General features: G+C 65.1%; 107 protein-coding genes (1 of these 107 running past the window's edge). 59 read left to right on the forward strand and 48 right to left on the reverse strand.

All coding sequences use genetic code 11. From position 1 onward, the window contains the following. The first annotated feature begins 432 nt into the window (after positions 1-432). Together CH292_RS08260 and CH292_RS08265 are read left to right on the forward strand one after the other, a co-directional pair. A complete protein-coding gene (locus CH292_RS08260) occupies positions 433-3,939 on the forward strand; it encodes a DNA-directed RNA polymerase subunit beta (protein WP_019665536.1) in 3,507 nt (1,168 codons plus the stop codon). Positions 3,940-4,055: 116 nt separating this feature from the next. Further along, the gene (locus CH292_RS08265; RefSeq protein ID WP_019665535.1) at positions 4,056-8,012 is read left to right on the forward strand and encodes a DNA-directed RNA polymerase subunit beta'; all 3,957 of its coding nucleotides are present in this window, start codon (positions 4,056-4,058) and stop codon (positions 8,010-8,012) included. 64 nt (positions 8,013-8,076) lie between these two features. Here CH292_RS08265 and CH292_RS08270 read toward each other — a convergent pair whose 3' ends face one another. Further along, entirely contained in the window at positions 8,077-8,493 is a 417-nt protein-coding gene (locus CH292_RS08270; RefSeq protein ID WP_037159436.1) for a VOC family protein, read from the reverse strand. A 101-nt stretch (positions 8,494-8,594) separates the two neighbouring features. Between CH292_RS08270 and CH292_RS08275 the strand changes: the two genes are divergently transcribed. Then, complete coding sequence (locus CH292_RS08275) at positions 8,595-10,202, forward strand: alkaline phosphatase (protein WP_094654470.1); 1,608 nt, start codon at positions 8,595-8,597, stop codon at positions 10,200-10,202. A gap of 23 nt (positions 10,203-10,225) precedes the next feature. On the opposite strand, the gene CH292_RS08280 is transcribed toward CH292_RS08275, so the two are convergent. Continuing rightward, the gene (locus CH292_RS08280; RefSeq protein ID WP_037182728.1) at positions 10,226-11,848 is read right to left on the reverse strand and encodes a GMC oxidoreductase; all 1,623 of its coding nucleotides are present in this window, start codon (positions 11,846-11,848) and stop codon (positions 10,226-10,228) included. Between the two features lie 130 nt (positions 11,849-11,978). Continuing rightward, a complete protein-coding gene (locus tag CH292_RS08285) occupies positions 11,979-12,344 on the reverse strand; it encodes a VOC family protein (RefSeq protein ID WP_026347865.1) in 366 nt (121 codons plus the stop codon). A 97-nt stretch (positions 12,345-12,441) separates the two neighbouring features. Here CH292_RS08285 and CH292_RS08290 point away from each other — a divergent pair, with 97 nt between their 5' ends. Further along, positions 12,442-13,410: an MsnO8 family LLM class oxidoreductase gene (locus tag CH292_RS08290; RefSeq protein ID WP_256977990.1), complete on the forward strand. Its 969-nt coding sequence runs from the start codon at positions 12,442-12,444 to the stop codon at positions 13,408-13,410. Positions 13,411-13,510: 100 nt separating this feature from the next. Then, a complete protein-coding gene (locus tag CH292_RS08295) occupies positions 13,511-13,714 on the forward strand; it encodes a hypothetical protein (RefSeq protein WP_037105667.1) in 204 nt (67 codons plus the stop codon). A 6-nt stretch (positions 13,715-13,720) separates the two neighbouring features. On the opposite strand, the gene CH292_RS08300 is transcribed toward CH292_RS08295, so the two are convergent. Then, a complete protein-coding gene (locus CH292_RS08300; protein WP_094654472.1) occupies positions 13,721-14,212 on the reverse strand; it encodes a histidine phosphatase family protein in 492 nt (163 codons plus the stop codon). 152 nt (positions 14,213-14,364) lie between these two features. On the opposite strand from CH292_RS08300, the gene CH292_RS08305 reads away from it, so the two are divergent. Genes CH292_RS08305 through CH292_RS08330 form a run of 6 tightly spaced genes read left to right on the forward strand, consistent with a single transcriptional unit; the run spans position 14,365 to position 19,835 of the window. Next, the gene (locus CH292_RS08305; protein ID WP_019665527.1) at positions 14,365-14,895 is read left to right on the forward strand and encodes a biotin transporter BioY; all 531 of its coding nucleotides are present in this window, start codon (positions 14,365-14,367) and stop codon (positions 14,893-14,895) included. Further along, positions 14,892-16,007 carry an AMP-binding protein gene (locus CH292_RS08310; protein WP_094654473.1) on the forward strand — a complete coding sequence of 372 codons (1,116 nt, stop codon included), beginning with the start codon at positions 14,892-14,894 and terminating at the stop codon, positions 16,005-16,007. Before CH292_RS08305 ends, CH292_RS08310 begins: the two co-directional genes overlap by 4 nt. After that, a complete protein-coding gene (locus CH292_RS08315; protein ID WP_094654474.1) occupies positions 16,004-17,137 on the forward strand; it encodes a thiolase family protein in 1,134 nt (377 codons plus the stop codon). Before CH292_RS08310 ends, CH292_RS08315 begins: the two co-directional genes overlap by 4 nt. Then, positions 17,134-17,814, forward strand: a complete 681-nt coding sequence (locus tag CH292_RS08320) for an energy-coupling factor ABC transporter ATP-binding protein (RefSeq protein WP_019665524.1) — start codon at positions 17,134-17,136, stop codon at positions 17,812-17,814. The genes CH292_RS08315 and CH292_RS08320 overlap by 4 nt, the downstream gene beginning before the upstream one ends. Then, positions 17,811-18,410, forward strand: coding sequence for an energy-coupling factor transporter transmembrane protein EcfT (locus CH292_RS08325; RefSeq protein ID WP_037141077.1), 600 nt, complete (start codon positions 17,811-17,813; stop codon positions 18,408-18,410). The genes CH292_RS08320 and CH292_RS08325 overlap by 4 nt, the downstream gene beginning before the upstream one ends. A gap of 15 nt (positions 18,411-18,425) precedes the next feature. Continuing rightward, on the forward strand, positions 18,426-19,835 hold the full coding sequence (locus CH292_RS08330) for an AMP-binding protein (protein ID WP_094654475.1): 1,410 nt from the start codon (positions 18,426-18,428) through the stop codon (positions 19,833-19,835). Here CH292_RS08330 and CH292_RS08335 read toward each other — a convergent pair. After that, entirely contained in the window at positions 19,748-20,542 is a 795-nt protein-coding gene (locus CH292_RS08335) for an acyl-[acyl-carrier-protein] thioesterase (protein ID WP_019665521.1), read from the reverse strand. The two genes, CH292_RS08330 and CH292_RS08335, sit on opposite strands and share 88 nt — an antisense overlap. A gap of 28 nt (positions 20,543-20,570) precedes the next feature. Further along, on the reverse strand, positions 20,571-22,004 hold the full coding sequence (locus CH292_RS08340; protein ID WP_094654476.1) for a bifunctional lytic transglycosylase/C40 family peptidase: 1,434 nt from the start codon (positions 22,002-22,004) through the stop codon (positions 20,571-20,573). Positions 22,005-22,212: 208 nt separating this feature from the next. Here CH292_RS08340 and CH292_RS08345 point away from each other — a divergent pair, with 208 nt between their 5' ends. Beyond that, the gene (locus tag CH292_RS08345; RefSeq protein WP_019665519.1) at positions 22,213-22,608 is read left to right on the forward strand and encodes a RidA family protein; all 396 of its coding nucleotides are present in this window, start codon (positions 22,213-22,215) and stop codon (positions 22,606-22,608) included. Here CH292_RS08345 and CH292_RS08350 read toward each other — a convergent pair. Genes CH292_RS08350 through aroQ form a run of 3 tightly spaced genes read right to left on the reverse strand, consistent with a single transcriptional unit; the run spans position 22,605 to position 24,408 of the window. Further along, positions 22,605-23,174 (reverse strand): vitamin K epoxide reductase family protein, encoded by a 570-nt coding sequence (locus CH292_RS08350; protein WP_019665518.1) that lies wholly within the window; start codon positions 23,172-23,174, stop codon positions 22,605-22,607. The two genes, CH292_RS08345 and CH292_RS08350, sit on opposite strands and share 4 nt — an antisense overlap. A gap of 4 nt (positions 23,175-23,178) precedes the next feature. Further along, the gene (locus tag CH292_RS08355; RefSeq protein ID WP_094627433.1) at positions 23,179-23,916 is read right to left on the reverse strand and encodes a thioredoxin domain-containing protein; all 738 of its coding nucleotides are present in this window, start codon (positions 23,914-23,916) and stop codon (positions 23,179-23,181) included. 57 nt (positions 23,917-23,973) lie between these two features. Beyond that, a complete protein-coding gene (aroQ, locus tag CH292_RS08360) occupies positions 23,974-24,408 on the reverse strand; it encodes a type II 3-dehydroquinate dehydratase (protein WP_179275245.1) in 435 nt (144 codons plus the stop codon). 67 nt (positions 24,409-24,475) lie between these two features. Between aroQ and CH292_RS08365 the strand changes: the two genes are divergently transcribed. After that, a complete protein-coding gene (locus CH292_RS08365) occupies positions 24,476-25,762 on the forward strand; it encodes a nitrate/nitrite transporter (RefSeq protein WP_019665515.1) in 1,287 nt (428 codons plus the stop codon). Between the two features lie 21 nt (positions 25,763-25,783). On the opposite strand, the gene CH292_RS08370 is transcribed toward CH292_RS08365, so the two are convergent. Continuing rightward, a complete protein-coding gene (locus CH292_RS08370; protein WP_094654477.1) occupies positions 25,784-27,469 on the reverse strand; it encodes an adenylate/guanylate cyclase domain-containing protein in 1,686 nt (561 codons plus the stop codon). Further along, complete coding sequence (locus tag CH292_RS08375; RefSeq protein ID WP_230594049.1) at positions 27,466-27,864, reverse strand: YafY family protein; 399 nt, start codon at positions 27,862-27,864, stop codon at positions 27,466-27,468. Before CH292_RS08375 ends, CH292_RS08370 begins: the two co-directional genes overlap by 4 nt. 64 nt (positions 27,865-27,928) lie before the next feature. Between CH292_RS08375 and CH292_RS08380 the strand changes: the two genes are divergently transcribed. Both CH292_RS08380 and CH292_RS08385 read left to right on the forward strand, forming a co-directional pair. Next, positions 27,929-28,324 (forward strand): hypothetical protein, encoded by a 396-nt coding sequence (locus tag CH292_RS08380; protein WP_094627438.1) that lies wholly within the window; start codon positions 27,929-27,931, stop codon positions 28,322-28,324. A 112-nt stretch (positions 28,325-28,436) separates the two neighbouring features. Then, on the forward strand, positions 28,437-30,497 hold the full coding sequence (locus tag CH292_RS08385) for an ArnT family glycosyltransferase (RefSeq protein WP_373454672.1): 2,061 nt from the start codon (positions 28,437-28,439) through the stop codon (positions 30,495-30,497). A 43-nt stretch (positions 30,498-30,540) separates the two neighbouring features. Here the strand turns inward: CH292_RS08385 and CH292_RS08390 are convergent, their stop codons facing one another. Next, complete coding sequence (locus tag CH292_RS08390; RefSeq protein ID WP_094654479.1) at positions 30,541-32,280, reverse strand: HNH endonuclease signature motif containing protein; 1,740 nt, start codon at positions 32,278-32,280, stop codon at positions 30,541-30,543. 291 nt (positions 32,281-32,571) lie between these two features. Then, positions 32,572-33,225: a MerR family transcriptional regulator gene (locus CH292_RS08395; protein ID WP_094654480.1), complete on the reverse strand. Its 654-nt coding sequence runs from the start codon at positions 33,223-33,225 to the stop codon at positions 32,572-32,574. Between the two features lie 84 nt (positions 33,226-33,309). On the opposite strand from CH292_RS08395, the gene CH292_RS08400 reads away from it, so the two are divergent. Further along, positions 33,310-33,789, forward strand: a complete 480-nt coding sequence (locus CH292_RS08400; protein ID WP_094654481.1) for a DUF4188 domain-containing protein — start codon at positions 33,310-33,312, stop codon at positions 33,787-33,789. Between the two features lie 20 nt (positions 33,790-33,809). On the opposite strand, the gene CH292_RS08405 is transcribed toward CH292_RS08400, so the two are convergent. Further along, positions 33,810-34,487 carry a haloacid dehalogenase type II gene (locus tag CH292_RS08405; RefSeq protein WP_037159400.1) on the reverse strand — a complete coding sequence of 226 codons (678 nt, stop codon included), beginning with the start codon at positions 34,485-34,487 and terminating at the stop codon, positions 33,810-33,812. Between the two features lie 38 nt (positions 34,488-34,525). Beyond that, positions 34,526-34,930 (reverse strand): VOC family protein, encoded by a 405-nt coding sequence (locus CH292_RS08410; protein WP_019665506.1) that lies wholly within the window; start codon positions 34,928-34,930, stop codon positions 34,526-34,528. A gap of 61 nt (positions 34,931-34,991) precedes the next feature. Between CH292_RS08410 and CH292_RS08415 the strand changes: the two genes are divergently transcribed. Then, positions 34,992-35,450 (forward strand): MarR family winged helix-turn-helix transcriptional regulator, encoded by a 459-nt coding sequence (locus CH292_RS08415; RefSeq protein ID WP_094654482.1) that lies wholly within the window; start codon positions 34,992-34,994, stop codon positions 35,448-35,450. Position 35,451: 1 nt separating this feature from the next. Here CH292_RS08415 and CH292_RS08420 read toward each other — a convergent pair whose 3' ends face one another. Beyond that, the gene (locus CH292_RS08420; protein WP_094654483.1) at positions 35,452-36,507 is read right to left on the reverse strand and encodes an endonuclease/exonuclease/phosphatase family protein; all 1,056 of its coding nucleotides are present in this window, start codon (positions 36,505-36,507) and stop codon (positions 35,452-35,454) included. A 92-nt stretch (positions 36,508-36,599) separates the two neighbouring features. Between CH292_RS08420 and CH292_RS08425 the strand changes: the two genes are divergently transcribed. The 15 genes from CH292_RS08425 (at position 36,600) to tuf (ending at position 53,801) form a co-directional block, all read left to right on the forward strand. Next, a complete protein-coding gene (locus tag CH292_RS08425; RefSeq protein ID WP_019665503.1) occupies positions 36,600-37,397 on the forward strand; it encodes a TIGR03084 family metal-binding protein in 798 nt (265 codons plus the stop codon). Continuing rightward, a complete protein-coding gene (locus CH292_RS08430) occupies positions 37,394-39,094 on the forward strand; it encodes an acyclic terpene utilization AtuA family protein (protein WP_094654484.1) in 1,701 nt (566 codons plus the stop codon). The genes CH292_RS08425 and CH292_RS08430 overlap by 4 nt, the downstream gene beginning before the upstream one ends. Then, the gene (locus CH292_RS08435) at positions 39,091-40,239 is read left to right on the forward strand and encodes an acyl-CoA dehydrogenase family protein (RefSeq protein ID WP_094654485.1); all 1,149 of its coding nucleotides are present in this window, start codon (positions 39,091-39,093) and stop codon (positions 40,237-40,239) included. The genes CH292_RS08430 and CH292_RS08435 overlap by 4 nt, the downstream gene beginning before the upstream one ends. Next, complete coding sequence (locus CH292_RS08440) at positions 40,236-41,834, forward strand: acyl-CoA carboxylase subunit beta (protein ID WP_094654486.1); 1,599 nt, start codon at positions 40,236-40,238, stop codon at positions 41,832-41,834. The genes CH292_RS08435 and CH292_RS08440 overlap by 4 nt, the downstream gene beginning before the upstream one ends. A 7-nt stretch (positions 41,835-41,841) precedes the next feature. Next, positions 41,842-43,833 carry a biotin carboxylase N-terminal domain-containing protein gene (locus CH292_RS08445; protein WP_094654487.1) on the forward strand — a complete coding sequence of 664 codons (1,992 nt, stop codon included), beginning with the start codon at positions 41,842-41,844 and terminating at the stop codon, positions 43,831-43,833. Between the two features lie 84 nt (positions 43,834-43,917). Then, positions 43,918-45,108 (forward strand): acyl-CoA dehydrogenase family protein, encoded by a 1,191-nt coding sequence (locus CH292_RS08450; protein WP_094654488.1) that lies wholly within the window; start codon positions 43,918-43,920, stop codon positions 45,106-45,108. Beyond that, entirely contained in the window at positions 45,108-45,875 is a 768-nt protein-coding gene (locus tag CH292_RS08455) for an enoyl-CoA hydratase family protein (RefSeq protein WP_094654489.1), read from the forward strand. Before CH292_RS08450 ends, CH292_RS08455 begins: the two co-directional genes overlap by 1 nt. A 35-nt stretch (positions 45,876-45,910) precedes the next feature. Then, positions 45,911-46,534, forward strand: a complete 624-nt coding sequence (locus CH292_RS08460; RefSeq protein WP_026347861.1) for a TetR/AcrR family transcriptional regulator — start codon at positions 45,911-45,913, stop codon at positions 46,532-46,534. A gap of 153 nt (positions 46,535-46,687) precedes the next feature. Next, positions 46,688-48,031, forward strand: coding sequence for an amidohydrolase family protein (locus tag CH292_RS08465; protein ID WP_256977981.1), 1,344 nt, complete (start codon positions 46,688-46,690; stop codon positions 48,029-48,031). A gap of 35 nt (positions 48,032-48,066) precedes the next feature. Further along, on the forward strand, positions 48,067-48,579 hold the full coding sequence (locus tag CH292_RS08470; protein WP_094654490.1) for a DUF3558 domain-containing protein: 513 nt from the start codon (positions 48,067-48,069) through the stop codon (positions 48,577-48,579). Continuing rightward, positions 48,576-49,094, forward strand: coding sequence for a DUF3558 domain-containing protein (locus CH292_RS08475; protein WP_033190197.1), 519 nt, complete (start codon positions 48,576-48,578; stop codon positions 49,092-49,094). Before CH292_RS08470 ends, CH292_RS08475 begins: the two co-directional genes overlap by 4 nt. 301 nt (positions 49,095-49,395) lie before the next feature. Further along, entirely contained in the window at positions 49,396-49,770 is a 375-nt protein-coding gene (rpsL, locus tag CH292_RS08480) for a 30S ribosomal protein S12 (protein ID WP_008714048.1), read from the forward strand. Further along, positions 49,770-50,240 carry a 30S ribosomal protein S7 gene (gene rpsG, locus CH292_RS08485; RefSeq protein WP_003941856.1) on the forward strand — a complete coding sequence of 157 codons (471 nt, stop codon included), beginning with the start codon at positions 49,770-49,772 and terminating at the stop codon, positions 50,238-50,240. The genes rpsL and rpsG overlap by 1 nt, the downstream gene beginning before the upstream one ends. Before the next feature lie 135 nt (positions 50,241-50,375). Beyond that, on the forward strand, positions 50,376-52,487 hold the full coding sequence (gene fusA, locus CH292_RS08490; protein ID WP_019665492.1) for an elongation factor G: 2,112 nt from the start codon (positions 50,376-50,378) through the stop codon (positions 52,485-52,487). A gap of 123 nt (positions 52,488-52,610) precedes the next feature. Continuing rightward, a complete protein-coding gene (gene tuf, locus CH292_RS08495; RefSeq protein WP_019665491.1) occupies positions 52,611-53,801 on the forward strand; it encodes an elongation factor Tu in 1,191 nt (396 codons plus the stop codon). Positions 53,802-53,972: 171 nt separating this feature from the next. Here the strand turns inward: tuf and CH292_RS08500 are convergent, their stop codons facing one another. The 5 genes from CH292_RS08500 to CH292_RS08520 are packed head-to-tail and all read right to left on the reverse strand — an operon-like array spanning position 53,973 to position 56,415. After that, positions 53,973-54,512 (reverse strand): hypothetical protein, encoded by a 540-nt coding sequence (locus CH292_RS08500; protein WP_019665490.1) that lies wholly within the window; start codon positions 54,510-54,512, stop codon positions 53,973-53,975. Then, positions 54,509-55,483 (reverse strand): DUF6286 domain-containing Asp23/Gls24 family envelope stress response protein, encoded by a 975-nt coding sequence (locus CH292_RS08505; protein WP_094654491.1) that lies wholly within the window; start codon positions 55,481-55,483, stop codon positions 54,509-54,511. Before CH292_RS08505 ends, CH292_RS08500 begins: the two co-directional genes overlap by 4 nt. Continuing rightward, on the reverse strand, positions 55,476-55,655 hold the full coding sequence (locus tag CH292_RS08510) for a DUF2273 domain-containing protein (RefSeq protein ID WP_094654492.1): 180 nt from the start codon (positions 55,653-55,655) through the stop codon (positions 55,476-55,478). Before CH292_RS08510 ends, CH292_RS08505 begins: the two co-directional genes overlap by 8 nt. After that, entirely contained in the window at positions 55,652-55,975 is a 324-nt protein-coding gene (locus tag CH292_RS08515) for a hypothetical protein (protein ID WP_094654493.1), read from the reverse strand. The genes CH292_RS08510 and CH292_RS08515 overlap by 4 nt, the downstream gene beginning before the upstream one ends. Further along, on the reverse strand, positions 55,972-56,415 hold the full coding sequence (locus CH292_RS08520) for an Asp23/Gls24 family envelope stress response protein (protein WP_094628380.1): 444 nt from the start codon (positions 56,413-56,415) through the stop codon (positions 55,972-55,974). The genes CH292_RS08515 and CH292_RS08520 overlap by 4 nt, the downstream gene beginning before the upstream one ends. 75 nt (positions 56,416-56,490) lie before the next feature. Here CH292_RS08520 and CH292_RS08525 point away from each other — a divergent pair, with 75 nt between their 5' ends. The 4 genes from CH292_RS08525 to CH292_RS08540 all read left to right on the forward strand — a co-directional run bounded on the left by CH292_RS08525 (position 56,491) and on the right by CH292_RS08540 (position 60,878). After that, complete coding sequence (locus tag CH292_RS08525) at positions 56,491-57,639, forward strand: NAD(P)/FAD-dependent oxidoreductase (protein ID WP_037182684.1); 1,149 nt, start codon at positions 56,491-56,493, stop codon at positions 57,637-57,639. Between the two features lie 59 nt (positions 57,640-57,698). Beyond that, a complete protein-coding gene (ilvA, locus tag CH292_RS08530) occupies positions 57,699-58,856 on the forward strand; it encodes a threonine ammonia-lyase (protein WP_230594052.1) in 1,158 nt (385 codons plus the stop codon). A 265-nt stretch (positions 58,857-59,121) separates the two neighbouring features. Then, the gene (locus CH292_RS08535) at positions 59,122-60,090 is read left to right on the forward strand and encodes an ATP-binding cassette domain-containing protein (RefSeq protein ID WP_026347857.1); all 969 of its coding nucleotides are present in this window, start codon (positions 59,122-59,124) and stop codon (positions 60,088-60,090) included. Continuing rightward, positions 60,087-60,878 carry an ABC transporter permease gene (locus CH292_RS08540; RefSeq protein ID WP_019665481.1) on the forward strand — a complete coding sequence of 264 codons (792 nt, stop codon included), beginning with the start codon at positions 60,087-60,089 and terminating at the stop codon, positions 60,876-60,878. The genes CH292_RS08535 and CH292_RS08540 overlap by 4 nt, the downstream gene beginning before the upstream one ends. A gap of 61 nt (positions 60,879-60,939) precedes the next feature. On the opposite strand, the gene greA is transcribed toward CH292_RS08540, so the two are convergent. Next, on the reverse strand, positions 60,940-61,434 hold the full coding sequence (greA, locus tag CH292_RS08545; protein ID WP_026347856.1) for a transcription elongation factor GreA: 495 nt from the start codon (positions 61,432-61,434) through the stop codon (positions 60,940-60,942). A gap of 264 nt (positions 61,435-61,698) precedes the next feature. Continuing rightward, entirely contained in the window at positions 61,699-62,124 is a 426-nt protein-coding gene (locus CH292_RS08550) for a DUF4307 domain-containing protein (RefSeq protein ID WP_019665479.1), read from the reverse strand. Positions 62,125-62,248: 124 nt separating this feature from the next. Here CH292_RS08550 and mca point away from each other — a divergent pair, with 124 nt between their 5' ends. Genes mca through CH292_RS08565 form a run of 3 tightly spaced genes read left to right on the forward strand, consistent with a single transcriptional unit; the run spans position 62,249 to position 65,387 of the window. Next, the gene (mca, locus tag CH292_RS08555; protein WP_026347855.1) at positions 62,249-63,127 is read left to right on the forward strand and encodes a mycothiol conjugate amidase Mca; all 879 of its coding nucleotides are present in this window, start codon (positions 62,249-62,251) and stop codon (positions 63,125-63,127) included. Continuing rightward, on the forward strand, positions 63,124-63,375 hold the full coding sequence (locus CH292_RS08560) for a hypothetical protein (RefSeq protein ID WP_019665477.1): 252 nt from the start codon (positions 63,124-63,126) through the stop codon (positions 63,373-63,375). Before mca ends, CH292_RS08560 begins: the two co-directional genes overlap by 4 nt. Before the next feature lie 2 nt (positions 63,376-63,377). Further along, the gene (locus tag CH292_RS08565) at positions 63,378-65,387 is read left to right on the forward strand and encodes a thioredoxin domain-containing protein (protein WP_020112647.1); all 2,010 of its coding nucleotides are present in this window, start codon (positions 63,378-63,380) and stop codon (positions 65,385-65,387) included. Here the strand turns inward: CH292_RS08565 and CH292_RS08570 are convergent. Then, positions 65,384-66,049: a hemolysin III family protein gene (locus CH292_RS08570; RefSeq protein WP_019665475.1), complete on the reverse strand. Its 666-nt coding sequence runs from the start codon at positions 66,047-66,049 to the stop codon at positions 65,384-65,386. The two genes, CH292_RS08565 and CH292_RS08570, sit on opposite strands and share 4 nt — an antisense overlap. A 263-nt stretch (positions 66,050-66,312) precedes the next feature. On the opposite strand from CH292_RS08570, the gene CH292_RS08575 reads away from it, so the two are divergent. After that, on the forward strand, positions 66,313-67,095 hold the full coding sequence (locus CH292_RS08575) for an isoprenyl transferase (RefSeq protein ID WP_019665474.1): 783 nt from the start codon (positions 66,313-66,315) through the stop codon (positions 67,093-67,095). 69 nt (positions 67,096-67,164) lie between these two features. Here CH292_RS08575 and coaA read toward each other — a convergent pair whose 3' ends face one another. Beyond that, complete coding sequence (gene coaA / locus CH292_RS08580) at positions 67,165-68,088, reverse strand: type I pantothenate kinase (RefSeq protein WP_026347854.1); 924 nt, start codon at positions 68,086-68,088, stop codon at positions 67,165-67,167. Between the two features lie 157 nt (positions 68,089-68,245). On the opposite strand from coaA, the gene CH292_RS08585 reads away from it, so the two are divergent. The 3 genes from CH292_RS08585 to CH292_RS08595 all read left to right on the forward strand — a co-directional run bounded on the left by CH292_RS08585 (position 68,246) and on the right by CH292_RS08595 (position 72,561). Then, positions 68,246-69,442 (forward strand): hypothetical protein, encoded by a 1,197-nt coding sequence (locus CH292_RS08585; protein ID WP_026347853.1) that lies wholly within the window; start codon positions 68,246-68,248, stop codon positions 69,440-69,442. Positions 69,443-69,500: 58 nt separating this feature from the next. Continuing rightward, positions 69,501-70,784: a serine hydroxymethyltransferase gene (gene glyA, locus CH292_RS08590; protein WP_019665471.1), complete on the forward strand. Its 1,284-nt coding sequence runs from the start codon at positions 69,501-69,503 to the stop codon at positions 70,782-70,784. Between the two features lie 451 nt (positions 70,785-71,235). Beyond that, a complete protein-coding gene (locus CH292_RS08595) occupies positions 71,236-72,561 on the forward strand; it encodes a PhoH family protein (protein ID WP_176458783.1) in 1,326 nt (441 codons plus the stop codon). Positions 72,562-72,611: 50 nt separating this feature from the next. On the opposite strand, the gene CH292_RS08600 is transcribed toward CH292_RS08595, so the two are convergent. Further along, the gene (locus tag CH292_RS08600; protein WP_218829529.1) at positions 72,612-73,283 is read right to left on the reverse strand and encodes a response regulator transcription factor; all 672 of its coding nucleotides are present in this window, start codon (positions 73,281-73,283) and stop codon (positions 72,612-72,614) included. Then, a complete protein-coding gene (locus CH292_RS08605; protein ID WP_179275358.1) occupies positions 73,277-74,467 on the reverse strand; it encodes a sensor histidine kinase in 1,191 nt (396 codons plus the stop codon). Before CH292_RS08605 ends, CH292_RS08600 begins: the two co-directional genes overlap by 7 nt. A gap of 158 nt (positions 74,468-74,625) precedes the next feature. Here CH292_RS08605 and CH292_RS08610 point away from each other — a divergent pair, with 158 nt between their 5' ends. Together CH292_RS08610 and CH292_RS08615 are read left to right on the forward strand one after the other, a co-directional pair. Next, on the forward strand, positions 74,626-75,834 hold the full coding sequence (locus CH292_RS08610; RefSeq protein ID WP_256977983.1) for a serine hydrolase: 1,209 nt from the start codon (positions 74,626-74,628) through the stop codon (positions 75,832-75,834). Positions 75,835-75,919: 85 nt separating this feature from the next. Next, positions 75,920-76,777: an acyl-ACP desaturase gene (locus tag CH292_RS08615; RefSeq protein WP_094654494.1), complete on the forward strand. Its 858-nt coding sequence runs from the start codon at positions 75,920-75,922 to the stop codon at positions 76,775-76,777. An 85-nt stretch (positions 76,778-76,862) separates the two neighbouring features. On the opposite strand, the gene CH292_RS08620 is transcribed toward CH292_RS08615, so the two are convergent. After that, positions 76,863-78,266, reverse strand: a complete 1,404-nt coding sequence (locus CH292_RS08620) for a class II fumarate hydratase (protein WP_037105798.1) — start codon at positions 78,264-78,266, stop codon at positions 76,863-76,865. A gap of 80 nt (positions 78,267-78,346) precedes the next feature. Continuing rightward, positions 78,347-79,387, reverse strand: coding sequence for a class II fructose-bisphosphatase (glpX, locus tag CH292_RS08625; RefSeq protein WP_037105800.1), 1,041 nt, complete (start codon positions 79,385-79,387; stop codon positions 78,347-78,349). A 156-nt stretch (positions 79,388-79,543) separates the two neighbouring features. Here glpX and CH292_RS08630 point away from each other — a divergent pair, with 156 nt between their 5' ends. Further along, positions 79,544-80,113 (forward strand): DUF4245 domain-containing protein, encoded by a 570-nt coding sequence (locus CH292_RS08630; protein ID WP_037105802.1) that lies wholly within the window; start codon positions 79,544-79,546, stop codon positions 80,111-80,113. Here CH292_RS08630 and CH292_RS08635 read toward each other — a convergent pair. Genes CH292_RS08635 through CH292_RS08645 form a run of 3 tightly spaced genes read right to left on the reverse strand, consistent with a single transcriptional unit; the run spans position 80,110 to position 82,140 of the window. Next, on the reverse strand, positions 80,110-80,331 hold the full coding sequence (locus tag CH292_RS08635; protein WP_019665464.1) for an exodeoxyribonuclease VII small subunit: 222 nt from the start codon (positions 80,329-80,331) through the stop codon (positions 80,110-80,112). The two genes, CH292_RS08630 and CH292_RS08635, sit on opposite strands and share 4 nt — an antisense overlap. A gap of 10 nt (positions 80,332-80,341) precedes the next feature. Next, positions 80,342-81,562 (reverse strand): exodeoxyribonuclease VII large subunit, encoded by a 1,221-nt coding sequence (xseA, locus tag CH292_RS08640; protein WP_019665463.1) that lies wholly within the window; start codon positions 81,560-81,562, stop codon positions 80,342-80,344. Then, positions 81,559-82,140, reverse strand: coding sequence for a lipid droplet-associated protein (locus tag CH292_RS08645; RefSeq protein WP_020112640.1), 582 nt, complete (start codon positions 82,138-82,140; stop codon positions 81,559-81,561). The genes xseA and CH292_RS08645 overlap by 4 nt, the downstream gene beginning before the upstream one ends. 91 nt (positions 82,141-82,231) lie before the next feature. On the opposite strand from CH292_RS08645, the gene CH292_RS08650 reads away from it, so the two are divergent. Continuing rightward, on the forward strand, positions 82,232-83,242 hold the full coding sequence (locus CH292_RS08650; RefSeq protein WP_094654495.1) for a 4-hydroxy-3-methylbut-2-enyl diphosphate reductase: 1,011 nt from the start codon (positions 82,232-82,234) through the stop codon (positions 83,240-83,242). A 31-nt stretch (positions 83,243-83,273) separates the two neighbouring features. On the opposite strand, the gene CH292_RS08655 is transcribed toward CH292_RS08650, so the two are convergent. Both CH292_RS08655 and CH292_RS08660 read right to left on the reverse strand, forming a co-directional pair. Beyond that, entirely contained in the window at positions 83,274-84,260 is a 987-nt protein-coding gene (locus CH292_RS08655; RefSeq protein WP_179277936.1) for a DUF6542 domain-containing protein, read from the reverse strand. 20 nt (positions 84,261-84,280) lie between these two features. Further along, on the reverse strand, positions 84,281-85,447 hold the full coding sequence (locus CH292_RS08660) for a DNA recombination protein RmuC (RefSeq protein ID WP_094628411.1): 1,167 nt from the start codon (positions 85,445-85,447) through the stop codon (positions 84,281-84,283). Positions 85,448-85,661: 214 nt separating this feature from the next. On the opposite strand from CH292_RS08660, the gene CH292_RS08665 reads away from it, so the two are divergent. Together CH292_RS08665 and CH292_RS08670 are read left to right on the forward strand one after the other, a co-directional pair. Next, positions 85,662-86,858, forward strand: coding sequence for an exonuclease SbcCD subunit D (locus CH292_RS08665; protein WP_037158461.1), 1,197 nt, complete (start codon positions 85,662-85,664; stop codon positions 86,856-86,858). Further along, complete coding sequence (locus CH292_RS08670) at positions 86,855-89,857, forward strand: AAA family ATPase (RefSeq protein ID WP_094654497.1); 3,003 nt, start codon at positions 86,855-86,857, stop codon at positions 89,855-89,857. Before CH292_RS08665 ends, CH292_RS08670 begins: the two co-directional genes overlap by 4 nt. Here CH292_RS08670 and CH292_RS08675 read toward each other — a convergent pair. From CH292_RS08675 to CH292_RS08700, 6 genes are all read right to left on the reverse strand, one after another. Further along, positions 89,836-91,056 carry an AI-2E family transporter gene (locus tag CH292_RS08675; protein WP_019665456.1) on the reverse strand — a complete coding sequence of 407 codons (1,221 nt, stop codon included), beginning with the start codon at positions 91,054-91,056 and terminating at the stop codon, positions 89,836-89,838. The two genes, CH292_RS08670 and CH292_RS08675, sit on opposite strands and share 22 nt — an antisense overlap. Positions 91,057-91,247: 191 nt before the next feature. Further along, positions 91,248-91,760, reverse strand: coding sequence for a methylated-DNA--[protein]-cysteine S-methyltransferase (locus tag CH292_RS08680; RefSeq protein ID WP_094628389.1), 513 nt, complete (start codon positions 91,758-91,760; stop codon positions 91,248-91,250). After that, a complete protein-coding gene (locus CH292_RS08685; RefSeq protein ID WP_179277937.1) occupies positions 91,757-93,202 on the reverse strand; it encodes a DNA-3-methyladenine glycosylase 2 family protein in 1,446 nt (481 codons plus the stop codon). The genes CH292_RS08680 and CH292_RS08685 overlap by 4 nt, the downstream gene beginning before the upstream one ends. 74 nt (positions 93,203-93,276) lie before the next feature. Then, complete coding sequence (locus CH292_RS08690) at positions 93,277-93,447, reverse strand: YbdD/YjiX family protein (protein WP_371828032.1); 171 nt, start codon at positions 93,445-93,447, stop codon at positions 93,277-93,279. A gap of 1 nt (position 93,448) precedes the next feature. After that, the gene (locus CH292_RS08695) at positions 93,449-95,734 is read right to left on the reverse strand and encodes a carbon starvation CstA family protein (RefSeq protein WP_094654554.1); all 2,286 of its coding nucleotides are present in this window, start codon (positions 95,732-95,734) and stop codon (positions 93,449-93,451) included. Between the two features lie 137 nt (positions 95,735-95,871). Beyond that, the gene (locus tag CH292_RS08700) at positions 95,872-97,047 is read right to left on the reverse strand and encodes an ROK family protein (protein ID WP_020112630.1); all 1,176 of its coding nucleotides are present in this window, start codon (positions 97,045-97,047) and stop codon (positions 95,872-95,874) included. Positions 97,048-97,195: 148 nt separating this feature from the next. On the opposite strand from CH292_RS08700, the gene edd reads away from it, so the two are divergent. From edd to CH292_RS08720, 4 genes are all read left to right on the forward strand, one after another. After that, positions 97,196-99,019, forward strand: coding sequence for a phosphogluconate dehydratase (gene edd / locus CH292_RS08705; RefSeq protein WP_033188033.1), 1,824 nt, complete (start codon positions 97,196-97,198; stop codon positions 99,017-99,019). 46 nt (positions 99,020-99,065) lie between these two features. Next, the gene (gene eda, locus CH292_RS08710) at positions 99,066-99,683 is read left to right on the forward strand and encodes a bifunctional 4-hydroxy-2-oxoglutarate aldolase/2-dehydro-3-deoxy-phosphogluconate aldolase (RefSeq protein ID WP_020112628.1); all 618 of its coding nucleotides are present in this window, start codon (positions 99,066-99,068) and stop codon (positions 99,681-99,683) included. Positions 99,684-99,774: 91 nt separating this feature from the next. Continuing rightward, positions 99,775-100,854: a redox-regulated ATPase YchF gene (gene ychF / locus CH292_RS08715; protein WP_019665448.1), complete on the forward strand. Its 1,080-nt coding sequence runs from the start codon at positions 99,775-99,777 to the stop codon at positions 100,852-100,854. 77 nt (positions 100,855-100,931) lie between these two features. After that, complete coding sequence (locus CH292_RS08720) at positions 100,932-102,491, forward strand: carboxylesterase/lipase family protein (RefSeq protein WP_094654499.1); 1,560 nt, start codon at positions 100,932-100,934, stop codon at positions 102,489-102,491. 4 nt (positions 102,492-102,495) lie between these two features. On the opposite strand, the gene CH292_RS08725 is transcribed toward CH292_RS08720, so the two are convergent. Genes CH292_RS08725 through CH292_RS08735 form a run of 3 tightly spaced genes read right to left on the reverse strand, consistent with a single transcriptional unit; the run spans position 102,496 to position 105,632 of the window. After that, entirely contained in the window at positions 102,496-103,500 is a 1,005-nt protein-coding gene (locus CH292_RS08725; RefSeq protein ID WP_094654500.1) for a polysaccharide pyruvyl transferase family protein, read from the reverse strand. Between the two features lie 7 nt (positions 103,501-103,507). Then, complete coding sequence (locus CH292_RS08730) at positions 103,508-104,428, reverse strand: glycosyltransferase family 2 protein (protein ID WP_094654501.1); 921 nt, start codon at positions 104,426-104,428, stop codon at positions 103,508-103,510. Positions 104,429-104,468: 40 nt separating this feature from the next. Continuing rightward, the gene (locus CH292_RS08735) at positions 104,469-105,632 is read right to left on the reverse strand and encodes a winged helix DNA-binding domain-containing protein (protein WP_094654502.1); all 1,164 of its coding nucleotides are present in this window, start codon (positions 105,630-105,632) and stop codon (positions 104,469-104,471) included. Positions 105,633-105,732: 100 nt separating this feature from the next. Here CH292_RS08735 and CH292_RS08740 point away from each other — a divergent pair, with 100 nt between their 5' ends. Then, positions 105,733-106,092 (forward strand): helix-turn-helix transcriptional regulator, encoded by a 360-nt coding sequence (locus CH292_RS08740; protein WP_230620848.1) that lies wholly within the window; start codon positions 105,733-105,735, stop codon positions 106,090-106,092. A gap of 31 nt (positions 106,093-106,123) precedes the next feature. On the opposite strand, the gene CH292_RS08745 is transcribed toward CH292_RS08740, so the two are convergent. After that, a complete protein-coding gene (locus CH292_RS08745; protein WP_020112623.1) occupies positions 106,124-107,083 on the reverse strand; it encodes an SDR family NAD(P)-dependent oxidoreductase in 960 nt (319 codons plus the stop codon). Between the two features lie 35 nt (positions 107,084-107,118). Here CH292_RS08745 and CH292_RS08750 point away from each other — a divergent pair, with 35 nt between their 5' ends. The 4 genes from CH292_RS08750 to CH292_RS08765 all read left to right on the forward strand — a co-directional run bounded on the left by CH292_RS08750 (position 107,119) and on the right by CH292_RS08765 (position 110,969). Next, entirely contained in the window at positions 107,119-109,020 is a 1,902-nt protein-coding gene (locus CH292_RS08750; RefSeq protein ID WP_094654503.1) for an alpha-amylase family protein, read from the forward strand. Between the two features lie 83 nt (positions 109,021-109,103). Continuing rightward, positions 109,104-110,090 (forward strand): alpha/beta hydrolase family protein, encoded by a 987-nt coding sequence (locus CH292_RS08755; RefSeq protein ID WP_019665440.1) that lies wholly within the window; start codon positions 109,104-109,106, stop codon positions 110,088-110,090. A gap of 26 nt (positions 110,091-110,116) precedes the next feature. Next, complete coding sequence (locus tag CH292_RS08760; protein WP_094654504.1) at positions 110,117-110,482, forward strand: VOC family protein; 366 nt, start codon at positions 110,117-110,119, stop codon at positions 110,480-110,482. A 13-nt stretch (positions 110,483-110,495) separates the two neighbouring features. Then, positions 110,496-110,969 carry an SRPBCC family protein gene (locus tag CH292_RS08765; RefSeq protein WP_094628401.1) on the forward strand — a complete coding sequence of 158 codons (474 nt, stop codon included), beginning with the start codon at positions 110,496-110,498 and terminating at the stop codon, positions 110,967-110,969. Here CH292_RS08765 and CH292_RS08770 read toward each other — a convergent pair. The 4 genes from CH292_RS08770 to CH292_RS08785 all read right to left on the reverse strand — a co-directional run bounded on the left by CH292_RS08770 (position 110,951) and on the right by CH292_RS08785 (position 114,727). Then, positions 110,951-111,829 carry a PE-PPE domain-containing protein gene (locus CH292_RS08770; RefSeq protein WP_094628402.1) on the reverse strand — a complete coding sequence of 293 codons (879 nt, stop codon included), beginning with the start codon at positions 111,827-111,829 and terminating at the stop codon, positions 110,951-110,953. The two genes, CH292_RS08765 and CH292_RS08770, sit on opposite strands and share 19 nt — an antisense overlap. Before the next feature lie 49 nt (positions 111,830-111,878). Further along, positions 111,879-113,186, reverse strand: a complete 1,308-nt coding sequence (locus tag CH292_RS08775) for a WS/DGAT domain-containing protein (RefSeq protein ID WP_094654505.1) — start codon at positions 113,184-113,186, stop codon at positions 111,879-111,881. Positions 113,187-113,238: 52 nt separating this feature from the next. Further along, entirely contained in the window at positions 113,239-114,018 is a 780-nt protein-coding gene (locus tag CH292_RS08780; protein WP_019665435.1) for a hypothetical protein, read from the reverse strand. A 130-nt stretch (positions 114,019-114,148) separates the two neighbouring features. Continuing rightward, entirely contained in the window at positions 114,149-114,727 is a 579-nt protein-coding gene (locus CH292_RS08785; protein ID WP_019665434.1) for a TerD family protein, read from the reverse strand. Between the two features lie 135 nt (positions 114,728-114,862). On the opposite strand from CH292_RS08785, the gene CH292_RS08790 reads away from it, so the two are divergent. After that, positions 114,863-115,343: the 5' portion of a DUF1906 domain-containing protein gene (locus tag CH292_RS08790; protein WP_019665433.1), read on the forward strand. It continues 287 nt past the right edge of the window; 481 of the gene's 768 nt are visible here — the first part of the coding sequence; its start codon is at positions 114,863-114,865; its stop codon lies beyond the right edge, outside the window.

Below are 115,343 nucleotides of genomic sequence, written 5' to 3' on the forward strand. Positions count from 1 at the left end.
GGGCTGGGCGGGGGGGCGGGCGAGGGTGTGAACGGACCGATCGGGATGGTTGCGAAACGGGCAGTGGGTACGAAAGTCGACGGTTGTTCCTCTTGACGCCGGGGCGCGCAGGGGTCACTCTTGTCCTGACGAAGGCACCCCGAAGCGATCGTGGAAGACGATTGCTCGACCGCGACACGCCGTGTTCCAAGGCGACGCCGGTTCTTGGCTCGGGTGCTACTTTTGATGCCCCTGTTGCGCCCTGCGCACATTTGGGGTACCTTTGGACGTTGCGCTGGCTGCCTCCTGTCCACCTCTCGATTGCCGTGTCTGCGAAGTGTCACTTCGAAGAGATTGCAGTGGGGATTCGGTCTGGTTGTGACCAGCGAATTCGCCCCACATTGAAGCAAGCAGATACAGCGGCGGTCGCACTGCACGAGCGGCCCGCGTGAGGTGCTGGAAGGACGCATCTTGGCAGTCTCTAGCCAGACCAAGGCAGTTGTCGGAACACCGGGAGCCCCGAGGAGGGTTTCGTTCGCGAACATTCGCGAACCGTTGGAGGTACCCGGTCTCCTCGATGTACAGACGGACTCTTTCGAATGGCTGGTAGGCGCGCAGAGTTGGCGTGACCGTGCCGCCGCGCGCGGGGACAGCAATGTCTCCGGTGGTCTCGAAGACATCCTCACCGAACTTTCTCCGATCGAGGATTTCTCGGGTTCGATGTCTCTTTCCTTCTCCGACCCACGGTTCGACGAGGTCAAGGCCTCGCAGGACGAGTGCAAGGACAAGGACATGACGTACGCGGCTCCGCTGTTCGTCACTGCCGAGTTCATCAACAACAACACCGGCGAGATCAAGAGCCAGACGGTGTTCATGGGTGATTTCCCCATGATGACCGACAAGGGCACCTTCATCATCAACGGAACCGAGCGCGTCGTCGTCTCGCAGCTCGTCCGTTCGCCCGGCGTCTACTTCGATCACTCGATCGACAAGACGACGGAGAAGGACCTGCACAGCGTCAAGGTCATTCCTGGCCGCGGTGCATGGCTCGAGTTCGACGTCGACAAGCGCGACACGGTCGGTGTTCGTATCGACCGCAAGCGTCGCCAGCCCGTCACGGTGCTGCTGAAGGCTCTCGGCTGGTCCACCGAGCAGATCACGGAGCGCTTCGGCTTCTCCGAGATCCTCATGGCGACGCTCGAGAAGGACAACACCGCCGGTACCGACGAGGCTCTCCTCGACATCTACCGCAAGTTGCGTCCGGGCGAGCCGCCCACGAAGGAGTCGGCGCAGACTCTGCTGGAGAACTTGTTCTTCAAGGACAAGCGCTACGACCTCGCTCGCGTGGGCCGCTACAAGATCAACAAGAAGCTGGGCCTGAACTCAGGCCAGCCGATCGTTGCGTCGACCCTCACCGAGGAAGACATCGTCGCCACCATCGAGTACCTGGTGCGTCTGCACGCAGGTGACACCTCGATGACGGCGCCGGACGGCGTCGAGGTTCCCGTCGAGGTCGACGACATCGACCACTTCGGCAACCGTCGTCTCCGTACCGTCGGCGAGCTGATCCAGAACCAGATCCGCGTGGGCCTGTCCCGCATGGAGCGCGTCGTTCGTGAACGTATGACCACTCAGGACGTCGAGGCGATCACGCCGCAGACCCTGATCAACATTCGTCCCGTCGTCGCCGCGATCAAGGAGTTCTTCGGAACCTCCCAGCTGTCGCAGTTCATGGACCAGAACAACCCGCTGTCGGGTCTGACGCACAAGCGTCGTCTGTCGGCCCTCGGCCCCGGTGGCCTCTCGCGTGAGCGCGCAGGCCTCGAGGTTCGTGACGTTCACCCGTCGCACTACGGCCGTATGTGCCCCATCGAGACCCCTGAAGGCCCGAACATCGGCCTGATCGGTTCGCTGTCGGTGTACGCACGGGTCAACCCGTTCGGTTTCATCGAGACGCCGTACCGCAAGGTCGTCGACGGACAGGTCACCGACGAGGTCGACTACCTGACCGCGGACGAAGAGGATCGCCACACGCTCGCGCAGGCCAACTCGCCTGTCGATGCAGGCGGCCACTTCACCGAGGACAAGATTCTGGTCCGTCGTAAGGGTGGAGAGGTCGAGTTCGTCTCGTCCTCGGACATCGACTACATGGACGTGTCGCCTCGTCAGATGGTGTCGGTCGCGACCGCGATGATTCCGTTCCTCGAGCACGACGACGCCAACCGTGCCCTGATGGGCGCGAACATGCAGCGTCAGGCTGTTCCGCTGGTGCGGAGCGAGTCGCCGATCGTCGGAACGGGCATGGAACTGCGTGCTGCCGTCGACGCCGGTGACGTCGTCATCACCGAGAAGACCGGTGTCGTCGAAGAGGTCTCCGCGGACTACGTCACGGTCATGGCCGACGACGGAAGCCGCAAGACCTACCGCATGCGTAAGTTCGCGCGCTCCAACCAGGGCACGTGCGCCAACCAGCGTCCGATCGTGGACGAGGGTCAGCGCGTCGAGTCCGGTCAGGTCCTCGCCGACGGCCCGTGCACCGAGAACGGTGAGATGGCGCTCGGCAAGAACCTGCTGCTCGCGATCATGCCGTGGGAAGGCCACAACTACGAGGACGCGATCATCCTGTCGCAGCGCCTCGTGGAAGAGGACGTCCTCACCTCGATCCACATCGAGGAGCACGAGATCGATGCCCGCGACACCAAGCTCGGTGCCGAGGAGATCACTCGCGACATCCCCAACGTCTCCGACGAGGTCCTCGCCGACCTCGACGAGCGCGGCATCATCCGTATCGGTGCCGAGGTTCGTGACGGTGACGTTCTCGTCGGAAAGGTCACGCCGAAGGGCGAGACCGAGCTGACCCCGGAGGAGCGCCTGCTGCGCGCGATCTTCGGTGAGAAGGCGCGCGAGGTTCGCGACACGTCGCTCAAGGTTCCTCACGGCGAGAGCGGAAAGGTCATCGGCATTCGCGTGTTCTCACGCGAGGACGACGACGATCTGCCTCCCGGCGTCAACGAGCTCGTTCGCGTGTACGTCGCGCAGAAGCGCAAGATCCAGGACGGCGACAAGCTCGCCGGCCGCCACGGAAACAAGGGCGTCATCGGCAAGATCCTCCCGCAGGAGGACATGCCGTTCCTGCCCGACGGCACCCCGATCGACATCATCCTGAACACCCACGGTGTTCCGCGTCGTATGAACATCGGTCAGGTTCTCGAGACGCACCTGGGATGGATCGGCAAGACCGGATGGAACGTCCAGGTCGCCACCGACGGCACGAAGCCCGATTGGGCCGAGCGTCTGCCGGAGGAGATGCTGGCTGCTCCTGCCGACAGCAACATCGCCACCCCGGTGTTCGACGGCGCCAAGGAGCATCAGCTCGCTGGTCTGCTCGAGAGCACCATCCCCAACCGTGACGGCGTGCAGATGGTCGGCCCGGACGGAAAGGCCACGTTGTTCGACGGTCGTTCCGGCGAGCCGTTCCCGTACCCGGTGTCGGTGGGCTACATGTACATCATCAAGCTGCACCACTTGGTCGACGACAAGATCCACGCTCGTTCGACCGGGCCGTACTCGATGATCACGCAGCAGCCCCTCGGTGGTAAGGCTCAGTTCGGTGGTCAGCGCTTCGGTGAGATGGAGTGCTGGGCAATGCAGGCGTACGGCGCTGCCTACACGCTGCAGGAGCTCCTCACCATCAAGTCGGACGACGTCGTCGGCCGCGTGAAGGTGTACGAGGCCATCGTCAAGGGCGAGAACATCCCGGAGCCCGGTATTCCCGAGTCCTTCAAGGTGCTCCTCAAGGAGCTCCAGTCGCTGTGCCTCAACGTGGAGGTGCTGTCCTCGGACGGCGCAGCCATCACGATGGCCGACGGTGACGACGAGGACCTCGAGCGTGCCGCAGCCAACCTGGGAATCAACCTCTCCCGCAACGAAGCTGCCACCGTCGACGACCTCGCGCAGTAGATTTCTCGGTCCCGTGGGCCTCACCGCACTGCCGACACGCAGCAGGTGGGCCCACGGGGCGATCGACTTGATCTGATTCGCACAGCACAACACCCATCACGGGGAAAGGAAGTTACGTGCTCGACGTCAACTTCTTCGATGAACTCCGCATCGGTCTCGCGACCGCGGAGGACATCCGCAATTGGTCCTACGGCGAGGTCAAGAAGCCGGAGACCATCAACTACCGCACGCTCAAGCCCGAGAAGGACGGCCTCTTCTGCGAGAAGATCTTCGGCCCCACCCGGGACTGGGAGTGCTACTGCGGCAAGTACAAGCGCGTCCGCTTCAAGGGCATCATCTGTGAGCGCTGCGGCGTCGAGGTCACTCGCGCCAAGGTGCGTCGTGAGCGCATGGGCCACATCGAACTGGCCGCTCCGGTCACCCACATCTGGTACTTCAAGGGTGTTCCGTCACGCCTCGGTTACCTGCTCGACCTGGCACCGAAGGATCTCGAGAAGATCATCTACTTCGCTGCCTACGTCATCACCACGGTCGACGACGAGCTCCGCCACAACGAGCTCTCGACGCTCGAGGCCGAGATGGAGGTCGAGAAGAAGGCTGTCGCCGATCAGCGTGACGCCGACCTCGAGGCACGCGCTCAGAAGCTCGAAGCCGACATCGCCGAGCTCGAGGCGGAGGGCGCCAAGTCCGACGTCCGTCGCAAGGTCAAGGACGGTGGCGAGCGCGAGATGCGTCAGCTCCGTGACCGCGCGCAGCGTGAGCTGGATCGTCTCGAGGAGATCTGGAACACCTTCACCAAGCTGGCTCCGAAGCAGCTGATCGTCGACGAGCTCATCTACCGCGAGCTCATCGACCGGTACGGCGAGTACTTCACCGGTGCCATGGGTGCCGAGTCGATCCAGAAGCTCATGCAGAACTTCGACGTCGACGCCGAGGCCGAGAACCTGCGTGAGACCATCCGCAGCGGCAAGGGCCAGAAGAAGCTGCGCGCTCTGAAGCGTCTGAAGGTCGTCGCCGCGTTCCAGGCCGGCCGCAACTCGCCGATGGGCATGGTTCTCGACGCCGTCCCGGTCATCCCGCCGGAGCTTCGTCCGATGGTGCAGCTCGACGGTGGACGTTTCGCGACGTCCGACCTCAACGACCTGTACCGCCGTGTCATCAACCGCAACAACCGCCTCAAGCGACTGATCGACCTCGGTGCTCCCGAGATCATCGTCAACAACGAGAAGCGGATGCTGCAGGAGTCGGTCGACGCCCTGTTCGACAACGGCCGTCGTGGACGTCCGGTCACCGGACCGGGTAACCGTCCGCTGAAGTCGCTGTCCGATCTGCTCAAGGGCAAGCAGGGTCGTTTCCGCCAGAACCTCCTCGGTAAGCGTGTCGACTACTCGGGCCGTTCGGTCATCGTCGTCGGCCCGCAGCTGAAGCTGCACCAGTGTGGTCTGCCGAAGCTCATGGCTCTCGAGCTGTTCAAGCCGTTCGTGATGAAGCGTCTGGTGGATCTCAACCACGCGCAGAACATCAAGTCGGCCAAGCGCATGGTCGAGCGTCAGCGTCCGCAGGTGTGGGACGTTCTCGAAGAGGTCATCGGCGAGCACCCCGTGCTGCTGAACCGTGCACCTACCCTGCACCGGTTGGGCATCCAGGCGTTCGAGCCGCAGCTCGTCGAGGGCAAGGCCATCCAGCTCCACCCGCTCGTGTGTGAGGCGTTCAACGCCGACTTCGACGGTGACCAGATGGCTGTCCACCTTCCGCTGTCGGCCGAGGCTCAGGCCGAGGCACGCATCCTGATGCTGTCCTCGAACAACATCCTCTCGCCGGCCTCGGGCCGTCCGCTCGCCATGCCGCGTCTGGACATGGTGACGGGTCTGTACCACCTCACGCGTCTCGACGCGGGTGCCGTGGGCGAGCGCGTCGATGCCAAGACCGACGAGCCGGAGTTCGGTGCGTACTCGTCGCCTGCCGAGGCTCAGATGGCAGTGGACCGTGGCGCTCTTCGGGTGCAGTCGCAGATCAAGGTTCGTCTGACGAACCAGCGTCCGCCGCTGGACCTCGAGGCCGAGCTGTTCCCGAACGGCTGGAACCGCGGCGATGCATGGACCGCGGAAACCACTCTGGGACGCGTCATCTTCAACGAGCTGCTCCCGGCGGACTACCCGTTCGTCAACGAGCAGATGCCGAAGAAGCGTCAGTCGACCATCATCAACGATCTCGCCGAGCGTTACCCGATGATCGTCGTCGCACAGACTGTCGACAAGCTGAAGGACGCAGGCTTCTACTGGGCCACGCGTTCGGGTGTCACCATCTCGATCTCCGACGTCCTCGTGCCGCCGGAGAAGCCGCAGATCATGGAGACCTTCGAGGCTCAGGCCGATCAGATCGAGAAGAAGTACCAGCGTGGCGCACTCGACAAGGTCGAGCGCAACTCTGCGTTGGTCAAGATCTGGCAGGACGCGACCGAGCAGGTCGGTAAGGCCATGGAGGCGCACTTCCCCGACGACAACCCCATCCCGATGATCGTGAAGTCCGGCGCAGCCGGAAACATGACTCAGGTGCGGTCGCTCGCCGGCATGAAGGGTCTGGTGACCAACCCGAAGGGTGAGTTCATCCCGCGTCCGATCAAGTCTTCCTTCAAGGAAGGCCTGACGGTCCTCGAGTACTTCATCAACACGCACGGTGCTCGTAAGGGTCTGGCCGACACGGCACTTCGTACCGCCGACTCGGGTTACCTGACGCGTCGTCTCGTCGACGTGTCGCAGGACGTCATCGTTCGCGAGGTCGACTGTGGCACCGAGCGCGGAATCGTCACGACCATCGCCGAGAAGCTCGCCGACGGCACGATGATCCGCGACGCACACGTGGAGACCAGCACACGTGCTCGCACGCTGGCCACGGACGCGGTCGACGAGAACGGCAACATCATCGTCGCTCGTGGACACGACGTCGGCGATCCTGCCATCGATGCTCTGATCGAGGCCGGCATCACCGAGGTCAAGGTCCGTTCGGTGCTCACCTGCACCACCGGCACCGGCGTCTGCGCTACCTGCTACGGCCGTTCGATGGCCACCGGCAAGCTCGTCGACATCGGTGAGGCCGTCGGTATCGTCGCCGCACAGTCGATCGGTGAGCCCGGTACCCAGCTGACCATGCGTACCTTCCACCAGGGTGGTGTCGCCGGAGATGACATCACCGGTGGTCTGCCTCGTGTGACGGAGCTGTTCGAGGCACGTGTGCCGAAGGGCAAGGCTCCTATCGCGGACGTGTCGGGACGCATCCAGCTCGAGGACGGCGATCGTTTCTACAAGATCACCATCATCCCGGACGACGGCGGCGAAGAGGTTGTCTACGACAAGCTCTCCAAGCGTCAGCGTCTGCGCGTCTTCAAGCACGACGACGGCACCGAGCGCCTTCTGGCGGACGGTGACCACGTCGAGGTCGGCCAGCAGCTCATGGAAGGTGCTGCCGATCCGCACGAGGTGCTGCGCGTGATGGGTCCTCGCCAGGTCCAGATTCACTTGGTGAACGAGGTCCAGGAGGTCTACCGCAGTCAGGGTGTGTCGATCCACGACAAGCACGTCGAGACGATCGTGCGCCAGATGCTCCGTCGCGTGACGATCATCGACTCCGGCTCCACCGAATTCCTGCCCGGTTCTCTGACCGAGCGCAGCGAGTTCGAGGCGTCGAACCGTCGTGTCGTCGCCGAGGGTGGCGAGCCCGCAGCCGGACGTCCGGTCCTGATGGGCATCACCAAGGCGTCGCTGGCCACCGACTCGTGGCTGTCGGCAGCGTCCTTCCAGGAGACCACTCGTGTGCTCACCGATGCGGCTATCAACACCCGCAGCGACAAGCTCATCGGTCTCAAGGAGAACGTCATCATCGGTAAGCTCATCCCGGCTGGTACCGGCATCAACCGGTACCGGAACATCCAGGTGCAGCCCACCGAGGAGGCACGCGCTGCGGCATACGCAGTGCCGTCGTACGACGATCAGTACTACAGCCCGGACGGCTTCGGCCAGAACACCGGCGCCGCAGTGCCGCTCGACGACTACGGTTTCTCCAACGAATACCGCTAGGACTCACAGCAAGAGCCCCGCATCCGATTGGGTGCGGGGCTTTTGCGTGTTCCCAGCCGAGTTCTCAGCCGTGGTGGCAGACGGCTTCGAGATCGATGCCGTTGAGATCGCGTACGAACGAACCGTAGTAGGTCGCGTGGTACTCCGGCTGCAACCCGGGAGCCCTGAGTTCGGTGGCACCGGCCGCGAGTGCGGCCACGTGAAACGCGTCGACCGTCGCCCGGTCCGGTGCACTGAAGGCCAAGTGTGTGTGCGGACCGATCCGTGAGCCTGGTGCGTCGACGATCCAGAAGAACGGTTTCACCGCGGCCCAACCGAACGCGATCATCGCGAGCTGATCGGGTCCGACCGGCACTCGCATGATCTCGGTGATGCCCAACGGTTCGAGGGCTGCACTGTAGAACTCCGCGCTGGCCGCGAGATCGTGGACGCCGAAGTTCAAGTGGTCGATCTGGGATCCTGTGCGATCGAGTGATGTCATGAGTCCAGAATGCACGGTATTGCGGACACCGACAGTCCGCGTTCATCGAAATGTCGGACGCCCGACAAGTCCAGTTCGTGCCCACGAGAGAGCCTCGGAGGATGGGGCAACGAGACGTGAACATCGGACGGGACATCTCTCTGCGAGGAGGGGCGACGAGGCGACAGTTTCTGACGTGGAGTGCGCTGGTCGGGGCGTTGGCGTTCGCGCCGGAACTGAACCCCGCCACGGCGAGTGCGCAGTCGGGAACGCCCAGCAGCTATCCGTTCCGCCTCGGGGTCGCGTCCGGTGATCCTCTGCCGGATTCGGTGGTGCTCTGGACGAGACTCGCCACGGATCCGTTCGCGCCTGCCGGTGGTATGACGCCGGGTGTGGTGCCGGTGCAGTGGCAGATCGCGGCCGACGAACGCTTCACCCGGGTGACGGCGCAGGGCGTCGAACTCGCGACGGAATTCGACGGGTGGTCCGTCCACGTGGATGTGCGTGGCCTCGAGCCTGCACGCGAGTACTTCTACCGGTTCCTGGTCGGTCCGCACGCCAGTGCGGTCGGTCGGACGAAGACTGCGCCGGCCGCCGGGAGGCCGCTGGCCAGGCTCGATTTCGGATGGGCGTCGTGCCAGAAGTGGGAGGACGGGTACTTCGGTGCCTACGCGGATCTGGCGGCGTCGAACCTCGACGTCGTGTTCTTCCTCGGGGATTACATCTACGAGTACGCGGTCAAGGACGAGGGTGCCCGGGCCGGTCGACCGAGGCCGGAGTCCGCGAGCCGAGAAACCATGCAGCTCAGCGACTATCGTGACCGGTACGCGATGTACAAGGCCGACGAGAACTTGGCGGCAGCGCATGCGTCGGCGCCGTTCGTGTCGGCGTTCGACGATCACGAAGTGGACAACAACTGGGCTTCGCAGATCAGTCAGGACGACGACGATCCGGTGCTGTTCCTGAACAGGAGGGCCGATGCGTTCAAGGCATGGTGGGAGAACACTCCGGTGCGGGCCAATCTGAAGCCGCAGGGCCCGGACATGAAGGTCTACCGCCGTCTGAGTTTCGGTGACCTCGTGGACTTCTCGGTGCTGGACACGAGGCAGTACCGCAGCGACCAGGCCAACGGAGACAAGGAACACGCGCAGAACGCGGAGACGGCCGATCCGTCGCGCACCATCACCGGCCCCGAGCAGGAGAAGTGGATTCTCGACGGTTTCGCGTCGCCGTCGAAGTGGAATTTCCTTGCGCACCAGACGGTCATCTCGGATCTAGCGCAGGGCTTGGACGGCGATCGCAAGGTCGGAATGGATCCGTGGAGCGGATACGAGGCGTCCCGTCATCGGATTCTCGACGGCGCACGGGAACGCGGGACGACGAATGTCGCGTCGATCGTCGGCGACATCCATCGCACGATCGTGTCGGAACTCCGGCGGGACTACCAGGATCAGGCGTCTCCGGTGGTGGGTGTCGAGATCGCGACGACGTCGATCGCGTCGGGCAAGGACGGCGCCGACGTGGACACGACGGGTGCGGCGATCGCGAACGGCTCGCCCCACGTGAAGTACGGCAATGCGCGTCGCGGTTACCTGCGGTCGACGCTCACTCCGGGTGAATGGCGTTCGGAGGTAAGGGTTCTCGACGCGGTGTCGACGCCGGGGGCGTCCGTCCGGACGGCGACGACGGTCACCGTTCCGGACGGTCGCCCGGAGATCCAACTGGGTTGAGCGGCACGGGCGGCGGAGCCGCTCTACCGCCCGTCGGCGATGATCCGGGCGATGTTGCGCTCGGCCAACGCCGTGATGGTCAGCGAAGGGTTGGCGGCGCCCGTGCTGCCCGGGATGAGGGCGCCGTCGACGACGTACACGCCGTCGTGTCCCTTGACGCGGCCGTAGGAGTCGGTGACGTCGCCGATGACTGCGCCGCCGAGGGGGTGGGCGGTGAAGGTGTCGTCGACATCGCGGGTGAACGGCTCGGCGGAGACGACGGTGCCGCCTGCTTCGGCCATCCGGTTCTGTACTGCGCGTAGTGCTTCCACGGTGTCTCGGCTGCCGCCCTTGGGCCAGGACAGTGACATCGAGTCGGTGGCCGAGTTGTAACTGAAGTTGGCGCGCAGCGGGTCGATCGTCATCCCGAGGGATCCGATGAACCCGAGGTCCCACGGGACTCCGGGCACGTACCAGTTCTCGACGGTCAGGGGTAGGCCGGAATCGTCGACGATGCGTGACGCGCACGGCGCGGCCTGGGGGACTCCGGCCGCGGGGCCGAGAGATCGGGTCATGGAGGCGTCGCCATTGGTCCCCCACCCGCGTCCGACGAATTCGTTGAGGTTACCCAGTGCTCCGGTGGCCTGTGCGCGCAGCAACAGTTCGGTGGTGCCGATGGATCCGGCGCCGAGTACCAGCTTGTCGCATGTCAGGGTGCGCGTTTCGAGTACGTTGCCCTCGGGATCGACTCGGCGTACCTCGACGCGGTATCGGCCACCGGATTCGGTGCCGATGGACGCGACCTCGTGGCTGTGAGCGACGAGTGCATTGCCGGTGGCTTCGGCCTGCGGGATGTAGTTCTGGGTGAGGTCGTGCTTGGCGCCGTTGGAGTTGCCGAACGTGCTGGCGCCGACGGTTGCCGACGGGCGGGATCGGCCGGCGATCTCGTCGCGGACGACGTTCCAGTTCCAGTTGCCGTCGACGGCCTCGGGAGTGAAGCCTGCTCGTCGGGCATGGTCGTCCCATGTGCGCGAGTGCGCGAAGTTGGGACTGCCCAGGATGTCTGCAGGGATCGGCGACGGCAGCAGCATCGACCGGGCTTTCGGGTACCAGGTGCCTGCCATCTCGTCGTAGGACAGGCGTCCGCCGAAGGACATGTCGAAGAATCGGCGATCCGGTGCGATGGTGACGCCGGTGTAGACGACGGAACCTCCGCCGACTGCGGCGGCGCGCCAGACCGACAGGTTCTCGAAGCGAGTGGTGTCGAGGACACCACCGAAGTGATCGACGGGCCCGACGGGTAGTCCGGTGATGTTGGTGAACGAGCTCTGACGCCACAGGCCGCGTCCGTCGGCGGTCATGTCGGAGGTGAAGATGTCCCGCCACGGGTCTCGCGGCCACCGCAGGCCACGTTCGAGGACGGTGACCTCGGTGCCGGACTGGGCGAGGCGCAGCGCCGCAGCACTGGCGCCGAAGCCGGATCCGATCACGATGACGGGGGAGTGGTCCGGTGGGCGAGGGGGGTCGGCGAAGAGTTCGGGAACGAGGCCACGGATGGACCCGACCCCGATGGGAATGGCACCGGCTCGACCTGCCGAGGCGAGCGGCGGTACTGCCAATCCGGCGATTCCAGCTGCCGCCAGTTGCAGCAGTTGACGTCGCTTCACGTGTGTAGCCCCCTGCAGTTCTGAAACCCTGTCCGTCCCGACCACCGGCCATTGTTCCTCATTCGGACACCGAAAAGCGACCGGATGTCCGTGACCTTGGGATATTTCCAGATCGGCCGTGCCGGGGGCCTCAATACTGTGGCAGCTGCTGGACGGCCCACTTGTTTCCGTCGGGGTCCGCGAAGAACACGAACTTGCCCCAGCCCATGTCGACGACGGGGTCGATGTCGAGTCCGGCGTCGATGAGGTGTGCTCGGGCTTCCTCCGCGTCGGCGACGACCACCTGGAGTCCTTCGACGCTGCCGGGGGCGGCGTCGGTGATGCCGCGTCCGACGGCGATGGAGCAGGCGGATCCCGGGGGAGTCAGCTGCACGAACCTGATGTCCTCGGTGGGACTCGAGTCGTGATCGGCGTTGAATCCGATCTTCACGTAGAAGTCCTTCGCGCGGTCGACGTCGGAGACGGGGATGATGACGAGTTCGAGTTTGATGTCCATGCCGATCATTCTGAACCCGATCGCGGACAGAAACGGTCCTCTTCGGTGACTGAAGTCCGTACGAAATATGCCCGACGCGATACTGGTTGGCGTGAGTGTGCGCGTCTCCGTTCTCGATCGTTCTCGAACCCGTCTGGGGTCGCCGGACGCTACTGCGCTGACGGCGACGATCGAACGTGCTGTCCACGCGGAGCAGCTCGGCTTCCACCGATTCTGGGTCGCCGAGCACCACGGTGTCCCCGGTATCGCGAGCGGAGCTCCTCCGGTGCTGCTCGCGGCGATCGGAGCCAGGACGTCGACCATTCGACTCGGGTCGGGCGGGGTGATGTTGCCCAACCATCAGCCGTTCGTCGTGGCCGAGCAGTTCGCCGTGCTCGAAGCGTTGTATCCGGGTCGTGTCGACGCCGGGGTCGGGCGGTCGTTGGGATTCACCGGTCCCGTACGTGAGGCCCTTCGTACGAGCGCTGCGGATACGTTCGAGGACGATCTGGGCGAGCTACGGCGATATCTCGACGGGTCGGGTCCGGTGACGGTGCGGCCGGCGACCGCGTCGCCTCCGGTGTTCGTGCTCGCGACGGGGCAGGGGTTGGCGATCGCGGCTCGCGCGGGGTTACCGGTGGTGGTGGGTGGACCGATACTGAAGGGCGACGCGTCGGCGATCGAGGTGTACCGACGTCGCTTCCAGCCGACCGAGTCCAATCCCGAACCGACAGTGGTTGTTTCGCTGGACATCACCATCGCCGACAGTGCCGAGCGGGCGCGTGAACTGGTGCTGCCCGAGGCATGGGCCATGGCGCAGTCCCGGCGGACCGGAGAATTCCCACCGTTGATGTCGCCGTCGGACATCGATGTGGATTCGGCGCCGCCACGGACGCGAGAGCGCGTCGAGCGGTCCATCGCGTCAGGTGTGCACGGAACTCCGGACGAGGTTGCGTCCCAGCTGGACAAGCTGGTCGACCGGACGGGCGCCGACGAGATCCTCGCGTCGACGTCGACGTACGACAGGGATGCACTGTGGCAGGCCGACGCGGCGCTGATCCACCTGGTGCGTTCACTGTCCCGCTAGGTCTTTCTGTGCTGCGGCGGCGCACAGCCGATGCGCGCTACTGTGGAGAACACGGCATAACGGACTCGCCTCGGACGTCCGCGACACAGGGAGGTTCCCCATGGCTGGCAAGAAGATCGATCGCGTTCATGCGCAGACGGCACTCGAGACGGTTCGGGAGAACCCGGGCATCGCCCTGATCGCCGCAGCTCCGGCGCTCGTGGTGTTCGCCGTGGTGTGGTGGCTGGCAGGCTTCGGCACTGCGCTGCTGTTGCTGATCGCTCTCGGCGTCGTCGGGTTCGTGGCCGCCAAGCTCAAGAGCTGACTCGCGCTAGCGGGGTACGTGGTAGCGGGTCAGTAGCCCGGTGCCACGTCCGATCTCGGCCCACGACGTGTCGAACGTCAGAACGGCGATCGCCGACGTCGGGAACTTCCTGCCGATCTCGATGGCGGCTTCCGAACCATCGGCTTCGGCCAATTCCAGTGCGGTGAACGGTATTCCAGGCGCATGCCCGACGATGAGGAGTGTGTGCACCGCGTCGTCGGTCAGCGCGATCTCGTCGATGATCTCGTCCGGTGATGCGCCGTAGATGCGCTCCTCGAAGGTCACGGGGGCCTCGATTGCCGTCGCGACGAGGGTCTCGCGGGTGCGGGTGGCCGTCGAGCACAGAACTGCGTCGACCGTGCCGACGTCCGAGACGATCCACTGACCACCGAGCGCCGCTTCTCGCTGTCCACGCTCGGCGAGCGGGCGATCGTGGTCGGGAACACCGTCGGGGTAGCCGGACTTGCCGTGTCGCATCAGGACGAGGGTGCGCGTCATGGATACCACCGTATCGGGACACGCGCAGTGAAGCGGACCTGCTACCTTGAACGCCGTTCAAGTTTGCATCACGAGGAGTGGTCATGTCAGGTTCCGAAGGCGTACAGGAGTCACCGGTGGCGAGTTCGAGGTTTCACGTCTCCGCGAGAGACATGGCGCAGGTCGCCGTGTTCGCCGCGCTCATCGCAGCTCTCGGACTCGCCGGGGCCATCACGGTCGGCTTCAGTGGTGTTCCGATCACGCTGCAGACCCTCGGTGTCATCCTGGCGGGCGCCGTTCTCGGACCACGCAAAGGCGTCATCGCGGTCGCGGTGTTCATCGCGTTGACCCTGATCGGGCTGCCGCTGCTCTCGGGCGGCCGTACCGGGCTCACCGCGCTGGCGGGGCCGAGCGCCGGCTATCTCGTCGGCTGGATCCCTGCCGTCTTCGTGATCGGGTTGCTGACCGTACGGATCCTGCCGAAGTACCCCGTCGTGCTCGGACTGCTCGCCAACGCGATCGGCGGCATCGTCGTGGTCTACATCTTCGGAACCATCGGCTTGCTGCTGCGCACGGACCTGAGTGTGTGGGCCGCCGTCTCCACCAACTTCGCCTTCGTTCCCGGTGACCTCGTCAAGGTCGTCATCGCCACCGTCGTCGCGAAGAGTGTTCACCGGGCGTACCCGGGCATCGTCCACACGTGAAGTTGCCGCATTCCGCGGACGCTCTTGCGATCGACTGGGCAGGCACCCGGCTGACCTACGCGCAGTTCGATGCCGCGGTCGAAGCCTGGCCCGCACCTCCGCTTCACGAACACTCGGCACACGACGCGTCGGAACTCGCTGTTCCCGATGCGTTGATCTGCGTGTTCGCGGCAGCCAGGCAGGGCCGAGCGGTGCACGTCGAGGACCCTGCAGCCAGGCCCGATCGACAGTCCGTGCCTGCGGACGCCTGGTTGCTGATCGGCACGTCCGGGTCGACGGGTAGGCCTCGGCCGCTTGCTCGCACCGTGCAGTCCTGGACGGACAGCTTCGACGAGTTCACATCCGTCACCGGAATCGTCGAGTCCGACCGGGTGCTCGTCACCGGTCCGTTGCACGCGACCATGCACTTGTTCGCCGCCGTCCACGCCCTGTGGGTCGGTGCGTGCGTCACCGACGATCCGCGTGGCGCGACGGTCGCTCACGCAGTGCCCGCTGTCCTCCGAACTCTCGTCGAGACCGCCCCGGCACTGCGCCTCGCAGTCGTAGCAGGCACGACCCTCGATTTCGGGGCAGCCGAGGCCACACGACATCTCCGTGTGGTCGAGTACTACGGGGCGGCCGAACTGTCGCTCGTCGCTACCCGCGTGGTCCCGGAGCCGCTGCGGTTGCTTCCCGGCGTGGACGCAGAGATCCGCGACGGCCTGCTGTACGTCAGGTCGCCGTACCGCGTTCTCGGTGCCGACGAATGGGTCGGCGTCGGGGACCTGGCCGATCTCGGGTCGGACGGCGAACTCGTCGTCCACGGCCGAGGGGACGCCGCCGTCGACGTCGGTGGCACGACGGTCATCGCCGAGGACGTCGAAAGACTGCTCGACGCGATCGACGGAGTGCGCACGTCGGCGGTCGTCGGGACACCACATACGGTCCTCGGGGCGACGGTGACTGCCGTCCTCGAACTGGACGACCCGGTCGTCCTCGATTCCGTCAAGGCCCGTGCTCGCGCCGCACTCCAGAAGGAAGCAGTCCCGAGGCGATGGGTCGTCGTCGACCGTCTACCTCGCACCGGCAGCGGAAAGATCGCCCGCGCCCGAGTGAGAGACTCGTTGCCATGAGTCGGTCTGCGTACAAGGCTGCTGCGCCGGTCCTCGTGGCCCCACGTCGAACACCGATCGGCAACGCCGGCCACGGATTCTCCCGTCTGACCACGACGGATCTCGCGGCACCGGTCCTCACCGCCGTGCTCGAGACGCTGCGCGACGCCGGGGCACGGGACCAGGTGGACGACGTCGTCCTCGGCAACTGCCTCGGCCCCGGCGGCGACCCCGCACGAATCGCATCCCTGGCCGCCGGGCTCGGCGTCGACGTGCCCGGCGTGACCGTGGACCGGCAGTGCGGTTCCGGCCTCGACGCGGTCGCACTCGCCGCCGCCCGAATCCGCAGCGGCGAGGACGACCTGATCCTGGCCGGCGGCGTCGAATCCGCCAGCACCGCACCGTGGAGACTCTGGCCGGAGACGCGCGAGCGCTACACCCGTGCCCCGTTTGCTCCTCCCGGTTTCCCCGACCCCGACATGGGAGTCGCGGCGGACGATCTCGCTAGGATTCGAGGGATCAGCCGAGAACGTCAGGACGCCTATGCGGCACGTTCGCATGCGCTGGCCGCGCAGACGGAGTTCTCGTCGGAGATCGTTCCGATAGCAGGCGTCGACCGCGATCAACGAATTCGATCGAACATGACCGAGGCCAGGTTGAGCCGACTTCGTCCGGCATTCACGCCGGACGGCACCGCGACCGCGGGCAACTCGTGCGGAATCTCCGACGGCGCAGCCGTTCTCGCCGTGACGACGCAGGCGGGTGCACACGGCTTACCGGCGCTGCGTGTGCTCGGATCCGCGGTGGCGGGGTCGGATCCGTCGCTGCCCGGTCTCGGCCCGGTTCCCGCCATCGAGAAAGTGTTGCGCCGTAGCGGAGTTGCGCTGTCCGATGTCGGGGTCGTCGAGATCACCGAGGCGTTCGCATCCGTCGTACTCGCAGTCGCCGACGAACTGGACATCGACGAGGATCTGCTGTGCCCGCAGGGCGGTGCCATCGCGATGGGGCACCCGTGGGGTGCGTCGGGCGCAATCCTGCTCGTGCGGTTGGCGACTCGGATGTTCGCGTCGGACGGGCCGGAACTGGGATTGGCCGCGTGCGCCATCGGCGGCGGCCAGGGAGTAGCAATGATCGTGGAGCGTGTGCAATGAGCGAGATCGTGTTCGAGCAGGTTCGTCACGCCTTCGGTGAGCGAGAAGTGTTGCGGGGCGTCGATCTCACCATCACCGAGCGCCGTGTGGGCATCATCGGTTCCAACGGATCCGGCAAGTCGACGCTGGCGCGGACGATCAACGGGTTGCTCGCGCCGACGTCCGGGACAGTGACCGTCGACGGCATCGACGCAGCGAAGAAGGGCGCCCAGGTCCGTAAGAAGGTGGGGTTCGTCTTCACCGACCCGGACACGCAGATCGTCATGCCCACGGTCGCGGAGGATCTCGCGTTCTCGCTCCGCAGATCGGGACTGAGCAAGCCCGAGATCGCCGAGCGAGTCCAGGACATACTGACGAGGTTCCGCCTCGACGGACACGCCGAGCATCCCGCGCATCTACTGTCCGGCGGTCAGAAACAGCTCCTGGCAATCGGAGCCGTCCTGATCCGCAGGCCGGAGGTCGTCGTCGCCGACGAGCCGACCACTCTGCTCGATCTCCGCAACGCCCGAGTCGTCGCCGACGCGTTGGACTCCATCGACCAACAGGTCATCGTCGTCACTCACCAGCTTGCTCTTCTCGAGTCGTTCGAGCGCGTCATTGTCGTCGACGACGGTGTTGTTGCGTTCGACGGCACCCCCGACGCGGCGGTTCCGGCGTATCGGGAGTTGGTCCTGTGATCGGGCTGTACCGGCCGGGGAACTCTCTGCTGCATCGGTTGCCTGCGGGTCCCAAGCTGCTGCTCCTCCTGGCGTCGATCATCCTCGCCACGATCTTCGCGCGCACCCCCGTGCACGTCGGGGTGATCGCACTCGTCGTGGCCGGGTTGTTCGTCGTGGCACGTATTCCGCTCAAACTTGCTGCGGCGCAGCTACGTCCCGTGCTGTGGATGGTGCTGATCATCGGTGTCTTCCAGGTGATCATCACCGACTGGAAACGCGCGGTGGTGGTGTGCGGAGTGCTCGTGATCTCCGTTGCCCTCGCCGCACTCGTCACGTTGACGACCCGAGTGACGGACATGCTGGACACCGTCACTCGCGCGCTCGGACCACTTCGGCGGTTCGGTGTCGACCCCGACCGCATCGGTCTGATGCTCGCCCTCGCCATCAGGTGCATCCCGGTGCTGGCCACCATCGTGCACGAGGTGTCCGAGGCGCGCAAAGCGCGCGGATTGCAGTGGTCCATGACTGCACTCGCCACGCCCGTCCTGGTTCGCGCACTCCGCACCGCCGACGCGATGGGCGATGCCCTCGTCGCTCGTGGCGTCGACGATTAGCGGGGCGATCAGCGCGTGAGCCCGCTACTCACCGACCGCATCGCCGGTCACGCATGCGAGAATCCCGAGGCGATCGCCGTCGTCGACCGTCGGGAATCGGTGACGTACGGCGATTTCTGGGAACGGGTCCGCCGCACCGGTGCCGGGATGAACGGCATGCGACGCGTCGCGGTTCTTCCGACGTCGGACGTCGGCTCGCTCGTCGCGGTGACCGCGGCGATGGCGTCGGGAATCGGTGTGGTGTTGTTGCACAGGCACTTGCTGCCCGGTCAGTTCGGCAGGGTCGTCGAGCTCGCCGCCCCGGACGTGGTGATCGCTGCGCAGCAACAGCATCGACGGGTGGCATCGCTCGGCTGGCCCGGCCCGGTCGTCGGTCTGGACGGGCGGGGGCCGCACGGGAGTCCCACCGAGGGCGGTGAACTCCTGGTCGGGATCACGTCGGGAAGCACCGGTGAGCCCAAGCTCTTCGTACGGAACCAGCGTTCGTGGGCCAGGACGCTGGACCGCAGCGACGCCGTGTTCGACGTTCGGCGGGGAGATCGCGTGTCGACGCCGGGGGTGCTGGACCACACGCATTTCCTGTACGGCGCGCTGCACGGGCTGACACGGGGTGCGGCCGTCGACGTCCGGCCCGCGGTCGACGCACTGAACAGTGGCGCGACGCATCTCTATTCGGTGCCGACGATCGCGTGGGACGTCGTGCGCGCCGATGTCGGCCCGGTAGGGAGTGTGCGTGAAGTGCTCTCCAGTGCGGCCCGCTGGCCGGAGTCGGGGCGTCGAACGCTGCAGAACGTGCTGCCGAACGCGTCGCTCGTTCACTTCTACGGCGCCTCGGAGCTGAGCTTCGTGTCCTACGATCGCGGCGTGAATCCCGGTGCGGGCACACTGTTCGACGGTGTCGAGGCGCGGATCGTCGACGGTGTCGTTCACGTGCGCAGCGACATGGTGTTCGACGGGTACCTGACCGACGGGGGACTCGCAGGCGGACCGGTCGACGGCTGGATGACGGTGGGAGACAGAGGAAGTGTGGACGGGTCGTCGCTGACTCTGTTCGGTCGAAATTCCGAGACGCTGATCCGGGGAGGGCTCAATGTCGAGCTCGCACCGATCGAGCATGCAGCCCTGAGCATCTCCGGTGTTCTCGAAGCGGGAGTCGTTGCGATTCCCGACGCACGATTCGGTGAGGTACCCGCGCTCGCACTCGTCGTGAGCGCGGGCGCACCGCCCGTCGAGCGCATCCGTCGGTCGTTGCGTGAGGCCCTGCCCGCCCCCAGTGTGCCGACGCGGATCCTCGTGGTGCCCGCCCTGCCCCGCACACCGCGCGGCAAGCTGGACCGTCAGGCCCTCGGGGCGACCTTCGCGACGGAGCGCACCGCATCGTCGACGACGAACCACACGGTGAGCGCGCCGCCCTCGAAGCGGTGACGAATGGTCACGTGGTCGCCCGCCAGAATGGGGGAGAGATACTCGATGACGGCCCGGTGCGGGGCGTGCAACAGATCGGCGTGATCGACCAACAGTTCCTCGACGGCGTGCCAGTACGCGGCGTTGTTGACGTGGTTGAACGGGTCGATGTCGGTGGCGCGCAAGGGAAACTGCACGTCGGTGTGCGCGGGTGACGGCACCGGCTCGGTCAGCCAGGCCTTCCACCGCAACCGATGCTCGTCGGTGGTGCGTGCCAGCAGGGCCAAGGCCTCGTCGCTGATCCGGGTGGGCATACCGGTACTGGCACTGATGTTGATCCAGAATCCCTCGGTCTCGATGGACGCGCCCTTGTCGGTGGTGATGTTCACGCGCATGTTCGACCACCTCGTCGACATCGACGAGCACCACCGTCTCATGTGCACTCGGTCCGGGAACTCGACCGGGGTGTGCACGTCGATGACCGTGCGCCGCACTATCCAGAACGGGTCAGTGACGCCGAGCGAGGTGGCATCGAGATTGTCCGACCCGATGTCCTGCAGGTAGCGGGCCATACCGTCGAACCGCAGGCGGTTGTTCGGGTCGACGTCTCCGGTGCGGACGGTCCAGTTGGTCTCGAAGCCCTCGCCGTCGGCCGGCGCCGGAGCAAGAGGGTCGTCGAAGCCGACAGGTTCGGGGCTCCGCTGCGTTGCGCTGGTTCCGTCGGTCATGGTGAACGAACCTACCCGGCCGAGCGTGTCACAGGACCCGGCGCGCCTTCATTCCGTCGAACACCGGCCCGATCTTGACGACGTCGCCGAAGGTGGGCGCGTGCACCATCTGCCCGTTGCCGACGTAAATTGCGACGTGCCCGGGACCACCCGCCTGCCAGTTGCCGAACAGCAGGTCGCCGGGCTGAGCCAGCCCGAGCGGGATTTCCGTGCCGACGTTCCACTGTGTCTCCGACGTCCGCGGGAGGGTCACCTTGCCGCCGGACGCCTTGAAGATGGCGTAGGACGTCAGACCGGAGCAGTCGAACCCGCCGCCCGACGGTCCGTTGATGTTGCCGCCGCCCCACACGTACGGCAGACCGAGATAGTTCATGGCGGACCGTACGGCGTTCGCGCCTGCACCGGCGATGTCCAGGGCGGAGAACGGGTTCAGTATCGCGGAGAACTGCATTTCCGTCGCCCGGATCTTCGCGACGTACGGCTTCGTCTGGTTCTCGTAATCCGGTGTACCGGAGGGCATTCCGCCGGAACGAAGGACTGCGCCCGCACCCGCGTTGTACCCGGCGATGGTCAAGTCGAGGGTGTCACCACTGACCCTGCCCTCGGACTTCCATTGCGAGACCTGACTGTGGATGTCGCACAACATGTTTCCCGACGCCATCACCGAATCCGCGATTCCGTTGATGTCGGCCACACCGTCACCGTCGGCGTCCTTGCCGTAGGTCGCCCAAGTTCCCGGCATGAACTGCCCGGGGCCACGTGCCCCACTCGAGGACACCGGGGCCGTCGGACCGTGCCGGAACCCGTTCTCCGCGGCGTACAGCGCGGCAATGACGGGTGCCCCCACGCCGTCGCAGATGGCCCCGGCCTTCATGAGCCAGGGAACGAACGCGGTGATCGCACCGATAGGCGACGCGGACACTCCGGTGAACGTGGCGGGTACCCCGGGGAACAGCGCACGCCGAAGTGCCTCGGCGGCGGGCATGAACGCAGTCTGGGACACCAGATCGCCCAGTGAATACGTCGACGTACCGAACTGCAGGGCGCCGCTCGCGCTCGGTATCAGGGCTCCGAGCGATGTGATGGGCGAGCTCGTCACCGAGGCGACGGGCACCTGCGGCAGAGGCGGTGTGGGCGGTGCGTCCGTCGCGGCGCCCGCGTCCGCCGGTTCGGTCTCCTCGGTCTTTTCGGTGTCCGGCTCGTCCGGAAGCATCGGGTCGGCCGCGGATTCGATCGCGGCCGCGGCGTCGTCGAGCATGGCGGAGGCGTCGTCGCGCTGATCGTCGGGAAGGGCCCCGAGAAGGTCGTCGAGTTGCTGTTGCAGACCGGGTGCGGCGTTCTCCGCGGATTCGGCGACGCCCGCAGCTCCGTCCTGGATCGGTGGGGGAAGGTCGGTCCCTGCTGCCGCCCCTGCTGCGGACACGATGACGGCCACGATGACTGCGATCGGATCGCCTGCCATGTAACAACTCCTGGTGCTGTGCGTCTCTCCCCAAAATGCTTCCATGCCCACTCATCCCCGCGTGAGGTGGCTCACATCATCATGCCCTGCGACGGCGCTCCGTGGTTCGGAATGCGCGGACGCAACCTACGCGTCGCATCTTCCATTGCGGCATCGGTGCGTAGGTTGGCGGTGCGTAGGTTGGCGGTGCGGACGAGAGGAGAAACGAATGGACAAGCGAGTGGTGTCACCCGTGAGCGTGTGGGATCCCGGCGCTCAGTTGTTGTCTCAGTGTGTTGCGGTGGAGAACGCGTCGACGACGCTGTATCTGTCGGGCCAGACGGCGATCACGGCGGACGGTCAGTTCGCGGGAATAGGGGATGTCGAGGCGCAGATTCGTCTGGCGTTCGAGAACATTCGCCTGATCGTCGATGCAGCCGGTGGAGCCTTGGAGAACGTGGTCAAGCTGACCGTGTACTTCGTCGACATGGCACACCTCGACACCTACACCGCGGTTCTCGGTGAGTTGTTTCCCGAGACCAGGCCCGCTCAGACCGTCGTCGAAATCGTTCGGCTTGCGATGCCGGAGTTGCTGATCGAGATCGACGCCGTCGCGGCCCTTTAGACGAGCGTCGACCAGTAGTCCGAGAACCTGATGCCGACGAGGGCGATCACCACGGCATACCAGAGCGCGAGGATCGTCCAACGCCATTCGAGCAGCAGCCTCGGGACGGTGCCTGCGCGCTCGCGGTCGACGAGTTGGGACAGCGTGACGACGAATATCGGCATCGTGACTGCCCAGACGACCATGCAGTAGGGGCACAGTGCGCCGATCTCGTAGAGGCTCTGGTCGATCAACCAGTGGATGAACACCTCGCCGAGCAGGGTGCCCAGCGACAGTCCGAGCCAGTACCAGTGCGGTAGTGCGACCTTCGCGAGGGTCAGGATTCCGGTGACGAGTACCACCGTGAAGGCGACGATCCCGATGATGGGATTGGGAAACCCGAACAGTGCGGCCTGATCGGTGGTCATCACCGAACCGCACGACAACACCGGATTCAAGCTGCACGACGGCACGTAGGACGAATCCTCGAGCAGTTTGAATCGTTCGATCGTCAGGGTCAGTGCCGCGAGGAGTCCGAGTACGCCGCCGACCGTGAGGACCCAGGCGGTGACCTTGCTGGTGGGCACTGCTCTACTGTGCCGCGGTGATCGCGGCCCGCAGGTTGTCCGGCGTCGGGACGTCGACGACGGTGCCGTTGACCGAGACGGTCGGGGTTCCGGTGACGCCGGAGTCGATGACGTTCTGCGTCTGGCTGGCGACGTAATCGGTGTAGGTGCCGTCGGTGATGCAGCTGCCGACGTCGACCTGAAGTGTCCGGGCGATTCCGTTCAGGTCGTCGTCGCTGAGGCCTGCGCCGCCCTCGGCGGGCTGCTGCTCGAACATGGCCTTGTGCCATGCAGGCCACTTGGAGATGTCGGCCTGCGCGACGCACATGCCCGCATTGGCTGCGCGCGTCGAGTAGTTCGTCGACGACATTCGGTCCAGGATTGCGATCGGCTTGTAGTCGACGGCAATGGTGTTGTCGGCCACGAGCTCGGAGAGGGTGTCGCCGGAGATCGCCTCGAACTGCTTGCAGGCTGGACACTGGAAATCCTCGACGGCGGTGACGACGACGGAGGCATTCGGGTCACCGATGCGGATCGCACCGTCCTCGGTGACGACCGACGGCGTGGCAGCCGGGGTTGCGGTGGTGTCGTCGGAATCCTTCGACGCGATGTTGAAGCCGATGACGGCGATCAGCGCCACGAGAACGACGGCGACGCCGACCTGGATCAGGGTGCGGCGCTGTTTGTCCTTCTTGCCCTGCAGTGCCGCCGCAGCTGCCTGTGCCTTCTTCTTGCTGTTGTTGCTCGCCCTGTCTTTGCTCACCGATATCCCTCGTTCAGCCGAAATGCTCGACCCAGCATATGCAGGTGAACCTGAGGACTAGGTGAGAGAGACGAGCCGTTCGATGGCGAATCCGTAGCCCGCAATTCCGAGTCCGGCGATGACCCCGGATGCGATGGGGGAGACGAACGAGTGGTGACGGAACTCTTCTCGCGCGTGAACGTTGCTGATGTGGACCTCGATGATCGGTACTTCCGGGATCACCAGAGCGTCGCGGAGGGCGACGGAAGTGTGGGTGAGGCCACCGGGGTTGATGACGATTCCCGACACGCGCCCCCGTGCTTCGTGGATCCAGTCGATCAGGTGGCCCTCGTGATTGGACTGCTCGGCTCGGACGTTTCGTCCGTGCGCGGCGGCGGTCTTCTCGCACAGTGCGACGACGTCGGCAATCGTCTCGTGGCCGTACACCTCTGGCTGACGCGTTCCGAGCATGTTCAGGTTCGGTCCGTTCAACACCAGGATGGGGTCGGCCATGGGCTTGCTCACTTTCGTCTTCGTCGCGTCCTGTCGGATTCGATCCTTGCACAGGGCACCGGGCAGAATGTGGGCAGTGAGAAGCGTGTGGGTGGTCTGGGGTGTCGGTGTCTTCGCATACATCGTCGCCGTGCTGCACCGCACCGCCTTCGGTGTCGCAGGGCTCGACGCCGCCGACAGGTTCGTGATCAGTCCGTCACTGCTGTCGTCGTTCGTCGTTCTTCAGGTCGTCGTCTACGCGGCGATGCAGATACCCGCTGGTGTGGTGCTGGATCGCGTCGGGTCTCGGAAGATGATCGCACTCGGCGCGCTGCTGATGACCGTCGCGCAACTGGTACTGGCATTCACCGATTCGCTTCCCCTGGCTGTGACGGCGCGTGCGTTCGTCGGAGTCGGGGATGCTCTGACGTTCATCTCGGTGTTGCGTCTGGTCCCGCAGTGGTTCCCGCCGAGGCAGGTTCCCATCGTGTCCCAGCTGACGGGTCTGCTCGGCCAGATGGGACAGATCCTGTCCGCGGTGCCGTTTCTCGTACTGCTCAACGGTCCGGGGTGGACGGTCGCGTTCGGCAGCGCTGCGTCGCTGGGACTCGTCGCCTTGGTCCTGACGCTCGCCCTGGTTCGTGATTCACCTCCCGGCACCGAGATCACCGAGAAGGCGACGTCGATGCGTGAGACGTTCGCGACCATCGCGCAGGTGTGGAAGCGCCCCGGGACGCGGCTCGGGTTCTTCTCCCACACCGGTACGCAGTTCTCGATCACCGTGTTCGCGTTGTTGTGGGGTATCCCGTACCTGACGTCGGCGCAGGGGTTGTCGTCGTCGACGGCCGGCGCGCTGCTGTCGATCTCGGTGGTGGCAGCAGTGTTCTCCGGCGTCGGGCTCGGCATCCTCACCGGGCGGTATCCGATGCGACGGTCGTGGATGGTGCTCGCCATCATGATCAGCAATGCGGCGATGTGGGCAGTCGTGCTGGCACTTCCCGGTCCTGCTCCGCTGTGGCTGCTGGTCGTCCTGGTGGTCGTGATCTCCGTCGGCGGACCCGGTTCGGTCATCGGATTCGACTACGCACGTACCTTCAATCCGAGCGCCAACCTCGGCACCGCGCAGGGCATGGTCAACATCGGCGGATTCACCGCGTCGCTTCTGGTCATAGCATCGATCGGATGGATCCTCGACGCGTTCGGTGGCTACACGTTCGAGGGCTTCCGGGTCGCGTTCCTCGTCCAGTACCCGGTGTGGATCGTCGCGATCACCGGCGTCGTGCTGACCCGTCGCAAGACCCGCAGGCAGCTCGCCGACGAGGGTATCTACCCGCACACGATGCGCGAAATCCTCCAACGCTTCCGGGACCGCTGAGCCGCGGAGCCGCCGGGACCGTTAAGCGTCGGAGACCGCCGAGACCTCGACCGGCGTCTGATATCCGCGCAGCTCCACCGGCCCGGTGGACTGCCAGTGACGTGCTTCGTCCGCGCCTGCGTCGTCGACGAGTCGGCTGCTGACCAGCACCCTGCCCGGCGCGAGTTTGGCGAGATCGGACAACCTCGCTGCACAGTTCACCGGCTCTCCGATGACGGTGTACTCGTACCGCTGCAGTGCTCCGATGTCCCCGGCGAACACATCACCTGCAGCAACGCCGATCCCGAAGTCCATAGGAGCGGAGCCGGCGGAGTGACCAGGGGTGGCGGGAGCGGAGCCGGCGGAGTGACCAGGGGTGGCAGGAGCGGAGCCGGCGGAGTGACCAGGGGTGGCGGGAGCGGAGCCGGCGGAGTGACCAGAAGTGGCGGGAGCGGAGCCGGCGGAGTGACCAGAAGTGGCAGGAGCGGAGCCGGCTGGGTTTTCGGCGGAGTTGCGGGTGTCGAGGGATCCGAGCGCGAGGCGTAGGCGTCGGGCAGCTTTCAAGGCGGCGGCAGCCGGGTTGTCGATGGGTTGGGGCGCGCCGAAGACGGCGAGTGCGGCGTCGCCTTCGAATTTGTTGATGAAGCCGAGGTTGTCGTCGACGGTGTCGACGACGATGGCGAGGAATTCGTTGAGTACTTCGGCGACGCGTTCGGGCGGATGATCGACGGCGAAGGCCGTCGACCCGACGAGATCGATGAACAGGACAGCGGCGTACTGGACGTCGCCGCGGGGGAAGTCGGATTGTTCGAGTGCTCGCGAGGCGACCTGGGTGCCGACGTGTCGGCCGAAGAGGTCTCGTAGTCGTTCACGTTCGGTGAGTCCGCGCGACATGCTGTTGAACCCGCGTTGCAGGTTCCCGATCTCCGAGGAGTCGTAGACCGGGACGGCTACGTCGGTCCGTCCCTTCTCGATCTCCGTCATCCCTTGGCTTACTTCTCGCACCGGCTCGGACACCGATCGTGCGACGAGGATGGTTCCGCGGAGCCCGGTGCCGAGTGCGATTGCGGAGACGATGAGGATGGGGAGTTCGATCGGGGCGGGGATCGCGACGGGCTTTCCGGTCGAGTGCACGATGACGATCAGCGTGATCGCTGCCACCGGAATTGCCGTGCACACCAACCAGGTGAGGATCAGTCGTGCGAGCACGCTCAGTTCACGTCGCGCCGGGGTGCCCGTCGACGCCAGTACGGTGACGGGACGCAGTGACCTTTCGGTCAACAGGTATCCGGTTCCGGCGGTGGTGACCGCACCGAACACGGTGCCGATGACGATGAGTACCGTCACGTCGTGTTCCGCGTCGTGCGTCAACGCTGCCATGGAGAACCCGAATGCCAGCCACAGCGCGAGGTGCGACGCGGTGTGGTGCAGCGGAATCCGTGTCGCACGTTTCGATTGCTCGACCGTCGGGATGTCCTCGTGTGCGAACCACCGCAGGGTGGGCAGGATCAGCACGATGCCTGCGAGGGCTCCGACCGTGATGCCGAGCGGGACGATCCATCGGAATGCGCTGAATGCGGGGTCGGTCAGAATGCTGCCGACCGTCGCGGTCTCGGATCTCGCGAGCAACGCCACGACGAAGATCACCTGCACCGCAGCGGCGATGTTCAATGCGATCAGCGATGCCCCGTACTTGACGGCGACACGTCGGGCTTGCCGGGCGGTCACCGCAGTCCCCGAGGCTGCGACGGGGTGATTGCTGCGACGAGGGCGGTCATCGCGGACTGTGCGCTGTCGGTTTCCGTCGGCCCGAGCGCGGCGAGGGCCGCGATCAACGCGGCGATCTCCTCGAACGACAAATGCAGGGGAGCGGGCTTGTCGTGGCTGGGAAGTCGGCTGCCGCCGCCTGTTCCCGGTACCGACACGATCGGGACGCCGGATTCGACGAGACGGCGGCGGTCGCGTTCCACGGTTCTGGCGCTGACCTGTAGTTTCTCGGCCAGATCTTCCGTCGGTACGGGCAGTGGCGAGTCGGCGAGGATTTCGATGAGACGTTGCTGACGCACCACGCGTCGCAGCGTCAGGTGGTTGTCGCGTGAGTCGGAGCTCGTTTCGCGGGGCACAATCGGAGATTCTTTCCGATTACCGTCACCGGCGTGGCGGTAATCAACCGTAGGTTCTTCGTTCATGACCTCCACCAGCACCGAATCGATAGAGGATTTCTTCGACCGCTACACCGGTTACCTGTCCTCGGGCGACATCGACGCCCTCGCGGACATCTACCACTATCCAGCTCTCGCGGTGTCGCCTCGTGGCTGCCTCGCCGTCACCGATCCACAGCAGACGCGTGACTTCTTCAGCCAGGGGCAGCAGTTCTACCGATCCCGCGGAATCCAGGGCGTCCGAGCGAAGGACATCGTGACCGACATCGAGGGCAACGGGATCTGGGTGGGACATCTGCTGCTCGAGAACCTCGATTCCGACGGCAACTCCGTCGGCGTGGAGCGCAACGCCTACCAGATCGTGCTCGACGCCGATGGCGCTCGCCGTATCGCGGTCACCACCCCTCTGGACGGTGTCTGACGCGTTCGACCTTGTCTGCGGGCGTTCACAGCATTTCTCGAGGTTGTTCCCAGCGGGGACGAACCCGGCCCGGTCACTCTGGTCCACGACACCACCGACGGAGGACCTTTTCGTGACCACAACACTTCTGCCGCCGACACCAGCGGAACCGCAACCTCGGCATCGTAAGGCTGCGAGGTATGCGCCGAGTCGCCACCACGTAGTGCTGGGCGTGCTCCTCACAGCGACCGCTGTGCTGTACCTGTGGAACCTGACCGCCAGCGGATATGCCAACACCTTCTATGCCGCTGCGGCGCAGGCTGGTTCGAAGGACTGGACTGCGTGGTTCTTCGGTTCGCTCGACTCGGAGAACTTCATCACCGTCGACAAGCCGCCCGCATCGCTGTGGGTGATGGGATTGTCGGCTCGGATCTTCGGGTTCTCCAGCGCCAGCCTTCTGGTGCCGCAGGCATTGATGGGTGTGGGTGCGGTCGCTGTCGTCTACGCCGCAGTCAAGCGGGTCGCCGCGCCCACGGCAGGGCTCCTGGCGGGTGCGGTCTTGGCGTCGACGCCGGCGGCGGCGTTGATGTTCCAGTTCGACAATCCCGATGCACTGCTGGTGTTGCTGATGTCGATCGGCGGATACTTCGTCGTGCGCGCCCTGCAGACGTCTGTCGGTCGACGAGCGGCGATGTGGCTCGCGTTCGCCGGCGTCGCGCTGGGTTTCGCGTTCCTGACCAAGATGCTCCAGGGTCTGCTGGTGCTCCCGGCCTTCGGGTTGACGTACCTGGTTGCAGGGCAGGCGCGTCTGGGTGCTCGGTTGCTGCATCTCTTCGGTGCGTTCGCCGCGCTCGTCGCCGGCGCCGGGTGGTGGGTTCTGACCGTTGCGCTCTGGCCCGCCGATGCGCGCCCGTACATCGGAGGTTCGACGGACAACACCGTCATGGATCTGGTGCTCGGCTACAACGGACTCGGCCGCATCTTCGGATCCGACGGCAATGCCGGTGGCGGAATGGGCGGCGGTGGAATGGGAGGGGCCGCGGGTTCCAGTTTCGGCGGCAGCACGGGACTGGACCGGCTGTTCGGTAGTGAGATGGGCATCCAGATCTCGTGGCTGATCCCCGCCGCGTTGGTGGCACTGGTGTTCGGGCTCATTGCTCGGGGACGCGCACCGCGCACCGATCTGCTGCGCGCTTCGCTCGTTCTGTGGGGTGGTTGGTTCCTGGTGACGGGTTCGATCTTCAGTTACATGTCCGGAACCATCCACCCGTACTACACGGTGGCCCTCGCGCCGGCTGTCGCAGGCATGGTCGGGACAGGCGGCTATGCGTTGTGGATCGCACGCGAATCCGTGTGGGCGCGGCTCGGTCTGGCGTCGATGATGCTCGCGGCAGGCGGATGGGCCTGGGTTCTGTTGCACCGCAACGCTGACTGGCTGCCCGCTCTGAAGTGGAGCCTGTTGCTCGGAACCGTCGTCGCTGCTGTCGCGATCCTCGGTGCGGGTCGGTTCCGTGTACTCGCCGTCATCGCTGCCCTCGTCGGCTCGATCGCAGGTCTCGGCGGCGGTGCGTCGTATGCCATCGCCACCTCGTCCACCGTCCACAGCGGATCGATCCCCACCGCGGGTCCCGTCGGTGCCGTCTCGGACTCCGGCATGGGCGGCGGTACCCCGGGTGGAGGTATGCCGGGTGGCGGTATGTCTGACGGCGCGGTTCCCTCGGGTGGGATCCCAGAGGGTGGTATGCCCGGTGCTGCCGGCCAAGTCCCGGACAGTCCGGTGGCCGGAGACGAAGCAGGTGTCATGGCTGGTGGCCCCGGTATGGGTGGAGGTTCCGCTTCCAGTGATCAGGTGAACGCTCTGCTCGAGTCGGCCGACACCAAGTGGTCCGCTGCGGTGAACGGATCGCAGACAGCCGCGACCTACGAGTTGGCTACGGACACAGCGGTCATCGCTATCGGAGGGTGGAGCAGTGATCCCGCGCCGACTCTCGATCAGTTCATCTCCTACGTCTCGAATCACGAAGTCAAGTACTACATTTCCGGTGGCCGAGGCGGCGGAATGGGCGGCGGCATGCCCGGTGGTGGTGACTCGCAGTCCACATCGTCCGACATCGCGGAGTGGGTCGCAGCGAACTTCACCGCCACTACCGTCGATGGCGTCACCGTGTACGACATGAGCGGATACACAGGCTGACCGACGGTCCATGGACGCCGATTCATCCGAGCCCCTGCACCGTTCAGAACGGTGCAGGGTCGTCGGTGTCATTTGTCGGTCGAGTGTGGGTTGGGTGCGTGGTGGTGTGGGCCTTGTTGGTGGTGGTTGGTCTGCGTTTGCGGGGTATGTGGGGGATGAGTGATTGTGCGGCGAGGTCGGTTGTTCCGTAGGTGTTTCCGGGGAGGGTGACTGCGGTGGTACCGGAGTTCGATTGCCAGTGTTCGGCGGCTCCGGCGAGCATGGTGGGTGTCCAGGCGCCCATGGTCTTGAGGGAGTGGTGGTACCTGCAGAGGCAGTGGAGGTTGGTGAGGATGGTCCAGCCGCCGCGGGTGGGGTCGCGGTGGTCGAAGGCAATGACGTGGTCGATCTCGCAGCCGGCTGCGGGGACGTCGCATCCGGGGTGGCGGCAGGTGCGGTCGCGGTGTCGGACGAGGTCTGCGAGCGAGGCGCCGGGTCGGTAGGTCAGTGCGCCGGGTGGTGGGGTGGTGAGTCCGCCGTGGCCGTCGGGGTAGAGCGGGACTGCCAATGCGGGGTTTATTTCGATGGCGGATTCGAGTGCGGCGATGAGTGTGTATCGGCCTTCGTACTGTCCGGCCGGGGTGTCGGTGTCGGTGTCGGTGGGTGTGCGGGAGGGGTGTGGGGCCGGCGGTGTGGGGAGGTCGAGTCCTCGGCGTCGTCGGCCGCGTCCGAGTGGATGGAACGTCGGGTGTGCGGTGGGGCGTGGTGTGCGTGTGGGCTCGGGATCTGTGTCTCGTGCGGCGTCGGCGTTGTTGTCGGGGTTGGGGTTGGTGATGTGGCCTAGTTCGTGGGCGAGGTCGAGGGCTTCGGTGATGAGGATCTGCAGGTCGCTGTTGTGGGCTAGTTGTCGGGCGTAGTCGGCGTCGATGGTGCCGTGGTCGGCGAGGTAGGCGGGGAGGTCGGCGAGGCGCAGGAGGGTGTCGATGTCGATGGTGACGGTGGTGAGGGGTCGGCGGCGGTCGGGGGGTTCGGGGGTGGCGGTGCAGGGGTGGTCGTCGTCGGGTTCGCAGGTGCAGGCGATGTGGGTTTCGCTGCGCATGAGGGCGGTGTACGCGGCGGCGCGGCGTTGTCCTCGGGTACGGGGGTCGCGGGGGCAGAGGGTGTCGGCTACTTCGTTGATGCGTTGCCAGCCGGCGGCGGCGTCTGCGGCTTCGAGGTCGGCTTCGATGGTGGCGATCATGTCTTTGTCGCGGTATTTCACTGTGGTCAGGCGGGTGAGGTCCGCGCGTAGTTGTGCGGCTTCGTCGGGTGCGCAGCGGTGCATGATGGCGTTGATTTCGGTGGCGAGTGGTCCGGGGGACAGGTGTAGTGCGGCGGTGAGGATGTCGGTTTGTGCGTGTTCGACGGCGGGGGTGCTGTAGGGGCCGGTGACGCGGTGGATGGCGCGTACTCGGGGTAGATCGAGGTCTCCGGCGTCGAAGGCTGCTTTGATGTGTGGGAGGCGTAGGCGCAGGTCCATTCCGATGTCGGAGTAGGTGTCTGCGACTGTTTTCGAGCAGCCGAGTGCGGCTGCGGTTTCGGAGGATGCGTAGTTGCCGGCGTCGGTGATGCGTTCGCCGATGTGGACGGTCTGTTCGATGCAGGTTTCCCAGATGCGTGCGGCGTGGGCGACTTTGCGTGCGCAAGCTTTGTTTTCTTCTCTGGCTGCGTCGGCGAGTTCGGTCAGGAGTGTTGGGTCGATGGTGGGTGGTGTGTGCGGGCCCAGGTAGCGGGCGTATCTGCTGGGCGTGGTGGTGTGTGGCATGTGGTGAACCCCCCCGGTTCATGGGAACGTATGTTCGAATATACCGCCCGTTCTTTTCGGCTGCAAGGCCTTTCGGTTTGTGGGGCAACCGTTTTCGAAGTTCGATCTACTAGCACACGACACCGACAAAATGCGTACAAGGCGCCGTTCGACTAGCGGGGCTGGATCAGTCGAAAGGATTCCAGAACTACTTTCGTGTCATCGTCGATGTCTTCTGGCCGTCGAGGACAGTCTCCACGAGGGAGTCGCGCAGCGGACCGGGGAAGGCGAACTCTACTGCGGGTGGCTGGGTCATGGCGTAACGGACGGAGAGTCATCGCCGGTGTTCTGAATACGAAAGCTGATGGCTTCGAGTGCAATTCGGCGTATCTCGTTCACGGCCTGTCCGATCACGACGGTTCCTATGGCCATGGCCTCCACGGCGGAGGCGCGGTCCGGTCGCGTACGGGCGTAGTTCACCTCACCCCAGGCAGTTGCCTCGGCAGCGTCGGCCACGTCGTCGAAGTAGTTCAAGTCGATCGGGAAGTCGAAGCGTCTCAACGTCGCCACGAGTTCTGCCAGCCTGAAGGGAGCGGGAGCCGCAGGATCCACGTGCCAATCACGCGTGGAAATCCATTCTCGCACTTCGTCGTAGGTTCGGGCGACGTCCGGTGCCGCGTCGTCGGGGTCGATGTCGTCCAGCCCGTGCATCACGGCTCCGAACGTGTCGTGAGCGGAGGCTGATTCGTGATCGATCGTTGCCAAAGTGGCGCGGGCGACGGAAATGGAGAGTCCGCCGACGTCGATCAAGGCGCGGATGAGGCGCAACCGTCGTACGTGCTGGTCGTTGTAGTCGGCCTGATTGGGTGCGGTCTGCTTGCCTGCGGGGAGGAGGCCCTCGCGCAGGTAGAACTTGATGGAGGCTGTCGACACGCCGGAGTGCTTGCTCAGCTCGGAGATCCTCATCCGAGCACCCTTGACTTCACGAACGGAGAGTATCACTATCTATTACAGATAGTTCCTCTATCCATAGTCTGGAGGTTCGACATCGTGAACCGCAACGGAGTGCAACCCGGCCGCTACACGGCCTCGATGGACGGCGATTTCGTCGTCTTTCTCATCGGCATGCGGATAAACAAGCTGTGGAAGGTGCACAAGTGGTTTCCGCCGTTCGTCGCCATGCCGAAAATGTTGCGCGAGTTGAGGAAGCATCCGGAGAAGGGGCTCTTGGGCGCTCGCCTGTCCTTCGGCGGACGTACGGTAACGGTGGTCCAGTACTGGCGGAGCTTCGATCGGCTCGAGGCGTTCGCCCGGAACCCGAGTGATCCACACTTGCCGTCGTGGAGGGCGTTCAACACCAGAGTCGGCAGTAGCGGTGACGTCGGCGTTTATCACGAGACCTATCGGGTGGGCCCCGGCAGTCACGAGTCGATCTACTCGAACATGCCCATCATGGGTTTGGCTGCCGCGGGAACTTCCGTCGTCGTCGGAAAACGAACCGAATCAGCAATGGCGCGAATCTCGAAGTGACTGTGCGACGGCATCCTGCGTCAGGGCATGTCCGCAATGCTGTCGATTCTGTGGTCGAACTCGCCCCTCGCATCGTCCACCGAATGATCGATTCGGCCGAATTCCAACGGGCGATGAACGAACACGGTCTTCATGCCGACGGCCCTGGCAGCCCGGAGGTCGTACGGGTGTGATGCGACCATCGCTGCACGGTCGGGTTCGACCCCGAGGTAACGACACGTTCGCTCGTACAGGAAAGAAGCCGGCTTGAAAGCGCCGAACACTTCGGCGGTCAGCACTGCGTCCCAGTCCATCCCGGCTCGCTTGAACAGATGCACCATGGTCGCCATGTCGGTGTTGGACAAGCTCGCGACGACCGAGATCTGTCGTAGATCTCGCAGGCCGTCCACTGAATCGGGCCACGGCCGCAGGTTCTTCCATGTATCGGCCAACGCCGTCCGGGCAGGAGAAGGGATCTGTAGCCCGAGTTTTTTCGCGACCGAATCCAGGCCGTCTCGGTAGACGTTCTGCACCGGCTGCCAATGCTCGGCCGACTGCGTCAGGGTGGACGTTCGCTCGAAATAGTCCTGACGCCAGGCTCGCACTGCATCGCCGACGACTTCGTCGTCCACCCATTCGGACAAGGCGTCGGCTACCGGCCCGAAGAAGTCGAACAGTGTGCCCTGAATGTCGAAGACATACGCGTCGTAGACCCCCATGGGCATCGATGGTACCGACGAGAGCCCTGGCCGAACCGTCAGGCGCGATCGTGGAGGGTGATGTGGTAGCCGTCGGGGTCGGCGAAGGTGAAGGTGCGGCCGAAGGGGCCGTCGATGGGTTCCGACACGATGACCTGAGTGTTGCTGTCGGGGTCGCTCTGCGCACTCCGCTCCTGGTCCGCTACGAGGGTGTCGTGGATGGATTGAACGTCGTTGGCGTGCAGCCAGATTGCGGCGCCGATGCCCGGCCGGTCCGCGGAGGCGAGATCGGTTCCGGCGACGATCTCCCGCAGAGCGAAAGCGATGGGAGTGGTCTCGAAGACCACGGCGTGGGGTGGGCCGGCGGGCGAACGCACGAGGCCGAGGTACTTCTCGTAGAACGCCTGCGATGCGGCGAGGTCGCGTACTTGGAGGGAGATGAAATCGGGACCGGTGACTGCCATGGAAACTCCTTCGACGTGTGTCAGTTATCTGACACGAACGAATCTATGTCAGAATGCTGACATGGGTCAAGCCGACCGAGGGATCGACCTGAACACCTCGTTGGGGTACCTGCTGAAGGAAGCGTCCAGTGTCCTGCGGGCCGCGATGGAGGAAGTCCTTCGGCCGCTCGGGATGAGCGTGACGCACTACTCGTGCCTCGAACTGCTCGCTCAGCGGCCGGGCCTGTCCAACTCCGAACTCGCCCGCGGCGCCTTCGTCACCAGGCAATCGATGAACGTGCTGTTGCAGGCTCTCGAACGGGACGGGGTCGTCGTCAGGCCGACGGAAGCTCCCGTCGGAAAGGCCCTTCCGGCCCGGCTCACCGAACACGGCCGGCGGGAGCTCGAGAAGGCGACTGCCGCGGTCAGGTCCGTGGAGGACCGGATGCTGGCCGGTATGTCCGGCGACGAACGCGAGACGGCGTTCCGGCTCCTCGGCGGAATGATCCGATCGCTCAACGACCGCGGAGACGCATCCTGAGTCAGAGCTTCAGATCCACCCACACCATTCGGTGATCCGAGGGGTGCGAGGCATCGGTCGGCCAGAAGACCTCCGAGCCCGTGACGGTCAGGTCAGCCGACGGCAATGCGTAGTCGACGCGTAGGTCGCCGGGAGTCGGGTCGGAAAAGTCGGCGGTATCGGTGTTGCCGTCGGCTCCCGACGTCGGCGCCGGATCCTGGATGCGGGGGTTGTCGAGCAATTGCTGAATCGACCCTGCTACCGAGTCGCCGTCGACCGGATCGCTGTTCTGGTCGCCCAGAACGACGAACGATGCGTTCTGCGTCAAGCCTCCGCGAACGCCGTTGTCGTCGTACAGGTATCCAGCGCCGTCGATGTAGTCGGCGGTGAGGCGGATCTCGTCGTGATTGCGTTTTCCGTTGCGGTCCTCCGGTCCGTCGAACGACGGGGGAGTCGGGTGCGACGCCAGAATGTGCACGGTCTTGCCGTCGATGTCGACGGGCACGTCCCAGTGAGACTTGCTCGACAAGCGCAGTGCGTCCGAGTTCGCGCCGTAGTAGTCGCGAGGCAGAAGCGAATCCGGCATGTCCTTCCACAGGAAGTTCTGGAATGTCCGGACGCCGGAGGTGTCGATCGGGAACTTCGACAGCACGACCATGCCGTACTGGCCGGGAAACTGCCCGAAACCGAATGCGTCGTCCGGTCCTCCGGTAGCACCGTCGGAATCGAGGTCGAGTCCGGAGTCGACGCCGGTGTTCACGGGTGCCGTGAAGGAGTAGGGGTACGCGCCACCCAGGTAGTTCTCACGAAACAGATCCAGTGCCTCGGGCGAATAGTCGAATTCGTTGATCAACAGAACATCCGGCGAATTGTGGTCGATCACGTCGGCGACGGCTCGGGCCTGCGCGTTCTCGCCGTGCAGTTCGGTGGCCAGTTGTCCCTCGGCGGGTCGGTTGAGGCTTGCATTGAACGTCGCGACGCGTAGCTGACGGGGCTCGGCGTCGCTCGCTCCCGGCGTCGAACATCCGGCGAGTAGTCCAGTGGCAAGTAGGGCTGCGGCAAGTCCGGCGGTCTTCACGATCGGAGACCGTACCGACGTTGTCTGAACAACACGTAAATTAACAAGCAGGCATGCTTGCTTTTTACGCGGTGTGGTGTGAAGCTGTTCCCATGGCCGACCTCGACTCGATCATCGATGACCTCCGCGCCGAGGGTGACGACCTCGACGCCCTGGTCAGCGACCTGACCGACCAACAATGGTCGACGCTCACGCCCGCCGAGGGCTGGACCGTCGCCCATCAGATAGGTCATCTGTCCTGGACGGACAATGTCGCCGAGCGCACGACGTCGGGTGCCGCAGGAGACGATCGCGCCAAAGCCGAGTTCGACATCGTTCTGAAGCAGGCATGGTCCGATCCGACCGGTTTCGTCGACGTCGCGGCCGAGGAGGAAGCGCGGCGGCCCGACCTGCTCGAAACCTGGCGCTCACGTCGTCACGCAATGACGGATGCCCTCGCGACGGTGCCCGCCGGAGTGAAGATTCCGTGGTTCGGACCGCCGATGAGCGCGGCCTCGATGGCGACGGCACGACTGATGGAGACGTGGGCACACGGACAGGACGTCGCCGACGCACTCGGCGTCCGCCGCGAGCCCACCGAGCGCATCAGAGGCGTCGCGCACATCGGAGTCAGAACCCGCGACTTCGCGTACGCCGTCAACCAACAGACCCCGCCGACCGAGCCGTTCCGGGTCGAGCTGACCTCCCCCTTGGGTGAGCTCTGGACCTGGGGCCCCGGTGACGCGTCTCAGCGCGTCACCGGCTCGGCGGCGGACTTCTGCCTGCTCGTCACTCAGCGCGCCCATCGCGACGACCTCGACGTCCACGCCGAGGGCGCCGACGCCCAGCACTGGCTCACCATCGCCCAAGCCTTCGCAGGCCCTCCAGGACCAGGACGATCCCAGAAATGAGTACCCCCCACGTCAGAATCGGCAACTGTTCCGGTTTCTACGGTGACCGACTCTCCGCGATGCGGGAGATGCTCGAAGGTGGTGAACTCGACTACCTCACCGGCGACTACCTCGCCGAACTCACGATGCTCATCCTCGGCCGCGATCGCATGAAGGACGCATCCCGCGGATACGCCAAAACCTTTCTCCGCCAGGCAGAGGACTGCCTCGGTCTCGCTCTCGACAGGGGCGTGAAGATCGTCGCGAACGCCGGCGGACTCAACCCGAAAGGCCTCGCCGACGCGCTGACCCAGCTCGACTCCGGTGCGAAGATCGCGTACGTCGACGGCGACGATCTCCTGTCCCGCGCGGACGAGCTCGGCCTGGGTAGCCCTCTCACCGCCAACGCGTACCTCGGCGCGTGGGGAATCGTCGAAGCGCTGAAGTCCGGCGCCGACGTCGTCGTCACCGGCCGCGTCACCGACGCCTCGGTCATCGTCGGCCCCGCGGCGTACCACTTCGGTTGGAACAGAACCGACTACGACGCTCTGGCCGGTGCCGTGGTGGCCGGTCACGTCATCGAGTGCGGCACCCAGGCGACCGGTGGCAACTACTCGTTCTTCACCGAGATCGCCGACATGGGACGTCCCGGGTTCCCGATCGCCGAGATCCATGCCGACGGATCGTCGGTCATCACCAAGCACGACGGCACCGGCGGCGCAGTCAGCGTCGGAACCGTCACCGCGCAGTTGCTCTACGAAATCACCGGCGGGCGATACGCGAACCCCGACGTCACAGCTCGTATCGACACCGCTGTACTGACTCAAGAGTCCAGCGACCGCGTCAGGATCTCCCAGGTGAAGGGCGAGGCCCCGCCGCCCACGCTGAAGGTCTCGCTCAACTCGCTCGGCGGATTCCGCAACGAGTTCACCCTCGTTCTGACCGGTCTCGACATCGACGCGAAAGCCGAACTCGCGCAGAAGCAATTCGAATCCTGGCTGCCGACCAGACCCAAGGAACTCGAATGGACGCTGGTGCGGACCGACAAGCCCGACGCGCCCACCGAGGAAACCGCAAGCGCGCTCCTGAGGTGCGTGGCCCGCGACAGTGATCCGAACATCGTCGGCCGCCAGTTCTCATCGGTAGCAGTGGAGCTCGCTCTCGCCAGCTATCCCGGCTTCTCGTTGACCGCGCCGCCCGGACACGGTGCGCCGTTCGGTGTCTTCACCGCCGGATACGTCGATGCAGGCGAGGTACCGCACACGGTCACCCTCGCCGACGGCACCCGGGTCGACATTCCACCGGCCACCGACACTGAAGTACTCGAACCGCTCCCGGAGCCCGAACTTCCACCGAAACGACCTGGCGAGTCGACGATCACAGTGCCACTCGGTACCGTCGCCGCCGCACGAAGCGGCGACAAAGGCGGCAACGCGAACGTCGGAGTGTGGGTGCGCAGCGACGACGAATTCGCCTGGCTGGCCCACGCTCTCACCGTCGAAGAACTGAAGTCGCTGCTCCCCGAAGCCGCAGACCTCACCGTCACCCGGCATGTGCTGCCGCACCTCAAGGCCCTCAACTTCGTCATCGAAGGCATCCTCGGCCAAGGCGTCGCATCGCAGGCACGATTCGATCCACAGGCCAAGGGGTTGGGCGAATGGCTCAGGTCCCGGCACATCGCCATTCCCGAAACTCTCGTATTCCAAGGACAGATATGACCGTGTGGACCACGCCGGAGCGTGAACAGCTCCGCAAGACCGTGCGCAGTTTCGTCGAACAGGACATCCTGCCGCACTTGAACCAGTGGGAGTCGGACGGTGAACTCCCACGCGATCTCCACCGTAAAGCTGCGGCTCTCGGTCTCATCGGAGCGGGCTTTCCCGAGGAGGTCGGCGGCGACGGGGGAGACCTCGCCGACGCTGTGGTCATCTGCGAGGAAATGCACCAGGCAGGCGCGTCGGGAGGACTCTTCGCTTCGCTGTTCACCAGCGGAATTGCGTTGCCGCACTTGGTGGCCGCGGGTGATCCGGACCAGATCGAGAAGTGGGTACGCCCTACCCTCGCAGGCGAGAAGATCGGATCGCTCGCGATCACCGAACCGGGCGGCGGATCCGACGTCGGACATCTGCGGACGAGGGCCGTCAAGGACGGCGATCATTACGTCATCAACGGTGCGAAGACGTACATCACGTCGGGGTGCCGCGCAGATTTCGTGGTGACGGCGGTCCGCACCGGCGGTGACGGCGCCGGAGGGGTCTCGCTTCTGGTCGTGGAGAAGGGCACGCCTGGATTCGAGGTGACGAGCAAGCTGGACAAGATGGGCTGGCGGGCGTCGGACACGGCAGAGCTCTCCTTCGTCGACGCCCGGGTGCCCGTGAGCAATCTGGTGGGCGCGGAGAACACGGGCTTCGCGCAGATCGCGCAGGCGTTCCTGACCGAACGCATCGCGCTCGCCGCGCAGGCCTATTCGAGCGCTCAGCGGTGCCTCGACTTGACGCTGCAGTGGGTCCGTGACCGCGAGACGTTCGGAAAGCCGCTCATCAAGCGGCAATCCGTACAGAACACCGTGACCGAAATGGCCCGCAAGATCGACATCGCGCGGGTCTACACCCGCAGCATCGTCGAACGGTCCATGACCGAGAACAACGACTTCATCGCCGAAGTGTGCTTCGCCAAGAACACTGCCGTCGAATCCGGCGAATGGGTCGCGAACCAGGCCGTCCAGTTGTTCGGCGGTCTCGGCTACATGCGGGAGAGCGAAGTCGAACGTCAATACCGCGACATGCGCATCCTCGGTATCGGCGGAGGCACCACCGAAATTCTCACCGGACTGGCTGCAAAACGATTGGGGTACCAGGCATGAGCGTGCTGAAGTCCACCCTCGACACCGCGTCGGAACAATTCACCGGCGCCGCCGAGGCGATGAACACCAAGCTTGCGGAGATCGACGTCGAGCACGGTAAAGCGCTTCTCGGTGGCGGTGAGAAATACGTCGAGCGGCACCGCAAGCGCGGCAAACTCCTGGCGCGTGAACGAATAGAACTACTGATCGACGAGGACTCGGCGTTCCTCGAGCTGTGCCCACTTGCCGCGTGGGGCAGCGACTTTCCTGTCGGTGCGAGCACGGTTATGGGCATCGGCGTCGTCAGCGGTGTCGAATGCCTCATCGTCGCCAACGATCCGACGGTGCGCGGCGGTGCCAGCAACCCGTGGACCCTCAAGAAGGGTTTCCGGGCCAACGACATCGCGACGCAGAACCGGTTGCCGGTCATCTCCCTCGTCGAGTCCGGTGGTGCCGACCTGCCGACTCAGAAGGAGGTGTTCATTCCAGGCGGACGCATGTTCCGTGACCTGACGCAGTTGTCCGCCAAAGGCATTCCGACGATTGCCTTGGTCTTCGGCAACTCCACGGCCGGCGGCGCCTACATTCCCGGCATGTCGGATCACGTCGTCATGATCAAGGAACGCTCCAAGGTGTTCCTGGCCGGACCGCCACTGGTCAAGATGGCGACCGGTGAGGACTCCGACGACGAATCCCTCGGCGGCGCCGAGATGCATGCCCGCAAGTCCGGTCTCGCCGACTACTTCGCGGTCGACGAGCAGGACGCCATCCGCATCGGTCGCAGCATCGTCAAGAGACTCAACTGGAAGAAGAGGGGCCCGGAGCCGCGAGCAGAGGTCATCGAACCGCTCGCCGATCCCGAGGACCTGCTCGGCATCGTGCCCACCGACCTGAAGATTCCGTTCGATCCCCGTGAGGTCATCGCACGCATCGTCGACGGCAGCGATTTCGACGAGTTCAAGCCGATGTACGGCGGGTCGCTGGTGACCGGCTGGGCCGAACTGCACGGCTACCCCATCGGCATCCTCGCCAACGCACGTGGCGTCCTGTTCAGCGAGGAATCGCAGAAGGCAACCCAGTTCATTCAACTTGCCAATCGATCGAACACGCCGTTGTTGTTCCTGCACAACACCACCGGCTACATGGTCGGAAAGGAGTACGAGGAAGGCGGCATGATCAAACACGGCTCGATGATGATCAACGCCGTCTCGAACTCCAAGGTCCCACACATCTCGATTCTGCTCGGAGCGTCGTACGGCGCCGGCCACTACGGCATGTGCGGCCGCGCCTTCGATCCCCGGTTCCTCTTCGCGTGGCCCAGCAGCAAATCCGCTGTCATGGGCGGAGCCCAACTTGCGGGCGTCATTTCCATCGTCGGACGGGCAGCAGCGGAAGCCCGCGGCCAAGCATTCGACGAGGAAGCCGACGCAGGCCTGCGCGCGATGATCGAGAACCAGATCGAAGCCGAGTCGCTGCCGATGTTTCTCTCCGGACGCCTCTACGACGACGGCGTCATCGACCCCCGTGACACCCGAACGGTGGTGGGAATGTGCCTGTCGGCTATTGCCACCGCCCCGATCGAAGGCACCGAGAACTTCGGCGTCTTCCGGATGTGAAGCGCAGATGACAAACCAATCTGGTCACTCCGCAGGCTCCGCTCCTGCCACTTCGGTACTCGTCGCCAACCGCGGTGAAATCGCCCGCCGTGTCTTCGCTACCTGCCGCGCCGAAGGCATCGACACCGTCGCAGTCTTCTCCGACGCCGACGCGAACTCCCCGCACGTCCGGGAAGCCGACGTCGCGGTCAACCTGCCGGGGAACTCGCCCGGCGAGACGTACCTGCGCGGTGAACTCGTCATCGCAGCAGCCGTACAAGCAGGCGCCGACGCAGTCCACCCCGGCTACGGATTTCTCTCCGAGAACGCCGAATTCGCCCAGCAGGTCCAGAACGCCGGACTGACGTGGATCGGACCACCCGTCAAAGCCATCGAACTCATGGGCTCGAAGGTGGAGTCCAAAGCGATGATGGCCGACGCCGGGGTGCCGGTCCTGACCCGACTCGATCCGTCGCAGATCACCGAGGACGAACTGCCGGTGCTCGTCAAGGCGTCGGCGGGCGGTGGTGGACGCGGCATGCGTATCGTCCGCGATCTGAAGGACCTGCAGCGGGAAATCGAGACGGCAGGGCGAGAAGCTCTTTCGGCCTTCGGCGACGGAACGGTGTTCGTCGAGCGGTACATCGAAACCGGCCGACACATCGAAGTTCAGGTCATGGCCGACCGCCACGGCACCGTGTGGACGGTCGGAGAACGCGAGTGCTCCATCCAGCGTCGGCACCAGAAGGTGGTCGAGGAGGCGCCCTCACCGCTCGTCGAACGTATCGACGGGATGCGCGAGAGGTTGTTCGACGCCGCCAGACTCGCCACCGAGGCCATCGGGTACGAGGGCGCAGGTACCGTCGAGTTCCTCGCCGACGAGAAGGGCAACTTCTTCTTCCTCGAGATGAACACCCGTTTGCAGGTGGAGCATCCCGTCACCGAATGTACGACGGGCCTCGACCTGGTTGCGTTGCAGATCAGCGTGGCGTCGGGCGAACCTCTCCCGGCCCATCAGCCGGCGACGCGGGGGCACTCCATCGAAGTTCGGCTGTACGCCGAGGATCCCAGTCAGGACTGGCAGCCCCAGAGCGGGCCGGTGCACACGTTCGACATCCCCGGCGAGCGGTTCTCCGTGCTGAACAAATCCGGAATTCGTGTGGATTCCGGCGTCGAAACAGGGTCACACGTGGGCACCTTCTACGACCCCATGCTCGCGAAGGTGATCTCGTTCGCGCCCACCCGAGAGCAGGCCGCGAATCTGCTGGCGAAGTCGCTGCAGAAAGCCACGATTCACGGGCTTGTCACCAACCGAGATCTGCTCGTCAACGTCCTGCAGCACCCGGCATTCCTCGCCGGTGACACCGATACGGCGTTCTTCGACACCCACGGTCTGGACATCCTGGCGCAGCCGATCGCTCAGGGACGTGCAGTGCGGCTGTCGGCACTGGCAGCCGCACTGGCCGACGCCGCCCACAACCGGGCCTCGGCTCGCGTGAACAAGGGGCTCCCCAGCGGCTGGCGCAACCTCCCGTCGCAACCGCAGCGAAAGCAGTACGGGGATGAGATTGTCGAATACACCCTCGGGCGCTACGGCCTGAAGACCGATCTCGACGGCGTCGCGCTGATCGAGAACACTCCGAATCGAGTGGTGCTGGACGACAACAAGCTTCGTCGAACGTTCCACGTCGCGCGGTATGGGCCGGATGTCTTCATCGACTCCTCGCTCGGTCCGGTGCGGCTGGCCAAGGCGCCGCGATTCGTCGATCCCACCGAGGAGGTCGCAGCCGGATCGTTGCTCGCTCCGATGCCGGGCAGCGTCGTCAGAGTGGCTGCAGCGCAGGGTGACACCGTCACGGCCGGGCAACCGATCCTGTGGCTCGAAGCAATGAAAATGGAACACACCGTCACTGCGCCGGCCGACGGCGTGCTTACCGAACTGAACGTTTCCGAAGGCCAGCAAGTCGAGGTCGGCGCCGTCCTAGCAGTCTTAACAGCAGGAGTGGAGCCCGCGGAATGACCATTTTCGACAGGAGTGGAGCCCGCGGAATGACCATTTCAACAGGAGTGGAGCCCGCGGAATGACCATTTCAAAAGGAGAATCATGAGTTTCATCGAAACCGAAGAGCAGAAGGGACTGCGGACCTCGGTCTCCTCGCTCGGCAAGCGCTACAACTACATCGACTACGTGCTGCCGAAGGCTCGCAAGGGTGAACCCCTCAGCGAATTGTGGAACGAGGCAGGCAAACTCGGATTCCTCGGCGTGAACCTGCCCGAGGAGTACGGCGGCGGAGGCGCAGGAATCTACGAACTCGCCCTCGTGCAGGAGGAACTCGCGGCACACGGGGCGGGGTTGCTGCTGGTCGTCGTCAGCCCGGCGATCTGCGGCACCATCATCGGGAAGTACGGCACGGCGGATCAGAAGCAGACGTGGCTCACCGCTCTCGCCGACGGTTCGAAGATCATGGCCTTCGGCATCACCGAACCCGACGCCGGATCCAACTCGCACCAGATCACCACGACCGCCAGGCGAGACCGGTCCGGGGCGAGCGAAGCGACGGGGAATGACGCAGACTGGATCCTCAAGGGCAGCAAGATCTACATCTCCGGCGTCGACCAGGCCGACGCGGTGTTGATCGTCGCTCGCACCGAAGATTCCAAGACCGGCAAGCTGAAGCCGGCGCTGTTCATCGTTCCCACCGACTCCGAGGGCTTCCAGAAGACTCGGATGGAGATGGACATCATCGAGCCGGATCATCAGTTCACGTTGTTCCTCGACGACGTCCGGCTCCCGGCAGAGGCCCTCGTCGGTGAGGCCGACGCCGCGCTGATGCAGCTGTTCGCCGGTCTGAATCCCGAGCGCATTCTCGGCGCGGCGATGGCCGTCGGGATGGGTAGGTACGCACTCGACGCGGCGGTGAAATACGCCAACGAGCGCACAGTGTGGAAGGCGCCCATCGGGGCGCACCAGGGGATTTCGCATCCGCTGGCGCAGGTCAAGATCGAACTCGAGCTCGCCAAGCTGATGATGCAGAAAGCGGCCGTTCTTTACGACTCCGGCGACGATTTCGGTGCTGCCGAGGCCGCCAACATGGCCAAGTACGCGGCCGCGGAAGCGAGTATCAAAGCGCTCGATCAGGCCATCCAGACCCACGGCGGGGCGGGCTTGACCGAGGAATACGGTCTCGCCGCGATGCTCGGTGCAGCGCGGATCGCGAGGGTGGCGCCGGTCAGCCGGGAGATGATCCTCAACTTCGTCTCCCAACACTCCCTCGGACTACCCAGGTCGTACTGATGGCAGTTCAGGTAAATACAGCCGACGCAGTCACCACCCTCACTCTCGACACCCCGCACAACAGGAACGCCCTGTCCACGGCCCTCGTCGACGAACTGACGGCAGGGCTGCACGATGCGGGCGAGGATCCCGACGTTCGGGCAATCGTCCTCACTCACACCGGTGGAACGTTCTGCGCGGGGGCCGACCTCACCGAAGCCGGCGGAACCGTCGAAGGACGCACGGCGCAGATGCTCGGACTGCTTCGTACACTCCTCAAGACCCCGAAGCCCGTCGTCGGACAGATCGACGGCCACGTGCGCGCGGGAGGCATGGGGCTTGTCGGTGCATGCGACATCGTCGTCGCGGGACCGAACTCCACATTCGCGCTGACGGAGGCCCGCCTGGGTCTGGCCCCGTCCATCGTGTCGCTGACGCTGTTGCCTCGGATGAACTCCCGCGCGGCAGGCCGCTACTTCGTCACCGGTGAGAAGTTCGGCTCCCACGAGGCCGAGGCCATCGGCCTGATCAGCGAGGCCGCAGCCGACCCGGCATCCACCGTCGGAGACATTCTCGAGGCTCTCCGGAAAGGATCCCCGCAGGGCCTCGCCGAGTCGAAGCGGCTCACGACGTCGGCGATTCTGGCGGACTTCGACGCTCACGGAACCGACTTGTCGGACCGTTCTGCGAGGCTGTTTGCATCCGAGGAAGCGCGAGAGGGGATGATGTCCTTCTTGGAGAAGCGACCGCCCAGGTGGGTGGCCTCGCGAGTGGCGCCCGCGGAATGAGCGGGCCGGTGCAGAAGTAGGGAGAAGCAGGACCGATGGTGACGGCGCGGGAACCCAAGCAGGATCGAAGTAGGGCGACGCGTCAGCGGCTGTTGGAGTCCACTATCGACTCGCTCGCCGAGCAGGGATGGGGCCCGACGACGGTGGGCGTCGTCGCGGCGCGAGCAGGAGTCTCCCGCGGGGCGACCCAGCACCATTTTCCCACCCGAGAAGACCTGATCACCGCGGCGTTGGACTACATGTTCGACACCCGAATGGACGACGCACGCCGTGAATCCGCGGCGCTGCCACACGGCCCGGCCCGCACCGAACGCGTCGTCGAGCGGCTCGTCGAGTACTACACCGGTTCCGTCTTCAAAGCGGCCCTGCAGGTGTGGACCGCTGCCGCCGCGGACCCGGACATGCGGGCGAGGGTGCTGCCGCTCGAGGAGAAGTTCGGTCGAGTTGCCCACCGCATGGCCGTCGACCAACTCGGCGCCGACGACAGCGACCCGCAGACACACCGGCTCGTGCAGGCGACCCTCGACCTCGCACGTGGGCTCGGCCTCGCCGACGTCCTGAGCGACGACTCACGCCGACGCAGCGAAATCGTCAAAGCATGGGCAGGCGTCCTCGACGCAAGCCTGAAGATCGACCACGCCACCACCGCGGCCGGGTAGGCGAGCGCTCGATCTGCGACGGTGCCCGGTTCGTGGTTCGCTCTCACCGTGAGTCGGATACGCAGTGCACCTGAAAAACACAGTGCACCTGAAAAACACAGTGCAACTGAAATACATCGGGGCCATGTTTTCCACATCGCCGGATCTCCGACGGTGACCGCTGCTGCGGACGCGTTGGTCTCCATACCCGACGGTGCCCTGGTGGTCGACGACGGTGTCATCACCTATTCGGGACCGTTCGACGCGGTCACGGTCGGGGGCGGCACCGTCGTCGACCATCGTCCTGGTTTTCTTCTTCCCGGGTTCATCGACACTCACGTGCATTTCCCGCAGACGTTCGCCGGGGACGCCTACGGCGGCGGGCAGCTGCTCGAGTGGTTGAACACCTGCATCTTCCCGTCGGAATCGATGTTCGAGGACCCGGAGTTCGCGGCGGAGGCGGCGGCCGCGTTCTGCGATCGACGTATCGCGGCCGGTACGACGCAGGCCATGGTGTTCGGGTCGGCGTTCCCGCACGCGCAGGACGCATTGTTCGAGGAGACCCTTCGTAGAGGACTGCGCGTCGTCAGCGGCAGGGGAGTGCAGACGACGGGCCCCGATTCGGCGAAGGCACTCGTGACCACCGAACAGGACGCAGTACGGCTGGTGTCGGAGGAGATCGAGAAGTGGCATGCCGCCGACACCGGTGACGTCGACACCGCTCTGCTGCACGTCGCCGTCGTTCCACGGTTCTCTCTGTCGGTGACCACGGAGACGCTGAGGAACCTCGGCGAGCTGTACGACTCCGTGCGGGACCGCGGCGTCTACTTCCACACCCACCTCAACGAGAACAACAGGCCCGGTACGGGCGAGATCGCAACGACGCTCGAGACCTACCAGGTCGACTCGTACCTCGATACCTACGACGGCAAGTTCCTCCCCGGCTCGGTGGTCGGTGGCAAGAGCTTCCTCGGCAAGCGGACGATTCTCGCCCACGCCGTGCACTGCCAGGACGACGAGCTCGCACGGATGGCGGAGACGGGCACGTCCATCGCGCACTGCCCGACATCGCAGCAATTCCTCGGGTCGGGCACCATGCCATGGAACCGAACCGTGGCCGCAGGGGTGAACATCGCCCTCGGTTCCGATTACGGAGGCGGTGACGAGTTCCTTCTCTCTCGCGTGCTCGGCGACGCGTACAAGGTGCACATCTCCGAACCCGGAGACGCGGGCGTGTCCCTGCATCCCGCCGAGCTGCTCTTCACCGGCACCCTGGCCGGGGCGCGGGCGCTCGACATGGAGGACCGCATCGGCAACCTCGACGTGGGCAAGGAAGCCGATTTCATCGTCGTCGATCCGGCGAAGTGGCAGCCCCTCGACGATCTGATTCGTCGTGGCATCCGTTCCGTCGACCCGGACATGGCTCGCGACCAGACTCTGTTCGCCCTGCTCATGGCGATGCGCGAGCCTGCGATCACGGAGGTCTACGTGCGGGGTCGACGCGTCGACTCCATCTGATCGGTGTCGGTCGGACTGGGTAGGGTCTGAAGACCATGCGGCGGACGGTGATTCTCCTGGGTGTGCTGTCTGCCGTTCTGGCCGGATGCGGAACGGGTGACGACGCCTCGCCGCAGCAGAACTCCACGTCCGCGTCGCCGGGGGAGGCCGGTCCGTTCTTCGGGCAGTGCGGTTCGGTGAACGACGACGAAGTTCTGAGTACCTTCGCCGTGCCGGCATTCACGACGATCACCAGGAATTCGGTGGGGTGCGAATGGGAGGTCGCGGGCAGCACCGGCCCTTCGGTGAGTTTCTCCTGGTACCGCGGCAGCCCCATCGATCGGGAGCGGTCCGGGTCCGAGCTGATCGGTCGACCCGCCGACGACATCGAGATCGACGGGAACCCTGGTTTCTCCGCGGCCACGGACAACTACCTGTGCGAGGTCGGGGTCCAGTTCGGGAAGGATTTCATGCACTGGTCGGTTACGTACGGTGACCAGCCGCCGTCGTCCGATCCGTGCGACGTCGCCACTCGATTGGCAACCCTCACCGTGGAGCGCGCGCAGTGAAACGGCTGTGGATGTCCGCGCTCGTCGTGTTGCTGGCGGGATGCAGCACGACGGTTCAGGGCACCGCGACACCCGAAACGTTCGACAGCGGCGGCGACACGGAGTTCCGAGATCTCCTGACCGAATGCGACGCCGTCGCCGACGATCGAATCGCCGCGACGGTGGGTGGCGACGCCATCGCTCGCGGTTTCTTCGGGGCGATCTGCCGGTGGGACGTGGCCGGTCCCAACGGCATCGTGAAGGTGACGTTCAACTGGTTCGAGAACGGCTCGCTCGACGCCGAGCGAGAGGCCAACGAGAAGATGATGTACCTGGTCCAGGACATAACCGTGCAGGGCCGCAAGGCAATTCGAACCCAGCCGCCGAACGAGCCGACGTCCTGCGGTGTCACGGCCGGGTCTCCGGACTCCGGAGTGGTCGGATGGTGGGTGCAGTACCTGCCTGGATCGGGCGCGCCTGATCCGTGTGAGGCTGCGACGACGCTGATGGATCTGACGATCAATCTGAGTCGGTAGCACGGCGGGGCCCGTTTTGACCCGAAGGCGCGCCGCCGGGTATCGTTATGGGTCGTGTCCGGCCTGGCCGGTCCGTCTGTGTGCCTATGCGAGGTACAGCCGTGCTCATGTTCAGTTCCGAGCGTGCGATGCGGCTGCCGTGTGGGGGTATGCGACACACCCGACCGCGGGGTGCAAGAGACCCGCGGTATGCAGTACAAGAACGACAGTAGTACGGGTGAGGAGCAGTGTTCTCTTGCTCCAACTGCTAGATCCCTGGGTCTTTCGAGAAGAAGACTCGCGACACAAAGAAAGCCGGTTCATGCCAACTATCAACCAGCTGGTCCGCAAGGGTCGCACCGACAAGGTTGCGAAGCTGAAGACCGCTGCCCTCAAGGGCAGTCCCCAGCGTCGTGGTGTGTGCACTCGCGTGTACACCACCACTCCGAAGAAGCCGAACTCTGCTCTGCGTAAGGTCGCGCGTGTGCGCTTGACCAGCTCGGTAGAGGTCACCGCCTACATCCCCGGTGAGGGCCACAACCTGCAGGAGCACTCCATGGTGCTCGTTCGCGGTGGTCGTGTGAAGGACCTCCCGGGTGTGCGTTACAAGATCATCCGCGGCTCGCTCGACACCCAGGGTGTCAAGAACCGCAAGCAGGCTCGCAGCCGCTACGGCGCCAAGAAGGAGAAGAGCTAATGCCACGCAAGGGCCCAGCACCCAAGCGGCCGCTGATCAACGACCCGGTCTACGGATCCCCGTTGGTCACGCAGCTCGTCAACAAGATCCTTCTCGACGGCAAGAAGTCCACCGCCGAGCGCATCGTCTACCAGGCTCTCGAGCAGGCTCGTGAGAAGACCGGCACCGACCCCGTCGTCACGCTCAAGCGTGCACTCGACAACGTCAAGCCGGCCCTCGAGGTTCGCAGCCGTCGCGTCGGTGGCGCGACCTACCAGGTCCCCGTCGAGGTTCGCCCCGGTCGCTCGACCACGCTGGCACTGCGCTGGCTGGTCACCTTCTCGCGCGCTCGTCGTGAGAAGACCATGGTCGAGCGTCTGGCCAACGAGCTTCTCGACGCCAGCAACGGCCTCGGTGCCGCTGTGAAGCGTCGCGAGGACACGCACAAGATGGCTGAAGCCAACAAGGCGTTCGCGCACTACCGCTGGTGACTTCCGGCCGGGAGGGTGCGGTGAAACTTTCCGCACCTTTCCGGCGTTGTACCGAGTACCTGGTCCGGCCCGGCTCACCGTTCACATACTGGTGACAAGCTGGCCCAGTCCCACTTCTTCGACTTACAAGGCGGGATGAATTCCGTGGCACAGGACGTGCTGACAGACCTCAACAAGGTCCGCAACATCGGCATCATGGCCCACATCGATGCTGGTAAAACCACCACTACCGAACGCATCCTCTTCTACACCGGTATCTCGTACAAGATCGGTGAGGTCCACGACGGCGCAGCCACGATGGACTGGATGGAGCAGGAGCAGGAGCGTGGCATCACGATCACCTCTGCTGCCACGACGTGCTTCTGGAACGACAACCAGATCAACATCATCGATACGCCCGGACACGTCGACTTCACCGTCGAGGTCGAGCGTTCGCTGCGTGTTCTCGACGGCGCCGTCGCAGTGTTCGACGGCAAGGAAGGCGTCGAGCCGCAGTCGGAGCAGGTCTGGCGTCAGGCCGACAAGTACGACGTCCCGCGCATCTGCTTCGTCAACAAGATGGACAAGCTGGGCGCTGACTTCTACTTCACCGTGCAGACCATCAAGGACCGCCTCGGAGCCAAGCCGCTGGTCATCCAGCTGCCCATCGGCGCCGAGAACGACTTCGAAGGCATCGTCGACCTCGTCGAGATGAAGGCGAAGGTCTGGAGCGGTGAGACCAAGCTCGGTGAGAAGTACGAGGTTCAGGACATCCCGGCCGACCTCCAGGAGAAGGCGGAGCAGTACCGCCAGGAACTCCTCGAGATCGTTGCCGAGTCCGACGAAGCTCTGCTGGAGAAGTTCTTCGGTGGCGAAGAGCTCTCGATCGACGAGATCAAGGGCGCCATCCGCAAGATGACCGTCAACAGCGAGCTGTACCCGGTTCTCTGTGGCTCCGCGTTCAAGAACAAGGGCGTTCAGCCCATGCTCGACGCGGTCATCGACTACCTCCCGTCGCCTCTCGACGTCGAGTCGGTCCAGGGTCACGCACCCGGCAACGAAGAGGAACTCCTCCTCCGTAAGCCGTCTGCCGACGAGCCGTTCTCGGCTCTCGCGTTCAAGATCGCGACCCACCCCTTCTTCGGCAAGCTGACCTACGTCCGCGTGTACTCGGGCAAGGTCGACTCCGGCGCTCAGGTCATCAACTCGACCAAGGGCAAGAAGGAGCGTCTGGGCAAGCTCTTCCAGATGCACTCCAACAAGGAGAACGCGATCGCGACCGCTTCGGCAGGTCACATCTACGCCGTGATCGGTCTGAAGGACACGACGACGGGTGACACCCTCTGCGATCCGCAGAACCAGGTGATCCTCGAGTCGATGACCTTCCCGGACCCGGTCATCGAGGTCTCCATCGAGCCCAAGACCAAGTCCGACCAGGAGAAGCTGGGAACAGCCATCCAGAAGCTCGCCGAAGAGGATCCCACCTTCTCGGTGAAGCTGGACGAGGACACCGGCCAGACCGTCATCGGCGGCATGGGCGAGCTCCACCTCGACATCCTGGTCGACCGTATGAAGCGTGAGTTCAAGGTCGAGGCCAACGTCGGTAAGCCGCAGGTTGCGTACCGCGAGACCATTCGCAAGAAGGTCGAAAAGCTCGACTACACCCACAAGAAGCAGACCGGTGGCTCCGGCCAGTTCGCGAAGGTCATCATCAGTCTCGAGCCTTTCGAGGGCGAAGACGGTGCGACCTACGAGTTCGAGAACAAGGTCACCGGTGGTCGTGTGCCGAGGGAGTACATCCCTTCGGTGGACGCCGGAGCTCAGGACGCCATGCAGTACGGTGTCCTCGCCGGATACCCGCTCGTCAACGTCAAGGTCACACTGCTCGACGGTGCATACCACGACGTCGACTCGTCGGAAATGGCCTTCAAGGTCGCCGGCTCACAAGCGTTCAAGGAAGCCGCCAAGAAGGCCAGCCCGGTCATTCTCGAGCCCGTCATGGCCGTCGAGGTCACGACCCCCGAGGATTACATGGGTGAGGTCATCGGCGACCTGAACTCCCGCCGTGGTCAGATTCAGGCCATGGAGGAACGTAGCGGCGCTCGTGTCGTCAAGGCACAGGTTCCGCTGTCGGAGATGTTCGGCTACATCGGAGACCTTCGGTCGAAGACTCAGGGCCGCGCTAACTACTCCATGGTGTTCGATTCCTACGCCGAGGTTCCTGCGAACGTCGCGAAGGAAATCATCGCGAAGGCGACCGGAGAGTAGATCTCTCCCGAGCTGGACACGCTGGATCCGTAACACCGCACGACCATGCAGCTCAAAAGAGCTGTACGAGACAACCGCACTGCTGCATTTCAAGCAAGCACCAACAGTCCAGGAGGACACACAGTGGCGAAGGCGAAGTTCGAGCGGACGAAGCCGCACGTCAACATCGGGACCATCGGTCACGTTGACCACGGCAAGACGACGCTGACGGCAGCAATCACCAAGGTTCTGCACGACAAGTTCCCGGACCTCAACGAGGCCTCGGCCTTCGACGAGATCGACAAGGCGCCTGAGGAGAAGGCTCGTGGTATCACGATCAACATCTCCCACGTCGAGTACCAGACCGACAAGCGCCACTACGCGCACGTCGACGCTCCGGGACACGCCGACTACATCAAGAACATGATCACCGGTGCTGCCCAGATGGACGGCGCAATCCTGGTCGTGGCAGCTACGGACGGCCCGATGCCGCAGACGCGTGAGCACGTGCTCCTCGCCAAGCAGGTCGGCGTTCCGTACATCCTCGTCGCCCTCAACAAGGCCGACATGGTCGACGACGACGAGATCATCGAGCTCGTCGAGATGGAGGTCCGCGAGCTCCTCGCTGCGCAGGACTTCGACGAGGACGCACCGGTCGTCAAGGTCTCCGCACTGAAGGCACTCGAGGGTGACCCGAAGTGGGCCGAGAGCGTTGCAGAGCTCATGCAGGCTGTCGACGACTCCATCCCGGACCCCGTCCGTGAGACCGACAAGCCGTTCCTCATGCCCGTCGAGGACGTCTTCACGATCACCGGTCGTGGAACCGTCGTCACCGGTCGTATCGAGCGGGGCGCGATCAACGTCAACGAAGAGGTCGAGATCGTCGGCATCCGTCCCGGCTCGACCAAGACCACGGTCACCGGCATCGAGATGTTCCGCAAGCTGCTCGACTCGGGCCAGGCAGGCGACAACGTCGGCCTCCTCGTTCGTGGCATCAAGCGCGAAGACGTCGAGCGTGGACAGGTCATCATCAAGCCGGGCACCACGACTCCCCACACGGAGTTCGAGGGCAACGCTTACATCCTGTCCAAGGACGAAGGCGGCCGCCACACGCCGTTCTTCAACAACTACCGCCCGCAGTTCTACTTCCGTACCACGGACGTTACGGGCGTCGTCACCCTCCCCGAGGGCACCGAGATGGTCATGCCCGGTGACAACACCGAGATGTCCGTCACGCTGATCCAGCCGGTCGCCATGGACGAGGGCCTGCGTTTCGCTATCCGCGAGGGCGGTCGTACCGTCGGCGCCGGTCGCGTCACCAAGATCATCAAGTGATCTAGTTTCACCAGCAACACCGAGAGCGGCACTCACCTTCGGGTGGGTGCCGCTTTTCGTTGTGCCAAGGGGCGTTTCGCACAGGTTGCAGTCCCCCGCACAGGATGCAACATGAGCGAGGAACTGGAAACTGTGCGAGTAGCAGCCGTACCCTGGGGTGCAGCTGCGCACTCAGACGTGCAGCTGTACCCGTAGGGCTACGTCGCTGCCCTCGACTGCGCCGGCGAGGTATACGGCGCGCTCTTCGGCAGTACGAGTGAATGCCTCGATGTCGATGCCCGGTGAAGTCTGCACCGTGACGGCCAACGTCGGGGTGCCGCGATCATCGATGGCTCGACCCCGGGCCGATTCGACGCCGGGGAAGTCGGCGAGGTCCGCGGCAATGCCACGGGCCAACGCGCCCAGGTCGATTCGTAGGGAATGAGATTCGCTCGTCGAGATCTCGACGGTGCCTGTTCTTCTGGGGGAGAGGTTCCCGATCAGGAGCGCGACGGCGGCGAGTGTGCCGACGACGGCGGTCGCGGCCAGTGCGGCCTCCCACCACGATTGCGCAGGCAACGCCGCGAAGACGTCACGGTCGAATCTGGACAGGGACTCCACGGCGAACGGAACGTCGTAGTACCACGCGACCGCGAACGCCCCTGCGCCGACGAGTGCGACGCCGAGAAGCGTGACCAACAGGCGATCGATCAACGTTGTCGCGCGCTTCACGCCTTGCTCTCCTTCACTCGGACGCGGACGGTCCTCGTGTCGGCCAGCAGTGCGATTGTGGGTTCCACTGCAGCGCGGACGGATTCGACCGCAGCGGTGGAACCGTTGGTACCACCGGCGGCACGATGCACGTCGACGGTCACCCGCTTCGGCGTCACGGTGGTCCGCGCGGAATCCACGCCGGGCACCGAGCCTGCATGATCGCTACAGATCCGGGCGACGTCGGTGGGACGCAACCACACCATCGGATACTGCGATGCCTTCGACCCGGCGCCCGTGTGAGTTTTCGTCCGCGGCTTCAGACCGAGAACGACGAGTATCGCACCCACCACGACGCAGGCAGCCGCCGCACCGATCATCCATGGCTGCCAATGCAACTCCGCGATCCAGTTCACGGCGTTGGCGATCCACGGTGCGCCGTCGATGGTGTCGTGCGCGATCAGGAACTCTCGTCCGGCGACGAAGGCGACACCGAGCAGAACGAGCGACAGGACAAGAGCGACCGGTACAGCGGCCGGGCTCGCCGTCGGGGGCCTCGGACGAAACGCAGCAGCGTCGGACGGCGCAGACGGTTCAGGCGAACCAGCGGGCGACGTACCGACCACCAGAACGTTGAGCTGATGCAGCGGCAGACCGATGATGTCGTTCAACGCGCGTCCGACCTTCTCGGCGATCGCAGCCCCGGCGTCGGCGATCCGGCAGGGCCAGGCCAGTGCCACGTACAGGTTGACCGACACCGAATGCTCGCCGACGGACACATCCGCACGCGGCAGTTCACGTCCGGTCAGCTTCGACATCCCGCCGACCTGCCGTACGACCGCAGGAACGGTCAGCGCCGCGGCGACCGCGACACGGGAGACGGCGCGCTCCTTGATGACAAGCGTGCCGGGGCCGCCGATTTCCGGGACCTCGTCGGCCACGAAGCCCGGATCGGCGCTCGGGGTCGCTACGTCCTTGCCGCCGTCAGCCACGGCCGCGGCTGCGGAGCAGGGACGTCAGATCGAGGCGACCGTCGAAGTGAGCGCCGACAGCCAACCCGACCGCGCCGAGGAACAGTGCGAGCACGAATCCGCTGAACCCGCCGATGATCCCGGCGAGAGCCAGCAGCAGACCGGTGAGCAGTCCGACGACGGTGTAGTTCATGAACGCCCTCCTGATTCCATGTCCCCTGATTCGATGTCCCCTGATTCGATGTCCTCGACGACGACCGCGACGGGTACCGACACCAGCTGCCCGATCGCTGCCTGGACTCCGCGGGCGACGCCGTGTACGTCGGACGGGTATTCGGCGGTGATGTGCACTTCGCACCGCTCGTCGTCGACGCGGACACCGACGACCTTTCTGCCGGGCAGATAGGTCGCGATCTCGCCGAACTCCCCGGCGTGCAGGCCTGCTACGCCGGACACGGTCGTCGCGGCGGCGGCGATGGCGTCGGCGAGCTGGTAATCCGCTTCGGCGCTCACTGGACCCGAGGTGCGATGTCCGGGTCCACGCCGGTCTCGAGCTCGTCGAACAGGATGACGTCGTAGACGGTGATGTTCACTTCGGTGACCTCGAGGCCCGTCATCCGCTCGACGGCGGTGATGACGTTGCGTCGGATGCCTGCCGCGAGTTCGTGCAATGCGACGCCGTACTCGGCGACGATGCCGATGTCGATGGCAGCCTGTTTCTCACCGACCTCGACGGCGACGCCCTGGCTGTGGTTGACGCGGGCGCCGGGGATGCGGTCCCGGAGCGCACCGACGACCCGAGCGGTTCCGCCACCGACGTCGTGGACGCCGTCGATCTCACGCGTCGCGATTCCGGCGATCTTCGCGACGACCGCGTCGGCGATGATCGTTCGACCCTGCGTGGTGGTCAGCGCGGTCGAACTGGCGGCCGCGAAGCTGGGGTCTGTGGTCATGGTCTCGATCGTAGACGCGCAACCGAGCCTCCGTTGCTCAGTGGACGGAGTTCGTTCTCTGGTAGAGATCTCCCCATGACGATCGTGATCGTAGGAGCAGGCCTCGGCGGATTACGTACGGCTCAGGAACTGCGCAAACAGGGGTACGACGGCGGTCTTGTGCTCGTCGGAGACGAACCGCACCTTCCGTACGACAGGCCGCCGCTGTCGAAGGAGGTGATCCGCGGGGAGCGGGAGGACACCACCTTCGAAAGCGAGGAGTACTTCGCCGAGAACCGCATCGAGCTGCGGTTGGGTGTGGCAGCGGTCCGAGTGGATACCGAGAACACGACGCTCGAGCTGGCCGACGGCTCGACGCTCCCGTACGACCAGCTGGTGATCGCGACGGGCCTACGGCCGAGACGGGTGCCGTCGTTGCCGGACCTGCACGGAGTGCACGTCCTTCGCAGCCGCGACGACGCCGAGTCGTTGCGCCGTGACGCCTCTGCTGCCGCACGCGCCGTCGTGGTGGGGGCCGGATTCGTCGGGTGCGAGGTCGCCGCAGGCCTACGGCACCTCGGCGTCGATGTCACGCTCGTCGAGCCGCAAGCCACCCCTCTCGCGTCGGTCCTCGGCTCCGAGGTCGGCGAGCTGGTGTCGAGGCTTCACCGCGACGAGGGCGTGACGGTGCGCACCGGAGTCGGCGTCGACACTCTGCGCGGAACGGACCGGGTCACGCACGTCGTGCTGAGCGACGGAACCGAAGTCGAGGCAGACCTGGTGGTGATCGGAATCGGGTCGACACCGGTGGTCGAGGTGCTGGAGGCGTCGGGAGTCACCGTCGACAACGGCATCGTTGCCGACGCGTACGGGCGCACCGATGTCCTGGGCGTCTGGGCGGTCGGCGACGTCGCAGCCTGGGATCACCCGCAGCACGGTCGCCGACGGGTCGAGCACTGGAGCAATGTCGGTGACCAGGTTCGCGTCATGGTTCCGGCTCTACTGGGCAAGGAACCGGCGGCCGCACCTCGGCCTGTCGTTCCGTACTTCTGGAGTGATCAGTACGACGTCAAGATCCAGGCGTTGGGCAGCCCATCCGCCGATGATTCCGTCGAGATCGTCGAGGACGACGGCAGAAAATTCCTGGCATACTACGTCCGTGACGGAATTCTTACGGCCGTGGTCGGTGCCGGTATGGCAGGAGCAGTGATGAAGATGCGTGCGAAGATCGGTCAGCCCACGTGAGCGGTGCGCTGCTGACGGCGTCGGACATCGCCGACGCCGAGGAATTGCTCGAGCCGGTCATGCGAAGAACCCCTGTCGTGGCGTCACGGATTCTGTCCGATACGACCGGGCACGAAGTGCGACTCAAATGCGAGAATCTGCAACGCACAGGCTCTTTCAAGCCCCGCGGAGCGTACAACCGCATAGCACGGCTCTCACCGGAGGAACGCGCACACGGTGTAGTGGCCGCCAGCGCGGGCAACCACGCGCAAGGTGTCGCCTGGGCTGCGACGCAGCTGGGTACGACGTCGACGGTCTTCATGCCTACCGGCGTCTCGTTGCCGAAGCTCGTCGCCACCAAGGCCTACGGCGCGGACGTCCACCTGACCGGCCGCACGGTCGACGAAGCGCTCACGCACGCGCACGAATTCGCCGCTCGCACCGGCGCCGTGCTGATCCACCCGTTCGACCACGCGGACATCGTTGCGGGACAAGCAACTCTGGGGACCGAGCTACTTCGTCAGATGCCCGACGTCGGCACCATCGTCGTTCCGACGGGCGGCGGTGGATTGCTGGCAGGCGTCGCAGCCGCGGTTCACCTGCACAAGCCGAACGTTCGCGTCGTCGGCGTGCAAGCCGAAGGCGCCGCCGCCTGGCCGGTGTCGCTGAAAGCCGGGTATCCCGTTGCCGCACAGTCGATGTCGACGATGGCCGACGGTATCGCCGTCGGCCTACCCGGTAGCGTTCCGTTCGACCACGTGGTGGACCGCGTCGACGAGATCGTGACCGTCTCAGAAGACGCGCTGTCCCGAGCGCTGCTGCTCTGCATCGAACGGGCGAAGCTGATCGTCGAGCCCGCGGGCGCCGCCGCCGTTGCCGCGCTGATGACCAGGCAGGACCTCCGGCTGGACGGACCGGTGTGTGCCATCCTGTCCGGCGGCAACATCGACCCCCTTCTGCTGACCCACGTCATCACCCACGGATTGCGAGCCGCAGGACGCTATCTCGCTGTCCGCGTCACCATTTCGGACAGGCCCGGCGGACTGATCGGGCTCCTCGACGTCGTCAAGGGAGTCGGCGCGAGCGTCGTCGACGTCGTTCACTCCCGCACCGGCGGTCAGCTGGGACTCGAGGAAGTCGATGTCATGCTCACCGTCGAAACCCGCGGCCCGGCACATCGCCAGGACGTCCTCGACGCACTCGGCGCCGCGGGATTCGCCGTCGACATCTCGTCCTAGACGCGACGGCCGTACTCCCGGGCCGGTCAGAAATACCGCTTCGTGATGATCTCGGGGTAGTTCCCACCCGGATCGAGGAAGTACACCCCTCGAACAGCACGTCGTCGACCGGAAACGCATAGTGCTGCGCTGGTTCGGCGGCGAAGCAAGAGATTGTCGGTGGCTGCACGTAGGATCTCCGTCGTCGGTTCTCGGGAGGGCCGATGAGTTCTCGTCGGGTATCGAGTCTGCAGTACGTAAGCACCAAATGAATGGGGAACAGATCATGGCGAACGCCATCGAAGTCGAGAATTTGGTACTCGAGTACGGCAAGAACACGGCGCTGAACGGAATCAGTTTCTCCGTGCCGGAGGGCACGGTTCTGGGCGTCCTCGGACCCAACGGGGCGGGGAAGACGACGGCGGTCCGCATTCTCGCGACCCTCCTGAAAGCGACGTCCGGGTCCGCGCGGGTGCATGGAATCGACGTCGGCGACAACCCGAACGAGGTCCGTAACACCATCGGGCTGACGGGACAGTTCGCGGCCGTCGACGAATACCTGACCGGGTACGAGAACCTGGAGATGGTGGGCAGGCTGTTCGGCCTGAAGAAGTCGGAAGCGAAGACACGGGCGGACCAGTTGCTCGCGCGCTTCGATCTGGAATACGCACGTGACCGCACCGCGAAGCAGTACTCCGGCGGTATGCGTCGTCGCCTCGACATCGCGGCCAGCCTCATCGGCAGGCCGAAGGTGGTGTTCCTCGACGAGCCGACGACAGGCCTCGACCCTCGAAGTCGAATGGCCATGTGGGACTTCATCTCCGACCTCGTCAAGGACGGTACGACGATTCTGCTGACGACGCAGTACCTCGAAGAAGCGGACCGCCTCGCCGATCGGATCATCGTCCTCGACAAGGGGTCGATCATCGCCGAGGGCACAGCGGATCAGCTCAAGGCGCAGGTCGGTGGTGAACGCCTCGAATTCGTCCTCACCGACGAATCGCAGAAGGACCGGGCGCTCGAGATCCTCACTCCCATCGGCCTCGACGCGCCGTCGTACGACGCGCAGACCCGGCGACTCGGCATGCCGGTCAGCGGCGGAGCCGACGATCTGACGACCGCTCTCGTCGCACTCAAGGAAGCCGACATCCACGTCGTCGACGTCGGGCTACGACGGCCGAATCTCGACGACGTTTTTCTCACCCTCACCGGCCGCGCCGCCGAGGACGAACAAGCAGTGGAGGAAGAGAAATGAGCGTGCTGCGCGATTCCCTCATCATCACCAAACGGAACCTGATCAAGCTCAAGCGAGTTCCGGATCTACTGTTCTTCGCGACGCTGTCACCGATCATGTTCGTGTTGCTGTTCGCGTACGTGTTCGGAAGCGCCATCGACATCCCCGGCGTCGACTACAAGAGCTTCCTCATGGGCGGCATCTTCGTGCAGACCATGATCTTCGGTGCATCCATCACCGGGTCCTCGCTCGCCGAGGATCTGCAGAAGGGCGTGATGGACAGGTTCCGGTCCCTGCCGATGGCACGGTCCGCCGTCGTGATCGGTAGAACCGCAGCGGATGTCGGCAACAACATCGTGACGATCACCATCATGTCCATCACCGGTTTGATCGTCGGGTGGCGCATCACGTCGTCGTTCCTCGAAGCCGTCGCCGGCTACGTCTTGCTGCTGCTGTTCGCGTACTCCATCTCGTGGGTGATGGCATTCGTCGGATTGACCGTCCGATCGCCGGAGATCTTCAACAACGCGTCGTTCATCGTGATCTTCCCGTTGACGTTCATCGCGAACACGTTCGTACCCATCGAAGGCTTCCCGACGGTCCTCAAGACCATCGCGGAGTGGAACCCGATCTCCTCGGTGGCTCTCGCCGTACGCGAGCTGTTCGGCAACACCAACCCGCTCGCCCCACCGCCGGAAGCCTGGCCACTGCAGAACCCGATTCTGTACACGCTCATCTGGGTTGTGCTGTTCCTCGTCATCTTCGTGCCGCTGTCGGTACGCAAGTACGAGAGAACTCTCACCGCCTGAGGCCGAGACACGAGAAAGCCCCCGACCACCAACGGTCGGGGGCTTTCTCGTACGTCGACTCTTAGGTGTGGTACGGCTCGGCACTGAGCAGCGTGACCTTCATGGTCTTGCCGTTCGGCAGAGCGTATTCGCGAGTGTCGCCGACCTTGGCGTCGATGAGAGCGCCACCCAGCGGCGAGCTGGGGGAGTAGACCTCGAGCTTGCCGTCGCGGGCACCCTCTTCACGGGTGGCGATGAGGAACGTCTCGGTATCGGACTCGTCACCGTCGTAGTAGACCTTGACGACGGATCCGGGCAGTGCCACGCCGGACTGAGTGGGCGCCTCGCCGACCTTCGCCGAGTTGAGCAGCTCCTGCAGCTGACGGATACGAGCTTCCTGCTGGCCCTGCTCCTCGCGTGCAGCGTGGTAGCCGCCGTTCTCCTTCAGATCGCCCTCTTCGCGTCGCTCGTTGATCTCGGCGGCGATGACCGGGCGATTGGAAATGAGTTGGTCGAGTTCGCTCTTGAGCCTGTCGTGGGATTCCTGGGTAAGCCAGGTCACCTGGGTCTCGGTCATCTCGATCACTCCCTTGTAGTCGAAGTCGCGGTGGACTCCCGGTCTGTTGCTGACGGAGGGCATGCCTCTAGGCGGGTCCCCCTGGAATTGGGCGGATCCCCCTGGTGCGGCCCACTGCCTGAGCCGGCTGCTCCAGCGGTCGCTGTCGGCGTCGTGCAGGGCCAACTCGGCAACCCCGCAGGCCTGAAGGGCCGTCAATGCAGCAATACACGGTTCCAGTGCGGAACCGTGTACAGGCCTATCTTACCACGAGACGGCGGGAGGTCAGCCTGCCCGTAAATACTCGGGAACATTCGTGCTGCATCCGTACACGTCACCGACGGCAGGAGGCTGCGATGTGCGCAGAACGGTGGTCACCTGGACCTCCTGATCCGAGGAACCCGGTACGAAGACCTCGCGGCGGCCGGTTTCCGAGCCGTCGCGGGAGCGCGCTCGAACGATGCAGACAGCTTCCTGCTCCGGGTCCGCCCGGGTGACGCTGAAGCTGATGGAGATGGTCTCGTCGTCCATCAGATCGAACGTCAACGCCTTGCCCTCGACGTCCTGCACCGCGAATCGCTGGTACGCGAGGTATGCGACCACGAGCCCGACCACCACGGCCACGACGAGCAGAAGATTTCTCGTCCGGGGTGCCACTCCCCGCCGCGAGCTGGACGCCGGGTAGCGGCCTTCGGGAAGGGTGGCAGTCATGGGAACGTCGCTTTCGAGGGGGAACCGTCGATTTCCTTGCGGCAGCCGGTGCGTGCAGCGTCGGCGCCAAGTGGAACTATAGGGGGAGGATAAGTTTCCGGTGAAGCTGAGGTGAGGAAAGAACGTGTCCGGACTACGGCTCATGGCGGTGCACGCCCATCCCGACGACGAGTCGAGCAAGGGTGCCGCAACGACGGCTCGGTACGCAGCCGAAGGTAACGACGTCCTGATCGTCACCCTCACCGGCGGCGAGCGCGGCGACATTCTCAACCCCGCGATGGACATTCCGGGTGTCAAGGACCGAATCAACGAAGTTCGGCGGGAGGAGATGGCCGAGGCCGCTCGCATTCTCGGCGTCCGGCAGACGTGGCTCGGCTACGTCGACTCCGGCCTGCCCGAGGGTGATCCACTACCGCCGCTTCCCGAGGGATGCTTCGCACTGGTGCCGCTCGAGGAATCCACCGAAGCCCTTGTCAAGGTAGTTCGCGAGTTCAAGCCCCACGTCATCACGACCTACGACGAGAAGGGCGGCTACCCGCACCCGGACCACATCCGGTGCCACGAGGTGTCGGTCGCGGCGTACGAGGCAGCGGGTGATCCCAGCAAGTTCCCCGACGCCGGCGAACCCTGGACGCCGTTGAAGCTGTACTACTCCCACGGATTCCTGCGGAAGAAGATGCAGCTCTTCCACGACTGGTTCATCGACCGCGGTGAGGAAAGCCCCTTCGTCGACTGGCTGAAGAGGTGGACCACGGACCGCGACGAGATCATGGAACGCATCACCACGCAGGTCACCGTCGGCGATTACTTCGAGCAGCGGGACGACGCACTGCGCGCGCACGCAACACAGATCGATCCCAACGGATCGTTCTTCGCCGTGCCGATCGAGGTGCAGCGCAAGCTGTGGCCGACGGAGGAGTACGAGCTCGCTCGCACCCGCGTCAAGACGTCCATCCCGGAGACCGAGCTCTTCGCCGGGATCGATCCGGAGACCGCCACATGATCGTGTCGCTGCTGGCGCAGGGCGCCCCAGGCCCGGAGTTCGGTAAATCCTCGCCCGTCGGCCTGGTCATCATCGTCGCCCTGCTCGTGGGAACAGCGTTGCTGATCTGGTCGATGAACAAACAGATCAAGAAGCTGCCCGAGTCCTTCGAAAAGGACGATCCGGGGCCGGACCAGGCGCTCGACGAAGGCACGGACCGCGGCGCCGTACGCGAAGAGGCACGCGAGACCAAGCCCGGCGAGAGCTGATCGTGCTCGGGGCCAACGCGCTCGACAGGTCCACCAGCCCCTACCTTCGTCAGCACGCGGACAATCCGGTGCACTGGCAGGAGTGGACGACGGAGGCGTTGGAGTCCGCCCGCGAGCGCGACGTCCCGATCCTGCTGTCCATCGGGTACTCGGCGTGCCACTGGTGCCACGTCATGGCACACGAATCGTTCGAAGATGCCGAGACGGCCGCGTCGATGAACGCGAACTTCGTCTGCATCAAGGTCGATCGCGAAGAGCGTCCCGACCTGGATGCCGTGTACATGAGCGCAACCGTCGCGATGACCGGCCAGGGCGGTTGGCCGATGACATGCTTTCTCACTCCGGACGCCGAGCCGTTCTACTGCGGAACCTACTTCCCGCCCCGACCGCGAGCGGGAACCCCGTCGTTCACACAGTTGCTCGAGGCAGTCTCGGACACCTGGACGACCCGCCGCGCCGAGGTGTTCGACGCCTCCGCCGCGATCACCGAGGCCCTCCGGGACAACTCCGGCCGGCTCCCGGCGTCGGGCAAACCCGTCGACGCGGACCTGCTCGCGGATGCAGTGTCCTCGGTGCTGGCCGACGAGGACGCAGAGCGAGGCGGATTCGGTGGCGCGCCCAAATTTCCGCCCAGCTCGCTGCTGGAAGGACTGCTCCGACACTACGAGCGAACCGGGTCGACGTCGGTACGGGGCGCCGTCACGCGCACCGCGTCGGCGATGGCTCGCGGCGGGATTCACGATCAGATCGGCGGCGGATTCGCGCGATACGCCGTCGATGCGGAGTGGATCGTTCCGCATTTCGAGAAGATGCTCTACGACAATGCCCTGCTGCTCAGGTTCTACGGTCACCTCGCCCGCGTCACCGGTGACGCGCTGGCAACGCGGGTAGCCGACGCCACCGCTGCTTTCGTTCTCGGCGCGATGCGCACCGAGCAGGGGTGTTTCGCCGCTGCGCTGGACGCGGACACCGAAGGCGTCGAGGGTCTCACGTACGTGTGGACTCCCGAGCAACTCGTGGAAACCCTCGGCTTCGAGGACGGCGTCTGGGCAGCGGGGCTGTTCGCCGTCGACTCGTCGGGCACGTTCGAGGCCGGCATGTCGGTGCTCCAACTACCGGAGGATCCAGACGACACCGAACGCTTCGAGCAAGTGCGCGCAACCCTGATGGCCGCTCGTGACCTGCGCCCACAACCGGGACGTGACAACAAGGTGATCACCGCGTGGAACGGCCTGGCCATCACCGCTCTCGCCGAGGCAGGCTCCGGACTCGGACGCAGTACCTGGGTCGATGCCGCCGCCGAATGCGGCGAACAGATCTTCGCCCGGCACGAGGAGAACGGCCGGCTGCGTCGGGCATCGCTCGGACCTCACGTGGGCGAGGCGGCCGGAGTGCTCGAGGACTACGCCTGCATGGCCGTCGGATCGCTGTCGCTGCTGTCCGCGACCGGGGACACGGTGTGGTTGGAACGCGCCGTCCGACTCGTCGACGCAGCCATCGCGCACTTCGCCGACCCGGACAACCCCGGCAGCTGGTTCGACACCGCCGACGACGCCGAAGCATTGGTCACCCGGCCCAGGGACCCCCTCGACAACGCCACCCCGTCCGGCGCGTCGACCATCACCGAGGCTTTGCTCGCGATCGAAGCGCTCGTGCCGTCGGAGTCCGCCGCCACGTACGGTGACCTGGCGGCAGCGGGCCTGGCTCGGGCGTCGGTCGTGATGGAACGCGCGCCTCGGTCGGCAGGGCACTGGCTGGCCGTAGCCGAGGCATCCGTACGCGGTCCGCTGCAGGTCGCGATATCGGTCGACGGTGACAGTCGACTGCTGGATGTTGCTCGCAGACACGCACCGGGCGGCACCACCATAGTTGCAGGCGCCGTCGATTCGTCTCCGCTCCTCACGGACCGGCCGACCGTCGACGGCAACGAGGCAGCCTACGTGTGCCGCGGGTTCGTCTGTGACAGACCGGTGACGACGGAGGAAGAACTGGTTGCGGCGTTGCGCCGCTAGAACAGCACGAGCCACACCGCGACGAGGTGGCAGATTGCGGCGAGAACCGTAGCGGCGTGGAAGAACTCGTGGTGGCCGAATGTCGTCGGCCACGGGTTGGGCCACTTCGTGGCGTACAGAACAGCTCCGACGCTGTACAGAATGCCGCCGACCAGCAGCAGAACGAACGGTGCATAGCCGACGTGATCGATAAGCGTCGGCGCGACCGGGACAATCGCCCACCCCAGAATGAGGTAGAGCGGAACACCGACCCACCGCGGCGCCTGCGGCCACAACATCTTCAGCGCAACCCCGCCGAGAGCACCCAGCCAGACGATGATCAACAGGGTCCGGCCGGTGCTCGTCGGTAGGCCCAGTATCGCGAACGGGGTGTAACTGCCCGCGATGAACACGAAAATCATCGAATGGTCGGCGCGTTTCATCCACACACGGTGGGCCGGGTTGTCCCAGTGGACACGGTGGTAGGTAGCGCTGACGCCGAACACGCCGCAGACGGTGACCGCGTACACGGCCGTCGCGATCCCCGCGCCGACCGACACCAGTGTGAAGGCCAACGTGACCAACACGATGCCGGACACCACCGCCACTCCGAACGCATAGAGATGGATCCAACCGCGCATGCGTGGTTTGACCGGTAGCTCGTCGATCCCGAACATCGTCATAGCCCCACCTCGACTCGAAACGCAAGATCCGCTCCCTGGAGAACCTACGCAACCGTAAGTTCGCTGCCTACTGTACCGGCGAGTAGCTCGACACGGTCGAACGAGACGGTGACCCCGCAGGCTCCACTCCTGCTTCCCGGGTCATTCCGCAGGCTCCACTCCTGCTTCCCGGGTCATTCCGCAGGCTCCACTCCTGCTTCCCGGGTCATTCCGCAGGCTCCACTCCTGCCGGGCGTAAGGTTGTGCCCCGTGGTGATGTCTCGGTGAAGATTCTCCCGACCAAGGTGCGCAGCGTCCTCTACAACGTGTACGAGCGACGCCTGTTGACACAGCTCGACGACGTGGCGCATCCCCGCCACGTCGCTGTGATGTGCGACGGCAACCGCCGCTGGGCTCGGGAGAACGGCTTCACCGACGTCGCGCACGGGCACCGGATGGGGGCCCTGAAGATCGCCGAGATGCTGGGGTGGTGTGACGCAGCGGGCATCGAGATGGCGACGATCTACCTGCTGTCCACCGAGAACCTCCGTCGCGACCCTGACGAGTTGGAATCGCTGCTCGAGATCATCACCGACGTCGTCGAGGAAATTTCCGGCCCGGAACAGAACTGGACCGTCAAGATCGTCGGGACACTCGACCTTCTCCCGGCCGCAACTGCACGTCGTCTCAAGGAAGCCGCGGAACTGACGGCCGGTCGGACCGGGACCCACGTCAACGTCGCAGTCGGGTACGGCGGCAGACAGGAAATCGCCGACGCTGTCCAAGCGCTGCTGAGCGAGAAGATCGCCGAGGGATTGACCGGTGAAGAGCTCATCGGCTCGGTCAACGTCGACGGCATCGACTCCCACCTGTACACGTCGGGTCAGCCCGATCCGGACCTGGTGATCCGGACCTCCGGCGAACAGCGGCTCTCGGGGTTTCTGCTGTGGCAGAGCGCGTACTCGGAAATCTGGTTCACCGAGGCGTACTGGCCGGAGTTCAGGCGCGTCGACTTCCTGCGCGCACTGCGCGACTACGCCGCCCGGCACCGCCGCTTCGGCATCTAGATGAGCGGAAATGTGCCTCGTGGTCACTCCACAGGCTCCGCTCCTGCCGGCCCTGGCCCACATTTCCGCTCACAGCTTGCGTAGCCGCAGCCTGTTGATGGTGTGGTCGGCGTCCTTGCGCAACACCATCGTCGCGCGCGGACGCGTCGGAAGAATGTTCTCCACCAGATTCGGCAGGTTGATCGAGTGCCACAGGTCTTCGGCCGCGATCTTCGCGTGCTCGTCCGAAAGATTCGCGTAGTGGTGGAAGTGTGCGTCCGGATCGGCGAACGACGTCTCGCGCAGTGCAAGAAAGCGTTTGACGTACCAGTGCTCGATGTCCTCGATGCGCGCGTCGACGTAGATCGAGAAGTCGAACAGATCCGACACCATCAACCGTGAGCCGGTCTGCAGAACGTTGAGGCCCTCGACGATCAGGATGTCCGGCTGGCGAACCATGTGGAACTGACCCTTGATGATGTCGTACGACACGTGCGAGTACACCGGCGCCGACACTTCCTCCGCACCGGACTTCACCTCGGTCACGAAGCGCAGAAGCTTGCGTCGGTCGTAGCTCTCCGGAAAGCCCTTGCGATGCAGGATTCCGCGGCGCATCAGCTCGGCCGTCGAATACAGGAAACCGTCGGTCGTCACCAGGTCGACACGAGGATGGTGATCCCACCGTGCCAGAAGCGCCTGCAGCACACGGGCCGTCGTCGATTTGCCGACGGCGACGCTTCCCGCCACACCGATGACGAACGGCACCTGTCGATCCGGGTGCTTCTCACCGAGGAACGTTGCGGTAGCCGCGAACAACCGTTGCCGCGCCGCGACCTGAAGGTGGATGAGTCTGGCCAACGGCAGATACACCTCGGCCACCTCGTCGAGGTCGATCTGCTCACCCAGTCCGCGAAGCCCGACCAGTTCCTCTTCGGTCAGAACCAGCGGGGTGGACTGACGGAGCGTTCTCCACTGCGCACGGTCGAACTCGACGTACGGGCTGGTCTCGCTCATGCGCGCCGTCCACCACGATGGGTCCGTTCCTGCAGGCGTGAACTCCGGGGGAGCGCGAGTCGCATGAATGACGATTGTGCTCGGTGCCACGAGGACTCGCACGGGCGGGGTAGTTCACTGGTTGTTCACCCGGTCGGTGACGCTAGTGTCGGACAGCATGAACGCCGATTCCTTCGTCCGCGACTACCTCACCCTCGGCCTGAAATTCGATCGCCTCGAAGAGGGGTTCGTCGACGCGTACACCGGTGACCCCGAGCTACGACGGCAGGTGGAGAACGCACCGGCGCCCGAGCCGAAGGAGCTTGCGCGTCGAGCAGGGGAGCTTCGCAAGGAACTGGGCAACACAGGCCTGCCCGAGCAGCGTGCCGAGTTCGTCGACGTTCATCTTCGGGCGCTCGAATGCTCGGCCCGCAAGTTCGCCGGCGAGGACATCGGCTTCGTCGACGAGGTCTTCGCGTACTTCGACGTCCACATCGAGCCGGGCGATCAGGACGAGTACCGCCAGGCCCACCGAAAGATGGACGACGTGCTGGCCGGCCCCGGTTCGCTCGCCGAACGTCTTGCCGCACACCGGGCGCAGGACGTCGTACCCGCGGATCGGTTGCAGGAGTGCGTCGACGCCTTCTCCAGTGCCCTGCGGGACCGCGTGCGTGCCGAATACACGCTGCCGGACACCGAACAGGTCACCTACGAGGTCGTCGGAGACAAACCGTGGTCGGGGTTCAACTACTACCTCGGTGATTACAAGTCCACCGTCGCGATCAACTCCGACCTGCAGCAGCAGATGGCGAACTTGCCTCACCTGATCGCGCACGAGGCGTACCCGGGTCATCACACCGAGCACTGCCGCAAGGAAGCCGGGCTGGTGGCGTCGGGCCAGACGGAGCAGACCCTGTTCCTGGTCAACACTCCGCAATGCCTGATGGCCGAGGGGCTCGCCGACCTCGCGTTGAAGTCGATCGTCGGGCCGGGGTGGGGTGTGTGGGCGCAGGAGATCTACGCCGACCTGGGGCTGCGCTTCGACGGTGAGAAGGCGGAACGGTTGTCCGAGGCGTCGGGGCAGCTGCTCGGTGTTCGTCAGGACGCGGCGTTGCTGCTGCACGATCAGCACAAGTCGCAGGACGACGTCGCTGCCTACCTCGAACGCTGGTCGCTGACGTCGCCGCAGCGCGCCCGGCAGAGTCTGAAGTTTCTGTCGTCGCCGTTGTGGCGCGCGTACATCAGTACCTACGTCGAGGGCTACAAGCTTCTCGGTGGGTGGCTCGACAAGGGCAAAACGGTCAGCGAGCGATCCGCGCTGTTCGGCCGCCTGCTCGACGAACCGCTCATCCCCAGCGCGCTGCGTGAGCACTGAGGTGCATCTCGTAAACTGAATGCGCCAATCCCGCAGCTCACCCTTGGAGACACCTGTAATGACCGACGTCAACACTCAGTCGCTCGCCGAACTCGACCCCGAGGTAGCCGAAGCCATGGCTGGCGAACTCGGTCGTCAGCGCGACACGCTCGAGATGATCGCGTCGGAGAACTTCGTTCCACGCGCAGTCCTCCAGGCACAGGGCAGCGTGTTGACGAACAAGTACGCCGAGGGCTACCCGGGACGTCGCTACTACGGCGGGTGCGAGCACGTCGACGTCGTCGAGGATCTGGCGCGCAATCGTGCCAAGGAACTGTTCGGTGCCGAATTCGCCAACGTGCAACCCCACGCGGGCGCGCAGGCCAACGCCGCGGTCCTGATGGCACTGATCAACCCGGGTGACAAGATCATGGGCCTCGACCTGGCGCACGGCGGTCACCTGACGCACGGTATGAAGCTGAACTTCTCCGGCAAGCTGTACGAGGTCGAGTCCTATGGAGTCAGCAAGGAAGACCACCGCATCGACATGGACGAGGTGCGCAAGCAGGCACTGACGTCCAAGCCGCAGGTTCTCATCGCCGGCTGGTCCGCCTACCCGCGCCACCAGGACTTCGAGGCGTTCCGTTCCATCGCCGACGAGGTCGGTGCCCTCCTGTGGGTCGACATGGCCCACTTCGCCGGTCTGGTCGCCGCGGGTGTCCACCCGTCCCCCGTGCCGTACGCCGACGTCGTGTCCTCAACGGTGCACAAGACGCTCGGTGGCCCCCGCTCCGGCCTGATCCTCGCCAAGAAGGAATGGGCCAAGAAGATCAACTCCGCCGTCTTCCCCGGTCAGCAGGGTGGGCCGCTCATGCATGCCGTCGCAGCGAAGGCCGTTGCCTTCAAGATCGCGGCGACGCCGGAGTTCAAGGAACGTCAGGAGCGCACCCTGCTCGGTGCATCCCTCCTCGCCGATCGGTTGAACGCCAAGGACGTCGCGGACAAGGGCATCTCCGTCCTCACCGGTGGCACCGACGTCCACCTCGCGCTCGTCGACCTGCGTAGCTCGGACCTCGACGGCCAGCAGGCAGAGGATCTGTTGCACGAGGTCGGAATCACCGTGAACCGCAATGCCGTTCCGTTCGATCCTCGCCCGCCGATGATCACCTCGGGTCTGCGCATCGGAACCGCGGCACTCGCTACCCGCGGATTCGGCGAAGCCGAGTTCACCGAGGTCGCGGACATCATCGCCACTGCTCTCGCCACCGGCGAGGCAAGCGACTCGCTCAAGGAGCGCGTCGTCAAGGTCGCTCAGTCCAAGCCGCTCTACGACGGTCTCGAGGACTGGGGACTGCTGGGATAGGCACCCGTCGTCGCACGAAAGGCCCACTCGTTCGAGTGGGCCTTTCGTGCGTTCTGGTCCGTTTTCGCCGTTTGGTCCCGCCCGGACAGTGCGGAGGTGGTACATGTAGAAGAAGGAGCAGTCGAACGTCGAGTGCTCACCGACCGGGCGCCGCAGAACGTACGCGGACACGCCTGGTTTCGTTGCGTTTCAGCCATTCTGGTACGCCTGACCCGGTTAACGTGTTGTTCACCGACACGCCCTGAACTCGCCGAGCCAATTGCTGGTTTCGGCTGTACCGTCGGCAGTAACAGGCAGCGGGGAAGCTACCTGTGCGGGAGGTTCTGATACGTGACTGAGCTAGTGAGCGCGAGAGGGCCGGCACCCGGCCCTCGTGTCATCTGACACGCCAGGACCGACCGGCCGAGCGACAAATGTCCGCGCGGTGCCGCGCCGGACGTAGGAGCCCCACGTGACCACTTCACGCTCCGTTTCCGCCCCCCTTCGGACATTCGTGCTGGACACCTCGGTTCTGCTGTCGGATCCCTGGGCTGTCATCCGGTTCGCCGAGCACAATGTGGTTCTTCCGCTGATCGTGATCAGCGAACTGGAGGGTAAACGCCACCACCACGAATTGGGATGGTTCGCGCGGGAATCCTTGCGTATGCTCGACGATCTTCGCGTCGAGCACGGCCGCCTCGATCAGCCGGTTCCCATCGGAACCGACGGGGGCACACTGCAAGTCGAGCTCAACCACACCGATCCGTCCGTGCTTCCCGTCGGGTTCCGCACCGACTCCAACGACTCTCGCATCCTCGCCTGCGCCCTCAACCTAGCCGCCGAAGGCAAGGACGTCGTCCTGGTCAGCAAGGACATCCCACTTCGCGTCAAAGCAGGTGCTGTGGGCCTCCCTGCCGACGAGTACCACGCACACGACGTCGTTCCGTCGGGCTGGACCGGAATGGCCGAGCTCGACGTGCAGGCAGGCGACATCGATCGACTGTTCGCCGAAGGCGTCATCGACCTCGACGGTGCACGGGACATGCCGTGCCACACCGGTGTTCGACTGCTCGGTGGACGCTCCAGCGCACTCGGACGCGTCACGGCGGACAAGCAGATCCAGCTCGTCCGCGGCGAGCGTGAAGCATTCGGGTTGCACGGTCGATCAGCGGAACAGCGCGTCGCACTCGACCTTCTGCTCGACGAGAGCATCGGCATCGTCTCGCTCGGCGGCAAGGCCGGAACCGGCAAGTCCGCTCTGGCGTTGACCGCAGGTCTCGAAGCCGTCCTCGAACGCCGAACCCACCGGAAAGTCGTCGTGTTCCGACCGCTGTACGCCGTCGGAGGCCAGGAGCTGGGTTACCTGCCGGGCAGCGAAAGCGAGAAGATGGGTCCGTGGGCCCAGGCCGTCTTCGACACCCTCGACGGTCTCGCCAGCCCCGAGGTGATGGAAGAGGTCATTGCCCGCGGAATGCTGGAAGTGCTGCCGCTGACGCACATTCGCGGCAGGTCGCTGCACGACTCCTTCGTCATCGTCGACGAGGCGCAATCCCTGGAACGCAACGTGCTGCTGACGGTGCTCTCACGCCTCGGTAGCGGCTCGCGCGTCGTGCTGACCCACGATGTCGCCCAGCGTGACAACCTCCGTGTCGGCAGGCACGACGGTGTCGCCGCGGTCATCGAGAAGCTGAAGGGCCATCCGCTTTTCGCGCACATCACCCTCACCCGAAGCGAGCGTTCCCCGATCGCCGCGTTGGTGACGGAAATGCTGGAAGAGTTCGGTCCCGCAGGCGCTTGATGTGAGTGGGAATGTAGGACAGGTCCTACATTCCCACTCACATAGGGTGCTCAGCGGGTAGGCGGCACGAGCAACCCGGTCTCGAAGGCGCGAACCACCGCTTGGAGTCGGTCTCGTACGTCGAGTTTGGTGAGAATTTGCGCGAGATGATATTTGACCGTCGACAGCTCGATGACCAACTCTTCGCCGATCTCTCGGTTCGACAGACCTCGGGCGAGAAGGCCGAGGATCTCGAATTCTCGGGCGGTGAGTGTCGTGTACCGGTTGTTCGTCTTCACAGGCGACGGAGGTGGGCGACGGCGGTTGAACTCGGAAATGACCCGGCGGGTGAGCCGCTGATCGAGAGTGCCGTCCCCGGCGGCGACCGATCGGACCGCAGCGATCAGGGTGTCTTCGTCGGACCCTTTGAGTAGAAAGCCCGACGCTCCTGCTTCGAGGGCTCCGAAAACGTACTCGTCGATGTCGAATGTGGTGACGACGAGGACGGCGCTGTTCAGTGCCGAATCCGCGGTGATGATCCGGGTCGCTTCGACGCCGTCCATTCCCGGCATCCTGATGTCCATCATCACCACATCGGGCCGTAGGCGCCCCGCGAGTTCGACGGCCTCACGCCCGTCGGATGCCTGTCCGACGACGTCGATTCCCTCGGCCTGGCCGAAGATCACCGCCAGACCCGCCCGCACGATGGGCTGGTCGTCGGCAATGAGCAAGGTGATCACGATAGACGTCCCGGCGTGATGACGAGACGGTTCTGCCACCCACCGTCGGGAGCTGCGCCGGTCTCGAGAGCGGCTCCGATGAGATGGGCACGTTCGGCCATGCCGATCAGCCCCAGCCCGCTGGTAACCGGCGAATCGATCGAAGCCGTGGCCGGGGGCCCGTTCGTCACGGTCACCACGACGGCGCGCCCGCCCGGATCGGAGACGATGTCGACGGTGCAGTCGGCGCCCGGGGCGTGCTGGATCGCGTTGGCGAGCGACTCTTGAATCATGCGGTAGACGGTAGCGCGTTCGATCGGACCCAAGGGGGTGTCGTCGCGGCCGTGGTAGTCGACCCGCACTCCGCGGTTGCGCACGGCCGCAACGAGACCGGCTACATCGTCGGGAACGAAGGACAGGGCTGTCTCCTCGTCGTGATCTCGAAGAAGCCCCACCGTTGCGCGCAACTGGTCCAGCGTACTGCCGGCCTCGTCGATCGCGGTCCGCAGATAGGGCTGGGCGGCTGCGGAATTCGCGGTACGAAGGAGGACTCCAGCGGCTTGGATACTGACCACGATCGCGGTGACATGGTGCGCGGCGATGTCGTGCAATTCCCGGGCCAGTGCCGTGCGTTCCTCCGTCAAGGCCCGGGCGACGGTCGCCTCTCGGTCGCGTTCGGCCGCATCGGCGCGATCACGGTAGGCGCGCAGCAGCTTCGCTCGCGACCTCGCTGCGTCGGCCAACACCGCGGGAAGGGCGACCTGCAGCATCACCCGTAGTGCCGACGAACCCACAGCGGAGAACGACGTGAATTGAGGATTGACTGCCAATGCAGTCACGCTGATCGCGAATGTGACTGTCGCCGAGGCGATAAGCGCGATCCACGAGTGGCGTGTCGACATCTCGCGAGCCAGTGTGTACGCGGCGATCGCGACCCCGAGTGCTCCGGCACCGATTTCACCACCCGTCGCGATGATCACCACCGCGTCGAGTGCAGTGCATGCGGCCAGCACCGCCGTCGGGAAGCGAAGCCGGCACAACAGGAGGGCAGCCTGCAGCAGTACCGCGCCGCCGGGTAGCCAGGCTTCCACGTCGCGCGCATCGCCTTCCGGCATCCCGAGAGCCAGGTACGTGCATCCGACGACGGCAACGACCACCGACGGTAGGTGGGGCCACCACCGGAGTCGAGACAGAGACAACTGCGCCATAACAGTCAAGGGTGCCTCACCCGAGCGTGCTGGGCCCCATCCCATGGAACGGGAAACAAACCGATCCGTGGGTGGGGGAGATCGCGGCGTCGACTCGGCATCGTTGACGGAGTCGCTCGATCCTGCGGCACACCATTTCCGAGAAAGGTCGAAACACTGTGAACACGACGACACCACCGAGATCACCACGACGTCGCCGGGCACTCCTGGCGCTGGCTGCGAGCCTCGCCGTCGGTGCGAGCGTGGTCTCCGCATGCTCGTACGATGCGTGGGCCAAACCGTACGACAACGTCATGGAGGCGGTGACCGAGCGGCTCGATTCGCTCGTCGCGGCCGGATATCCGGCCGCGCTGGCGTCGGTGACACAACCGGACGGAAGCCACACCGCCGTGGCCGCGGGACTGGGCGACAGTGCAACGGAAGAACCGGCGTCGGCCGACAGCGAGGTCCGCATCGGAAGCAACACGAAGATGTTCGTCGCGACCGTGGTCATGCAACTGGTCGACGAGGGGAGGGTCGATCTCGACGTGCCGGTCGAGACCTACCTCCCCGGTCTCGTCACCGGTGACGGCATCGACGGCAACGACATCACCGTCCGCGCGCTCCTGCAGCACACCTCCGGTCTCCCCGAATACGTCGACACGATCGCCGAGGACGCCTTCGCAGTGCAGGACAACTACATCGCCCCGAGGGACATGCTGGACATCGCGCTCGAGCGCCCTGCCGACGCCGCACCCGGTGCTCAGTGGCAGTACAGCAACACCAACTATGTGGTGCTGGGTCTGCTTGTCGAGCGTGTGACACAGCGAACTCTGGCCGAGCAGATCCAAGAAGGAATTGCGGCACCCCTCGGACTGTCCCGTACCTATCTACCCGACGCCGGTGAAAGGACCATCCGCGGCGAGCACCCGACCAGCTACCACGCCGATACGAACGGCGAATTGCGCTCGATGACCGACATGGATACCTCCTACGCATGGGCGGCCGGGGCCATGGTCTCCACACCGAGCGAACTGAACACCTTCATGCAGGCACTCGTCGGCGGGAAACTCGTCAGTGACGAGGCGTCGGCTCAGATGCAGACCACCGTGGCCGCCGGTGACGAACTGATTCCCGACGCCGCATACGGGCTCGGCATGCAGGCCTATCCGCTCAGTTGCGGGGGCGTCTCCTGGGGGCACGGCGGCGACATTCCTGGCACTCAGACGCGCAACGCCATCGGGCCCGACGGCACGGCAGTGACCATCGCGGTGACCGCGTTGCCGTGGGCAGTCATCGACGCGGAGGACGAGCAGGCCCTGCTCGACGGGTATCGAATCGTTATCGACGCGCTCGACGCGACACTGTGCGATGCGGTTGTTGCTTGACCCCACGTACTCGGGCGTTGGGAAAATTCACAGAGCTCAGGGGCGCTACTTCGGGCCGTGGGCTGCAGGCGCTACGGTTGCTGGTATGTCTACGAATATGACGGACGGTGACCTGCTGCTTCGGCTCGAGCCAGCCGTCGAAGAGAACCTGACCCGCCACATCGAGGAGGCGGAGGACTGGCATCCGCACGACTTCGCACCGTGGGACGACGGCCGCAACTTCGCGTTCCTCGGGGGCGAGGACTGGGCTCCCGAGCAGTCGCACCTCTCCGACGTGGAGATTCTGTCCGCGACGGTCGGCGTACTGGTCGCAGACAATCTGCCTGCGTACCACCGCGAACTCGCTCGCGCGCTCACCGGCCTCGGCGCGTGGTGGAAGTGGACGGGTCGATGGACGTCGGAAGAAAACCGTCAAGCCATCGTGCTGCGCGACTTCCTGGTTCTGACGCGCGCGGTGGACCCCGTCGCGCTCGAACGGGTGCGCATGGAGGAAATGACGAGGGGGTACAGCGCTCCGAGCCTGCACGTGCTGGACATCATCTCGCACTTCGCCATCGACGAGACCGCGGCCGCGCTGCGCAACACCAACACCGTTGCTCTCGGCGGCGACGAGGTGCTCGGCAAGATCCTGACCAAGATCGCGGCCGACGACACCCGTCAGGCAACGTTCTACGTCAACGTCGTCAACGAGGCGTTCGGCGTCGCACCGGACCAGATGGCTCGTGCTGTCGCGGATCGGGTGAGCGGCTTCGCGATCCCCGTCGTCGACCTGCCGAGCAAGAAGAACAGCACCGAGGCTCTCGCAGAAGCCGGCATCTACGACGAGGACCAGCAGCGAGACAAGGTGTTCAAGCCGCTGCTGGAGCGCTGGAACTTCTTCGGCCGCGACGACCTCGGCGACGACGGCAAGAAAGCTCGTGAGGAGCTAGCTCACCTCGCCTGAGCTCGACCCCCGAACATGACTGTGCCACCGCAACTGTATGACAGTTGCGGTGGCACAGTCATGCCGGAAGGGGAGCGGAGACCGACTAGTCCTTGACCTTCGCCATGGCGAGGACGTCGAGACGCTTGTCGAGTTCTTCCTCGCTGAGCTTGTCGCCGATGAGTCCGCGGTCGATGACGGTCTGACGGATGGTCTTCTTCTCCTTCAGAGCCTGCTTGGCGACGGCTGCTGCTTCCTCGTAGCCGATTGCCGAGTTCAGCGGCGTCACGATGGACGGCGAGGACTCGGCGAGGGTCTTGAGGTGGTCGACGTTGGCTTCGAGGCCGACGATGCACTTGTCCGCGAAGAGGACCGAGACGTTGGCGAGGAGCTTGAACGACTCGAGTACGTTGCGCGCCATCATCGGGATGTAGACGTTGAGTTCGAATGCTCCCGATGCACCGCCGAATGCGACGGCGGCGTCGTTGCCGATGACCTGTGCGGCGACCTGCGTGACTGCCTCGGGCAGAACGGGATTGACCTTGCCGGGCATGATGGAGCTACCGGGCTGCAGGTCGGGGAGGGCGATTTCACCGAGGCCGGTGAGCGGTCCCGAGCCCATCCAACGGACGTCGTTGGCGATCTTGGTCAGCGACACGGCGATGGTGCGCAGTGCGCCCGATGCCTCGACGAGGCCGTCGCGTGCTGCCTGTGCCTCGAAGGAATCCTTCGCTGCGGTCAGGGCGTCGATTCCAGTCGACTTCACCAGTTCGGCAACAACTTTCGGGCCGAAGCCGTCGGGTGCATTGAGGCCGGTGCCGACGGCAGTGCCGCCGATGGGCAGCTCACCCAGGCGAGGGAGGGTGGCCTCGACGCGCTCGATGCCCGCTTCGATCTGACGGGCGTAGCCGCCGAATTCCTGGCCGAGCGTGACCGGCACGGCGTCCATGAGGTGAGTGCGGCCGGACTTCACGACGGTCTTCCACTCGGTCGCCTTGGCGGCCAGTGCCTCGTGCAGGTGCTTCAGCGCAGGCACCAGCGAGGTGACGGCTGCCTCGGTGGCGGCGACGTGCGTGGCCGTCGGGAACGTGTCGTTGGAGCTCTGCGACATGTTGACGTGGTCGTTGGGGTGAACCTCGACACCGTTCGCCTTGGCGATCGACGCGATGACCTCGTTGGCGTTCATGTTGGAGCTGGTGCCGGAACCGGTCTGGAAGACGTCGATGGGGAACTGATCGTCGTGCTTGCCGTCGGCGATCTCGGTTGCCGCGGAGATGATGGCGTCGGCGAGGGCGCCGTCGAGCAGCCCGAGGTCCTTGTTGACCTGTGCGCATGCAGCCTTCAGCAAGCCCATTGCGCGGATCTGGGTGCGCTCGAGGGGGCGGAAGGAGATGGGGAAGTTCTCCACCGCGCGCTGCGTCTGTGCACGCCACAACGCGTCGACGGGGACGCGAACCTCTCCCATGGTGTCGTGCTCGATCCGGTACTGCTGTTCGTCTGTCTGCGTCATGAGCCTTACTTTGCCAGTTGAAGTTGCGGAGGGGTGAGCGCGCCCTGGGCCGGGAGTGGAGCCTGCAGGAATGACCCGGATCAGAACGACGGAGCTTGCCCTGATTCGTCGCCGTCGAAGTCGACGGAACTGTATTCGCGGAGCTTCTCGAGGCGGTGGTAGGCGTCGATCATGCGCACGGTGCCCGACTTGGAGCGCATCACGATGGACTGGGTGTGTGCGCCCCCGCCTGCGTAGCGAACGCCGCGCAGAAGGTCGCCGTCGGTGACGCCGGTGGCAGTGAAGAAGACGTTCTCGCCGGAGACCAGGTCGCGGGTGTTCAGGACGCGATCGAGGTCGTGACCTGCATCGATGGCCTTCTGACGCTCGGTGTCGTCGGTCGGGGCGAGGCGTCCCTGCAGGGCGCCGTCCATACACCGCATCGCGGCGGCGGCGATGATGCCCTCGGGTGTTCCGCCGATACCGATGAGCAGATCGGTGCCGGAATCGGGACGTGCTGCGGCGATGGCACCCGCGACGTCACCGTCGGAGATGAGGCGGATGCGGGATCCGGCGTCGCGGACCTGCTGGATCAGTTCGGCGTGGCGCGGACGGTCCAGGATGCACACCGTGACGTCGGATGCGGAGCCTTTCTTGACCTTCGCAATCCGAGCGATGTTCTCCTTGACCGGTGCAGTGATGTCGATGACATCGGCGTACTCGGGTCCGACGGCAATCTTCTCCATGTAGAACACGGCCGACGGATCGAACATCGCGCCGCGCTCGGCAACGGCCAGCACCGAGATCGCGTTGGGCATGCCCTTGGCCATCAACGTGGTTCCGTCGACGGGATCGACGGCGAAGTCGACCTCGGGACCATTGCCGTTGCCGACCTGCTCACCGTTGTAGAGCATCGGCGCTTCGTCCTTCTCGCCTTCACCGATGACGACGACGCCGCGCATGGAAACAGAGCTGACCAGCTGACGCATGGCGTCGACGGCGGCACCGTCGCCACCTTCCTTGTCGCCACGTCCGACCCAGCGACCCGACGCGAGGGCACCGGCCTCGGTGACACGTACGAGCTCGAGGGCGAGGTTGCGATCTGGCGCCATGGCGCGAGTGGACTCGGTGCTGGCCGTCATCGGTTTGTAGCCTCCTGGTAGATGGGGGTCTTACCCAGGCGCGATTATCTCATTCGTGAGCCGCGTCATGCGAGGTAGGGCATGCGCCGACCGAGCGCTGGCATGCAGCGGACACCCTGGGTCGTCCCGCAGGCTGCTCTCCCGGATACTGGAGGTGTGGCGAACAGCAAACCCCGGATCCTCAACAACAACCGCGACATGGTGTGGTCCCTCATTCCGCTTGTCATCGCCTGTCTGCTGATCGCCGGTATCGCCTCCCAGTGCTCTCTCAGCCCCGGCGGACCGTCGCAGGGACCCATCCCGAACTTCGACGTCGACGCTGCCCTGCAGTACGACGCTTCCGAGCTGAACTTCCCGATCCGCAATCCTCGGGTGCCCGAAGGGTGGACTCCGAACTCCGGCAGCCGCCAGTCCATCGCGGGGGATCAGGGCGGTGACGTCAGCAACGTCGGTTTCATCTCCGACGCCGGTCGCTACATCAAGTTGACGCAGTCCAGCGCGAGCGAGGAAGTCCTCGTTCCGTTCGCCGTCGGCGAGGCGCGGTACGCGTCGGGCACCGAATCGATCGACGGTGCGGAGTGGATCGTCTACGACCAGGAGGGAAGCGAGGCGGTGTGGGTCACCGATCTGGGTGACGTTCGACTGCTCGTGACCGGTAGCGGCAGCACCGAGGAATTCACGACCCTGGCCGCCGCAACGACGAGCGCCGAGCCGCTCACTCCCTAGTTCTCTTCTTCCTCGATGTGCGCGAGCGCGTTCTCTACGCGCTTGCGTGCACCCGCGAGGTGCTCCTCGCAACGGGTGGCCAACTGTTCGCCGCGCTCCCACAGCGCAAGTGAGGCGTCGAGATCCAGCCCGCCCTGCTCCAGGACCTTCACCACGTCGACCAGTTCGTCGCGGGCTGCTTCGTAGCCGAGTTCGGTGACCGGTGTTTCCTCGCTCATGGTGTTCCTCTCATTTGACTTTGCCCATGACCGCGGCGGTGACTGCGCCGTCGGCCACTCGTACTCGGATCTGGGTACCCGGAGGGGCGTCGTCCACCGACCTCAACACCTCTGGATCGGTGCCCGCCACCACGCGCTGGACGACGGCATAACCCCTCGCCAGCGTCGCTGCGGGCCCGAGCGTCTGCAGACGTGCCCGCAGATGTTCGACGAGAGTCTCCTGCTTCGCCAACTCGCGCAGGACGTCGCGCCTCCCTGCGTCGACGAGTCTGGTGATCTCTTCGCTGCGCCGGTCGATGCCCGCGACGGGGTCGGCCAGTGCGGGCCGGTGTCGGATCATCTCGAGCGCACGTGCTTCGCGTTGGACCCAGTTGCGCAGTGCAGCAGCTGTTCTGGAGCGCAGCTCGGCGATCAGATTCTGTTCGGCGACGGCGTCGGGAACCACCAGCTTGGCCGCGTCGGTCGGTGTTGCGGCGCGGAGATCGGCGACGTGGTCGCTGAGCGGGCTGTCGGGTTCGTGTCCGATGGCGCTGACGATCGGGGTCGTGGCCTTCGAGATGGCACGGCACAGGGCCTCGTCCGAGAACGGCAGGAGGTCTTCGACGCTGCCGCCGCCGCGAGCGAGGATGATGACGTCGACATTGCCGTCGAGGTCGGAGAGTGCGTCGAGGATCGCCGGTACTGCGGTCGGTCCTTGGACCGGGGTGTGGCGAACCTCGAAGTGCACTGCGGGCCAACGCCGTCGGGCGACAGTGAGAACGTCCTTCTCGGCTGCCGACGCGCGGGCCGTGACCAGTCCGATGGTGCGGGGGAGGAACGGCAATGGGCGCTTGAGACGAGGATCGAACAGTCCCTCGGCGGCGAGAAGGGCCCGCAGGCGTTCGATGCGTGCCAGCAGTTCGCCGACGCCGACGGCGCGAATGTCGGTGGCGCGCAACGAGATGGTTCCACGGCCCGTGTAGAACGACAACTTGCCGTACAGGATCACCCGCGCGCCCTCGGTGAGCGGGACGGGGGAGCGGTCGAGCAACTGAGGCGAACACGTCACCGACAGCGACATGTCCGCGGACGGATCACGAAGAACGAGAAATGCAGTGCGTGTACCCGGCCGAGCGTTGATCTGCGTCAGCTGACCTTCGACCCATACGCTGCCGAGCTTGTCGATCCATCCCGCCACCTTCATGGCGACGGTTCGGACAGGCCACGGCTCCTCTGCAGTACTTGCGGTCACTTGGCCTTCGCGGTGGTGATTCGATTGTCGAGCATGGTCAGAAACGGAGCGCGGCGCAGCGACGCATCCTCGTACTCACGCAGGGCCTCGAGGTCCGCGAGAGACAGCGACCGCAGCCGGGCACGCAGCTGAGCGAGGGCGAGGGTGTCGTAATCCACCATCTCGACGATTTCCGGACGGTCGGCTGCGACCGTCGGCACGTCGTCTTTCTGGATCTCCTCCGGAGGCGTCGAGTACAGCGCGAAGCGCCCTGACGCAGCGACCGGCTCGCCGGCGACATCGTCGTGATCGGGGATGTCGACGTCACCGTCGGTGGCCCCGGGAACGTCGTCCTCGAACACCGCCCAGGACGGCTGCTCCTGATCCGGTGTCCCGATGAGCGGAAGCGACGAGATCGCCTGATCGCCCTTGATGGCCAGCGCCGTCACTTGCTGCTGAAAGCGCATCGTGCTCGCCAGAACTTCGCTGACGACGGTCATCGGAAGCGTGATCGCAGTACTGGGGAGTTTGCGAGCTTCTTCGACGACCGTCACGGCCACACCGGCAGCTACGCGTGCGGCGAACGGAACACGAGTCATGCGCACCAGAGTGCCTGAATTCCGAGTGTTTGGGTAGCCGACATGCTGTGCTCGGCCGGTGAAGCCGAGCCGGGCACGTATCCTTGGGGACATGTCTTCGGCTGTTCCCTTGAATCTCGGTATCGCACGTCCGTCCGGCGACGGCGCACCTGCGTACTCCGGTGCCAAACGAGTCCTCCTCGCAGAGCCACGCGGCTACTGCGCTGGGGTGGACCGCGCCGTCGAGACGGTGGAGAAAGCGCTGGAGAAGCACGGTGCGCCCGTCTATGTCCGCAAGGAGATCGTGCACAACAGGCACGTCGTGGAGACGCTGGCGGACCGCGGCGCCGTCTTCGTCGAGGAGACCGACGAAGTTCCCGAGGGCTCTCTACTCGTCTTCTCCGCGCACGGGGTGTCCCCGGCTGTGCACGCATCGGCAGCCGAGCGCCAGCTCCGCACCATCGACGCCACCTGCCCGCTGGTGACGAAGGTGCACCAGGAAGCCAAGCGCTTCGCCCGTGACGACTACGACATTCTGCTGATCGGTCACGAAGGACACGAAGAGGTCGAGGGCACAGCAGGCGAGGCTCCGGACCACGTTCAGCTCGTCGACGGCCCCGACTCGGTCGACAACGTCACCGTGCGCGACGAGAACAAGGTGATCTGGCTGTCCCAGACGACGCTCAGTGTCGACGAAACGATGATGACGGTTGCTCGCCTGCGCGAGAAGTTCCCGACGCTGCAGGATCCGCCGAGCGACGACATCTGCTACGCGACGCAGAACCGTCAGGTCGCCGTCAAGGCGATGGCACCCGAGTGCGACCTCGTCATCGTGGTGGGATCGAAGAACTCGTCCAACTCGGTGCGCCTCGTCGAGGTCGCACTGACGGCAGGCGCTCGCGCCAGCTACCTCGTCGACTACGCCAAAGAGGTGGACACCGCCTGGTTGGACGGCATCACAACCGTAGGCATCACCTCGGGCGCGTCGGTGCCGGAGATCCTGGTGCAGGGCGTCATCGAATTGCTCGCCGAGCACGGCTTCGGGGATGTTCAACCGGTCACCACAGCCAACGAAACCTTGGTGTTCTCCCTGCCCCGCGAGCTGCGCCAGGCGAAGGCCTGAGCCGGTTCCGGTCAGCCCCGATCGCGACGCCTCAGGCGTCTCCGCGATCGCGGTAGCGCACCTGCGGTACGGGATGCGGCGGGATGTGCGCGCCGCCTTGCGAAGCGGGTCGGGGTGTCGGAATCGGTCTGGGTGTAGCTGCCGGCCTCGGTGTGGCAGCGCGAGGGGCCGAGTACGGGTCCACCTCGGGTGGCCGAGGAACCCGCGGGGGCTGTGACCTGGGGACAGGTCGGCGCGCGGGATCTGCAGCAGGCTGTTCGGTCCGCGCAGGCCGGTACGGATCGGCGGCCGGCCGATCGAGCAGAGGGTCGACGCGTTCTCGACGGCTCCTGCGACCCTCGCCTGCATCGGCACGTGTCGCGGTCACGGCTTCGCCGCGGCCGTGGGCAGCGCGAGTGTCGGCGCCCCGGCGCTCGGCAGCTCTGGTCTGCGTCCGCTGGCCGCCGTCTCGGGACGTCCGACGATTGTCCTGTGCCGCCCGGCGGTTGTCTTGTGCTGTCTGACGGTTGTCACGGGCGCGCTGGCGGGTTTCCTGCGCTCGGTCACGGATGGTTCGTTTGGCAGCGCCTGCCGGTGCGTGGCTCGCCTGCTTCTTCAGGAAGATGCGTGCCCCGCCGACGGCAAGGGCAAGTACCGTGCCGAGCAGCATCAGCGGGAACCGGTTGACCAGCGGAATCGCGACGTTCAGCAGGATGTCGCGCAGGCTCGTCCCTGCGTTCTCGATCATGAACTGATACGAGAGCGGTACAGCGACGAACAGGATCAGCGGTGCTTGCACCATCGCGGTGAACAACCCGCGGTAGCGCACCAGCACGACGGCAGCGACGGTGCCGACGATGTAGAAGGACGCGAAAGCCGACGTCAGTTCCGATCCGCGTGCAGCATCGATGGCGACACCGAGAAACGTCGCGCCGACGGCGATGGCCACTGCCCCCCAAGCAGGGACGCCGGGCACGGAAGCGAGAGCTGAACGTTGATCCAGCGGTACCCCGGAACGGGCACGTTGGGAGGTAGACACCCCTCGAGGTTAGCGGCTGTTCACCCCACCGCGTCGCTGACATGACCGAACTGCCCCCGAGAGTGCGACGAATCGGACGTTCTCGGGTGTTGATCGATCCGCTTCACGTCCACGACGTCCGCGTCGAACAGTTCCAGTTCGTGAAGCTTGCGGGCGGTGACGCCTACACGGGCGTCCACCGAGGACACCGTCGAGTTGAAGGAGTCGACGGCCTTGCCGAGATGCGATCCGAGCTTGTCGAGGTGCGAGGACACGACGCCGAGTCGGGTGTACAGCTCGCGTCCGAGCTGCTGGATACGAGCAGCGTCCTCGGCGAGTGATTCCTGCTTCCACGTGTACGCCACCGTCCGCAGCAGCGCGACCAAAGTGGTCGGGGTGGCAAGTATCACGTTCCGGGTGAAGGCGTACTCGAGAAGCGACGAATCGGATGTCAACGCTGCGTCGAGGAACGGGTCTCCGGGAACGAACAGAACGACGAACTCCGGCGTCGGCTCGAACGAACGCCAGTATTCCTTGGCCGCCAACTGATCGACGTGGGTCCTGAGGTGGCGTGCATGTCGCGTCATCGCTTTGCCGCGCCGCTCCGGGTCCTCCTCCTGCGCTGCGTCGAGGTAGGCGGCGAACGGAACCTTGGCGTCCACGACGATCTGCCGACCGCCGGCGAGCCTGACGATCATGTCCGGACGAATCCCGTCCTTGGAGACCTGGGTGTCGAAGTCGCAGTGTTTGACCATGCCTGCCAGCTCGACCACACGCTCCAGCTGCATCTCACCCCACCGGCCGCGGATCTGCGGAGCCCGCAGCGCAGTGACCAACTGCGAAGTCTGGGTCGACAGCTGCACCGACGCACGGTGCATACCCGTCACCTGCTCGCTGAGCCCCGCGTAGGCGCGGATACGACTGTGCTCGACCTGGCGAACGTGCTCGGTCAACGCGTCGACAGCGTCGTGCAACGGCTCGACGAGGTGCGAGACCTGCTGGCCGATGGCTCCCGAGTGTCTGCGTGCCGAGTCCTCGTTCACCGCAGCGAGAGACCGACGAAGAAGCGCCTCGTTGTCCCGCAACGCGGCCAACTGCGCTTCGGCTCGAACCGCGCGATCCCCGGTGCGGGACGCGTGCAGCAGCCACCCGATGGCGGCCCCGACGAGCAGCGCCAGCATCATCCCGAGGGCAGTCAGAGCGTTCATGACGCAGATGATGCACGAGGGCACCGACACACCAGCCGTTCCGCAGGCGCCACTCCCGCCCCTCCAGGTCGTTCCGCAGGCTCCACTCCCGCCCCCCGGGTCGTTCCGCAGGCTCCACTCCCGCCCCTCCAGGTCGTTCCGCAGGCTCCACTCCCGCCGACAGGCCGCGCCACGTCACGGAGTTTGTCGGTAGGTGAAGTTAGCGTCTTGTTCCATGAGGATCCTGCACACGTCGGACTGGCACATCGGCCGCACGTTTCACGGCACCGATCTGCTTGCCGACCAGGCTGCTGCGTTGAGCGCCATTGCAGATCTGGTTGCCGAGCGCGCGGTGGACGTCGTCGTCGTACCGGGCGACATCTACGACAGGGCGGTGCCCAGCGCCGACGCTGTGCTCGTGTGCAACCGCGGGCTCGAGGCCATCCGTGCCGCGGGAGCGGTCATCGTCGCGACGTCGGGCAACCACGATTCGCCTGCACGCCTGGGCGCTGGGTCCGCGTTCGCCGCTGCAGGCGGGTTGCATCTGATGACCCGCGTGTCCGAGGTGGGCACACCGGTGCTGCTCGAGGACCGGTTCGGCCCCGTCGCGTTCTACGGCATCCCGTATCTCGAGCCGGAGACCACCCGCGGCGAGCTCGACATCCCGGGCGCACGTAGCCACGCCGAGGTGCTCGAGGCCGCGATGAGTCGAGTGACAGCGGACCTGGAGCAGAGGCGCAGCAGCGGTGATGCGGTGCGGTCGGTCGTACTGGCGCACGCGTTCGTCGTCGGCGGAGAAGCCACCGGTTCGGAACGGTCGATCTCCGTCGGCGGGGTGGAGACGGCGCCGGCGTCGGCGTTCGACGGTGTGGACTACGTGGCCCTGGGGCACCTGCATTCTCCGCAGACTCTGACGGACAGGGTCCGCTACTCCGGGTCGCCGCTGCCGTATTCGTTCGGCGAGCGCAGCCACCGTAAGGCCGTCTGGATTCTCGATCTCGACGCTCAGGGTCTCGCCGACGTCGAACGCGTGGACCTTCCCATCGTTCGCGGACTGAGCCAGGTCCAGGGGACGGTCGAGGAACTGCTCACCGACGATCGCTTCACCGAGGCCGAGGATCATTACGTCTCTGCCGTGCTGACCGACGCCGTACGGCCGGTCGACGCGATGCGTTCCTTGCAGACGAGGTTTCCCCATGCAATTCACCTCGAATGGAAGCGTCCCGCAGACGATTCCACTGTTCGCTACCGTGACCGCGTGCGCGGCCGGACCGACAGCGAGATCATGGCCTCGTTCGTGACGGACATGCGCAGCGCGCCCAGTGCGTCGGAGATCCGCTTGCTCGAACGCGCCCTGGCCAGCGTTCAGCGAGACGAGGTCACAGCCGACGAGGCGACCGGCCAGTACGAGCTGTTCGGGAAGTCCGCGTGAGGCTGCATTCTCTGGAGATCACTGCATTCGGCCCGTTCGCCGGTACGGAGAAAGTGGATTTCGACGCTCTCGGAGCAGACGGGCTTTTTCTGCTGCACGGTCGTACCGGCGCCGGCAAGACCACTGTGCTCGACGCCGTTGCGTTCGCCCTGTACGGGACGGTGCCCGGTGCCAGGAAGGAAGGCAAGCGTCTGCTGTCCGATCACGCGGAGATCGGCGCCGTCCCCACGGCCACGTTGGAAGCGACGTTGGGCGGCAGACGAATTCGCATCGTTCGCAGCCCGGAGTTCCACCGCCCGAAGAAGCGTGGAACGGGCACCACGAAGCAGAACGCCAAGGCGTCGATGACGTGGCTGGACGGCAAGAGTCAGAACCTGACGCGGCTGGACGAGATCGGCGACGCCGTCGGCGCGGCACTTGGTATGAGTGCGGATCAGTTCTTCCAAGTGGTGTTGCTTCCCCAGGGTGAGTTCGCCCGGTTCCTCCGGGCGGACAGCGACGAGCGCGGCAACTTGCTCGAGCGATTGTTCGACACGGCACGGTTCGGCGACATCGAGGAATGGTTCGCTGAGCAACGTCGTACCAGCGCCGCGGCTCTCGAATCGAGCCGGATTGCAACGGACAAACTACTGGGGCAGATTTCCACGGCATCGGGCGTGGCGGAGGAGCTGGATCGACCGCCGGTGGAGTGGGCGGGGGACGTTCTCGAATCGGCGCGGCACGCATCGGTGGACGCTGCGCGCACGCTGGCCCTCGCCCGTGAGGTGTCCGAGTCGGCAACCAAAGAACTGGCGGCACTGGACGCAACTCGGCAACTGCAGACACGCAGAGAGCTGGCCCGGCAGCAGCTGGCGGAATTCCACGCCGCCGCGTCCGCGAGGGACGCACTCGCCAAGGAACTGGAGCAATCCGCAGCGGCAGGCCCCATCGCAGCTCTTGCCGCGGACTGCGCGCGTATCACCTCGGCGAGCGAGGCCGCGACGCGGGAATTCGACTCCGTCCGAACGCTGTTCGAGCGCACCGAAGGATCGTCCGTCGTGCTCGACGCCCTGGCGGTGGATCGGTCGCCCGACGCCTCGGACACGCCCGAGGCCCGGGCCGTCGTCGCGGCAGCAGTACGGCAGTGGACGACGGAGGTCGCGGCCTTCGAAGAGCTTCGTGTGCTGACGCGCAAGGCCGACGCAGCGGACAGATCGGCTCGGTCTCTTCTGGCCGAGCACGCAGCCGTCGAGAAGAAGTCGAGCGCTCACCGCGCCGATCGCAACGTCCTGCCCGAGCAGATCGCTCAGGCCGAATCGTCGTTGCGCGCGGCCGTGCACGCGGCTGCCGAAGTGCCTGCGCTCGAGGCAGAGTGGTCTCGTATCACGAGCGCCGTGGAAGCAGCGATCGAACTCGCGAAGACTCGGAAGCGGCTCGTTGCTGCGGAGAAGGCGCATCACGTAGCGGTCGCGTCGTTCAACGATGCGCGCGCTCACACCCTGGACCTGCGCGAGCAACGGCTGTCCGGAATGGCCGCCGAGTTGGCGTCGAGCCTGGTCGACGGTGCGCCGTGCGGAGTGTGTGGGTCACTGTCGCATCCTGCGCCGACCCGCGCCGAGGAGTCGACCGTCACCAAGGACGACGAGGCGGACGCCGCAGCCAGCGAGCGTCGGGCGGGAACCATCGCCGAGAAGAAGGCGGCGGAGGTCACCGCCCTGCTGCGTACCCGCGACGTGCTGGTTCAGCAATCGGGAGACCGTGACAGCGCAGAGTTGGTCGCTGCGCTGGACGAGGTCTCCGTAGCGCTCCGATCCGCACGGACGGCCGCGGAGCAACGAGAGAGCCTGGACGCACGGCTGACGCACCTGCGCGGCGAGGATCAGAGACTCGCCGCCGCGATAGCCGATGAGCAGGCCGCGGCAGCAGGATTGAGTGCGCGGGCCGCGCAGATGGCCGACGACGTGGCGCAGATGAGAGCCACGATTGCCGCAGCCGTCGACGGGACGGAGGGAATCGACGCCGAGGTGAAGCGGCTGGAGACGCTCATCTCACTGTCGTCCGTCGTCGTCGAGCGGCGAGAGGAGGCTTCGCGCGCGCTCCTCGACATGGAGGACGTGACTCGAAGGCTGGATGGGCTGATCGCGGAGTCGGGCTTCTCGACTGCCCGCGAGGCTGCGGCCGCCGTGGTGTCTCCGGCGCGGGCGCAGTCCATCGAAAAGCAGCTCGCGCAAGCCAACGACATCCGCGCCCACGCCGAGCAAGTGCTCGCCGAACCCGCGATCGCGGCCGTCGCGAACCTCGACCCCGTCGACACCGCGGCGGCGCGGGTCGCCGTCGAGGACGCGCAAGTACGCTTGCATGCTGCCGTTGCCGAGCACGCCGAGTGCAAGCGGCGGGCCGAACAGTTGGAGGAGTTGACGGCAGGCTTGTGGGCGGCCATCGACCGTGCTGCGCCCATGCAGACCAAGCACGACGAACTCGCGGCACTCGCCGACGTAGTGGCCGGACGCGGTCAGAACTCGCGGAAGATGTCCCTCCGGTCGTACGTGTTGGCGTCGCGGTTGGAGGAGGTCGCGGAATCCGCGTCGGCGAGACTGCGTCGAATGTCCTCGGGCCGATACGATTTCGTCCACTCCGACGAGGCGGAATCGCGGGGTCGACGCGGTGGGCTCGGTCTCGACATCCGCGACGACTACACCGGTGCCGTGCGCTCGGCGAAGACTCTGTCCGGGGGTGAATCGTTTCTGGCCTCGCTGGCTTTGGCACTCGGCCTTGCCGACGTCGTCGCAGCGGAGAGCGGCGGTGTCGTCCTGGACACCATGTTCATCGACGAGGGCTTCGGCACGCTGGACGCCGACACCCTGGAATCGGTGATGGGAGTTCTGGACGAACTACGTGCGGGCGGCCGGGTGGTGGGCATTGTCAGCCATGTCGACGAGATGCGTCAACGCATCCCGACGCGCCTGCACGTCATACGTGAGCGAGAGGGATCGAGGCTTCAGCTCTTCGCGGCGTCCTGATCCTTCTGTTTCTTCTCCTTGGAATCCTTGTTGACACCGTCCTCGTCGGTGACGAGATCCTCCGTGTCCGGAGCCTGTTCCTCGAGCTCCACTCGGTCTGATTCGTTGGAGTGCCTGTCGATCTGTTCCGACACGTAGCGGATCAGCACAGCTGCCACGGCTGCTGCGGGGACAGCCAGGAACGCGCCGATGATGCCGAAGACGGAACCACCGCCGGTGACCGCCAACAGAACGATCGCGGGATGCAGGTTCATGCTGCGGCTCTGCAGAATCGGTTGCAGCACATTACCTTCCAGTTGCTGCACCGCGATGATGATGACGAGCACGATGAGTGCCGTAGTCGGCCCGTTCGCGACGAGCGCGACCAACACGGCCAACGCACCTGCGACGAACGCACCGACGATCGGGATGAAGCCACCCAGGAACGTCAACGTCGCCAGCACCAGGGCCAGCGGCACGCCCAGAATGACCAAGCCGAGGCCGATGAAGAAGGCGTCGATCAGACTCACGATGGCCTGAGTGCGGATGAAGCCGCCGAGCGTCGCCCACATACGCGCGAGGACCTCGGCGAGGTGGCGACCAGCGCGGCCGCCGGCGATTCCGTGCAGCCACGGAATGAACCGGACGCCGTCCTTGACGAAGAAGAACGACAGAACGAGCACCAACGCGAGCGTGACGAGAATCGAACCCGCAGCGGAGACGCCGGTGAACACGCCCGAGGCGATCGCGGTGCCACTGTCCTGCAGTCGCGAGGTGATCGCCGACACGGCGTTGTCGATCTGCTCGTCCTGCAAGTTGACCGGCGGGCCCTTGAGCCAATCCTGAACCTGCGCGACGCCGTCGGTCGCCTTGTCCGCGAGTTCGGGTGCCGAGTCCACCACCGACGGCACGATCAACGTGATGATGCCGCCGATGACGAGGAAGAACACGACGAGTGCGGCAGTCGCGGACAACGCCGGAGGCAGCCCGACGCGCATCATCCATTTGGTCGGTGGCCACAGGACCGTCGCGACGATGATCGCGAGCAGAGCCGGCAGGATCACCACCCACAACGCCGAGATGAGCCAGCCGAGAACCCAGGCACCCGCCGAGACGGACACCAGGATCAGCGACCATTTCGCCAACCAGATTCCGCCGACACCGATGAGGTCGCCACGATCACGCCCCGGTTTCACTTCGGGCGCTGTCTTGTCCGTCACGCTGCACGTTCCTTCCGTCGCCCCGCCGCTCGGTGCATCGTTCGATCCACTCGAGTGACCTTAACGTTTCATGACTCCACTCCCGCCTCCACCGGTCATTCCGCAGGCTCCACTCCTGCTTCCCTGGTCATTCCGCAGGCTCCACTCCTGCTTCCCTGGTCATTCCGCAGGCTCCACTCCTGCTTCCCTGGTCATTCCGCAGGCTCCACTCCTGCTTCGTGTGTCAGGAGCCATTCCTTCGCCGGCAGACCCCATCTGAATCCGCCGAGCGCGCCGCCGATTCGGAACACTCGGTGGCACGGCACGAACAGTGCGGCAGCATTGCGCGCGCAGGCGGACGCAGCCCCTCGAATGGCCGCCGGGCGCCCGGCCATTTCCGCGAATTGCGAGTACGTCACCGGCGACCCGGCAGGCACTGTCCGCAGAACCTTCCAGGCGTGGACCAGAAATTCTCCCGACTGTTGCGATACCGGTACGTCGTCGATGGCGTGCACGTCGCCGCGGTGATAGGCGTCGACGGCTGCGGTCACGCTGCCGAGCGTCGAGGCCTGCCGAAGATCGGTAGGCCGGAGACTTGCGTGGATCAGCGGGACCAGATTGTCGATCGAGTCCGTCCATCCGGCGGCGAGCACCGACCCCGCGTCGTCGACGACGGTCGTGAACGGGCCGATCGGGGTGTCGATCATGGCGAACGATGCAGTCATGCTGCTCTCCTTGTCAGGGCGATGTTCCACAGGTGCATGGAGACGTAGGACCGCCACGGCGCCCAGCGGTCCGAGTCCTTCAGCGAAAGTCCGAGTGCCTCGGCGCCCTGGCGGACGACGAGATCGGTGTCGAGCAATACATCCGGGTCGGCGAGAGTGCGCATGACGACGTACCGCGCCGTCCACGGGCCGATCCCTTTGAGCGCGAGCAAGTCCCGTTCCAGCTCCTCGGCCGGCCGGGCCGGATGAAGGACGATCTTGCCCGACGCCACCGCGTCGGCGACGCCGATGATCGAACTGACCCGTGCACGCGGGCCGGTGAGTACCTCGTGTCCGCGTTCGGCGATGACGGCCGCGCTGGGAAACAACCGCGTGACGGTGCCGCCGAGTGGATCCTCGATGTGGTCGCCGAGCGCGTCGACCAGGCGCGCAGTGTGGGTGGCGGCGGCGCGTAGTGAGATCTGCTGCCCGATCATGGTGCGCAGCAACAGTTCCTCACCGTCGATGCTGCCGGGCGCTCGCATCCCGCGGTGTGCGGCGATGTTCGACGCCAACGCCTGGTCCTCGGACAGCGCGGAGTCGACGGCTTCGGGGTCGGCGTCCAGATCGAGCAGGTGACGGATCCGGGCGACGGCGGGGGCGAGGTCTCGCATGTCCATCAGGCTCAGCGTTGCCTCGACGTACCCGTCGACGAAGCGCATCCCGACGACGGCGTGACCGTGGGGGAGCCGCAGTGACCGCCGGTAGAGGCCGTTCTCGAACGATTCGATGCCGGGTACCGCGTGGCCTTCGAGGAACCACTCGAGCCACCCGGTGTCCAGCGGCTGCCGATAGGGGAGTCTCACCGACACGGTTCCGTTGGACGAGATGGTCTTTTGGCGAGTCGCTTCGTCGCGCAACGTCGTGGGGTTGACGGCGAATACTTCCCGAACGGTGTCGTTGAACTGCCTGATGCTCGAGAACCCCGATGCGAATGCGATGTCGCTCATCGACATGTCGGTCGTCTGGATCAGGGTGCGGGCGGTGTGGGCGCGGTGGGCCCTGGCCAGCGCGAGCGGGCCCGCGCCGATCTCTGTGGTCAGCACCCGCGTCAACTGCCGGGTCGAGTACCCGAGGGTATCGGCGAGGGCGTCGACGCCACCGCGCTCCACCGCGCCGTCGGAAATCAAGCGCATGGCGCGCGACGTCAGATCCGAGTGGATGTTCCATCGCGGTGAGCCGGGGGTGGCGTCGGGTTGACAGCGTCGACACGCACGGTATCCCTCGTGTTGCGCGGCGGCAGCGGTCGGAACGAACGTGACGTTCTGTGCCTTGGGGGTGGTCGCCGGGCACGACGGGCGACAGTAGATGCCCGTCGTGCGCACGGCAGTGAAGAACTGCCCGTCGAAACGGGTGTCTCGTGCCGAGACGGCGCGGTAACACCGGTCGAAGTCCAATTCCATGGACTCCACTGTGTCACCGCGCCCCCTGTAGTCGCTAGCGGGAATCGGACACGCATGTACGACGTCAGTTCACCTCAACAGCAGCGGGCGCCGGGGTTCGTGTCGGCGTCGGCGTAGCGGTCCCGCCAGAACTGACGTTCGGACGGAACCGGTTCGCCGGGGTGGACCCGCTGCATGTGGGCGACGTAGCGCTCGTAGTCCTTGTCGCCCATCACCGAAGTGATCCACCACAGAAGTCCGCGCATGTCAGTGATGCCCTGCGTGCGCCGCACCCGGTGCGCGGACGGTGCCGTCGGCGATGAGCTTGTCCCATTCGCCCTGGATTTCCTTCTCTGCCGCGGTCGGGACGAAGCCTGCGGGTCCGAAGATCTTCGACGGAACCTCGGGTTCTTCGTTGTCCGGGAGTCCGCCTGCTCGAACAGCCTTGATGCAGACCAGAATGCCGGCTGCGGCGACGATGATGACCAGCACGGCGAAGATGATCGACAACGTTCCCTGGATGAACGTGTTCCTGATGACGGCGTCGATTGCTTCGGCGGACTTGGCGCTGCCGAATTCGGTGAGGCCCTGGTTCTTGGCGTCGACGAACTGGGAGTGCTGCGCCCAGTATCCGATGGCGGGCACCGACGAGAAGATCTTCTGGTACGACGCGGTCATCGTCACGATGAGGTCCCAGGCAAGGGGGATACCGGGAATCCAGGCCCACTTGAACAGGCCGCGCTTCATCACGATGGTCAGGACCACCGTCAAGGCGATCGCGGCGAGCAACTGATTTGCGATGCCGAAGAGCGGGAACAGCGTGTTGATGCCGCCGAGCGGGTCGGTGACGCCCATGAGAAGGATTGCGCCCCACGCTGCGACGACGATGAACGAGCACACCCATGCGCCGGGTCGCCACGACGGGTCCTTGAACTTCTTGGCCGACGAGCCGGGCAGGTTGCCGATGCTGTCGGAGAGCATGAAGCGTGCAACGCGCGTGCCTGCGTCGACCGTCGTGAGAATGAACAGTGCCTCGAACATGATCGCGAAGTGGTACCAGAACGACTTGAGGCTTTCGCCGCCGAAGACCTGATGCAGCACCTCGGACATACCGAATGCGAGCGTCGGTGCACCACCGGTGCGGGAAATGATCGATTCCTCGCCGACGTCGGATGCCGCCTGGCTCAGTTCCGCTGCGGTGATGTCCCCGCCGCTCAAGCCGAGCCCGTTGACGTAGTCCGCCGCGGTTTCCGGGGTGCCGCCGGTGAGCGTCGCCGGAGCGTTGAGCGCGAAGTAGATGTGCTGATCGAGAACACAGGCGGTGACGAGCGCCATGATCGCGACGAAGGATTCGGTGAGCATGCCGCCGTAGCCGATCATCCGCATCTGCTTTTCCTTCTCCAGCAGCTTCGGAGTGGTGCCGGAGCAGATGAGGGCGTGGAACCCGGACAGGGCGCCGCAGGCGATGGTGATGAACAGGAACGGGAACAGCGAGCCGGAGAACGCAGGACCGTTGCCCTCGGTGGCGAACGACGTCATCGCGGGCATCTGGATCTCGGGCCGTGCGATGAGGATGCCGACGGCCAGCAGTGCAATGGTGCCGACCTTCATGAACGTGGACAGGTAGTCACGCGGAGCGAGAAGCAGCCACACCGGCAGGATCGAGGCGGCGAGGCCGTATCCGATCAGGCACCAGGCGACGGTGACCTTCGAGAGAGTGAACCAATCGGTGCCCCATTCGGTTTCGGCGACCCAGCCGCCGGCGACGATGGCGAACAGCAGCAGCACGACGCCGATCAACGACACCTCGGACACCTTGCCGGGACGCAGGTAGCGCAGGTAGACGCCCATGAACAACGCGATGGGGATGGTCAGTGCGATGGAGAAGACGCCCCACGGGCTCTCCGCGAGAGCGTTGACGACCACCAGCGCGAGCACAGCGATGATGATGATCATGATGACGAAGACGCCGATGAGTGCCGCGGTGCCGCCGACCACTCCCAGCTCGTCGCGGGCCATCTGGCCGAGGCTGCGGCCCCGGCGTCGCGTCGAGATCCACAGGACGAGGAAATCCTGCACGGCACCGGCGAACACGACGCCGATGATGATCCACATCGTGCCCGGAAGGTAGCCCATCTGAGCGGCCAGAACAGGGCCGACGAGGGGGCCTGCACCGGCGATCGCGGCGAAGTGGTGACCGAAGAGCACCCGCCGATCCGTCGGCATGTAATCCTTGCCGTTCTCGAGGATCTCGGCAGGCGTGGCTCGGTTGTCGCGAGGGAAGACGATCTTACGCTCGATCAACCGTGCGTAGAACCGGAACGCGATGATGTAGGTGCAGACCGCTGCGATCACGAACCACACCGCATTGGGGTTCTCGCCTCGGACGATCGCGACGACCGTCCAGGCCACACCACCGAGCAATCCGATGAGGACGAACAGGACGCGTTTGGCGGGAGTCATCGGAGATTTGTCGACTACTCCGACCGGGGGCAGATCCGCATCGGTCTTCAACAACTCGATGTTCGGATCGTCTGCCGCTTTCAAAGCCATGGGGACCGCTTTCAGCATTCGCGAATGTGACAGCGATCACCCTAGACGCTCCTGGTGACAGCCCGGCCACATTCCGGTGTAGCTGCGGTCAATGGTTCCGATCCTGCGCCGAACGGGAGGAGCGCCGTGGGCGGACGTCAGCCGCCCAATGCGTCGTCGACCGCTCGCGCGCTCAGTACCTGGTCCAATACCATTGCCGCGCTACCGATGACGCCGGAGTAGTCGCCGTGTGTTGTCGCTTGAATGGTCAAGGCCTTGGTGGCCAGTGCCGTCGCATTTCCGTAGACGGTCTCACGTAACCCGGCGACGAAGATGTCGTAGGCCTTTGCCATGTCTCCGCCGACGATGAGGACCTCGGGGTTGAGTAGGTTCACGGCGCCTGCCAGCGTCTCGCCGATGTGGCGGCCGCTGTCGCGAATGAGCCGACGCGCCTCGGGGTCGCCGCTCACCGCCAGGTCGACGACGCCTCGAATGTGGCCGACGCTTCTGCCTTGTTCCTGCAATGCGCGTACCAGTGCCCAGCCGCCTGCGATGGCTTCCAGGCAGCCGCTGTCTCCGCAGCGACATGCGACTCCGGCCGCGGCGGAGGTTTTGGTGTGGCCGAATTCTCCTGCTGCGCCGAGTGATCCGCGCTGCAGTTCGCCGCCGGCGACAATCCCCGCGCCGAGACCCGTCGACGCCTTGACCAGCAGCGCATTCGTGAATCGATGCCGGTTGTCGCGGCGTTCGGCCAGCACCATCGCGTTGGCGTCGTTGTCGAGAAAGACCGGCGCGTCGGTCGTGTCGGCGAAGAACGGTGCGAGCGGGACTCCGTCCCAGCCGTGCATGATCGGGGAGTCGAGACTGCACCCACGGGCGGTGTCCGCGGTGCCGGGGATGGACAGGCCGACTCCGAGAATGCGGTGATCGCTGCGTGCAGCGTCGTCGACGAGCGCTTCCAGTCGCTTGGTGATCTGCGGCATCAACTCGTCTGGTCCGATGCCGATCTCCTGGTCGACGGTGTCGCCGAGGAGGAATTCGCCACCGAGGGTGAACACGCCCAGTTGTGAACGACTTCGGCCGATGGCTGCAGCGAGCACGATTCCCGCGTCGACGTCGAACGACAACCGGGCAGGTGGCCTGCCCCCGGTCGAGAGAGTGTCCTCGGTTTCGACGATCAATCCGAGTGTGGTGAGCGCAGTGACGCGTGCGGCGACGGCCGATCGCGACAGGCCGGTCGTCTTTCCGAGGTCCGCTCGGGTGTCGGCATCACCGTCACGGATCAGCGCGAACATCTCACCTGCTGTCGCAGGTGGAGCACTTGCACGTGACATTCGCATATACGTCATTCAACCAATCCGCAACCGTTGCGGCAACAACGCAAGATCGCGGACTTAGGGTTTTGAAAAACGTAAGTTGGGTTGTCGTGACGCGTAAGTGCCTCTAGTCTGAATCGTGAAAGACCGAACAGGGAGACACCTCATGGACACCATCCACCCGGTCCTGCGTCAGGTCACCGACCGCATCGCAGCCCGCAGCCAGTCCGCCCGGGCCACCTACCTCGATCGCATCGCCGCAGCAGGAAGTCGAGGCCCCGCTCGCGGGCGGCTTGCCTGCGCCAACATCGCCCACGGTTTCGCCGCGTCGGGAAAAGCCGACAAGCAAGCCCTGCGCGGCATGGTGAAGCCGAACATCGCCATCGTGTCCGCGTACAACGACATGCTCTCGGCGCACAAGCCGTTCGAGACCTACCCGGCTGCACTCAAGGCCGCTGTCATCGAAGCAGGCGGAATCGCGCAGTTCGCCGGGGGAGTGCCCGCGATGTGCGACGGCATCACCCAGGGCCGCGACGGGATGCAACTCTCGCTCTTCAGTCGTGACATCATCGCGATGTCCACCGCAATTGCGCTGTCGCACGACATGTTCGACGCCACCCTCATGCTGGGCGTGTGCGACAAGATCGTGCCAGGAATGCTCATGGGCGCCTTGAGCTTCGGCCACCTGCCCGCCGTGTTCGTCCCCGCGGGCCCGATGACCTCCGGACTTCCCAACGGCGAGAAGGCGAAAGCTCGCCAGCTCTACGCCGAAGGCAAGGTGGGACGAGAAGCGTTGCTGGACGCGGAGGCGGCGTCGTACCACGGCAGTGGCACGTGCACGTTCTTCGGAACTGCGAATTCCAATCAGTTGCTGATGGAGGTCATGGGTCTGCACCTACCCGGCTCGTCCTTCGTCAATCCCGGAACCCCGTTGCGCGACGCCCTGACTCGCGAAGCCGCCCATGTCGTCACCGGTCTGACCGATCTCGGTGAGAACTACACACCGGTCGGCGAAATCGTCGACGAGAAGGCGATCGTCAACGGCTGTGTTGCACTCCTGGCCACCGGCGGCTCGACCAACCACACCATGCACCTCGTTGCGATCGCCCGCGCCGCCGGTATCACGCTGACCTGGCAAGACCTGTCGGATCTATCGGCTGTCGTGCCACTGATGGCACGGATCTACCCCAACGGCAAGGCGGACGTGAACCACTTCCACGCCGCAGGCGGCCTCGGTTTCGTGATCGGTTCGCTTCTCGATGCCGGTCTGATGCACGACGACGTGAAAACCATTGCGGGATTCGGTCTTCGGCGTTACACGCAGGAACCCAAGCTCGACGGCGAGGGTGTGATGTGGCACGACGGTACGCGAATGAGCCACGACGACAGTGTGCTTCGCGGCGCCGACGAACCGTTCAGCGCCGACGGCGGCCTGAAGATGCTGACCGGCCCGATCGGAAAGAGCGTCATCAAGACCTCCGCGCTGGCGGCCGAGCACCGCGTGGTCACCGCGCCCGCGAAGGTGTTCGACGACCAGGCGGACTTCCTCGCAGCGTTCGACGCAGGAGATCTGGAAGGCGACTTCGTCGCAGTGCTGCGTTACCAGGGGCCGCAGGCCAACGGAATGCCTGAACTACACAAGCTGACGCCGGCCTTGGGAATCCTGCAGGATCGCGGCTACCGCGTCGCGCTCATCACCGACGGGCGCATGTCCGGAGCGTCCGGGAAAGTTCCTGCAGCAATTCATCTCACGCCCGAAGCAGCCAGTGGGGGTGCGATCGCGAAGATCGAGGACGGTGACATGATCACCCTCGACTCCGTCGCCGGAACGCTCGACATCGACGTGCCACTTGCGGACTTCGAGGTCAGAGTGGTCACCGGCCGAGCGCCGGCGCAGGACGAGTGGGTCTCCACCGGCCGAGACCTGTTCTCCGGCATGCGCGCTCTTGTCGGCCCCGCCGACGAAGGCGCCATGTTCGTGATGCGCTGACAGTTCCGCCGTTCAGAAGACCCGACGCACAGAAGAAGGACTACACATGACCGAATCCCTGCTGGACCGCGTACCCGTCATCCCCGTGGTGGTGGTCGAAAATCTCGACCACGCCGTGCCGATCGCCCGCGCCCTCGTCGCCGGCGGCCTGCCCGTCATCGAACTCACCCTGCGCACCCCGGTGGCCCTCGACGCGATCGAACGCATTGCCGCCGAGGTGCCCGAGATCCTTCTCGGTGCGGGCACGATCGTCACGCCCGGCCAGGCGAAGCAGGCATCCGACGCCGGCGCGCAGTTCCTCGTCTCACCCGGCAGCACACCAGGGTTGACACAGGCGATGCGCGACACCGGTCTGCCCCACCTACCCGGTGCCGCCACCGTGTCCGAGGTGCTCGCCCTGCTGGAAGCCGGCTACACCGACCTGAAGTTCTTCCCGGCCGAGGCGTCGGGCGGCGCGAACTTCCTGAAGTCGATCCACTCACCCGTTCCAGCGGCCCGCTTCTGCCCGACGGGCGGGATCTCCACGGCCAATGCGTCGACGTACCTGTCGCTGCCGAACGTCGGATGCGTCGGAGGGTCATGGATCACCCCGGCGCCCGTTCTTGCTGCCGAAGATTGGGACGCCGTGACCACCCTCGCCCACGCGGCACGCGCCCTCACCTAGGGTGGCGATGATTCTCCCGTCGTCACGTCCTCCGACGAAGATCCTGGGCGACGCGGTGCTGGTCCCGACGTCAAAGTAGACTCCATAGACCGTGAGCCTCACCCTCGGAATCGTCGGACTGCCCAACGTCGGCAAGTCCACCCTCTTCAACGCATTGACCAAGAACGATGTGCTGGCCGCGAACTACCCGTTCGCGACCATCGAGCCCAACGTCGGTGTCGTGCCGTTGCCGGATCCGCGGCTGGGCAAGCTCGCTGAGGTCTTCGGCTCCGAGAAGGAGGTTCCGGCGCTCGTGTCGTTCGTCGACATCGCCGGCATCGTCAAGGGCGCGTCCGAAGGCGCTGGCCTAGGCAACAAGTTCCTCGCCAACATCCGTGAGGCCGACGCTATCTGCCAGGTGGTGCGCGTCTTCGCCGACGACGACGTGGTGCACGTCGACGGCCGCGTCGATCCCGCCGCCGACATCGAGGTCATCGAGACCGAGCTCGCGATCGCCGACCTCCAGACGCTCGAAAAGGCCATCCCGCGCGTCGAGAAGGAAGCGCGGATCAAGAAGGACCGCAAGCCTGCACTCGACGCCGCCATCGCTGCGCAGGCAGTACTGAACGACGGCAAGACTCTGTTCTCCGCGAAGGACAAGCTCGACTTCGAGCTCCTCAAGGAGTTCCAGCTGCTCACCACGAAGCCGTTCCTCTACGTCTTCAACGCCGATGAATCGATCCTCACCGACGACGCACGCGTCGGCGAGCTCGCACGATCCGTCGCACCCGCAGACGCGGTGTTCCTCGACGCCAAGATCGAATCCGAGCTCCTCGAACTCGACGCCGAATCGGCCGCCGAACTGCTCGAGAGCGTCGGCCAGACCGAACCGGGCCTCGATGCTCTCGCCCGCGCCGGTTTCCACACCCTCGGTCTGCAGACCTACCTCACGGCAGGACCGAAAGAAGCCCGCGCGTGGACGATTCACCAGGGCGACACCGCTCCCCAGGCTGCCGGAGTCATCCACACCGACTTCGAGCGTGGCTTCATCAAGGCCGAAATCGTCAGCTACGACGACCTCATCGAAGCCGGCTCCATGGCCTCGGCCAAGGCCGCAGGCAAAGTCCGTATGGAGGGCAAGGACTACATCATGGTCGACGGCGACGTCGTCGAATTCCGCTTCAACGTCTAGACAGCGCTTCACCCGCTTCGCCTATCCTTTCGGAGGATAGAATGTACGGCGGTCGGTGATCACGGACGAGGCGATCGATGAAGAAGACCTTGGCGGCAGTGGTGTGTGTGCTGTTGGTAGGCGGATGCGCTACTGCGACGGACAACCAGCCCGAACCACGGGACCCTCTGCCCGTGGACACCACGACGGGCCTGCTGCGCGGTAGCGAGGTCGGTGGCACGCGGCAGTTTCTCGGAGTTCGATATGCGCAGCCACCAGTCGGTGATCTGCGGTGGGCGTTGCCGGAAGCTGCTCCGGACACCGAGGACACCGTCGACGCCACGTCGTTCGGCGCGCGGTGCCCGCAGGGGACAGGTCCGGATGTGCAGACCGACGAGGACTGCCTGTTTCTGAACGTGACGGTTCCTTCGGACGCGGGTGACGGTCAGCTCCCGGTCGTCGTGTGGTGGCACGGGGGCGGTTTCACCAGCGGCGCGGGCTCGGACTACGACGCCACGCGTTTCGCCGAACAGGGCAACGTGATCGTAGTGACGGTCAACTATCGGCTCGGAATGCTCGGCTATCTCGGTCTTCCCGGCCTGGAGGGCTCCGGTAACTTCGGGCTCGCCGATCAGCTCCTTGCGCTGAAGTGGGCGAACGACAATGCCGAGGCGTTCGGTGGCGATCCCGACAACGTGACCGTGATGGGGGAGTCGGCCGGTGGAATGTCTGCCTGTGCAGCGCTGGGATCCCCTGCCGCGGAGGGGCTCGTCGACAAAGCGATCATCCAATCGGGGTCGTGCCTGATCGACTGGCCCGCCGGAACTCTCTACCCGGGGCTGCCCGAGTTGACGCCGTACGCTCCGCTTGCCGAAAGCGAAGCAACGGGCAGTGCAATCGCAGACGCTCTGGGCTGCACCGACGATCGGCTGCGTTGCCTGCGGGAGTTGCCCGTCGAGAAGGTTGTCGAGCAATCGTCGTCGTTCGGCAATGGTCTGGCCTACGGTACGGACCTACAACCGACAAATCCGGCAGACGCAGTTCGAGACAGACGCACGATGCCGATCCCAGTGATCATGGGTGGTAACGCGGACGAGCACCGATCGTTCGTCGGGGGTGCATTGCTGGCAGATCCGACGTCCGTCACCGACGAGACCTACAGGTCGCTCATCCAGCAGGCATTCGGCACGCGTGCGGGCGAGGTGGAACAGCGCTACCCGAGAACCGAATTCGACAGTGCAGCGCTGGCATGGTCCACCCTGGTCACCGATGCGGCCTGGTCGTGCCCGATGCTGAACACGTCCGCGTTGCTTTCTACGAACGCCGACGTGTGGTCCTACGAATTCGCCGACGAGACAGCCCCGGATGTGAGCGGTGTATCGGCCACGGGATTGGCTCAGGGCGCTGCACATGCGACCGATCTGCCGTACACGTTCGACCTGAACGGCAGTGACCTTCTCACCGGTCCCGGCCAGAAAGACCTGTCGGAGAAGATGATCGAGGCTTGGTCCGAGTTCGCACGATCCGGCGACCCGGGGGAGGGCTGGCCGAAGACAACGGACGCCAGCGGTCCGGTGTTGGAATTCGGCAACCCGGACACCGTTGTGGGCAACTACTACGACGCGCACCAATGTGGGTTCTGGAGCGATCGGGGTTAGCCCATCATCGGCTTCGCGTCACCGCGTCTTCGACCATTTCGACAGCCTCTGCCGCTGTCGACGCCAGTCGCACTGTGTCGAACCGATGTAGGTAGGCGCTGTAGATGCCGGAAACCTTCTTGTTCGCGTTGTCGAGTGCAACCACCCGTTTTCCCATCATCGCGGCCAGTGCCGCGGCGTGGAGTCTGTCGGTCAAGACTACCGAGCCTTGGTTCAGAATGCGTTGAGCAACACGCAGATTGAGCTGCGCGGCGAAGGGGTAGGACCGGGCGAGAGCCGGATAGAGAATTCGGGTGGTCCGTGGCACGTTGTACGCAATTCTGGTGGGCAGCGTGATCGCGTTCCACAGCGCGCGATCCGGTCCGCGTAGACCCCAATCTGCTTGGACTGAAGACGCGCCGAGGTCGACGGCGCCGTGATCGATGCCCTCGGAATCGACGCGCAGCAGCTTCACGACATCCACCGCCGAGCCGCCTGGACTGCTGTCGATTTGCGCTCCGAATGCCATATCGGGGCAGTATTCGACCCGATTGTCGGGGAATGCGGCTATGGCGAGATCGTAGGATTTTCGTTCACGGAGCAAGAGCGTCAGATCGGAATGCTTCGAGTACAGGTCCGCCGTCCGCCTCAGTGCCGCGGGATCGGCGTAGTCGATTCCTTGTGGGAGGCAGACGATTTTATTGTGCGGGAACCGCTCCACGATACCCTCACGAAATCGTTGATGTCCGGGCCAGCGGTCTCCGAAATTTCCTCCCCCGCGCAGGAAGATCGTGCCCGCGCCCACTCGATCCCGCAGAAGCCCGTCGTGGTGGGTGTGCACGTCCGAGACATAATCGACCTGGACGTTCGATTCTTCGAGGTACCGGATCTCACCGGCGTAGATGAGAGAGTCGCCCGCGTTGTCGTAGCTGGGGAAATCGAGCAGCGCCACACGTTCACCCGGGGCGACGTGACTGCGCAAGACCGCCAATGTCTCGTCTCGAATGGATGCGAGTGCACGCTGGGTCATGAGGCGCTCACGATTCCTGCCATTGTCCGTCGATTTCGGTTCGAACACGCGGATTGAGCAGGCGCAGACGCATCACCATCGCGCCGTACTGAAGGCCGAGGTGCTGAGCCCAGATCTCGCGCGGCACTGAGTGGGATCGTCTGCGCAACCAAGGATTTCGAGCGACCAACATGAGGCCAAGGCTCGCCAGATGTGCCGGAACCTGTACGAGCGGGGACAGCTGCGGGCAGCCACGTGACCGATGCTTGACGGCAACCACGCAGGCTGCCCCACCGTATTTGCGTCCCTGTGCGAAACATCCACCGAGCGTAGTCCTCAGGCGGTACGCGACGACGGCTTCCGGTGCGTGCCCCAGCGTCAATCCGGCCTGTTGAATCCGCCAGCAATAGTCGACGTCGTCGCCGCCGTTGGTCAATTTTTCGTCGTAATAACCGACCTGTTCCACGACGTTGCGCCACATACCGAAGTTGTTGCCCTGAGCCCACGGAAGGTGGAAGGTGTCGAGGCGTTGTTCCGGAGTGGGGGCGCCTGACCAGGACGCGACCTCGGGGGAATTCAGTGAATACAGCTCGATCGGGCCCCCTACTGCGTCGAAGTTCTCCGCTTCGCGGGTCAGGGCGGTCAGCCAACCGGGATGGACCGAATCGTCGTGGTCGACGATGGCAATGAACTCGCCTCGGGCGGCGTCCATGCCGACGTTTCGTGCATGCGACACACCCCGGATCCGGGACGCGTCGACGCAACGGACTGTGAGGGATGAAGACAGGCTGGCGACGTACTCACGCGTACCATCGGTCGAGCCGTTGTCGCTCACGATCACCTCGAACGCGCCCTTGTAATCCTGAGCCTCCAGGGCCCTGAGCTGCACGTCCAGGTGCGGCAAGCCGTTGTAGACCGGCACGATGACGGAAACGAGACTGATCGGCATGGTTTAAAACTGTACTGGGTGCACGTTCGCACCGAGTCGCTTACCTACCGCGCAGTCGTTTTTCCAACGGCGTCGGGAAGGACGGTACGACGGCGGTGCCGGCGAGCAGTGTTGTGATCCGCTCGGCTTCGGCGGTGACGTCGGCGGTGTTGGATCCGATGTCCTCGAACAGTTCGGTCGCGACTTCGCCTGCCGGAGTGACTGCCCATCCGCCGACGATTCGGCCGTCGAGCCAGATGGTCGGACCGATGTTGCCGAAGGTGTCGAACAACGGTGGCTTGTAGTCACCGAGGTACCAGTCGCGGTGCTTCCAGCCCATCGGCGTCGGGTCGAGGGCGGGGAGCAGCACGACGCCGCGCGCGGAGCCGGACAGGTCTGTATCCGGCAGCATGATGCCTTCGCCTGCGGTCAGTTCGACGGCGACCGTGTCGATGGTTGCCACCGCCGCACGTGTCTGGGTCTTGTTCCATCCGGTCCACCATTGGATGTCGGCCATGGTGGCCGGACCGAACACTTCGAGCCACCTGCGCACGAGTTCTCGGCGACTGTCGGTCTCGTCGACGGCGGGGATGCCGCCTGGCCACCAGTGATCGATCGGAGCCCACGCGTGCCGCCGTGACGTCCAGGCGCCGCGAGGTTCGACCCTCACCATTTTTCCTTCGGCTGCCATCATCACCAGGACTTCGGAGGTGACGTAGCGCCTGACGTCGTACGATTTGTCGGTCGTGGGCAGAAACGCGGTCTTGAGCAGTGGAACCGCGGCGGACAACTCGGCTCCCGTTGCTGTGCCGACGGCCTTCAGGCGTGTCTCGGTCTCCTGTTCGACCTGCGCGATCCATGCCGCGGGGTTCTCGACCACCGGATCGGTCGGTCCCTTCTCGACTTGGGTGAGCAGCCGTTTGCGCATCGTTCGTGCGACGCCGAGACTCGCTGCGGCATGGACGAGCGGTAGGTCGTCGTGTGCGAGAACGAACAGCGTGCGGCGCATCGCCATCGAGCGGACCAATGTCCGACGCTCGTACATCGCGGCGCGGACGTCGTCGATGCCCAGCGACCGGGCACGCGCGAGAACGGACAGGTAGACCGTCGCCGGATCGGTGGCGTGCAGGGCCAACACGGACTCGACGACGGCCTCCGGCGTCGATGCCGCCGCGAACTGCCGTGACACCAACCGGGCGCGGCGTTGTGCATCGGTGATCTTCACCCGAACAGTGTGCCTCGCGGGGCCGACATGGCACGATCCGTGCGTGGACGAATCGCAGAACTTGAAGGATCTCGCGCGCCTGCGACGCGTGCGCGACCGGATGGATCGCGACTACGCTCAGCCGCTGGACGTCGAGGCGTTGGCGCGCGGTGTGCACGTGTCGGCCGGCTACCTGAGTCGGCAGTTCAAGCGTGCCTACGGCGAATCTCCTTACTCGTACTTGATGACTCGCCGGATCGAACGTGCAATGGCGCTGCTGCGACGAGGAGATCTCTCGGTCACCGACGTGTGCTTCGAAGTGGGGTGTTCCTCGCTCGGCACGTTCAGCACGCGCTTCACCGAGCTGGTGGGAATGTCGCCGAGCGTCTACAAGCGACGTGCGGCCGGAGACGCGGCAGGCATACCGTCGTGCGTCGTGAAACAGGTGACGAGGCCGATCAGAAGCGGCGCACGCCGATGACGTGTCGAGATGCTCGCCCGTACAGCTCCGTCTACAACTCGATTCCGGTTGCCTCCACCACCGTCGACCACAGGGCATCCCTGGCGTCGGGGGAGTCCTTGCGCCACGACGGGTAGTGGGTCGGCCGAATGGCTCGGTCGTGCCAGAACTTTCCGGTGCTGGTGAGCGCTTCGTCGCCGGCGGCGAGCCACACGATGGTGTCCGCGCCTTCGTCGGGTGTGCGGAGGATGGGTTTCATGACCGTGCCGAACATCGGAATCGAATCGGTCACTCCCGGTGTCGCGGCCCAGCCGGGGTGCATGCTGTGCACCACCGGATCGTGTTCTTCGGTCATTCGCTGAGCCAGCTGCTCGGCGACGACCACCTGCATACGTTTGGTGCGGGCGTACGCCGTCATGCCGGAGTACTTTCCGGAGGCGAACTCGAAGTCGCGCGTGTGCAACGGCACCGGATACATGCCGCCGCTGGAGACGAAGACGACTCGGGATCCGGCGTCGAACAGTTCCCTGGCGCCGACGGTCAGGGCGACGGGGCCGAGGACGTGGGTCGCGAATGCGGCCTCGTGGTTCTGTGCTGTCGACGTGCGCTCCTCGGGCATGACGCCCGCACAGTGGACGATGGCATGCAGCCCGGTCAGCTCCGACGTCAGGTCCGTCACCAGCCGTGCGACGGAATCGAGATCGCTGACATCGCATTCTCGGACGACGATCGACGCTTCCGATGCAGCTGTCTTGATGATCCCGGCGGACTTCTCGAGTCTTTCGGCCGATCGCCCGACGAGGTGTACCCGGGCGCCGAGTTTCGCAAGGGACGTCGCTGTGGCGGCCCCGAGCCCGGAGCTGCCGCCGGTGACGACGACGTCGATCGGTTCGGGAAACGGTGCCGGGTCCGACGCCCAGAACCTGCTGCGCACCGTCGACCCGATGCGGGAGTAACCGGGTACGACGGTTCGATCGAGGACGGTGTCGAGGATGCGCGTCACGGAGACCATGCGTCCTTCGTACCCCACCGTGTCATCATGCAAGCATGGTTCTCTCCGAGGAGGCACGCGATCTGCTCGCGGATCTACCTGCGCACAGACGTCAGACGTTCGAGCTGCGTCTGCAGCAGTGGGGGCCGGATCTGCTCGACGCGGTGACCGCGCTGTATTCCGCACCGGACGACGTGGCGTCGGCTCTCGTCACCGTCGCGGCCCGGGGGTTCGCCGCGCGGTCCGACGAGTTGCACCGGCTCGACGAACGCAGGCTGTTACAGCCGGACTGGTTCCAGCGGCCGAACATGTTCGGGTACGCCTGCTACGTCGACAGGTACGCGAAGACGTTGAAGGGCTTGGGGGACAGGCTCGATCATCTGACCGACCTGGGGGTCACGTATCTGCACATGATGCCGTTGCTGAAGCCTCGCCCCGGTGACAACGACGGCGGATATGCCGTCATGGACTTCTCCTCGGTGCGTGAGGATCTCGGTACCAACGAGGATCTGGCGCAATTGGCCGCCACGTTGCGTAGCCGCGGAATCAGCCCCGTCGTCGACCTGGTTCTCAATCACGTTGCTCGCGAACATGACTGGGTGGTCGCCGCGCGCGCAGGTGACGCGAAGTATCGTGACTACTTCCTGATCTATCCCGATCGCGACACTCCCGACAGGTTCGAGCGCACCCTGCCCGAGGTGTTCCCGGACTTCGCGCCCGGTAGCTTCACCGAGGTCGACGGCGAATGGGTGTGGACGACGTTCAACGAGTGGCAGTGGGACCTGAACTGGGCGAATCCCGCCGTGCTGCTCGAATTCGCCGAAGTAGTGGTGCATCTGGCGAACCTGGGAATCGAGGTGCTGCGCCTCGACGCCATCGCATTTCTGTGGAAGAGGCTCGGGACCAACTGTCAGAACCAGCCGGAGGTGCACGCCGTCACGCAGGCGCTGCGGGCGACCTGCCGGTTGACCGCTCCTGCGACGTTGTTCAAGGCCGAGGCCATCGTCGGGCCCCGCGACCTCATGCCCTATCTGGGCGAGGGGCGCCATGCGGGACGCGTGTCGGACATCGCCTATCACAACAGCCTGATGGTGCACGTGTGGTCGATGTTGGCGTCCGGCTCCACCGATCTGGCCCGGCACGCGCTCGCTGGGTTGCCGCCGACACCGCCCGGCGGTACCTGGGTGACCTATGTCCGCTGTCACGACGACATCGGCTGGGCCATCGATGATTCCGACGCCTCCGCCCGGGGTGTCACCGGCGTCGGGCATCGGCAGTTCCTCGCGGACTGGTACTCCGGCGAGTTCGACGGATCGTGGGCGGAAGGGCTTGTCTTCCAACACAACAGGGAGACCGGTGATCGGCGGATCAGCGGCACGGCCGCGGCCCTCACCGGTCTCGGCCCGTCGAGGAAGGATCCCGCGGGCGGGTTCGCGCGCATTTTCCTCGCGCACGCCGTCGTCGCCGCATGGGGAGGCATTCCCGTCGTGTGGAGCGGCGACGAGATCGGGTCACCGGGCGACCCCGAGTGGGCGTCGGAGGACGGACACTCCGCCGACAACCGCTGGGTTCACCGGCCGCGGATGACCGACGCCGACCGAGCCCGCCGCCACGAACAGGGCTCCGACGCCCAACGCGTTTTCGACGGTGTAGCTCATATCGCACGTGTCCGAGCCGGCCTGCCGATGCTTCATTCCGAGGCTCCCACGCGGGTCCTCACCGACGCGGACATCGACGACGGCCTCCTCGTCGTACAGCGTCGACACCCGAGCGGGACTCTCGTCGGTGTATTCAACGTGACTGCCGATCATCGACCACTCGCCCGTGCCCGGTTGGCGGACCTGGGGTCGGTCGATGTCCGCGAAGTGCTGTCCGGCCACGATCTGGCAGAGCACGGACTGCACGATCCCGGCGGAACGCTGTGGGTCCCGCCGTACGCCGCGTGGTGGATCGTCTGAGAATCGGCGAAGAGGCGCAGGCGTTATATCCCTGTTACCCTGCCTCCCGAAGGTCGTCGGATTCGGACGTTAGGGACTCGTTGATGTTTTCTCGTGCTCGTAGCTCGGTCGGCGTGCTCCGGGGGCTGCGCTCCCGCCTGCTGTTGGGTCTCGTCACCGTGCTGGTCGCTGCATTCGGCGCCACCTTCGTGGGGACGGGTGTTGCGCAGGCCGATTCCGCTCTGGTCTACGTCCACTCGGATGCAATGAACAAGGACATCCCCGTCAAGGTCCTGAAGGCTGCAGGTGAGGGTCCTGCTCCGACGATCTACCTGCTCGACGGCCTGCGCGCGCCGGACGACAACAACGGCTGGCTCATCGAGACCGACGTGGAGCAGTTCTTCGCCGACAAGCACGTCAACGTGGTCATCCCGTTCGGTGGCGGCGGAACGTTCTACACCGACTGGGAGCGCCCCGACCCCAAGCTGGGCGTCGTGAAATGGGAGACCTTCCTGACGCAGGAGCTGCCGCCGGTCATGTCCGCGCAGTTCGGCAGTGACGGCGTCAACAATGCAGTCGCCGGTCTGTCCATGAGCGGCACCTCCGCGCTGAACCTGGCCGCGAACCACCCCGACTTCTACAAGGCCGTTGCATCGTTCAGCGGCTACCCGACGGCCAGCAGCCCCGGCTACGCGCAGGGTATCCAGGTGTCGGTCGGCGAGATGGGCGGCAACGCGCGCAACATGTGGGGCGCATGGCCGTCGGCGTCGTGGCTCGCCAACGATCCGCTGCTCAACGTCGGCAAGCTCCGCAACACCAAGGTGTTCGTCTCGGCCGGTACCGGTTCGCCGTTGACCGACCCGACCGTCAACCCGGTCAGCGCCAGCTTCGACCCGGTCAAGTTCGCACAGATGGTTCCACTCGAGACTGCGTCGGGTCTGTCCAGTCGCGCCTACGTCGGAGCTCTCCGCGCAACCGGCAACAACCCGGAGGTGCGCATCACCGGAGTCGGAACGCACTGGTGGAACTTCTGGGAAGAGCACCTGAAGGACGCGTGGTTCACCACCTTCGCACCGTCCCTGGGACAGTAGGCATTCCCTCGTATTAGCGTGCACGCATGACTGCACCCAAGATCGAGGTCGACTACACCGTTCTGGACTGCCCGGACCCGGCTGCACTCGCCGGGTACTACGCGAAGGTTCTCGGATGGAAGCCCACGAGTGACGACGGCGACTGGGTCGTGATTCAGGGACCGGGGGAACTTCGCCTCGCGTTCCAACGAGCCCCCGAGTTCACACCGATCGACTGGCCGTCCGACGGCATCAAGATCCACCTGGATTTCGTCGTCGACGACATGAAGGAAGCCGAGGACTACGTTCTCGAAATCGGCGCGACGAAGATCGAGGGCAACGAGAACCACCCCGGCTTCGCCGTGTTCCGGGATCCTGTCGGCCATCTGTTCTGCCTGTGCCGCAGAGGGTGACTACTATTCGCGCATGAGTTCCTTCCTGGTACAACGCACTACGGTGATCAACGCGTCGCCGGACAAGATCCACCCGTTGATCAACGACTTCCGTGAGTGGCGTACCTGGTCACCGTGGGAAGGCGCCGATCCTGATCTGTCACGGACCTACACGGGTCCGAGCAGTGGCGTCGGCGCCTCCTACGCCTGGTCCGGCAACCGCAAGGCAGGAGCGGGATCGATGACGATCACGGATTCGAAGCCGGGGCAGATCGTCGTCATCGACCTGGTGTTCACCAAACCCTTCAAGGCGAAGAACGTCACCACGTTCACCATCGACCCGGGCGCGAACGGATCCGAGATCACCTGGTCCATGACCGGCGAGAACAACCTCTTCTTCACTCTTCTCGGGAAGATCTTCCCGATGGACAAGGTCGTGGGGAAGGACTTCGACAAGGGTCTGGCTCAGCTCAAAGCACGGGCGGAAGGTCAGGCGACCAGTTCGTGACTGCGGGGTGACCGATGATCGGCGTGCACCTGCAGCCACTGCGCGAGTAGCTGGCAGCCGGTGAGGCCGCTTCCGTCGACATCTGCGGCGTCGAGCGGTTCGGTCGCGTACGCGATGTGGCGGTCGCCCGACGGATTGGCCACCGACCAACGACGCCACGCCAGGGTCTTCGGAAGGTACCCCGAAAGTTCCCGCAGGGCGACGCGTACGCGTCGGGCATCCTTTCTCCATTGCTGCGGCGAGAAGCCGGTCTTCGACGCGTTCTGAAAACCGTTGGTGCGGATGAGATGCCACACCTGTCGAAGCCACAACCGGGTCGTGCGGAACGACATCCACCTCGTGAGATCGGCGATGTCGCGGATGTAGCTGTCCTCGCTGGCGTTGCAGATCATGTCGTGTGGGTGCCCGATCCACATCGTCTCGACCTCGGCCGGTACGTTCGGGCCGACGCCCGCGACTCCGCGACCGGTACAACCGTCGACGGCACCCGCGGGTTGCTGAGGATCGGAGATCAGCCCCGCTGCCGTCACCGTGGGCAGGTGGATCGCCCCGGAAGCCATCTGTCCCAGAACTTCGCGGATGACCGAGCAGCCCTGCGAGTAGCCGATCAGTGCGACCGGGCCTGGGGTCGCTTCGACGGCAGCGATGAGTCGGCGGACTCCCAGTGCGGTGCTGTGCCGATAGCTCAGCCCACCGACCGCGACGGGACCGTACGACGCCGGGTATCCCACCCATCGGCAGGCGAACCGATCGTCCAGCGCGCCGGTGACGTGGCCGAGCAGTCCCGTGACGAAAGTACGGTGGTCGTCCGGTCGGGACTCTCCGGTTCCACCTACGGCGAGAACGGTCAGCTGGGTCATGTCCTCGACTATGACGCGGCATTCTGTGAAATCTCTGGGAAGACGACCGCTACCGGGCGCAGCTCCGGCGAAGCGCGGTCGAGACCTCGTCGATCGCGCGGTCCAGGAACGAGCAGTGGACGTCGGGATCCGGCATCGCCGACGCCGCCGATGTCACGCTGACGGTCACGGCGTCGCCGATGCCGTGGACTCCGTGCGTGAGGCCCATGATCGGAGACAGCGCGGGGAAGCCGGCGGTGAAACGAACCGGTCCGCCACCGACCTCGAGGTCCGCGGCACCACGCGCGACGCTCGACAGGACCGTGTTTCCGGTGACCGTGTCCGGAACGGCGGTGGCGTCGAACTGGCGGACACCCCAGTGCAGCAGTACAGCGGGAACGGCTTCGGATGCGAGCGACTGAGCCTCGGCTGCGGGATGGGCTGCGCGGCGACGACGAGCCTGCAGTGACTCGGAGATGGCGTGCGCTCGGGCGGCGAGATCGGTGATGTCGGGGCGTAGGTCCACTCCGGCATTGCCGAAGTGGTTGCGCGCCCGGCGTTCACCGTGCTTGCCTAGTGTCGCCTCGGCACCGAGCTCGGGAGGTACCGGGTCTCCGTGGTGTGCGAGATAGCGTTCCAGGGCGAGTGATATCGCGGTTGCGGCACCGACCGTGACGCTGATGCCCGGGGCGGTGAAATCGCTGCGATCACGAACGAGGCATCGCACGGACGTGCGGCCCGCCGGTGCGACGTTGACTCGGATCCTGGGCCTACCCGGCGCAGGAGCGGGGACGGTTCCCGCGGCGGTGTCGGCTGCCAGCTGTCGTTCGAGATCGTGTGCGCGAGTGGCTCTTCGGAAGAATTCGCGTGGGCCGATTCGGGTCCGGTCGGCGATGGGGGCCGGCGCGGACCGGTCGTCCCCGAAGAGTCTTCGGGCCAGGCTCGACGCGACACGGCCGTCGCCGAACGCATGTGAGATCTGCAGTATCGCAACGAGTGCCGGGCCGTCGCACCGCGGGGCGCCGGTGACGCCACCGACAAGGTGCAGACGCCAGACGGATCCGTGGGGGTCGAGCTGATCGGTGAATGCCTCGGCAACGGTGTCGAGGCAGTCCCTCCACGTGCGGCCGGTCTCCCGGATGTGTACGAGGTCCGTTGTGTCGGGTGCCCGACGAAGACTCGGATAGCGAAGCGAGAGTGGGAAATCGACGATCCGCATACCGAGGTCGCTGATCTGTTCCGCGCGGCGCAGCAGTTCTTCGCGGACGGACTCCGCAGGCGAGTCGGTGTCGAAGCAGTACAACAGAAATTGATCGTTGGGAATCTTCGCGGACATCCAGTACGTCTGGGCATCGGTGGGATGCAGACGAACGGTCACCTGCCGAGACCAGCTGCGGCAGGTGACCGGTGCGTGGACGACGTGAGAGTCGTCAGGCTACGTTCACCAGCCCGACGGTCGGGAAGAAGAAGCAGCTCTTGTCGCTACCGTCGACTGCCTTGTGGTTCACGGTGCCGAAGACCGCGGCGAGTACGGTGCCGGCGCCGGTCTCGACCGGGACGGCCCGCGCGCCTGCAGCGGGCAGCACGGCGAGTGCGTCGGTCAGTGGTCCGCGAACCAATTCCTTGACGGCCGGGTTGACGTCGAGGTTGTCCAGAATCGACTGCACCAGCGTCGATGTCGCGCCGCCGAAGTCCGCGAAGCCGCCCTTCAGGGTGTTGACGTTGAACCACGCCACCTGCATGCCGCTCTTGTCGCCGGAATCGTCGACGATGCCGGCCGGAACGAATGCGAACAGTGTCTCTCCGGCCTCGGCCGCATTGAGTGCCGGCAGCGGGACGGGCGAGGGGATGGTCAGGTTGGGCCACGGGCCTGCGGCCCCGCCTGCCACACCGGGCACGATGCCGAGCGGTGCGCCGGGCGCGGCGGCGCAGTTGATTGCAGCCGTCGGGTAGAAGAACGGCGTGATGCCGACTTCAGTCAGAATGCCGTTCACCGTGTCGAGTGCAGCGAGCGGATTGGCGCCGGTCGGTTCGGCGACCTCCGTGCGAGTCGCCGCGATGGCGTCGGCAGCAGCCTGGGACACGGCATCGAGAGCTGCGGGTGCAGGCGACGCGGGGCCGGGATCGGCCGCCGCGGTCGCGGGAACCGCGAGTAGAGCCGCGCACGACAATGCGACGGTTCCCGCTAAACGGCTGAGGCGACGAGACATATGTGACTCCTGGGACTCATGAGGTCAAAGTTACGAATGGGGTGATAGGACCACAATTCTTACGAAGTTCTCAAGCCCAGGAGTTCACGGTTATGCAATTGCAACGTCCGCCTACGCGGAGTTCGGTGCGTCAGCTTGCGTTGATTCCGTAGTCACGCACAATGCCGGCGAGACCGGAGGCATAACCCTGGCCGATAGCTCGGAACTTCCATTCCTGGCCGCGGCGGTACAGCTCGCCGAACACCATCGCGGTCTCGGTGGAGGCGTCTTCGGTCAGGTCGAATCGCGCGAGTTCACGACCGTCGGCCCGGTCCACGACACGAATGAAGGCATTGATGACCTGGCCGAAACTCTGCCCCAACGCGTCGGCGTCGTGGATGGATACCGGAAAGACGATGGAATCGATCTGCGGGGACAGTGCGACGAGGTCGATGTCGATCGACTCGTCGTCGCCCTCACCTTCACCGGTGCGGTTGTCGCCGGTGTGCTCGATGGCGCCGTCGGGGGAACGGAGATTGTTGTAGAAGACGAAGAACTGATCGCCCGCGGACTTCTTGTCCGCGCCGAGTCCGATGGCGCTGGCGTCGAGGTCGAAATCCCCGCCCGTCGTGCTGCGCACATCCCAGCCCAATCCGATGGTCACGGCAGTCAGGTTCGGGGCTTCCTTCGACAGCGATACGTTTCCGCCCTTGGCCAGGGTGACGCCCATTCACTTACTCCTTCATTCGTAGATGAATTGCCTGCTCTCCACAGTAGGTGGTGAAGAGAGGGGAGGGTGTGACTAGCGATGCTGGAGTGATTGTGGTGAAATACCGAAACCGAAAAAGTTATCAGGACGGCCGGCGTGCGCGTCGGCGACACGCCGAGCGAAACTATCGATCTGGGGACTTACGTGCACGTATCGCGTCGAGACTTGTTCAAGTACGCCGCTGTGGGATCGGCGGCCGCCGTCGGTCTGGCCGCAGTGTCCACCCAGGCGGCACGCGCCGACGGGCTGGGGACGTTGATCGATTACTCGGGCGGGGTTCCGTCGCCGGAGTCCATCCGCGCTGCCGGGCACCTGGGCGCGATCAGATACGTGTCGGACCGTAGGCCGGGAGCCGAATGGATGCTCGGCAAGCCCATGAAGCGTGACGAGGCGGACGCCCTCACCGAGGCAGGCCTCGAAGTGGTGTCCAACTACCAGTTCGGCAAGGGCGAAACCTCGGACTGGAAGGGCGGATTCGCGGCCGGCGTCAAGCATGCGAAGCGCGGCCTCGAACTGCACCGAGCAGCAGGGGGACCGGAGAATCGCCCGATCTACGTCTCCATCGACGACAACCCCA

It is taken from the genome of Rhodococcus sp. 14-2470-1a, assembly GCF_002259425.1.
GTDB classification, from domain to species: Bacteria; Actinomycetota; Actinomycetes; order Mycobacteriales; family Mycobacteriaceae; genus Rhodococcoides; species Rhodococcoides fascians_E.

Coding starts and splice junctions, on each gene's coding strand:
- CH292_RS08270 (WP_037159436.1), bottom strand. CDS start 8,493: ATGACATCACTCGATCGCACAGGATCCCAGATCGACCACTTGAACTTC.
- CH292_RS08275 (WP_094654470.1), top strand. CDS start 8,595: ATGGGGCAACGAGACGTGAACATCGGACGGGACATCTCTCTGCGAGGA.
- CH292_RS08285 (WP_026347865.1), bottom strand. CDS start 12,344: ATGGACATCAAACTCGAACTCGTCATCATCCCCGTCTCCGACGTCGAC.
- CH292_RS08295 (WP_037105667.1), top strand. CDS start 13,511: ATGGCTGGCAAGAAGATCGATCGCGTTCATGCGCAGACGGCACTCGAG.
- CH292_RS08300 (WP_094654472.1), bottom strand. CDS start 14,212: ATGACGCGCACCCTCGTCCTGATGCGACACGGCAAGTCCGGCTACCCC.
- CH292_RS08305 (WP_019665527.1), top strand. CDS start 14,365: ATGGCGCAGGTCGCCGTGTTCGCCGCGCTCATCGCAGCTCTCGGACTC.
- CH292_RS08315 (WP_094654474.1), top strand. CDS start 16,004: ATGAGTCGGTCTGCGTACAAGGCTGCTGCGCCGGTCCTCGTGGCCCCA.
- CH292_RS08320 (WP_019665524.1), top strand. CDS start 17,134: ATGAGCGAGATCGTGTTCGAGCAGGTTCGTCACGCCTTCGGTGAGCGA.
- CH292_RS08335 (WP_019665521.1), bottom strand. CDS start 20,542: ATGACCGACGGAACCAGCGCAACGCAGCGGAGCCCCGAACCTGTCGGC.
- CH292_RS08340 (WP_094654476.1), bottom strand. CDS start 22,004: ATGGCAGGCGATCCGATCGCAGTCATCGTGGCCGTCATCGTGTCCGCA.
- CH292_RS08345 (WP_019665519.1), top strand. CDS start 22,213: ATGGACAAGCGAGTGGTGTCACCCGTGAGCGTGTGGGATCCCGGCGCT.
- aroQ (WP_179275245.1), bottom strand. CDS start 24,408: ATGGCCGACCCCATCCTGGTGTTGAACGGACCGAACCTGAACATGCTC.
- CH292_RS08365 (WP_019665515.1), top strand. CDS start 24,476: ATGTGGGCAGTGAGAAGCGTGTGGGTGGTCTGGGGTGTCGGTGTCTTC.
- CH292_RS08380 (WP_094627438.1), top strand. CDS start 27,929: ATGACCTCCACCAGCACCGAATCGATAGAGGATTTCTTCGACCGCTAC.
- CH292_RS08390 (WP_094654479.1), bottom strand. CDS start 32,280: ATGCCACACACCACCACGCCCAGCAGATACGCCCGCTACCTGGGCCCG.
- CH292_RS08395 (WP_094654480.1), bottom strand. CDS start 33,225: ATGAGGATCTCCGAGCTGAGCAAGCACTCCGGCGTGTCGACAGCCTCC.
- CH292_RS08405 (WP_037159400.1), bottom strand. CDS start 34,487: ATGGGGGTCTACGACGCGTATGTCTTCGACATTCAGGGCACACTGTTC.
- CH292_RS08410 (WP_019665506.1), bottom strand. CDS start 34,930: ATGGCAGTCACCGGTCCCGATTTCATCTCCCTCCAAGTACGCGACCTC.
- CH292_RS08415 (WP_094654482.1), top strand. CDS start 34,992: ATGGGTCAAGCCGACCGAGGGATCGACCTGAACACCTCGTTGGGGTAC.
- CH292_RS08425 (WP_019665503.1), top strand. CDS start 36,600: ATGGCCGACCTCGACTCGATCATCGATGACCTCCGCGCCGAGGGTGAC.
- CH292_RS08430 (WP_094654484.1), top strand. CDS start 37,394: ATGAGTACCCCCCACGTCAGAATCGGCAACTGTTCCGGTTTCTACGGT.
- CH292_RS08435 (WP_094654485.1), top strand. CDS start 39,091: ATGACCGTGTGGACCACGCCGGAGCGTGAACAGCTCCGCAAGACCGTG.
- CH292_RS08440 (WP_094654486.1), top strand. CDS start 40,236: ATGAGCGTGCTGAAGTCCACCCTCGACACCGCGTCGGAACAATTCACC.
- CH292_RS08445 (WP_094654487.1), top strand. CDS start 41,842: ATGACAAACCAATCTGGTCACTCCGCAGGCTCCGCTCCTGCCACTTCG.
- CH292_RS08450 (WP_094654488.1), top strand. CDS start 43,918: ATGAGTTTCATCGAAACCGAAGAGCAGAAGGGACTGCGGACCTCGGTC.
- CH292_RS08455 (WP_094654489.1), top strand. CDS start 45,108: ATGGCAGTTCAGGTAAATACAGCCGACGCAGTCACCACCCTCACTCTC.
- CH292_RS08460 (WP_026347861.1), top strand. CDS start 45,911: ATGGTGACGGCGCGGGAACCCAAGCAGGATCGAAGTAGGGCGACGCGT.
- CH292_RS08470 (WP_094654490.1), top strand. CDS start 48,067: ATGCGGCGGACGGTGATTCTCCTGGGTGTGCTGTCTGCCGTTCTGGCC.
- rpsL (WP_008714048.1), top strand. CDS start 49,396: ATGCCAACTATCAACCAGCTGGTCCGCAAGGGTCGCACCGACAAGGTT.
- rpsG (WP_003941856.1), top strand. CDS start 49,770: ATGCCACGCAAGGGCCCAGCACCCAAGCGGCCGCTGATCAACGACCCG.
- fusA (WP_019665492.1), top strand. CDS start 50,376: ATGAATTCCGTGGCACAGGACGTGCTGACAGACCTCAACAAGGTCCGC.
- CH292_RS08510 (WP_094654492.1), bottom strand. CDS start 55,655: ATGAACTACACCGTCGTCGGACTGCTCACCGGTCTGCTGCTGGCTCTC.
- CH292_RS08520 (WP_094628380.1), bottom strand. CDS start 56,415: ATGACCACAGACCCCAGCTTCGCGGCCGCCAGTTCGACCGCGCTGACC.
- CH292_RS08525 (WP_037182684.1), top strand. CDS start 56,491: ATGACGATCGTGATCGTAGGAGCAGGCCTCGGCGGATTACGTACGGCT.
- ilvA (WP_230594052.1), top strand. CDS start 57,699: ATGCGAAGAACCCCTGTCGTGGCGTCACGGATTCTGTCCGATACGACC.
- CH292_RS08535 (WP_026347857.1), top strand. CDS start 59,122: ATGGCGAACGCCATCGAAGTCGAGAATTTGGTACTCGAGTACGGCAAG.
- CH292_RS08540 (WP_019665481.1), top strand. CDS start 60,087: ATGAGCGTGCTGCGCGATTCCCTCATCATCACCAAACGGAACCTGATC.
- greA (WP_026347856.1), bottom strand. CDS start 61,434: ATGACCGAGACCCAGGTGACCTGGCTTACCCAGGAATCCCACGACAGG.
- CH292_RS08550 (WP_019665479.1), bottom strand. CDS start 62,124: ATGACTGCCACCCTTCCCGAAGGCCGCTACCCGGCGTCCAGCTCGCGG.
- CH292_RS08560 (WP_019665477.1), top strand. CDS start 63,124: ATGATCGTGTCGCTGCTGGCGCAGGGCGCCCCAGGCCCGGAGTTCGGT.
- CH292_RS08570 (WP_019665475.1), bottom strand. CDS start 66,049: ATGACGATGTTCGGGATCGACGAGCTACCGGTCAAACCACGCATGCGC.
- coaA (WP_026347854.1), bottom strand. CDS start 68,088: ATGAGCGAGACCAGCCCGTACGTCGAGTTCGACCGTGCGCAGTGGAGA.
- CH292_RS08585 (WP_026347853.1), top strand. CDS start 68,246: ATGAACGCCGATTCCTTCGTCCGCGACTACCTCACCCTCGGCCTGAAA.
- glyA (WP_019665471.1), top strand. CDS start 69,501: ATGACCGACGTCAACACTCAGTCGCTCGCCGAACTCGACCCCGAGGTA.
- CH292_RS08605 (WP_179275358.1), bottom strand. CDS start 74,467: ATGGCGCAGTTGTCTCTGTCTCGACTCCGGTGGTGGCCCCACCTACCG.
- CH292_RS08615 (WP_094654494.1), top strand. CDS start 75,920: ATGTCTACGAATATGACGGACGGTGACCTGCTGCTTCGGCTCGAGCCA.
- CH292_RS08620 (WP_037105798.1), bottom strand. CDS start 78,266: ATGACGCAGACAGACGAACAGCAGTACCGGATCGAGCACGACACCATG.
- glpX (WP_037105800.1), bottom strand. CDS start 79,387: ATGACGGCCAGCACCGAGTCCACTCGCGCCATGGCGCCAGATCGCAAC.
- CH292_RS08635 (WP_019665464.1), bottom strand. CDS start 80,331: ATGAGCGAGGAAACACCGGTCACCGAACTCGGCTACGAAGCAGCCCGC.
- CH292_RS08645 (WP_020112640.1), bottom strand. CDS start 82,140: ATGACTCGTGTTCCGTTCGCCGCACGCGTAGCTGCCGGTGTGGCCGTG.
- CH292_RS08650 (WP_094654495.1), top strand. CDS start 82,232: ATGTCTTCGGCTGTTCCCTTGAATCTCGGTATCGCACGTCCGTCCGGC.
- CH292_RS08660 (WP_094628411.1), bottom strand. CDS start 85,447: ATGAACGCTCTGACTGCCCTCGGGATGATGCTGGCGCTGCTCGTCGGG.
- CH292_RS08665 (WP_037158461.1), top strand. CDS start 85,662: ATGAGGATCCTGCACACGTCGGACTGGCACATCGGCCGCACGTTTCAC.
- CH292_RS08680 (WP_094628389.1), bottom strand. CDS start 91,760: ATGACTGCATCGTTCGCCATGATCGACACCCCGATCGGCCCGTTCACG.
- CH292_RS08685 (WP_179277937.1), bottom strand. CDS start 93,202: ATGGAATTGGACTTCGACCGGTGTTACCGCGCCGTCTCGGCACGAGAC.
- CH292_RS08690 (WP_371828032.1), bottom strand. CDS start 93,447: ATGCGCGGACTTCTGTGGTGGATCACTTCGGTGATGGGCGACAAGGAC.
- CH292_RS08695 (WP_094654554.1), bottom strand. CDS start 95,734: ATGGCTTTGAAAGCGGCAGACGATCCGAACATCGAGTTGTTGAAGACC.
- CH292_RS08700 (WP_020112630.1), bottom strand. CDS start 97,047: ATGTCACGTGCAAGTGCTCCACCTGCGACAGCAGGTGAGATGTTCGCG.
- edd (WP_033188033.1), top strand. CDS start 97,196: ATGGACACCATCCACCCGGTCCTGCGTCAGGTCACCGACCGCATCGCA.
- eda (WP_020112628.1), top strand. CDS start 99,066: ATGACCGAATCCCTGCTGGACCGCGTACCCGTCATCCCCGTGGTGGTG.
- CH292_RS08720 (WP_094654499.1), top strand. CDS start 100,932: ATGAAGAAGACCTTGGCGGCAGTGGTGTGTGTGCTGTTGGTAGGCGGA.
- CH292_RS08725 (WP_094654500.1), bottom strand. CDS start 103,500: ATGACCCAGCGTGCACTCGCATCCATTCGAGACGAGACATTGGCGGTC.
- CH292_RS08730 (WP_094654501.1), bottom strand. CDS start 104,428: ATGCCGATCAGTCTCGTTTCCGTCATCGTGCCGGTCTACAACGGCTTG.
- CH292_RS08740 (WP_230620848.1), top strand. CDS start 105,733: ATGGATCGCGACTACGCTCAGCCGCTGGACGTCGAGGCGTTGGCGCGC.
- CH292_RS08745 (WP_020112623.1), bottom strand. CDS start 107,083: ATGGTCTCCGTGACGCGCATCCTCGACACCGTCCTCGATCGAACCGTC.
- CH292_RS08750 (WP_094654503.1), top strand. CDS start 107,119: ATGGTTCTCTCCGAGGAGGCACGCGATCTGCTCGCGGATCTACCTGCG.
- CH292_RS08755 (WP_019665440.1), top strand. CDS start 109,104: ATGTTTTCTCGTGCTCGTAGCTCGGTCGGCGTGCTCCGGGGGCTGCGC.
- CH292_RS08760 (WP_094654504.1), top strand. CDS start 110,117: ATGACTGCACCCAAGATCGAGGTCGACTACACCGTTCTGGACTGCCCG.
- CH292_RS08765 (WP_094628401.1), top strand. CDS start 110,496: ATGAGTTCCTTCCTGGTACAACGCACTACGGTGATCAACGCGTCGCCG.
- CH292_RS08770 (WP_094628402.1), bottom strand. CDS start 111,829: ATGACCCAGCTGACCGTTCTCGCCGTAGGTGGAACCGGAGAGTCCCGA.
- CH292_RS08780 (WP_019665435.1), bottom strand. CDS start 114,018: ATGTCTCGTCGCCTCAGCCGTTTAGCGGGAACCGTCGCATTGTCGTGC.
- CH292_RS08785 (WP_019665434.1), bottom strand. CDS start 114,727: ATGGGCGTCACCCTGGCCAAGGGCGGAAACGTATCGCTGTCGAAGGAA.